Source organism: Eubacterium ramulus (assembly GCF_045002895.1).
In the GTDB taxonomy this organism is placed as follows: Bacteria; Bacillota; Clostridia; order Lachnospirales; family Lachnospiraceae; genus Eubacterium_I; species Eubacterium_I ramulus.
In genome coordinates this window covers 1,803,103-1,918,445 of record NZ_CP173382.1, presented here as the reverse complement: position 1 = coordinate 1,918,445, position 115,343 = coordinate 1,803,103, and the positions used below count along the sequence as shown (strand labels likewise).

Here is a 115,343-nt window from a genome sequence, read left to right as displayed (position 1 = left end):
CAAACATCTGTTTGACAACCGTTACGGAACCGGACAGTCTGTATTTGACGGTATCAACCGTACCACAAACCTGATTGTGGCAGGCAAATATGTGGTTGTTGCAGGATATGGCTGGTGTGGAAAAGGCGTGGCTATGCGTGCCAAAGGTCTGGGTGCAAAAGTTATTGTGACTGAAGTAGACCCGATCAAGGCGATTGAGGCAGTGATGGACGGATTTGATGTAATGCCGATGAACGAGGCAGCAAAGATCGGTGATTTCTTTATCACAGTAACCGGTTGTGCCGGCGTCATCAGCGAGGACGATTTCAAAGTGATGAAAAATGGCGCAATCCTGTGCAACGCAGGACATTTTGATGTAGAGATCGACATGAAACGTCTTCGTGAGATCGCACTGGATACCATTGATCAGCGTAAAAATATCGTAGGTTATCAGATTTCTGAGGATAAATGGATCTATGTACTGGCAGAAGGTCGTCTGGTCAATCTGGCAGCAGGTGATGGTCATCCGGCAGAAATCATGGATATGAGTTTCGCAATTCAGGCACTGAGTGCAAAATATCTGGTAGAAAATGCGAACAATCTGACAGAGAAACTGATCAGTGTTCCGCGTAACGTAGATCTGGAAGTTGCCAACAGAAAACTTCGTTTCCTTGGCAAATCCATTGATACATTGACACCGGAGCAGGAGAAATATCTGAATTCTTCCAATATTGACTTATAGGATAGAGCAGGATGCAAGAAAGGTCTGTTACATGCAGGAAAACATGTGGCAGGCCTTTTGTGGGAAATATGTGAAAGTGGGAGTCTTCTTGACTGAGATAAATTTTCTTGCAGTGCGTCTTTATTCATGGCATACTATAAGGAAGTGCAGTGTACCGTGGTTTCTGAAACAAAGAGGTCAGATTCCGGGGGTACATGGGTGGAATATGGAGGAATGAGAAGCGATATGAAGAAAAAAGGAATGGTGCTTTTTCTGACCGGTCTGCTGGGCATGTCCCTTTTCCTGGGCGGCTGTACCAGCAAATCAGAGAAGAAGGCACTGGAATATAAGCAGCTTGGTATCAGTCAGATGAAAGAAGCCAAATATGAGGATGCGGTCAGCAGTTTTCAGAAGGCTCTGGATCAGTCTCTGGGAAGGATCCGTGCACAGGAATTGGATGTGTGCTACTACAAGGCACTGGCACAGTACAAATCCGGAGATACCAAGGCAGCCATCAAGACTTATGACGGACTGGTGGATTATGATAAGAAAAACTGGGAAGTATACTATCTCAGAGGAAGTGTATTGCTGGCAGACGGACAGCCGGATGCCTGCCTGAAGGATTATGATAAGGCAGTGTCCCTGAATGATTCGGATGCGGAACTGTATGGACATATCAGCGAGAATCTGCAGAATGCAGGCAGGACGCAGGAAGCACAGAAATATCTGGAGCAGGGGTTGAAACTGAAACCATCTTCTGCATCTGATTATGAAAATATCGGGAAACTGTATGTCATCAAAGGTGATACGGAAAATGCGGTCAAAATGCTGACACAGGCGGCAGATAAGGGTGCGGACAGAGCATATCTGGCGCTTGGCAAACTGTATACTTCAGAGAAAAAGACGGAGGATGCAAAGGCTGCATTCCAGAAATATATGGAAAAACATCCAAAAGATGCGGATGCGCTGGAACAGCTGGCGTCCATTGCTGCAGATGCAGGGGATTATGCGGATGCGGCAACGTATTATAAAGATGCCATGGAAGCAGCCAGCGGAGATCAGGTGAAAGAGCTGCAGAAAGCTCTGGTGGCTGTATATGAGAAAAACGGTGATTTTGCATCTGCACTGGAAGAGGCAAAAGACTATGTGGCAGATTATCCGGAAGATGAGACGATGCAGAAAGAGTATGAATTTCTGCAGACCAGGGTACTTACCGGACTGGAGAATACCGGAACTGACAATACGCAGCAGGCGGATGATACAGCGGCAGATACAACAACGGAAGGAAACGGACAGTAAGTGGGAATCGTATACGAAAATGAACAGCCGGTGGAGCGCGTGATCCTGGTGGGAATCAGTGAGCGAAACGGCGATGATACAGAGAGTTCCCTGGCGGAGCTGGCAGAACTGGCAGCCACGGCAGGAGCTGAAGTAGTAGGCACGGTGATCCAGAATCTGGAACACATGCATCCGGGAACTTATGTAGGAACCGGTAAACTGGAAGAAATCCGGGATATGATCTGGGAAAAGGAGGCAACCGGAATCATCTGTGATGATGAACTTTCCCCGATCCAGATGAGAAATATGGAGCAGGTACTGGACAGCAAGGTCATGGATCGTACATTGCTGATCCTTGATATATTTGCGGCACGGGCACGGACCAGTGAAGGAAAGATACAGGTAGAGCTGGCGCAGCTGAAGTATCGTGCCAGCAGACTGGCGGGCTTCGGACGATCCATGTCCCGTCTGGGCGGCGGTATCGGAACCCGAGGACCGGGTGAGAAAAAGCTGGAGATCGACCGGCGTCTCATCGGTCACCGGACGGCACAGCTCAACCGGGAATTGAAGGAAGTAGTGCGGCACAGGGAACTGACCAGGAGCCAGAGGATGAAGAGTCACACAAAAGTGGCAGCTATCGTTGGTTATACCAATGCAGGAAAATCCACGCTTCTGAATACGCTGACGGATGCAGATGTTCTGGAGGAAGATCAGCTGTTTGCAACATTGGATCCGACGACAAGAATGTTGGAATTATCCAATCACCAGAACCTGATGCTGACAGATACCGTAGGTTTTATCCGGAAGCTGCCGCATCATCTGGTAGATGCTTTTAAGAGCACACTGGAAGAGGCGAAATATGCGGATTTTATTATTCATGTGGTAGATGCTTCCAATCCGCAGTGGGATGCACAGATGCACGTCGTGTATATGACGCTGCAGGATCTTGGTGTCGTGGATAAGAAGATTCTTACGGTATTTAATAAATGTGACCGGATCACCGGAGAGGAAATCTTGCAGGATTTCCGGGCAGATAAGACATTGCGTATTTCTGCGAAGACCGGCATGGGACTGGATACACTGAAAGAAGTATTCGAGGATATGCTCCGGGATGGAAAAGTGCTGCTCAAGCATACATTTCCATATGAAAAGGCCGGAGAGATTCAGAAAATCCGTAAATATGGAGAATTACTGAAGGAAGAGTATACACCGGAAGGCATCTATGTGGAGGCTTATGTGCCACCGGAACTGTAATAAAACATTGCGGCGAAGTGTTGAAAATGATAAAATAAAGAATAATGATTCCATGCAGAAGTGATGTATCAAAAAGCTGCTTCTGCAAATGGAATCGGAAGAAGAAAACTGTTATAAATACATGGGAAGAAAGGAAGACAGTCAAGGATGGTACTTTTGATAAAAAACGGAACAGTCATCAATCCCGGCGACAAAACGATGACAAAGGCAGATGTTCTGATCAAAGACGGGACAGTGGCTGAGGTTGCACCTGCGATAAAAGAGAAAGCAGATGAGGTTTATGATGCGAAAGGCTGTTATGTCATGCCAGGATTTATCGATCTGCATGTGCATCTGCGGGATCCGGGTCTGGAGTACAAAGAAGATATCCAGACAGGCGGTGCAGCAGCACTTCACGGAGGATTTACGACCATCGTTGCCATGCCGAATACAAAACCGGTGGCAGACCGTCCGGACGTGATCGATTATGTGAAGCATAAAGCAGAGGCTGTGACGAAAGTGCACGTGCTGCAGACCGGAGCGGTGACGAAAGGTCAGAAAGGCGAGGAACTGGCAGATATTCACGGAATGGCGGCAGCCGGAAGCCGGACTATCAGCGAAGATGGCAAATCAGTTATGAACGCACAGCTTTACCGGGAAGGTATGCAGGCAGCCGCTGAGGAAGGACTTGTCGTTCTTGCGCACTGCGAAGATATCAATATGGTGCATGGTGGTGTGATGAATGCGGATGCGAAAGCAAACGAACTCGGATTTGCAGGCATTACGAACTCTGTGGAGGACGTTATTGTGGCGCGGGATATCCTGCTGGCCAAAGAGACCGGAGTACGCCTGCATCTGTGCCACTGCTCTACAAAGGATAGCGTGCGTATGGTAGAACTGGCAAAAGAAGAAGGTCTGCCGGTGACAGCTGAAGTATGCCCACATCATTTCTGTATGACATCCGATGATATCACAGAGGATGATGGTAATTACAAAATGAATCCGCCACTTCGTACGAAAGAAGATGTGGAGGCGTTACAGAAAGGTCTGGCTGATGATATCATGGACGTGATCGCAACGGATCATGCACCTCACGCAGCCAGTGAGAAGGAGCAGGGCATCCAGAAAGCACCGTTTGGCATTGTCGGACTGGAGACTGCGGCAGCACTGACTTATACAGCGCTGGTAAAACCGGGTATTCTGACTCCGATGCAGATGGCAGAGAAGATGAGTTACAATCCGGCGAAGATCCTTGGTCTGGATAAAGGAACCGTGGAGGCCGGAAGTCCGGCGGATCTGACGATTTTTGACCCGGAATGTGAGTGGGTCATTGATCCGGCAGAGTTTTTATCCAAGGGCAAAAATACGCCGTTTGGTGGTAAAAAAGTGACCGGAAAAGTCATGGCAACCATCGTGGACGGAGAAATCGTGTATCAGGAGAAATAGACAGGATCTTCCCCCAAAAATAAACTATATATCATTTCAGAAAGAGGAGAACGAAGTATAATGATCAACAAGTTAGTAGAGAAAATCAAGAAAACAGGCGCACCAATCGTTGTCGGCTTAGATCCGATGCTTTCCTATGTACCGGAGCATATTCAGAAAAAATCTTTTGATGAGTATGGAGAGACACTGGAAGGTGCCGCAGATGCCATCTGGCAGTACAACAAGCAGATCATCGACAGCACTTACGATCTGATCCCGGCAGTAAAGCCGCAGATCGCCATGTATGAGCAGTTTGGTGTGGAAGGTCTGAAAGCATTCCAGAAAACCGTTGATTATTGTCATGAGAAAGATCTGGTAGTGATCGGTGATGTAAAGCGTGGAGATATCGGTTCTACTTCCGCAGCTTATGCAACCGGACATCTTGGAAAAGTCCAGGTAGGAAGCAAGACATACCGTACGTTTAATGAAGATTTCGCAACTGTAAACCCGTACCTTGGTACCGATGGAATCAAACCATTTGCAGATGTGTGTAAAGAGGAGAAAAAGGGTCTGTTCATCCTTGTAAAAACATCCAATCCGTCCAGCGGTGAGTTCCAGGATCGTCTCATTGACGGAAAACCACTGTACGAGCATGTGGCTGAGAAAGTAGCTGCATGGGGAGAAGATGTCATGGGCGACGAGTACAGCTATATCGGAGCTGTTGTAGGCGCTACTTATCCGGAGGTTGGCAAAGTATTGCGTCAGGTAATGCCAAAGAGCTTCATCCTGGTACCTGGTTATGGTGCACAGGGTGGAAAAGGTAAGGATCTGACTCATTATTTCAATAAAGACGGTCTGGGAGCAATCGTAAATTCTTCCAGAGGTATCATTGCTGCTTACAAACAGGAGAAATATGCTCAGTTTGGCGCAGAAAATTTTGCAGATGCTTCCCGTCAGGCAGTTATTGATATGATCGAGGACATCGCTTCCGCACTGAAATAAAAGGAGAAGGAAATGGCAGAGAAATTCAAAGAGCAGGCAGTGATCATCAGCCAGGAGGAGATTGCTCCGGCGATTTACAGCCTGTGGATCAAAACAGATAAAATCGCACAGTATGCAAAGGCTGGACAGTTTATTTCTATTTACTGTGAGGATGGAAGCAGATTGCTCCCGCGTCCGATCAGTATCTGCGAAATTGATAAAGAGGATTGTGCCCTGCATCTGGTATATCGTATTGCAGGCGCAGGAACCGAAGAATTTTCCCAGAAGCAGACCGGAGATCATCTCTCTGTGATGGGACCGCTTGGAAACGGTTTCCCGTTAAAGAGCAAAAAAGCATTTCTGATCGGTGGCGGTATCGGTATTCCGCCAATGCTGGAACTTGCAAAACAGTTAAACTGTGAAAAACAGATCATCCTCGGTTACCGCAACAGCGATATGTTCCTTCTGGATGAGTTCAAAAAACAGGGGGAAGTATATATTGCCACAGAGGATGGCAGTGTGGGATCAAAAGGAAATGTCCTGGATGCGATCCGGGAGAATGAGCTGGATGCGGAAGTCATCTATGCGTGTGGTCCGACACCGATGCTCCGTGCATTGAAACAATATGCGTCTGAAAACCATATGGAATGCTGGATCTCCATGGAGGAGAAGATGGCATGCGGTATCGGTGCATGCCTTGCCTGCGTATGTAAATCAAAAGAAGTAGATGGACATACAAATGTACATAACAAACGTGTCTGCAAGGAAGGTCCGGTATTTTTAGCAGAGGAGGTAGAACTGTAATGAATACAAAAGTAACGATTGCAGGAGTAACATTTGACAATCCGGTTATGGTTGCCTCCGGCACCTTTGGTTCCGGTGAAGAATTTTCCGAATTTGTAGATCTGAATCGCCTGGGCGCAGTAGTCACAAAAGGTGTGGCAAATATTCCGTGGCCGGGAAATCCGACTCCGCGTATTGCAGAAGTATACGGCGGTATGCTCAATGCCATCGGTCTGCAGAATCCGGGTATTGATGTGTTTGTGTCCAGAGATATTCCATTTCTGAAAAAATACGATACAAAGATCATTGTAAATGTCTGCGGAAAATCCACTGAGGATTACTGTGAAGTGGTGGAACGTCTGGCAGATCAGCCGGTAGATATGCTGGAAATCAATATTTCCTGCCCAAATGTCAAAGAGGGCGGTATTGCTTTCGGTCAGGATCCGAAAGCCGTAGAAGCAATCACAAGAGAAGTGAAAAAGCATGCAAAACAGCCGGTGATCATGAAACTGAGCCCGAATGTTACAGATATTACCGTGATGGCAAAAGCCGCAGAGGCAGGTGGCGCGGATGCCCTGTCCCTGATCAACACACTGACGGGCATGAAGATCGATGTCAACAAACGTGCGTTTGCAATTGCAAATAAGACAGGTGGATTGTCCGGTCCGGCAGTACATCCGATTGCAGTCCGTATGGTATATCAGGTGGCAAATGCAGTGAACCTTCCGATCATCGGAATGGGCGGCATCCAGAATACAGAAGATGCGCTGGAACTGATTCTGGCAGGAGCTACGGCTGTCAGTGTCGGAACTGCAAATTTTGCAAATCCGATGGTGACCATGGAGATCGTGGACGGTATCGAGCAGTATATGCAGATGCATGGTGTGGCGGATATCAATGAACTGATCGGGGCCGTAAAATAAAATTTTGTTTATCTGTGTAAAGGGCAAATCTGAAGCAGAAATCCAGACAGACACGGATGATTTTCTACCTCCGCTGCGCCGCTTATCTCCGCCTCCTCCCGCGAACTCGCACGCAAAAACAGCGTGCTCAGACACACTCACGGAGGCGGGCTATGCTCGCTGCGGTGACGAAAATCAACCTACCGTCTTGTCTTGGATTTTGCTTTCAGATTTGCCCATTTTACGTGATGGCACCGCGTGCCACGCATGCATCCAATCTTTGAAACATCTTGTCGCATGCGCAGATTTACACAGAGAAAAGAAAAAACGAAAGGAATTGGCTATTTACGCGACCTTTGACTATATACAAAAAGAACTGCTCAACTTTTAAATTCGTTACTGCTTGTTCCGAATTACCCTAAACAAGAATTCTGCCAATTTCATTGGCTCGGTTGTATCAAAAACCGGTAGATTTTCGGGTGTAGGATCATACGGAAAATCAGCAACATAGGCAATAGTATTTTCAAGGTTGCCGACTGGTGTCTCATGATACCCTCTGCGAAGTAACTGAATTTTCGGCTGTGATCCGAATTTGTAGCCTTCGATCAGGATGAGATCTGCATCTTTCACAGAGGATATCAGCTGATGCAGAGACGGTTCTCCGGCAGTGTGGTTTTCCAGGCGGGCGGTCTGATCGGGACCGCACAGGATCATCGTATCCACACCGGCTTTTCGCAGACGATAGCTGTCTTTTCCGGGCTGATCCAGTTCAAAACCATGCGCGTCGTGTTTGATCAGGGCAATGCGAAGTCCTTTTTCTTTCAGGCAGGCAACCAGTTTTTCCAGATAGGTTGTTTTTCCTGTACCTGATTTTGCAGAAAATGAGACGTATGGAATTGGCTGGTCTGATTGAGAAATAAAATCAGGCGGAAACAGTGCGGGCTGTTTTTCTGCCAGCATTTGCAGGGCATGGTAGTAGGATGGCATATCGTTCATGTTATAAAAGTGTTCCTGGGGAACGAGGATGTCAGAGATAACAGTGTGTTCCGGTGTCAGGAGCTGGCGCAGGCGATAGTTTTCTGCCTGTATCATGTGTTTGATGACAGGAAGGCAGGTTTTTGCATAGGCTGCGGAAAGGGGCTGCATTCCGCGGGTCGGATGTTTTAGGACGCAGGCATATTTTGACGGATTCGTTTCAATGGCCTGCTCCAGTGTCTGGCATATTGTAAGGGCAGCATTTGTGCTTGTAAATGGTGCATCTACCGGTGTGAAAAACAGCAGATCCTCTGTAACAGCAGAAAGACAGCTGTACAGTCCTCCCAGCGGACCGATTTTTTCAACGCAGTCAGGAATGGCTGTGCAATCCAGTCTGGCAGCAAGCTGCATCCAGGAATCTGTCATTTTCGGAACGGATAAATATATTTTTTCAAAGTAAGGGCGAAAACGCCGAACCTGATATTCCATCAGGGTATATTCTCCGAAAGGGAGGAAGGCTTTGTTTGTGCCCATGCGGGTGCTGAGTCCGCCACAGAGAAGGACAAGTGCATATGACATAATTAACTCCTTAATCGTTTAAATTCATATATCGAGTATATTCCAAATGAAGAACAAAAAGCAATAGAAAAAGGTGGAAATATATTATGCGACTTACAACTTTATGTTATATAGAAAAAGATGGAAAATATCTGATGCTTCATCGGACGAAAAAAAAGAATGATGAGAATCATGATAAGTGGATCGGTGTCGGTGGAAAGTTTGAGCCGGGAGAAAGTCCGGATGAGTGCCTGATCCGTGAAGTAAAAGAGGAAACGGGACTGACGTTGACAACCTATCAGTTTCGCGGGATTGTGACGTTTTGTTCCGATGAATGGGAAGATGAATATATGCATCTGTTTACTGCGACAGAGTTTGAACGCAGGTCGCAAAGCGACTGCGTTCATGAGCAAGTAGCGAAAGCGGATTGCGAATGTCCGCTTTACGGAGAATTGACAGAATGCAGGGAAGGTACACTGGAATGGGTGGACAAAGAAAAGGTATTGTCACTTCCGACATGGGAGGGAGATCATCTGTTTTTAGAACGTCTGCTGTCGGATGATCCGCAATTTTTTTCACTGAAAGTTGTGTATGAAGGAGAACATCTTGCTAAATGGACATTTTATTGATATGAGAAAAAAGAAGGTACAACGGATACTGTGGTAACTATTAAACAAAAATAAAAACTCCGGATTGGCTTCAAGGTATGAAGCTGACCCGGAGTTTTTGTTTTTGCAGGATTATTTCTTAGGTGTAACGATTAGCGTTCACATTTCCAGAAAAATGCGCTGTACGGCGGAAGTTCACTGCCTCCACCAAAATCATGTGTATTACCTGTGATCAGGTCAACGGCAGTGCCACAGCCTGCGTCAAAATGAGCGGTATATGGTACGTTGTCGGCATTAATTGCAACCAGTACACGTTCGGAATCTGTTTTTCGTTCAAAAATGCACTGGCGGTTTGTCAGTACGACAGAGCGGAAATCGCCATAATTTAATGCATTGCTGGCTTTTTTTGCGGCAGCAAGTTTGGAAATCCATGCGGTCAGGTCATTTTCCACCGGAGCATCAAAGCAGGCGCGTAATGCCGGATCACCTTCGCTTTTGTTTGCTTTTGCACCCCATTCACTTCCATAGTATACACACGGAATGCCCGGCATACCAAAGCACAGGGCATAGATCAGTGGCAGATGCTGTTCATTGGTCAGATTGCTTGCAATGCGGCTGACATCGTGGTTATCTACAAAGCAGAGCAGATGCTTGCCCCGGTAGAGTGTCCAGTTTTCCGGACCGAATTGACGCAGGAGTGAGTGGATGATCTCGAACATATTCATGGAGTTGAAACTGGAGAACAGTCCTTTGTAACATTCGTAGTTTGTTGCCGAATGCAGCATGGAATCATTCATCAGACGGTTGTAATCGCCGTGCAGCATTTCACCCACCAGGAAGAAATCCGGTTTCAGGCTGTCACAGAATGCCCGGAGTTCCCGTACAAAGTTCTCATCCAGACAGTAGGCTACATCAAGACGCAGGCCATCGATATCAAATTCCTCCACCCAGCTTCGGATACTGTCAAAAATATGCTGTTTCACATCCGGATGGCAGAGATTCAGTTTTACCAGGTCATAATTGCCTTCCCAGCCCTCATACCACAGCCCGTCATTGTAGTTGGAGTTTCCGTCAAAGCTGATATGGAACCAGTCTTTGTACGGCGAATCCCAGCGTTTTTCCAGGACATCCTGAAATGCCCAGAATCCGCGGCCGACATGATTGAATACGCCGTCCAGCACGACTTTGATTCCTTCCTTGTGCAATGCCTGGCAGACATCGGCAAAATCTTCGTTTGTGCCCAGACGTACGTCGATTTTACGGAAATCTCTGGTATTATATCCATGGGTATCGGATTCAAATACCGGTGAAAAATAGATCGCATTCGCACCAAGATTTTTGATGTGTGGAATCCAGTCGATGACCTTTCGGATCCGCGGTGTCAGGACACCGTCATTTTCAAAAGGTGCTCCGCAGAATCCAAGCGGATAAATCTGATAAAATACACTTTCGTAAGCCCACATAATTCAAGCCCTCATTTCTTAAATAATAAAACATTTATAAAAAGCCTGTATCTGTGCAGAGCCATTTTGCCGGACAGATACAGAGTTTATGACAATACTTATGATAATTCTTTTGCGTCCACATCAATGAGAGAGGAAGTACAGTTCGGACAGCGGGTTGCTTCGATACTGATCTCAGACATACAGTACGGACATTTTTTTGTGGTCGGAGCTGCCGGTTTTTCCGGTTCCGGTCTGCGCAGTTTGTTTAAGAATTTTACAATACAGAATACAACCAGTGCCATAATGATAAAATTGATCACATTGGAGATAAAGGAACCGTATTTGAATACAGCAGCACCGGCTTTTTCAGCAGCGGCCAGTGTCTCGTAGTGGGAACCGTCCAGGGTGAGAAACAGATTGGAAAAATCGATTTTTCCGGTAAAGATACCGAGAATCGGATTGATGATGTCATTTACCAGGGAATTTACGATGCCGGTAAATGCACTTCCGATGATCATACCTATGGCAAGATCCATCATATTGCCTTTTAAGGCAAATTCTTTGAATTCCTGAATGAATTTTTTCATAATAGTACATAGCCTCCTTATGTATGGTGATGCCAAGCTGCATAAAAGTGGAGCGTCAGCTTCACGATATGCGAATATTGGGTAGAATTGTGGGAGTACGAAGTACGGATCAATTCGTATGGCATCTTTAGAACCCAACATTATGTCATTAGTATATCATAGGACATCTTTTTTGTGTACAAAAGAAATGAAAATGAGAGAAAAGAACGAAAGAATTCGTCGAAATTTACAAAAATATAGGCGAATTACTGGTAAGACCAAATTAGCGATGACAAACCAGAGCGGTTGTGTTACACTTAATCAGTAAAATAATGCATTATATACGATATGTAAATAGCGGAAAGAATTGCAGAGATGCACAAAAAAATATGCTATGCATTGCACGACGTGCATCTCGCAGCAAGAATGTCGAGGGCATTCTTAAATAAGATAAAGCAATACGGATTGTTGCTGGAAATGGGAGAGAGATGGAATTATGACAATTGTTACTACGATGTGCAAATTATTGTTTGCAATGTTGATTGGTTTTTACCTGTTTAAGAAAGATATTCTGACAAAAGAAGTTAACGCGAAACTTTCAAGTCTGATCGTACAGATCACATGTCCATGTATTATTCTGAACAGTCTGTCTACCGTGTCACATGAAGATACCGGTATGATCCTGAAGCTGTTTCTGGCGGGAGTGGTGATGTATGTGATCTTTCCGATCCTGTCCTGGATCATCACAAAGATCATGCGTGTCCCGGCGCATCTGCGTGGGACTTACATGTGCATGCTTATTTTTTCAAATAACTCATTTATGGGTTATCCGGTGGTACAGGCGTTATATGGTGACAGTGCGATTTTTTATATTACGATCTTCAACATGCCATTCAGTATCCTGTTTTTCTCCATGGGTCTGCATCTGCTGAAAAAAGACGCGGCCATCGAGTCCGGGAATTATGTAAAAGAAAAAATGAACTTCCGCAGTTTTATCAACAACGGAATCATTGCTTCCATTGCATCACTGGTCATCTATTTTGCAAACATTCCGATGCCGGATATTTTCTACTCCTGTGTGGGATTTGTGGGAAATATCACGACACCGTTGTCCATGATCATCATCGGAGCATCCATGGCGGCTTCCTCTCTGGGTGATATCAAAAAGGAACGTGGTATCTGGCCGATGCTTCCGATCCGTCTGGCAGTGATGCCGGTGATCGTGTGGCTGTTCATGCATCTTGTGACAAAGGATGTGTCACTGATCAATATCTGTACGATTGGTGCAGGTATGCCGGTAGCTTCTCTGGTTGCCATGGGTGCGGCACCGTATCCGCGGCAGAGCCAGTCCGCTTCCATCGGTGTGGCAATCTCTACCATCTTATCACTGGTGACGATACCGATCATGGCAGTGCTGCTGGGAGCCTGAACGCAGAATAAGCAAGTAGCAAAAGCGGATTGCGAATGTCCGCTTGAAATATAAATAGAAAATGTACCGGAGTAGTGGTAAAATATTTCAGATAGAGAAAAAGTTAGTAAAAGGAGGTAAGTATCATGTATCAGGCAAAAGAGACAAGATATGACAAAATGGTATACAACCGTTGTGGAAACAGCGGCTTAAAACTGCCGGAAGTTTCCCTTGGATTCTGGCACAATTTCGGAGATACCGGAGTATATGAAAATATGCGGCAGATGGTAGTTACTGCTTTTGACAATGGTATCACACATTTTGATCTGGCCAATAATTACGGACCGGAGTATGGAAGTGCGGAAGCAAATCTAGGAAAACTGCTGAAAGAGAATTTTACCGCTTACCGGGATGAGCTGATCATCAGTACAAAAGCCGGTTATGATATGTGGAAAGGTCCTTACGGCGACTGGGGCAGCCGTAAATATCTGCTGGCAAGTCTGGATCAGAGTCTGGAAAGACTGGGACTGGAGTATGTGGATATTTTTTACCATCACCGGATGGATCCGAATACTCCGTTAGAGGAGACTATGGGAGCACTGGATCAGGCGGTAAAAAGCGGAAAAGCATTGTATGCCGGAATTTCCAATTATGACGGTGAGACGATGAAACGCGCAGCAGCGATTATGAGAGAACTGCATTGCCCGTTTGTCATTAACCAGAACCGTTATTCTATTTTTGACCGTACCATTGAGCAGAACGGGTTAAAACAGGCGGCACAGGAAGAGGGCAAGGGAATCATTGCATTCAGTCCATTGGCACAGGGGATGCTGACCGACCGTTATCTGAATGGGATTCCTGCTGACAGCCGCGTTAATACAGATGGCCGGTTCCTGAAAAAAGAGCAGTTGACAGACAGTAAGATTCATCAGATCCGGGCGTTGAATGAGATCGCAAAACAGCGTGGCGAGAGCCTGGCACAGATGGCTCTGAAATGGGTATTAAAGGATGATGTAGTCACCAGTGTACTGATCGGGGCATCCAGACCGCAGCAGATCCTGGATAATATTAAAGTGATAGAAAGTGCCGGATTTACAGAGGAAGAACTTAGCTTGATTGATGAGGTTTCAGTGGAAAAGAAGGCTTAATCTGTCTGATGCAGCAAGAAAATGAACGCAGAATAAGCATTCCCCCGCTTCAAGTGCGTAGAGCACTAAGCGGGGGGTAAGGGGGATGCTTATGTCAGTGGGAGTTAAAAGCTCCCACTGACAGGTCGCAAAGCGACTGCGTTCATGAGCAAGTAGCGAAAGCGGATTGCGAATGTCCGCTTTACTTATATTCCGGGGAAATATCATTCAGATCGAATGCATGTGGAAATAGTGCGAGGATATTCCTGAAGTGTTAGAAGGGAGTATATAGATAGAGATAAATGTGGATAATACTTATCGTTGTGGCAGCAGTTGTTATTTTGCTGTGGATGGTAATTGGATATGTGGGATTCCGGACGGCTATCTGCCGTGGACATGAGTTGAATATTGCAGACCGGGAGGCATTGAAAGGCACATCCTGGGATCAGTATTATGAGGAAATCCAGGAGGGAATCGAATGGATCAACCGGCAGGAGGCAGAAGATATTTTTATCCGGTCTGAGGATGGCTTCAAGCTGCATGGCCGTCTGATGGATCAGCCAGGAGCAAAAGGAACGGTACTGATGTTTCATGGATACCGCACCCATCCGGAGGTGGATTTTTCCGCCTCTTCCCATGTGTATTATGAATGTGGTAATCGGATCGTACATATTGATCAGCGTGCCGCAGGCGAAAGCGAAGGAAAGTACATCGGATTCGGGGTACTGGAGAGCAGAGACTGCTGTCTGTGGGCGCAGTATATTGCAAAACGGTTTGGACCGGATCAGAAAATCATTCTGGCCGGGCTGTCCATGGGAGCATCTACGGTGCTGATGGCCACTGCACACCATGAAAAAAAGCTGATTCCAATCAGTATTTCCACAGAAAAAACGATGGAAGTGTGTATGGAACTTCCGGAAAATGTGACGGGAATCGTGGCGGACAGTGCGTTTTCATCGCCTTATGATATTATAAAAAAAAGAATCCACACAATGTTTCATTGCAAGGGGAATCTGATTACGGTATCAATCGGGATCTGGAGTCGTTTTTATGCACACTATGGGCTGAAAACATTGTCTGTGCCGGAAGTAATGAAAGAAAATACGATTCCGGTACTGTTTGTGCACGGAATGGCAGACAGTAATGTACCGGTGGAAATGACGATTCAGGCTGCCAAAAACTGCATCGCACCGAAAAAACTGCTTTTGGTGGAAGGCGCAGAGCATGGCACCGGTTATTTGGTAGATAATGCAGGCTATGTGCAGGCATTACAAGAGTTTTGTTGTGTAAGCAGTGCAGAGAGACACTAAAATCTGTAAATTTAACAGAGTAAATTTAGAACTTCTGCAATTTTCTCTCAAGGAGCGATTTCTAGCGGCTGAGATAAAATTGTAGAAGTTCGTATTATAAAATTTAATCTAAAACGGAAAATCAAGAATTCATATCTCGTGATTTCTGCACGCATGCTCTCTGTGCTTCAATGACAGCATTGCGCAGGCCCGCTTTTTCCAATGTTGCGACAGCTTCGATGGTAGTGCCGCCCGGAGAGCATACAGCATCTTTCAGTTCGCCCGGATGCTTTCCTGTCTCAAGTACCATCTTGGCGGAACCAAGTACGGCCTGCGCAGCAAATTTATATGCCTGTGCACGCGGCATGCCATCTGCCACAGCGGCATCTGCCATTGCTTCAATAAACATGTATACATATGCAGGAGAAGATCCGCTGACACCGATAACGGTATCTATCATAGATTCGCTGACTACCTCGGATTTACCAAAACTGTTGAAAATAGCCTGAATTTCAGCCAGATCTTCATCGGTAACGGCATCGTTGCAGCATATAGCACTCATAGCTGCACCAACCATAGCCGGAGTATTTGGCATGACACGCACTAATTTGATGGAATTTTCAAATATTTCTTCTATGCGCTCGATCGTCTGTCCGGCAGCAATTGATACGATGATCGCATTTTCTTTCACTGCATGTCGGATTTCAGGAATTACTTTGTGAAACATATTTGGTTTTATGGCCAAAAAAAGAATATCTGCTTTTTGAGCAGCGGCTTTGTTGTCTGTAGTAGCTTCAATGTGTAAAGTTTCTTTCAGACGAATAACAGAAGATTCGTGTGCGGCAGTTGCACAGATATGGTCACTGTCTGACAGTCCGGAAGAGAGGATCCCGCTGATGATGGCAGTAGCCATATTTCCACCGCCAATGAAACTGATCATTTTTTTGTTCATGTTTTTCAATTCCTTTCAATAATAGTAAGTTCAAGACGAACGCACGTGAGACTTGGTGCGTGATTCTGGTCAGCGAAAGCTGACATATTCTTCTCAGAATCACTGCACATCCTCAGCACTTCGTGCAAACGATGCATACTTTCTTGTTTTTTTATGAAAGAAGGAGTGCCAGAAATACATACTTGTACTTGGTGGCACCCCTATCATGGTTGATTTATTTCAGGCTGAGTTGAGTAGAATCACGCACTAGGTCTCACGTGCGTTCGACTTGAACTCAGTCTGAGAAGATTCGGAAACGATTCCGGTTTTATTTAGAAATCTGTGAAGTTTTTCTCTTTACGTTTCTCAAGGAAAGCAGTCATTCCTTCTGTTTTGTCATGTGTAGAGCATGTCATACCGAAGAGGTTTGCTTCGTACTCAACCGCATTCTTGATATCCATGTCATAACCATTGTTGATAGCAGCTTTTGCAATTGCAACCGCATAGCTTGCGTTACGTGCAATCTTACCGGCTAATTTTTTAGCAGTAGCCATAAGCTCTTCCTGCGGAACAACTTTGTTTACAAGACCGATTCTGTAAGCCTCGGCAGCATCAATGTTCTGGCATGCAAAGATCATTTCTTTTGCACGTCCCATACCAACCAGGCGGGCAAGTCTCTGTGTACCACCGAATCCCGGGATAATTCCAAGACCGCATTCCGGCTGTCCGAATAATGCATTTTCAGAAGCAATACGGATATCACAAGCCATGGAAATCTCGCATCCACCGCCTAATGCAAAACCGTTTACAGCTGCGATTGTAACCTGACGCATGTTCTGTAATTTGAAGAATGGTTCGGAAGCTCTCATACCGAAAGCACGTCCTTCTGCTGCGGAGAAGTTTACCATCTCAGAGATGTCTGCACCTGCAACAAATGATTTTTCGCCGGCACCGGTAAGGATTACGACTTTGATGTCATCTCTTCCTTCAATCTCAGTAAGAACTTCGTTTAACTCTGTCAGTGTCTCACTGTTCAGGGCATTTAATGCCTTTGGTCTGTTGATAGTAAGTACGGCGATTGGGCCTTCTACTTCTAAAAGTAAATTATTCATTTCAAATACCTCCTGTTTTGGTAAATGTACGGTCATAATCTCTTTAAACAAGTTTAGAATTCTTCATTTAAAAGGGGTGGAACGTACATGTAATTTATGTATCCTGAGAATACAATTTACTCAACAAATTGATTATACACCATATTTGTTAAAAAGAAAACAATAAAACGAACATTTCCTAGTAGAAAAAGTATAAAATATCTGTTAAAGTGCTAAATGATATGAACGCTTTACTGGCGGGATAGATAATTTCTTACGGGCTGTAAGGAATAGGAAGCACATATAATAGGAGATAAGATAGAAATGCTGGAAGAATTTCAATTGGAACAGATTGTAAAGCCTTTGCTGGCATGGTTTGAAAAAAATGCACGGACACTGCCCTGGAGGAGTATAAGTACACCTTATCGTGTCTGGGTGTCGGAGATCATGCTGCAGCAGACCCGTGTGGAGGCAGTGAAACCATATTTTGAACGGTTTATGCATGCACTTCCGGATGTGAAAAGTCTGGCAGAATGTGAGGAAGAACGGCTGTTAAAACTGTGGGAAGGGCTTGGTTATTATAACCGGGTGCGTAACATGCAGATCGCGGCACAGACGGTGATGGAGCAGTATGATGGAAAACTGCCGGCGGATTATGAAAAACTGCTGGAGCTGAAAGGAATCGGACACTATACAGCGGGCGCAATTGCATCTATTGCATACGGGATTCCGGTGCCTGCGGTGGATGGAAATGTATTGCGGATCCTGATGCGTGTATCTGCGGACAACTCTGATATTATGAAGCAGTCAGTAAAAACGAGGGTAGAGCAGGCACTGCAGCAGGTGATTCCACAGGACTGTGCCGGGAGTTTTAACCAGGCACTGATGGAACTTGGAGCCATTGTCTGTGTGCCAAACGGAGAGCCTTTGTGTGACCAGTGCCCCTGGTATTCTTTCTGTGAAACGAGAAAACGGGGACTCTGGCAGGAACTTCCGGTAAAAAAGAAGGCAAAGGGCAGAAGAATCGAGGAACGCACGGTGCTGGTGATCCGTGACGGAGAGCGAGTGGTTTTGAAAAGACGTCCGAAAAAGGGATTGCTGGCAGGTCTGTATGAGTTTCCAAATGAGCCGGGAACGCTGACAGAGGATGAAGCATTGCGGGTGGTGCAGGATATGCATCTACATCCCATGCGGATCCAGCGTCTTGAAGAAGCAAAACATATTTTTTCCCACGTGGAATGGCATATGCAGGGGTACATGGTAGAAGTGGATTCTCTGACCAGAGAGGAAGCAGGACTGTTGTTTGTAGAGGCGGCACATTCGGAGGAAGCGTATCCGATCCCGGCGGCATTTGCGGCTTATACGAAATATATGAACATCCGGCTGGGAAATGAAAGATTTAAAGAAAAATAATGAGTCAGTTCTACAGATAAAATAGTGGAACCTTACTGAACCTGGAGTTCGAGAAGCAGCGTTCTCTGCGGGAACTGAAAAGAGGAGCCGATGCGGTTGGCATCGGCTATACATGAAAAAGATTTATGAAAAGAAATTGCTAATTGCTATGTTGGCTGGTGTAAGTTCTTTATTTATCTTACACTTAGAAGTATAGAGATAAATTGTGTCTTTCGTATGTGGAGAGTATGTTATTTTTGCAAATAAAATGTGAACAAACTATGAATACAAAAGAAGTAAGAAAAAATTCAGAAAAAACAGGTTAATTTTTTCAAAACTGTGATGTATACTAAAAGGAAACAAGGAATACGAAAAAGGGGAAAGAGATCGTATGAAGTTATTAACATTTACCGTGCCCTGTTACAATTCACAGGATTATATGCGCCGATGTGTAGATTCGTTGCTGATCGGTGGAGAAGATGTGGAAATTATTATCGTAGACGATGGTTCTTCCGATGATACAGGTGCGATTGCAGATGCATATGCGGAAAAATACCCATCCATTGTTCGTGCCATTCATCAGGAGAACGGCGGCCATGGTGCCGGATTGAATGCAGGACTGAATCATGCTACCGGATTGTATTTTAAGGTTGTAGACAGCGATGACTGGGTAGATGAAGCAAGTTATCGCCAGATTTTGGATGCATTGCATAATCTTTGTTCTGCAGGATGTATGCTGGATATGATGATCAGTAATTTTGTATATGAAAAAGAAGGGGCAAAGCACAAGTCTGCGACCCGTTACCATAATATCCTTCCGCAGGGACAGTTGTTCGGCTGGGAAGAGACAAGGAATTTTAAAATCGGAAAATATATTCTGATGCATTCTGTTATTTATCGGACACAGCTGTTGCGCGACTGTCATCTGGTACTGCCAAAGCATACCTTTTACGTGGACAATCTTTTTGTATATGTGCCACTTCCATATGTAAAAACGATGTACTATCTGGATGTTGATTTTTACCGTTATTATATCGGTCGGGAAGATCAGTCCGTCAATGAAAAGAATATGATCAAAAACATTGATCAGCAGATCAAAGTGAACAAGATCATGGTGGATGCCTATGATTTGTGGAAGATAGCAGACCGCCATCTGCGGCATTATATGATGAACTATCTGGAAATCATTACCGTGATATCTACTGTGATGCTGCTGAAATCCGGTACGGAGGAGAATCTGGAGAAAAAAAGAGAACTCTGGACTTATATCAAGAACCGGGATATCCGGCTGTTCCATAAACTGCGGAACCGCATTATGGGACAGACATTGAATCTTCCCGGAAAAGGCGGAAGAAAATTGTCGCTGACGATTTACAAAATCTCCCAGAAAGTGATCGGGTTTAATTAAATTTTCTTTTTATTTATAAAGAACAAACTGAAACTATTCCAACAAGGACATGAAAAATTTTCTGTGTCAGCTGCATCGCTTATCTCTGACCGCTCCCGCGAACTCACCCGCAAAACCAGCGGGTTCAGACACACTCACGCGGTCGGGCTAGATGCAGCAGTCACGACGAAAATTTTACAACGATCCTTTTGTTGGAATAGTTTCAGTTTTGTTCTATTTACACAATGAATAAACGGAAAAAGTATTCTGTACAGTTCATCTCTGATTAAGTTGATGTGGTATAAAGTGCAGTGGTGTGAATTGGCTGATTCATAAGGTAAATATAGAAAACGAAGAATCCTGTCAGGGTAAGCGATTCAGTGAACGACTGAGTTTTGCGAGTTTTGTGCGAGCGGGAACGACCTCTTTTTCAGGCGTGAGAGCGAGCACGATAAAACCGAAGCAAAACGAGGGTAGTGAACGTCTAGCGTCCCGACAGGATTCTTCGTTTTCATATTAAATTTAAGAAGCGAGCCATTACACAATGTGGTATTTTGCCGCACTGAGTTCATTGAAGACTTTTTGTTTCAGGTCATATAAGTTATCAGACAGATCCACATATACGTTGGATGGATTTACGAAACGCATATTTTCATCCCATAGTGTAGCTTTTTCCTGTGTACAGATGGACTGGATTTCCATAACACTCGGAGAAGTGTATACACATTTTCCTTCTTCAAAGATCGGAACCAGAAGTTTCCGCATAGTGTAAGTGCCACCGACGATGCGAGTGCGTTTCCATGTCTCATTCGGATCAAAGAGTACCATGTCTTCATTTTCATCAAAGGTTTCATTTGCCAGGCAGATCAGATCTGCACGGATTTTTCCTGTTTCTTTATCATAAATACGATAAATCTCTTTGTTGCCCGGATTGGTAACTTTCTCCGTGTTTTCAGAAAGTTTGATCTTTGGTGTGAAGTGCCCATCTTCATTGCGGATGGCAGCAAGTTTGTATACACCGCCGAAAGCCGGGCAGTCTCTGGAGGTGATCAGGCTTGTACCGACACCCCAGGAGGTGATTTTTGCACCCTGGATCTTCAGGGTCTCGATCAGATATTCGTCCAGATCGTTGGAAGCGGAGATGATGGCATCCGGGAATCCGGCAGTATCCAGCATTTGCCGTACTTTCTTGGACAGATAAGCCAGGTCTCCGCTGTCCATCCGGATACCATAATTGTGCAGTTTTACACCGGCATCTTTCATCTCCTGGAATACGCGGATGGCATTTGGAATACCGGATTTTAAAGTGTCATAGGTATCGACCAGCAGAATGCAGGCATTCGGATATAGCTCCGCATATGTTTTGAATGCGGTGTACTCGTCCGGAAAACTCATGATCCAGCTGTGGGCGTGTGTGCCTTTGACCGGAATGTTGAAAATCTGTCCTGCAAGTACGTTGGAAGTTCCGCAGCAGCCGCCAATGACAGCAGCGCGGGCACCGTAAATACCGGAATCCGGTCCCTGTGCACGGCGCAGGCCGAATTCCATGACACCGTCGTTTTGTGCTGCATAGCAGACACGGGCTGCTTTTGTGGCGATGAGGCTCTGATGGTTCAAAATATTTAAAATAGCGGTTTCTACCAGCTGTGCTTCCATGATTGGTGCGATAACTTTGATGAATGGCTCACGGGGGAACATCACGGTGCCTTCCGGAATTGCATAAATACTGCCGGAAAAACGGAACGTACTCAGATATTTTAAGAAATCTTCGTCAAACATATTCAGACTCTGCAGATAGCGGATATCGTCCGCAGAGAACTGAAGATTTTTGATGTAATCGATGACCTGTTCCAGACCACAGGCGATGGCATAGCCGCCACCACATGGATTTTCCCGGTAAAATGCATCAAATACAACCACGTCATTGTTCCGGGCTTTGAAATAGCCCTGCATCATTGTTATTTCGTATAAATCAGTAAGTAATGTCAGATTTAATGATCTCATAGTATCAGTTTGACCGGCGGCCGGTCATTTCCTCCCTATCCTTATAATACTGGCAGACTGCGCTGTCAGTCATTTTTGTAAATGTCTTTTTTCCAGTATACACTTTTTTCAGAAAACTTCCAGTTATTTTTCAGCAAAATGATATCCGGCATTGTCTCAAAAAGCATAACCAGACGGTAGGACAAATGATAACTAAAGTGTATGACAAGATGGGATTTATTCAGTGTACATGCATCAGGATAATAGATATACTTGATTTATCAAAAAGAAATGTCATTGAACAGTGGCGGAAAAAATAAGGACAAGTATTGCCAAACATGGAGGAATGTATTATGGGTAAATATGAAGAGAATCTTGAATTATTGAGAAAAGCGGTTCGCTGTGAGCCGGTGGACCGTGTACCGGTGGTTCCATGTGGAAACGCGTATTTTGCACGGGCACAGCATGTATTATTAAAAGATTATATCACGGATTTCGATAAAGCCTGCGATGCAAATCTGACGGAACTAAAGCGCATTGGAGCAGATGGTACACAGAATGTGATCTTTTCCCCGTATCTGCTGGGTACACAGTGGCTGTCTAAAGCAGCACTTCCGGGACAGGAACTGGGCGATGATGATATGTGGCAGATCAAAGAGTTTGAGAACATGCAGTTTGAGGATTATGAGAAGATCAAAGAGATGGGATGGGATGCATTCCAGAAACAGTTTATCGCAGAAAAATGTGACAATAACTGGGAAAACCTGAAACCGTTTTTTGAAGCAAATCCCCGTTGCTATCAGAAGTTTTATGAAGCAGGTATTCCGTGTATCGTTGATTTCCTGATGATCACACCGTTTGAGTATTTCTGCGGCGGACGTTCCCTGGAAGCATTCTTTATGGATGATCTGATGGAAGAACCGGAGTTGATGCATGAAATTTTTGATATGGTATTGGAGCATAATTTGAAAGCTTATAAACAGCAGATAAAAGATACCCATGCCTTGGGCGTATGGATTGGAGGATGGAGAACCGGCCCGGATCTGGTTTCCCCGAAGATGTTTGATGAATTCGTATGGCCGGCCTTTAAAGCTTACTATGACCTGTGTATCGAGATGAACGTCATTCCGACGTTCCATCTGGATTCCTGCTGGAATCTGGATCTGGATAAGTTTAAACGTCTGGAAGACAAGACCTATATCCTGGCACTGGATTCCAAAACAGATATTCGCAAAGCAAGAGAAGTACTTGGAAAAGATGTATGTATCCTCGGTGATGTTCCGTGTGAACTGATGACATTTGGTACGCCGGAGGAGGTAAAAGAGTATGTGACAAAACTTCTGGAAGATATCGGACCTTGGGGTTGTATGATCGCAACCGGATGTGATATCCCGTCAGATGCAAAACCGGAAAATGTGCTTGCCATGAGTGAGGCTGCACATGATTTCCTGAAGACACATCCGCAGAAATAATCAAATAATCAAATCCTTACAAACCACCCCTTGGAAAGTTTATTTCCAAGGGGTGGTTTGCCCACAACATCATCTTATAAAAGAAATGAATACACAAACGGCATAGAATCATAACCAAAACCGATGACAAAACCGATAGAATATATAAATATAACAAAAAATAAATATAAAATATATACAATATGTATAAAAAACAAGCGAGAAAGAGTGTTTTTGATAACCGTTGTGTATCAGTGTATGAATGCAGAAAGAATCATTACCAAACTGCATGGCAGAATGACTTTTACAAATTGGATTCCGGAGCAGGGAACACTTATAATGTGAGTGTAAAAACAGATAAGAAATTCCGGAAAAAAATCTGTGGAGTGTAGAGAAAATGTATAGCTCATGATTTGAGAGAAAGAAGGTAAGGTAGATTATGAATTGGGGAATACTGGCATTTGTTATTATTTATGAAGTTTTAACGGTTGTTGGCGTCGGTCTGGTCATTGCCCGAAAAAATAAACACAGTGTGGAGGAAGGAAACTTTGCACTTGCAGGAAAAGGGCTGCCGACTGCACAGGTCGGTGTCACACTTGCTTTGACCATGCTTGGTTCCGCACATATCTGGGGTACCTGTGAGAATGCTTATTCCATGGGTTCCATCGCAACCTGGTTTGGTATTGCATGTACGGTCATGATGATCGTGATCACACAGATCACCGGTCCATGGGTAAGAAAAATCGGAACAGATACCATGCCGGATCTGTTTGGTAAATTATATGGAAAGAAAATGCGTATCCTGTGCGCCTGTGTTATGGGACCGTTAGTATTCGGATGTCTGTGTCTGGAAACACAGTGTATCGCAGTTACATTCGTGGCATGTACCGGCTGGTCCTACACCGTAGGTGCAATCGTAGGCGGAGCGTTCGGTATCCTCTATGTACTGCTCGCAGGTATGAAAGAAGTATCCTGGCTGAATATGATCAATGCGGTATTTATGTATGCAGCACTGATCATCGCACTGATCGCAATGTTTGTATACCTTCCGGGTAACGGATGGGAGGATGTGGCACAGAATATTACAGATTCCGGAAATGCATGGATGCTTGATATCTTTGGAAATAAAAACCTGATCATCGGATTCGCAATCCCGACGATTTTCTGTACATCCATGTTCCAGGGCGTATCCCAGATGGGATTACAGACCTGTATCGCTGCAAAAGATGTTAAATCCGTAAAGAAATCTATCTGGCTGGCAAGCCCGGTCAACGGTCTGTTCTGTATCATTCCGGCTCTGCTTGGTATGGCAGCACTGGCACTTGGATATTATAAACTGGCTGGCGACAGCGCGATGATGATGACACCGATGATGATGCTTGAAGTACTTCCGCATTGGGTAGTAGCACTGATCTGTGCATCCTTCCTTGGAGCACTGTTATCCACGTTTGCGATGACATCCCTTTGCCCGGCAACTATTTTTGCATACGATCTGTATGGCGGATTATACAAACCGGAAGCAACAGAGAAAGAAAAAACGCTGGTGATGAGAATCATGATCGTCATCGTAGGTATTCTTGCAATCGTATTGTGTAACTTCCAGCCGACCGTTGTAACAACGATCAACTGGATCTTTACCTGGGGCGTACCGCTTTTTGTAATGCTGGTTATTGGCTTATGCTGGAAACGCAATACTACAGCTGCAATGATCACTATGTTTGTATCATGGATCGCAAATATCGTATGGGTAACCTGTGGACTGCAGGAGCGTCTGGGAATGGTAAATTTCCATCAGGTATATCTGTGCATGATTGTTTCAGTGATCCTTGGCCTTGTTCTGACAGCCGTGCTGCCTGGAACAAAACCTGGATATTTCCGCTTATCCAAAGAAGAAAAAGCGGCTTGCTAGGAAAAGGAGGAAAAGATAGATGGTAGCTCATATTGTTCTGGAAAGTGCACTTATGGTATTTGGAATCACAATTGCCGGTTATTTCATCGGCAAACTGTTTAAAGAGGCAGAAAGAGAAGATTAAAGGGGGAAATTGATATGCTGGCAATTACGATGACACAGGGTTGGATGATTGGAATCATCGCATTTATGGCAGTGTTTGGAATCTGTGCGGGTGTTTTTTCCGCACTTGGCAAAAAGAGAAAATAGACAGTACATACATCGTGTGATCTGGTGAAAAATCCCGTGTAATGTGCAGGAAGTCCTGTGGTACAGACAAGTACAGCAGGACTTCCTTTTATCGGCATGTTTTTTTTGCAAAAACAGGCGAGATATGGTAGTATGGATAAACAGGAGGGTTTTGCACTATGAACATGATTCAGATGAAATATTTTATTACGGCAGCAAAGTGTCTGAATTTTACGAAAGCAGCAGATAAACTGTTTATCACGCAGCCGGCACTGAGTCGTCAGATTGCTTCCATGGAAGCAGAACTGAATATGCAGCTGTTTATCCGAAATAACCGTTCTGTACGGCTGACACCGGCAGCAGTGGTGCTTCTGGAAGGATTTGAAAAGATTTATAATGAATATAATGTGACAGTAGCAAAGGCTCTGAATAGTTTCCAGGGATTGAGCGGTGAATTGAACATTGGCATTCTGGACGGTACTTATGTGGGAGACCTGTTCCCGGGTGTATTAAAACATTTTGCAAATTGTTATCCAAATGTGAAGATTAATTTACAGAATTATAGTTTTAATGCATTGGTAGAGAATCTATACAGCAGTAGGCTCGATTTGATCATTACATTGAGATTCGATGTGGAACATCGGGAAAAAATGAAGTATCGTGTGATAGAAGAGACCAGGGATCATGTGGTGGTACATAAGGATCACCGGTTGGCCAATGCATCTTATGTAAAGCTTTCTGATTTCAAAGATGATACTTTTATTATGGTGTCCCCGGAAGATTCGGAAGAATCTCCAAAACTGATCATTGATGCCTGCAAAATGAGTGGATTCAATCCTCAGGTAAAGTTTGCAAGCTCTGTGCAGGAGGAGATGCTCTGGGTGCAGGCCGGTGTGGGCGTATGTATTCTGGATTCACGGAATCTGCTGTCTAATAACGATACGGTACGGTTTTTGAATACGGATATCATCAGTGATCCAAGCCTTGTTATGGCATGGAATATTGATAATTACAATCCGATGAGGGAAATATTTGTAGACAATTTCTTCTGCGATGATAAGAAGTAACAGTAGATATAATTGAACGCAGAACAAGTAGCAAAAGCGGATTGCGAATGTCGATTTACTGATATATGAATCAGAGATGACGGAAATATTGTTACATTTCCGGATAGAAGAGTCAGGCTCAAATGCCTGACTTTTTGGGGGTTTCAGTAAGTATCAGGGAAAATTCGATAATACAGACGGTGAGAAGACACTGCTGAAAAAATGATCAGAGGGGGGAAGCTATTATGGATTTACAGACATTGATCAAGGATGCAAAAGAACGTTTTGGATTTGAAGAAGCCGGTGCGCTGAATGTGGAGGCACTGGAGTTTTTGCCGGAAGTACGGCAGATGTGTGCGGCAGACCGCTGCCGTTCTTTTAACAGAAACTGGTCCTGCCCGCCGGGATGCGGCACGCTGGAAGAGATTGCTGAGCGGGTGAAACCGTATACCAGAGGTATTCTGGTGCAGTCGATAGGACAGCTGGAGGATGAGTTTGATGTGGAGACGATGATGGAGACGGAGCATACTCAGAAAGCACGGTTTGCACAGCTGGTGGAATATGTGCGTTCTAAGGAGCCGGACTGCATTCCGATGGCAGCAGGAGCCTGCCAGGTATGCAAAAAATGCACCTATCCGGATGCACCATGCAGATTTCCGGAGAAATCCATTCCGTCGATGGAAGCGTATGGATTGTTTGTGAGCAAGGTCTGTATCCAGTCTGGCATGAAGTATAATTATGGAAAAAATACCATCGCGTACAGCAGCTGTATTTTGCTGAAATAGATTTCTGTACAAACGGATGAGTGAAGGAACAGGTAACAGTAATGAAGGTAAAAATCAGAATTGGAAATGAAGTGAAAGAGTATACAGGAGCGTGGGAAGATCATACGCTCCTGGAAGTGTTTCAGGAGCTTGGCATCACGCAGGTACATGCCCCCTGTGGTGGAAACGGTACTTGTAAAAAATGTCTGGTGACAGTGGAGGGACTTGGTAAAGTCCTGTCATGCCAGACGCAATGTAAAGATGACATGTGTGTGACCGTTGCAGAAGAGCAGAAGTCAGCCATTGCTGAAAATGGAAACTGCTATCTGTATCCGGCAGATGCGGGTGAAGGGCTGTTGGCGGCCTGTGATATCGGAACGACCACTGTGGTATGTCATCTGCTGGATGGAGCAACCGGAGTGCGTCTTTGTACAGTCAGCGCACCGAATGCACAGCGCAGTTTTGGCGCAGATGTCATCTCCAGGATCCAGGCATCTGTGGACAGCGGTCTGGATAAATTGCAGAGTGCCATTGTGGATCAGATCAATGGTATGCTGGTGCAGTTAAAACAGAAAGCGGGCAGAACAGAAGATATCCGTCGGCTGGCGGTTGCCGGCAACACGGTCATGAGCCATCTGTTCTGCGGATTGTCTCCGGAGAGTATCGGTGTGGCACCTTTTACGCCTTTGTCTCTGTTTGGGGAAAGTTATGACGCAAAACAGATTGGTATCGAAGGTTGTGAGACTGTGTATGTCGTGCCGTCCATTGCCGGTTATGTGGGCGGCGATATTGTAGCTGATCTGGCAGCGGTACAGATGCACTCTTCTGTGTTGGCAGAAGATGGTGAGAAAGAGACACTGATGCTGGATATTGGTACCAACGGAGAGATGGTGCTTGGAAAATCCGGTTCGTATGTGTGCTGTGCGACAGCGGCAGGACCGGCTTTTGAAGGAGCGGAGATCGCCATGGGAATGCCGGCAGCTTCCGGAGCTATCTCAAAAGTCTGGCTGGAAGATGGAAAAATCTGTTGTTCCACGATCAACGATGCACCGGCAGTGGGAATCTGCGGTTCCGGGTTGATCGACGCACTGGCGGTATTTTTGGAAACAGAGCTGTTGGATGAGACCGGTCTGATCGCGGACGAGGATGAAGTGGAGGAAGCATATGCCGGTTATCTGGGAGAAGATGAGGACGGTACCTGTGTCTATCTGACGGATACTGTGAAAGTGACCCAGGCAGATGTGCGAAAGCTTCAGCTTGCCAAGGCATCGATCGCGGCTGGTATCCGGATTCTGTTATCCGAGCGGAATATTTCGGTAACCGATGTGGAGCAGGTGATCCTTGCCGGCGGTTTTGGAAGTTTTCTGAACAAAAAGAGTGCGGCAGCGATCGGGCTGATCCCGGAGGAACTGGAGCCGGTGACGATCTCTGTAGGAAATGCGGCCGGTGAGGGCGCAGTGTCTGCGGCAGTGTCAGAGGCAGCCAGACAGGAACTGGGCCGTCTGCAGCAGGAGATGCGCTATGTGGAACTGTCCACACACAAAAAGTTCAGCGATGCTTATATGGAAGAAATGTTTTTCGAATAAAAAACTGAGAAAGAAAGGAAATAAGAAACATGAGAGGAATTTTATACGGGGTAGGAGTAGGTCCGGGAGATCCGGAATTAATGACTTTGAAGGCGGTTCGTATGATCCGCGAGAATGAGGTGATTGCAGTACCGGGGGCAGAGGCAAAGGAAACTGTTGCGTACCAGATCGCTGTACAGGCGGTGCCGGAACTGGCAGACAAAGAATTGCTTTCTATCTATATGCCAATGACACACGATGCAAAGGAACTGGAGGAAAATCACAGAAAGGGAGCAAAAGCACTGGAAGAAGTACTGGATCAGGGAAAAGATATCGTGTTTCTGACCCTCGGAGATCCGACCATCTATTCTACATTTTCCTATTTGCAGAAACGTGTGGAAGATGATGGTTATGAGACTGCGCTGGTAAGTGGTATCACTTCTTTCTGTGCAGCAGCGGCCAGAACAAACCAGTCGCTGGTTGAGTGGAATCAGACTCTGCATATCGTACCTGCTGTTCACCGTCTGGGTGATACTCCGGATGCCGAAGGTAATTATGTATTTATGAAATCCGGAAAGAAGATGAAACAGGTAAAAGAGATTTTGCGGGAGACCGGAAAGCAGGTGTCCATGGTGGAAAACTGTGGAATGGAGACGGAACATGTATACCGCAGTGTGGATGAAATCCCGGATGATGCCGGATACTATTCCCTGATCATTGCGAAAGAGATGGAATACGGAAAATGATAGAACTGTCAGATCTTACGAAAAAGTTTGATACGTTTACTGCGGTGGATCATCTGAACCTGCGGATCGAAACCGGTGAATTTTTTGGCCTGTTGGGGCCAAACGGAGCCGGAAAGACTACAACAATCAGTCTGATGTCCACCCTGCTTCTGCCTACGGAAGGCGAGATCCGGGTGGACGGGGAAGTGCTTTCACGGAAAAATCCCGGACTGAAACGAAAGATCAGTGTCATTACCCAGGAGTATTCCATGCGTCAGGACATGACGATGGATGAGGTGATGGAATATCAGGGACGGCTGTACTTTATGCCCCGGAAAAAAATCCGGGAAAAGACAGAAGAACTGCTGGAATTTTGTGGTCTGATCGATTTCCGCAGAAGGACAGTGCGAAAACTTTCCGGTGGTATGAAACGAAAACTGATGGTCTGCCGGGCTTTGTTGACAGAGCCGGAGATCCTGCTGCTGGATGAGCCAACCGCTGGTATGGATGCTCTTTCCAGACGGCAGATGTGGAATCTGCTGCGCCAGCTCAATGACCACAATCTTACGATCCTTCTTACGACCCATTATATGGAAGAGGCGGAGAGTCTGTGCCAGAGGGTAGCATTTATGGATCGAGGAAGACTGGAAGAAGTCAGTGAACCAAAGAAAATGGTGGAACAGCTGGGACATTTTGCAGTGGATGAGATGACATCAGATGGACTGAAAAGTCATTATTTTAAAAACAGAGAAGATGCTATTGCTCATTTGAGCAGACTGACCGGTCAGACTGCTTTGCGCAATACCACATTGGAAGATGTCTTTGTGGCACGGGCAGAGCAGAAAGAGAGGCAGCGGTAGTCAATGGGAATTATAACAGTATTATGGGAAAAATGGACGGAGTTCCGCAGAGATTTTTACAAGATCACTCTGGCGGCAATGATTGCACCGCTGATGTATCTGATCGTGTTTGGAATGGGAATCCAGATGGTGTCCCACGGGGAACCATATCTGAATTTCCTGATCCCGGGTGTGGTGTCACTGACAACGATGACGGGCAGTTTTAATGCCATTGCACAGAATCTGAATGTACAGCGTCTGTATGAGAAGGCTTTTGATCAGGTAATGATCTCACCGACACCGCTCTGGCAGTTTATTGTAGGCCAGGTGATTGCCGGAAGTCTCCGGGGACTGTATGCGGGATGTGTGATCATGCTTCTGGTCCTGCCGATTCATACCGGAGTAATATTCAACGGATTTTCTTTCCTGATCATGTTTTTGAATGGGGCAGTATTTTCAACGATTGCCGTGGTAGTTTCCTTTATTGCGAAAAATCATACGGATGTGCCGCGGTTTTCCAATTATGTCATTATGCCGATGTCTTATCTGTGTAATACATTTTTTGCTATGGATAATATGCCGGAAGGCATCCGTCAGGTCATCGGTGCATTGCCGTTGTCACAGACAAGTGCTATGATCCGGAGCATTGCAAAAGGAGAAGCCATCAATCCGATTGGAATTCTGATCCTTGCAATTTATCTGGCGGTATTTCTGACACTTTCCTTTTGGTTTATTTACAAGCGGAAGAATCTGTAAACATCGTCTTTATGGACGCAGGTCGCAAAGTAGCTGCGTTCATGAGCAAGCAGCGAAAGCGGATTGCGAATGTCTGCTTTACAACAGAAATATCGGAATAAAAATACAGGGAAAGGAAGCTGAATATGGAAAAACAGACGGGATTCAGAGGAAAAGGAAAAGAACAGAAGACGGGAGTGACCGGAATCTGGCACCGGATCCTGATGGGAGTCTGCTGCTGTCTGCTGCTTGGTGTCTGTCTGTGCCGGACAGTTCAGGCGGAGCCATTGTCCGTGGACAAAGAAGATGGGGAATATGCCATTGATGTGTCCATGACCGGAGGAAGCGGAAAGGCAACGGTGGTATCGCCGACCGTTTTTCTGGTGAAAGATGGCAAAGCATATGCAAAACTGCAGTGGAGCAGTTCTAATTATGATTATATGATCGTGGATGGTGAGAAAATTTTAAATGAGAATACCAATGAGAACGGGTATTCCACCTTTACGATTCCGGTGACGGCATTTGACAGTGAGATGTCTGTCATTGCAGATACTACCGCTATGGGAACACCTCATGAGATTGCTTATGCACTGACCTTTTATGCGGATTCGATTGAAAGTAAGGGAGCACTTCCACAGGAAGCGGCAAAACGTGTACTGGTGGTGGCTGCCATTATCATTGTAGGCGGTGGAATTCTGAATCATTTTGTGGCAAAACGCAGAAACCGGGATTATACCCCGCACAAAAAGACGGGAAAATAAATAACGTTATATATTGTGAATAGAAACGTCATTTTACCAAAATTGAAGTATTTAGAAAGATATGAGGAGCAGCTATGGAATTGAATGCAATGAAAGAACGGGAAGCAATCTGTGATGTCTGCCATAAAATGTGGCAGCGTGGGATCGTGGCAGCAAATGATGGAAATGTTTCCGTAAAATTAGAGGACGGTACATTCTTGTGTACTCCATCCGGTGTCAGCAAGGCAGCCATGACACCGGAGATCCTGGTGCATCTTGCTGCGGACGGAAGTGTGATCTCTGCGGCAGAAGGCTACAAACCATCTTCCGAAATGAAGATGCATTTCCGGTGTTATGCGGAACGTGAGGATGTAAAGGCAGTGGTACATGCACATCCGCCGATCGCAACAAGCTATGCGTCCATGGGGCGTGCACTAGATGGGTATCAGGCCATGGAATTTATCGTAAATCTCGGTGCAGTTCCGATCGCTCCGTATGCACAGCCATCCACAGATGAAGTGCCGGATTCCATCGCACCGTTTCTTCAGGATCATGATGCCATTTTACTGGCACATCACGGAGCACTGACGGTGGGAGACAGTCTGACCAGAGCTTACTTCAGGATGGAATCGCTGGAGATGTTTGCAAAAACTTCGCTGTATATCCATCTGCTGGGGGGTGCACCGGACATGCCGCAGGATAAGATTGATGCGCTGATCGATCTGCGTAACAATGGATACAAGATTCCGGGCAGACATCCGGGATATGTCAAATATAATGAACCGGAAGGTGACAATCAGTAATGAACAGCAGACAGTTGGAATATTTTCTTGCCGTTGCCCATGAACTGAATTTTACAAAAGCAGCGGAATCCATGTATGTTTCCCAGACGGCGGTAACCCAGCAGATCAAGGCACTGGAAGAACAGCTGGGAGTCAGCCTGTTTGAGCGGACAAAGAAAAAAGTTGTTCTGACTCCGGCGGGAAAAGTATTTCTGCAGGAGGCATCTTCAATACTGAACCGAATCGATACGGCGGTGGAGCGTACCAGGGAGGCATCCAGCGGAGTGATCGGATCACTGGAGATCGGATTTTCCGTGGGCATCGGCAATACGGGACTGGCGGAAAAAATTCAGGCGTTTAATGAGAAATATCCGAATATTGCCATGAAGTTTACGAACCAGAGTCCCTCCATGCTGTTAAAAATGTTGAAAAACGGAGATTTGGACCTGGTGCTGATGCCGATGTTTGAAGAGCGGTATTATCAGAATGTGGAAGTGCGCAGACTGAGCACGGAGCGGATGTCAGCCGTATTTCCACGGACACATGTCCTGGCACAGAAGCCGTATGTGACGAGAGCAGATCTCAAGGACGAAAACCTGATCCTTGCCTGCACACCGGAAAGTGAGATCGGTGAGGACAAGCGGATCATTGAAACATTCTGGAAGCGGGGGTATCATCCGAATGTGGTGGCAAAGATCGAGGATGTGGAGACGATTCTTCTGATGCTGTCAGCAAATATGGGGGTGACGATTCTGCCATCCTATCTGTCGATTCCATTGCAGTCAAGAGGGCGGCTTGTGTCAGTGCCATTTGGCGGACCGGAGGATACCATTGATATTATTGCAGCATGGATGCCGCAGACAGAGAATCCGTCCCTGGAAAAAATCCTGCCGTTTCTGGAGGAAAATCAATAGAAGAGAAAAAGTCAAAGAGAGAGGAGCTGGGTGCGGGCAAAATGGAAACCGGATTGGAAGATTATTTTATTATTAAAGATCAGAAAAAAATGCGCTTTGGGTATACCACAGGCAGCTGTGCGGCAGCAGCGGCAAAGGCAGCGGCCAGTATGCTGTTTGAGCGGAAAGAACTTCCGGTTGTAGAACTGCTGCCCCCCAAAGGAATCCGTCTCTGGCTGGAAGTGCTGGACATTAGCCGGAAAAAGGATTGTGTGTCCTGTGCGATCAAAAAGGACGGCGGCGATGATCCGGATGTGACCAGCGGATTGCTGGTATATGCAACTGTGCGGTTGTGCGGCCGGGGAGAGGCCAGGGCACTGCAGCAGGTATTTTTACATACAAAACAGATGCAGGGAGATTGCCGGCAGACAGAATTGCTGCAGCAGGAAAAACCGGAAACTGCAGTGGTGGGAATTACTGCCGGAGAAGGGGTTGGAAAAATCACACTGCCGGGTCTGGAACAGCCGGTGGGAGCCCCTGCCATTAATAAAGTGCCTCGGCGTATGATCACGGAAGCCGTGCAGGAAATCTGTGAAAAACATGGTTATTGTGGCGGAATCGAAGTGTGTATCCGGGTACCGGAAGGGGCGCAGACAGCACAGAAAACCTTTAATCCGAGACTCGGCATACAGGGCGGTATCTCAATCCTCGGAACCAGCGGCATCGTGGAACCTATGAGTGAAAAAGCACTGATCTCCAGTATTGAAGTGGAGATGAAGCAAAAAGCTTCCGGCGGAAAACAATATCTGCTGGTGGCACCGGGCAATTACGGACTGCAGTATCTGTCCGGTCATTTTCCCTTTGCGGCTGATGAAGCGGTAAAATGCAGTAATTATGTAGGACAGACCATTGATTTTGCTGTAAATATGGGACTGAAAGGCATTTTATTCGTGGCGCATATCGGGAAATTTATCAAAGTAGCCGGTGGCATCATGAACACCCATTCCAGAGATGCAGATGCAAGGATGGAGATTCTTGCAGCAAATGCCCTGCGGGCAGGAGCGGATGTCCGGACAGCGAAGCAGATACTGGATGCAGTTACAACGGATGAAGGACTTGCTGTTTTAAAACAGACCCCATACTGGACGGATACCATGCAGCTTGTGGCACAGCATGTGGAATATTATCTGAACCACCGGGCACAGGGGCAGCTGATCATCGGTGCCGTGCTGTATTCCAATGCGATGGGTGAGCTTGGGCGGACAACGCAGGCTGAGCGATTGTTGGAAAATCTGATAAAAGAACGAAAGACGCAGTTATAATACAGAAAAGATAAGAGATAAAAATCAGGAGGAGGATCATAAAGATGGTTTATTTTGTAGGAGCAGGAAGCGGTGCACCGGATCTGATCACCGTCAGAGGAAAAAATCTGCTGGAGCAGGCAGATGTGATTATTTATGCGGGATCTTTGGTTAATCCGGAGCTGCTGTCCTATAAAAAAGAAGGATGTGAAGTGTATAACAGTGCGACGATGACACTGGAGGAAGTGCTGGAAGTGATGGAGCAGGCTCATGCAGAGCAGAAAATGATTGTTCGTCTGCATACAGGTGATCCATGTATTTATGGCGCGATCCGTGAACAGATGGATCGACTGGATGAGAAGAACATTCCATATGAGAGCTGCCCGGGTGTCAGCGCATTTTGCGGAGCTGCAGCAGCCCTGAATCTGGAATATACGCTTCCGAATGTGTCACAGAGTGTGGTCATTACCCGTATGGAAGGACGGACACCGGTGCCGGAGCGGGAACGTATTGCTTCTTTTGCAGCGCATCATGCAACGATGGTTGTGTTCCTCAGTACCGGCTTACTGGAAGAACTTTCAAAGGAACTGATTGCCGGAGGGTACACAGCGGATACACCGGCAGCCATTGTATATAAGGCGACCTGGCCGGAGGAAGAAAAATATATCTGTACCGTCGGAACGCTGGCACAGACTGCAAAGGAACACAATATCACAAAGACAGCCCTGATGATCATCGGTGATGCAGTGACACATACGAATTATGACAGATCCGAGCTGTATCATCCGGAATTTACCACAGAATTCAGAAAAGCGAAACAGTGATGGACAGAGTCAGGATCGTATCCTTTACGGAAAATGGATATCAGCTTTTCTGCCGGATGCGGAAGGTAATCGGTGACCGCGCGGCAGTGACAGGATACAGTGGCAGATCGCAGGTAGCAGAGACACATCCGGATATCTATCCGGTGACAGAGGGACTGCAGGCCTGGTGTGAGACAGTATTTGAACAGTCGGAGGTGCTGATCTTTATCGGAGCATGCGGGATAGCCGTGCGAACCATAGCACCCTTTCTGGACAGCAAATATACAGATCCGGCGGTGCTTGTGGCAGATGAACATGGCGGACATGTGATCTCACTTTTGTCGGGACATCTGGGAGGCGCGAATGCCTGGACGCAGTTTCTGGCAGAGGGATTGCAGGCAGATCCGGTGATCACCACAGCGTCTGATGTCAACGGGCGTCTTGCAGTGGATGTATGGGCTGTCAGACATGGACTTCAGATCACGGACCGGACGCTGGCAAAATATGCAGCGGCTGTGTTTGTGACCGGAGAGCCGCTTCCTTTTTATGCAGAGCCCGGATATGTGGATATTGCTGCGTTGCCGGAGGAATTTAACAGGTTTGAGACAAAAGAAGCATTTTGGAATGCGGCAGAGCGAAGAAAACAGGAGCAGATCGCAGGTATCGTGGTGTCTGTGCACAGTGGATGGCAGACCAATGTACTTCGGCTGGTTCCGCAGCGGGTAGTTCTCGGCATCGGCTGCCGCAGGGACAAGGATCCGGCAGAACTTGCGCAGCAAGTGGACCGGGTATTGGCACAGTATCAGATTGCACCGGAGAGTATCTGCAAAATTGCATCGATTGATCTGAAGACGCATGAGAGGGCAATTTGTCAGCTGGCAGAGACATGGAAAGTTCCGTTCGTGACATTTTCTGCGGAAACGCTTTTACAGATGCCCGGAGCGTATGCGTTGTCTGATTTTGTAAAACAGACAACCGGTGTCGGAAATGTCTGTGAACGTGCGGCAGTGGCTGCGCTGGAAGAACAGGAAAGAAAGAATCCGAAATGGATTTGCAGAAAGCAGGCAGGAAACGGTGTGACAGTTGCATTGTTGGAAACATAAGGAATACAAAAAAGATATGGAGGAATACAGAGCGTGAAAAAAATATATGTAGTTGGAATTGGACCGGGGGAATATGAACAGATGACGATCCGTGCGGTAAAAGCACTGGAATCCTGTGATGTCATTATCGGATATACCGTTTATGTAGATCTGGTGCGGGAGCATTTTGCAGGAAAAGAGTTCCTGACGACACCGATGAAACAGGAAGTAGAGCGTTGCCGTATGGCTTTTGAAAAGGCAGAAGAAGGAAAGACAACGGCTATGATCTGCAGCGGAGATGCCGGAGTCTATGGTATGAGCGGGCTGATGCTTGAAATCGGACAGGAGTATCCGGATGTGGAAGTGGAGTGTATACCGGGAGTGACCGCAGCTATCGGCGGAGCGGCAGTTCTTGGAGCACCGCTGATCCATGATTTTGCACTGATCAGCCTGAGTGATCTGCTGACACCTTGGGAGAAAATTGAAAAACGTCTGCTGGCAGCGGCAGCAGCGGATTTTGTAATCTGCCTGTATAATCCTTCCAGTAAAAAGCGTCATGATTATCTGCAGAAAGCCTGTGATCTGATTTTACAGTATCAGCCGGAGACGCTGGTGTGCGCAACGGTCAGCCAGATTGGCAGAGACGGGGAAGAGAAGCATATTTATACTTTAAAAGAATTGCGTGATCTGCAGGTAGATATGTTTACTACAGTATTTATCGGAAATTCCCAGACCAGGGAGATCAACGGCTGTATGGTGACTCCGCGGGGATACCGGGTATGAAAAAAGCGATAAGCTATCTGGTGTTTGCCGGAACCAGTGAGGGGCGGCAGCTGGCAGAGTTTTTTCAGAAAAATCAGATTCCGGCATTGTTTTGCGTGGCGACGGCATATGGCGAAGAATTGCTGGAGCAGACAGAGGAGATCCGGGTCCATACCGGCAGGATGGATGAAATACAGATGCAGGCCTGTATCCTGGAACTGATGAAAACGGGGCTGCAGGCGGTGATCGATGCGACACATCCCCATGCAGTGGATGTGACGGAAAATCTGAAGCGGGCGTGTGAAGCAGCCGGGGCACGCTATATCCGGCTGCTGCGTAAACCGCTGGACTTGTCAGCATATGATCACATCGTAACCGTAAAATCCTGTCAGGAAGCGGCGGATTGGCTGGAGGCACAACAGGGAAATATCTTTCTGACCACAGGGTTGAAGGAATTGCCGGAGATTGCGGCACAGATCACAGATAAGAAGCGTCTGTATGCAAGAGTGCTTCCGCAGGAAGAGGCATTTGCAGTGGCAGAGGGCATCGGATTGCAGAAAAAACAGCTGATCTGCATGCAGGGACCGTTTTCGAGGGAATTGAATGCGGCGATGCTGCGGGAGACAAAAGCAGATTTTCTGGTAACGAAGGAATCCGGGGCAGCCGGCGGGTTTGCAGATAAAGTGCAGGCGGCTGGAGATGTGAAAGCCACCTGCGTGGTGATCATCCGTCCGATGCAGGAAAGCGGATATTCGCTGGAGGAAGTGGAAACTATGATTTTGCAGGAATATCACAAAAAACAGAAAGAGCATTCAGTGACCGGAACGAAGCCGGAAATCACGTTGCTTGGCATTGGAATGGGTGCACCGGAAAGTATGACACTGGAAGGATTTTGCGCCTGCCGGGACGCAGATTGTATTATTGGCGCAAAGCGTATGCTGGAAGCTGTGAAAAACAGTCTGGCGCACTGGTCTGTGTCGAGAAATTGTCCGGAACTCCAAAAGGAAAATAGAACAGATATCGCCGGTATGGCAGCAAACGGTGCTTGTGATGGAAAAACGATGGTTTCCATGTATGAGAGCAAGCAGATCGCGGACTATATCCGGAACCATCCGACATACAGCCGTATTGTGATCGCACTGTCCGGAGATGTGGGATTTTACAGCGGAGCAAAGAAATTGAAGGAAGCATTGGCGGATTATCCGCTGCGCTTTATCTGCGGAATTTCCAGCGGTGTTTATTTTGCTTCAAAGCTGCAGACTTCCTGGGATGATATGCTGCTGACCAGTATGCACGGGCGCAGTCTGAATCTTTTAGATGCACTGAAGAAAAGCGGTAAGGTATTTACCCTTGCTTCAGATGCCAAGAGTATCCGGGAACTTGCAGATTTTCTGCTGGAGTATAGACGGACAGATCTTATTATGTCAGTAGGGACAAATCTGAGTTATCCGGAGGAATCCATTACGACCGGTGTTCCGGCAGATTTTTCCGCATATTCTGTGGAGGGCGTCAGTGTGGTGCTCTTACAACAGAAAAATCACACGGAGCCGGTAGTCACTCATGGGATTCCGGATGCAGCGTTTATTCGGGCAAAAGTGCCAATGACAAAGGAGGAAGTACGCAGCATTTCTCTGTCGAAACTGCAGCTTCAGGCGGATTCTGTTGTGTATGATGTGGGAGCCGGAACCGGATCGATCTCCATCGAGGCTGCCTGCATGGCAGACCGTGGGATTGTATATGCCATCGAACAGAAGGAAGAGGCTGTGGCACTGATCCGGGAAAACAGCAGAAAGTTCGGGGTATCCAATCTGCAGGTCATTCACGGAAAAGCACCGGATGCCTTTGTGGATCTTGAGACGCCAACCCATGCATTTTTAGGCGGAACCGGTGGAAACATGCGGGAGATCATTGGCTGGCTGCGGGAACGAAATCCGCAGATCCGGATTGTGATCAACTGTATCGCACTGGAAACACTGGCGGAAATCACTGCTTTACTGCAGGAGTGGGAGATTTGTGATGTGGATATCGCTTCTGTGAATATTGGAAAGGCAAAACAATTGGGAGCTTATCATCTGATGATGGGACAGAATCCTGTATATGTGATTTCTTTTGGCGGAAAAGTGTGATCCTGATGTCAGAAAATGAGAAATAGGGGGATATGCAATATGAATGAAAAAGGGGGAGCAGGTGTAAAGATTCCGCGGTTTATGCTGGCGGCACCAAACAGTGGCAGCGGTAAGACGCTGATCACCTGTGGTCTGCTGCAGGCATTGAAAAACAGAGGTCTGCAGCCGGCTTCATTCAAGTGCGGACCGGATTACATCGATCCGTTGTTTCATACCAAAGTTCTGGGTGTGCCATCCCGGAATCTGGACACATATTTTACCGGGCGTGATCTGACCTGTGCATTGTTTGGTACGCATGCACAGAATGCAGATCTGGCAGTAATGGAAGGCGTTATGGGATTTTATGACGGGGTTGCAGGTGTGACTTGCGTGGCCTCTTCCTGGGAACTGGCAGATGTGACAGATACACCGGTGATTCTTGTGATCAATATGCGTGGGATGAGTCTGTCTGTAGCGGCTCTGATCCGGGGATTTCAGCAGATGAAGCCGGAATCTCATATCCGGGGCGTCATTCTGAATCAGACATCGGAATTTATGTGCCGGCAGCTACGCCCTGTGATTGAGGATCTTTGTCAGATTCCGGTGCTTGGATATGTGCCGAAGGTGACGGATTGCGTGATTGAGAGCCGGCATCTGGGCCTGGTGACACCGGATGAACTGACGGATCTGCAGGAGCGGATTGAGAAACTGGCAGAGATTCTGGAGCAGACACTGGATCTGGATGCCATTCTCAGGCTGGCAGAAGATGCATCGGCACTTTCCTGGGAGCCGCTGCAACAGTTTTTACCGGAGGCCTATACTACGAAGTCTACTTTAGAAAACAATGAGATACCGCAAATTCGTATCGGTGTCGCCCGGGACGAAGCTTTTTGCTTTTACTATGAGGATAATCTGGATCTGTTGCGGCAGCTGGGAGCGGAAATCCTGTATTTTTCTCCGCTGCATGACAGAAAACTTCCGGAAAAGTTACAGGGACTGTTGATCGGAGGCGGATATCCGGAACTATATGCACAGGCTCTCAGTGAGAACACCGGAATGCTGCAGGATATACGGAAGCAGATTGCCGGAGGACTGCCGTATCTGGCAGAGTGTGGCGGCTTTATGTATCTGCATGAGAGCATGGAGGATATGGAGCAAAAGCACTGGCCAATGGCAGGGATTTTGAGCGGAAAAGCTTTTTATACCGGAAAGCTGGGACGTTTTGGCTATGTGGAATTGACAGCTGAACAGGATCAGATGCTTGGCAGAGCGGGAGACTGTATCAGAGCCCATGAATTTCATTATTTTGACAGTTCGGATAATGGAAACGCATTTCATGCGGCAAAACCGATGCGCAGCCGTGGATGGGACTGTATGCAGGCAGGAAGCAGCTATGCGGCGGGATTTCCACATCTGTATTATTATTCCAACCCGGAGTTTGCACTAAATTTTGTAGATACATGCAGGAGGTATAAAGGATGACACTGGAAGAGACGATGCAAAAGATCCGTCCGGTGGATGTAGCTGCCATGGCGGCTGCAAAGCAGCACTGGGACGGACTTGGAAAACCATTAGGAAGTCTGGGGCGGCTGGAGAAAGCATTGATCCAGATTGCGGGAATCCAGCGCACCGGAGATGTGCATATTGATCGGAAAGCACTGGTCATCATGTGTGCGGATAATGGTGTGGTAGAGGAAGGCGTGACCCAGTGCGGGCAGGAAGTAACGGCGACGGTTGCGGAGAACTTCCTGGATGAAAAATCCTGCGTAGCGATCATGTGCAGACGGGCCGGAACCAAGATCTGTCCGGTGGATATCGGCATGGCAGTGGACACCCCACGGGTGGAAAAACGAAAAATCGCTTATGGAACGAAAAATATGGCGAAAGAGCCTGCCATGACAAGGGAACAGGCTGTTGCAGCCATTGAAGTTGGTATTGCAAAAGCAGAAGAACTCCATGCGCAAGGGTATGAAATGCTGGCAACCGGAGAGATGGGAATCGGCAACACTACTACCAGCAGTGCCATGACAGCAGTATATCTGGGACTGGATGTGGAGACCGTCACCGGTCGTGGTGCCGGGCTTTCCAGCCACGGATTGCAGCGGAAAATACATGCGATAAAACAGGCCATTGCAGTGAATCAGCCGGATCCGGAGGATCCACTAGATGTGTTGGCAAAAGTCGGCGGACTGGATATTGCCGGAATGTGCGGCCTGTTTCTTGGCGGTGCTGCACAGCAGATGCCGGTGATAATGGATGGATTTATTTCCCAGGTGGCGGCTCTGACAGCGATGAGACTGGTACCGGAATGTGCGGATTATATTCTGGCATCCCATGTTTCAGAGGAGCCGGGCGCAAATATTTTACTGAAGGCATTAGAGAAAGATGCATTTCTCACCTGTGGGATGAGACTCGGAGAGGGAAGCGGCGCAGTGGCACTGTTCCCGATCCTTGATTTTGCATCAGATATTTATCACAAAATGAGTACCTTTGTACAGGCGGATATTGTTGAGTATCAGCCGCTGGATTAAGAAAGCGATAAAACAGGAATGATAGTATTGGTAATAGGGGGAAGCGGCAGTGGAAAATCCGAATTTGCAGAAACGATCTGCATGGAACTGCCGGCGGAAGAAAAGTGTTACATTGCAACGATGCAGGCTTTTGATGAGGAAAGCCGGGCAAGAATTGCGAAACACCGGAAGGCTAGAAGCGGGAAGGGGTTTGAAACCATTGAGCAGGGGACACATCTGGAAGCAGTTTGTCTGCCCGGGGGCTGCACGGCATTGCTGGAATGTATGTCAAATCTCGTGGCGAATGAGGTGTTTGCACCGGAGGGCAGAGGTGCAGACTGCAGCGAAGTATTAAAATGCGGGCTGCATCATCTGGCCGGGACTGCCGCACATCTGGTCATTGTCACCAACGATATTTTTTCGGATGGTGTGACGTATGATCCGGAAACAGAGCAGTATAGGAAAATCCTTGGGGAAGTGAACCTGGAAGCTGCGGCCATGGCAGATTATGTTTATGAAGTGGTGTGCGGTATTCCCATTTGTGTCAAAGGTGAGAAAAGAGACTTTACGGACAAAAATAACAGATGAACAGATACATAAAGGAGTGTTGGCAGATGAAGGTTCTGGAGAGTATTGTTGTGGCATTTTCCATGTATTCGAAAATACCGATGCCACACATTGAATGGAACAAAGAAAATATGAAAAATGTGCTCTGCTTTTTTCCATGGGTCGGAGCAGTAGCAGGGGTTCTGGTCTGGTTGTGGTTCCGGGTCAGTGATCAGTTTGGATTCGGTGTGATGCTGAGGGCGTCGGTGGCAGTTCTGATCCCGGTGCTGGTGACCGGCGGCATCCACCTGGACGGATTGCTGGATACGGCAGATGCGTTAAGTTCCTGGCAGACCCGGGAGCGCAGGCTGGAGATCCTGAAGGATTCCCACGCGGGAGCATTTGCCATCATTGTGTGCTGTGGCTATTTCCTGGCGGCTTTCGGAATCTGGACGGAGGCCGGGGCGGAAGATATCGGGGTTCTGGCAGTGGGATTTATCCTGAGCCGTGCCCTGAACGGATTTGGTATCTGCACGTTTCCCTGTGCAAAAAACAGCGGACTGGCGGCTACTTTTGCACAGGCAGCAGACCGGAAACGGTGTCAGATCGTATTGGTGATTGAAATTCTGCTGTGCATTGCAGGAATGCTTCTGATTGATCCGCTGCGTGGAACAACGGCCGCAGTGGCTGCGGTTGTGGTATGCCTTTGCTGCAGACGGATGGCTATAAAAACTTTTGGTGGTATCACCGGAGATATTCAGGGATTTTTTCTGCAGATCTGTGAACTTGCCATGGCGTATGTGGTGATTTTGCAATAAAGGAGGTATGTTTGATATGATACTTGTGATCGGTGGGGCTTATCAGGGAAAAGAGAAATTTGCAGAAAGTCTTCGGGAGCAGGAAAAGAAAGCCGGAAGAGAAAGAACCATAGTTCCACAGTTTCATGAATGGGTGAAAAACTGTATGAAAGCGGAGCAAAATATAGAAGAGGAGTTGCGGGAGAAACTGGCACAGGAGCCGGATCAGATCATTGTATGTGATGAACTGGGCTGCGGAGTCGTTCCCATGGATGCATTTGAACGTGCATGGCGGGAGCGTACCGGACGGATAGGCTGTGAACTGGCAAAGCAGGCAGAGGCAGTATACCGTGTGACCTGTGGAATCGGAACCCGCATAAAATAGACAATGTATATTTATACAACGATTGCGGCCCTGGTGGCCGGTTATGTGCTGGATCTGTGCATCGGAGATCCGCATGGTATGTGGCATCCCATCTGTTTTGTTGGGAATCTGATTTCATTTTTTGAGAAAAGACTGCGCAGGGGCAGAAGTGAAAGAGCAGATCTGGCAGGCGGTGTTTTGCTGGTGATTCTGGTGACCGGGATTTCCACGGCGATCCCTTTTGGAATTCTGTTCCTTTGTTATCGTCTCTGGTTCTGGCTGGGATTCGCAGTGGAAGTGTATATGTGTTATACGGTTCTGGCGACGAAATCGCTGAAGACAGAGAGTATGAAAGTGGCAGAGGCACTGGAACAGGAAGGTCTGGAAGCCGGACGGTATGCAGTGTCCATGATCGTAGGCAGAGATACGAAAGAACTGACGGAGACCGGTGTGGTAAAGGCTGCTGTTGAAACAGTGGCAGAGAATACATCGGATGGCATTCTGGCACCGATGTTTTATATGGTCATCGGTGGTCCGGTGCTGGGCTATTTTTATAAGGCTGTGAATACCATGGATTCTATGGTAGGATATAAAAATGACAAGTTTTTGTATTTTGGACGTGCAGCGGCAAAATTTGATGATGTGATGAATTTTCTGCCGTCCAGAATTTCAGGTATCCTGATGGTGCTGGCAGCACCGCTGGTAAAACTGGATGGAAAAAATGCCTGGAAAATTTTTAAACGTGACCGGCTGTGTCATGCCAGTCCGAATTCAGCACAGACGGAATCTGTCATGGCAGGGGCATTGCAGGTCCAGCTGGCGGGCGATGCCTGGTATTTTGGAAAAAAACATGAGAAACCAACCATCGGGGATCCGATCCGTCCGGTGGAGATTGCGGATATTGCCCGGGCAAACCGGCTGCTGTATGCGGCGAGTGCGCTTGGCATGATCGTATTCAATGGAATAAAAATAATCCTGCTGTTGTTGCTTCTGTAAAAAAGAAAAACAACACAGATGAAATAGAAAGAGGTGTGACCAATGCATAAGCATGGTGGAGATATTTACCGCAATCAGGGAGTGGTGGATTATTCTGCAAATATTAATTTCCGGGGGATGCCGGAGTCCGTCCGTCAGGCCGCAAAGGATGCTATTGATGCATCGGTCTGCTATCCGGATCCACAGTGTGAGAAACTGAAAGCGGCCATTGCAAAAAAAGAAAATGTTCCTGCAGAATGGATTTTCTGCGGAAATGGGGCAGCGGATGTGATTTTTTCTCTGATGCTGGCATTAAAGCCGCAAAAAGCACTGCTCCCGATTCCTTCTTTTTATGAGTACCGGCAGGCACTGGAGAGTGTGGGATGCCAGATAAGTGAGATCCTTTTAAAGGAAGATGAGGCATTCTGTCTTCAGAAGCGTTTTGTGAATGAAATTCCGATGGATACGGATATGGTATGCCTGTGCAATCCGAATAATCCCACCGGACAACTGATTGACCGGGAGGTACTGGAACAGGTGGCAGACTATTGTCAGAAAACAGACACCTGTCTGCTGCTGGATGAATGTTTTCATGATTTTCTGGAAGAGGGCAGTGTGCATACACTGCTGCCGCGGGTAAAAGAGAATCCGAAGCTGTTTGTGCTGCGGGCATTTACAAAAATGTATGGCATGGCCGGATTGCGGCTCGGGTATGGTATCTGCAGTGACACGGAGCTGATCCGTCGGATGGAACAGGTGACCCAGCCCTGGAATGTATCGGTTCCGGCTCAGGCTGCGGGAATCGCGGCTGCAAGAGAACAGGAATTTGTGGCGGTGAGCAGACAGATGATCACCGAACAGAAAAAACTACTGCTTGCAGGCCTGGAGGCAGCGGGGGCGAAAGTATACGGTTCGGCGGCAAACTATATTTTTTTCCGGGCAGCACCGGGATTTGATACACGGATGTATCGTGCCGGATTTATGGTACGCAACTGTGGCAATTATGATGGACTGACAGAAGGTTTTTACCGGATCGCAGTGCGGGGAGAAGCAGATAACCGGGCATTTTTGCAGGCATTGCAGGAATTGGAGCAGAGAGAGGGTTAACAGGATGGCAAAATCGATTATGGTACAGGGAACCATGTCAAATGCAGGCAAGAGCCTGCTGGCGGCAGGACTGTGCAGAATATTTAAGCAGGATGGGTATCGTGTGGCACCCTTTAAGTCACAGAATATGGCGCTGAATTCCTTTATTACCAGAGAAGGTTTGGAGATGGGACGCGCACAGGTCATGCAGGCGGAGGCGGCAGGAATCGAGCCATCCGTTCTCATGAATCCGATTTTATTAAAACCGACGAATGATACTGGTTCCCAGGTGATCGTCAATGGAGAGGTACTCTCTACCATGAGTGCACGGGACTATTTCAAATATAAAAAACAGCTGGTGCCGGATATTATGAAGGCGTATCATGCCCTGGAAGAACAGGCAGATATCATTGTGCTGGAGGGAGCTGGCTCCCCGGCGGAGATTAATCTGAAAAATGATGATATCGTCAATATGGGAATGGCAAAGATGGCGAATGCACCGGTACTTCTGGTAGGAGATATCGACCGTGGTGGTGTGTTTGCACAGCTGGCGGGCACGATGATGTTGCTGGAGGAAGAGGAAAAACGGCTGGTCAAAGGACTGGTGATCAATAAATTCCGGGGAGATAAGAGCATTCTGGATCCGGGAATCGAGATGCTGGAGCAGCTTTGCAGCAAGCCTGTGGTAGGTGTGGCACCGTACATGGACATTGATGTGGAAGATGAGGACAGCCTCAGTGAACGCATGAGTGATCATAAGGAGATTGGTCAGATTGATCTGGCAGTGATCCGGCTTCCACGGATTTCCAATTTTACGGATTTCAATATTTTTGAAAGTATTCCGGGTGTATCCGTGCGTTATATATCCCGTGCGGCACAGCTGGGCCATCCGGATCTCATTCTGATACCGGGTACCAAGAATACCATGCATGATCTGGCCTGGATGCGTCAGTCAGGTGTGGAAGCGTCTGTGCTCAAAGCACATGCTTCCGGCTGTCCGGTTTTCGGCATCTGCGGCGGTTATCAGATGCTTGGTGAATATCTGGAGGATCCGCACGGAGTGGAAGAAGGCGGCAGCATGCGTGGCATGGGACTGCTTCCGATGCGCACGGTTTTCACAGAAGAGAAAACGAGAACCCGGGTGGATGGAACTTTTAGCAGTGTGCATGGCATTTTACAGGCACTTTCCGGTGTGGCTTTTAGCGGATATGAAATTCACATGGGACAGAGTATCGGAAAAGAGGGTACAGATACATTGACGGAGATTCATGATACGAACCGGCAGCAGGGAGAACCTGCAGTTTGTGAGCGAAAATCTGAGGGTGCCATGGGAGAAAATGTCTATGGTACCTATGTCCATGGCATTTTTGATAGCATGGATGTGGTAAATGCGGTAGTGCGTGCACTGGCAGAGCGCAAGGGGATTGATCCGGAAGGACTGGCACAGATTGATTATGCGGCCTATAAGGAACAGCAATATGACAAGATGGCAGCGATCCTGCGCCAGTATCTGGATATGGAAGCAATCTACCGGATCGTGGAAGCAGGCGTATAAATCGATACAATGACAAATCGGATTGAAATAGATACAGGCAGGAGAGAAAAACATGGAGTTTGAACATGTAAAACCAATGGACATAGAGAAACGGAGTATGGAGATTATCGGACAGGAGCTGGCAGAGATGGGGATTTCCCTGCCGGCAGATAAGGCACATATTATAAAGAGAGTGATTCATACCAGTGCGGATTTCGATTATGCGCAGACACTGGCTTTTTCAGAGGATGCACTGGAGCGTGCCACAGATGCACTGAAACAGGGAGCCTCCATTATCACGGATACGAAAATGGCATGGTCCGGGATCAATAAGCGGGCGCTGGAGAATCTGGGTGGCCAGGCATATAATTTTATCTCAGATGAAGATGTGGCAGCAATCGCAAAAGAGAAAGGCTGTACGAGAGCAGCGGCAAGTATTGACAAGGCGGCAAATCTGAATGGACCGTTGATCTTCGCAGTGGGAAATGCACCGACAGCATTGATCCGGCTGCATGAACTGATCATAGAAGGAAAATTGAAACCGGCGCTGATCATCGGTGTTCCGGTAGGCTTTGTGAATGTGGTGCAGGCAAAAGAATTAATCATGGAAACGGATGTGCCTTATATCGTGGCACGGGGCCGGAAAGGCGGAAGCAATGTGGCAGCGGCCATCTGCAATGCCTTATTATATAATCTTGACAGTAGCAGAGGTGCAAAGAAACCATGAGAAAGATACAGATGATGGGAATTGATCACAGCAGGGCGACCGTTGCGGAACGTGAGCTGTTTTCACTGACAAAAGCAAAGCAGAAGGAATTGATGGAGGCAGTCATCCGGCAGCAGGGCGTGGGTGGCTGCGTGTTGCTGTCCACCTGTAACCGGACAGAGTTGTATGTATCCCTGCAAAAAGAAGAGGATATTGATCTGTACCGGATTTTCTGTCATATCCGGGAGATCCCGCAGACAGCGCAGGATGAACTGCAGCATTTGTTTTGCAGGCGGAGCGGGGAGGATGCAGTACGTCACCTCTTCTTGCTGACCGGAGGACTCAAATCCAGAATTATCGGGGAGGATCAGATTCTGACACAGGTGCGGGAAGCACTGGAATATGCAAGATTGTGTAATGTGGCAGATACCGTATTAAAGACGCTGTTTCGCATGGCAGTTACTGTTGGAAAGAAGATTAAGACCCAGGTAGCTATTCCGAGAGGGAATACATCAGCGATTGCGGCAGCTCTTGCACAGTTGGAACAGGAAGGGCATACCTTCGGGGGTACACAGTGTCTGGTGATTGGAAACGGCGAAATGGGCAGACTGACAGCCCGGGCCTTCCGGGAGCGGGGGCTTTTGTTACGGTAACGGTGCGACAGTATCGCAGCGGCCAGGTGCAGATACCGGAAGGATGTGCACGGATCCATTACGGAGAGCGTTATGAGAAAATACCTGAGTGCCGGTATGTAGTATCAGCAACGTCCAGTCCGAATCTGACACTGGAAAAAGAAAAAATACAGGAACTGAATCTGACAGGTGCACTGACGCTGATCGATCTGGCCGTTCCTCGGGATATTGATCCGTGTATCGGAAAACTTCCGCAGACGGAAGTCTATAACATCGATGATTTTCAGACCGGAACCGGCGTATCAGAGGAGCAGAGTGCTTCGATTGAAGCAGCAAAGGAACTGGTGGAAGAGGAAGTCGCAGAATTTGTATCCTGGTATGAGTGTAAAGATATGATTCCGGAGATACGGGAACTGGGAACGATGGCGGCACAGGATGTCAGCTGGCGGATGGGAAAAACCTTTCATGAGATGCAGTTTGCACCGGAAGTCTGTCATCAGCTGGCCGATGCGGTGGAGCAGACAGCTGCAAAAGTGTTCCAGAAGATGCTGTTTGGCGTGCGGGATCATGCAGACAGCGATGTGATGCGTGAGTGTCTGGATGCACTGGGACAGGTGTGGAAAAAGGAGTGATCCGATGGAAAAGGAGCAGAGATATTTTCCATTTTTTGTAGATATTTCGGAATATCGGGTGCTGGTGGTGGGTGCAGGTATCATTGCATTGCGCAGGACGTCTGCACTGCTGCGTTTTGGAACCAGGGTTACGGTGGTGGCACCGGATATCCGTGCAGAATTTCAGGCACTGCAGGCGCAGTATGGGCAGGAGTATGTCTGCCTGCAGCAGAAAAAATTTACACCGGGTATGACAACTGGCTATGATATTGTATTGGCCGCCACGGATAGTCCTGAGACAGATCATAGCATCTGGGAGGAGTGTAAAAAGCATGGTATCCGGGTCAGTGTGGCATCCGATCAGACGTTGTGTGATTTCCGGTTTCCGGCATTGATCGAGAAAGATAATATCGTTGTGGGTGTTACATCAAATGACAGTGATCACCGGAACGTACGGGAGATCAGTGCCAGAATCAGAGAAACACTGGGGACTGAGAACCGGAATATAGACAGAGCTGAAAAGCAGGACAGCAAAGAATCTGAATATCAGAGGAAAGAGATGTCAGCAGGCAGAACTGGCAGTGAAGAAAAAAATCAGTGAAGCAGGAGTCAGGAACATGAAAAACATTCGAGTAGGAAGCAGGGAGAGCCGTCTGGCTGTGGTACAAAGCGAGATGGTGATGGATTATATAAAAGAAAACTGTCCGGAATATACACCGGAACTTGTGACAATGAAAACGACCGGAGACAGGATCCTGGATCGGAATTTGGATCAGATCGGTGGAAAAGGGTTGTTTGTAAAGGAACTGGATGCGGCTTTGATGGATGGACGCAGTGATATGTCCGTGCACAGCCTGAAAGATATGCCGGCGCAGATTCCGGAGGAACTTCCATTGATCGGTTTTTCCAAACGGGAAGATCCAAGAGATGTTCTGGTACTGCCGGAGGGAGTCGCAGAACTTGATTTTTCAAAACCGGTGGGTTGTTCCAGCCGCCGAAGAATGCTGCAGTTTCAGGCCATGTATCCAGAGGCAACCTTTGCACCGATCCGGGGAAATGTGTATACACGGCTGGCAAAAGTAGATTCCGGTGAGTATGCGGCTACGATTCTGGCAGCAGCCGGACTGAAGCGGCTGGGGTTGGAGCAACGTATCAGCCGGTATTTTTCTGTGGAGGAAATGATCCCGGCAGCCGGCCAGGGCGTACTGGCACTGCAGGGCCGGGCAGGAGAAGACTACGGTTTTCTGCGTGGCTTCTGTTCTGAGGAAAGCCATGTGACATCTGTATGTGAACGTGCCTTTATCCGGGAACTGGACGGAGGCTGTTCCTCGCCTATTGCAGCGCATGCGGTGGTGAAAGGAGATACCGTAGTATTGCGGGGACTGTATTATGAAGAGTGCAGTGGAAAAGCAGAGACTGCGGTAGAGGAAGCACCGGTTTCCGAGGCGGAACATCTCGGTATCATGCTGGCCCGCAGACTGAAAGAATTATGTCAGAAACAGGAGGAAAAATAGATGAATCAGGGGAAAGTCTGGCTGGTAGGAGCCGGCCCGTCAGATGCGGAACTGCTGACGGTAAAAGCAAAACGCGTATTGGAACAGGCAGAAGTCGTGGTGTATGACCGGTTGGTGGGTGACAGCATTTTGCTGATGATGCCGGATACAGCAGAAAAAATTGATGCGGGAAAGCGTTCCGGCAATCATACGATGCCACAGGAGGAGATGAACCGGCTGTTACTGCGTAAGGCGCAGGAAGGAAAGCGGGTCGTGCGTTTAAAAGGCGGGGATCCGTTTCTTTTTGGCAGAGGTGGGGAGGAACTGACCCTTCTGGCAGAGCATGGGATTCCATATGAGGTGGTTCCGGGTGTGACATCTGCCATTGCAGTGCCGGCATATAACGGAATTCCGATTACTCATCGGGATTTTGCTTCCAGTGTACATATTATTACAGGACATAAAAAGAAAGACGAACCGCTGGAACTGGATTTTGCCACACTGGCAAAACTGGAGGGAACACTGGTATTCTTAATGGGAGTATCTGCCCTGGGGGATATCTGTGACGGACTGATGCATGCCGGAAAAGCAAAAGATACACCGGCGGCACTGCTGAGCCGGGGAACCACGTCACGTCAGGCAAGGCTGGTGAGCACACTGGAAAAACTGCCGGAGGAACTGCATGAACATCCGCTGATGACACCGGCTATCATTGTGATCGGAGAAGTGTGCGCACTGGCGGATCAGTTTGCATGGTATGAAAAGCTGCCATTGTCTGGCAAAAAGATCATTGTGACACGTCCGAGGGAACGTCAGGAAGAAATTTCACAGCGTCTGCGCAGCCTGGGTGCGGAAGTGCTGGAACTGCCGACGATTTCCATTGCACCATATCGGGCAGAGGAACTGCCGGAGCAGGGAGCTGCCCTGGAGGAGCTGGAGAGCTATCAGTATCTCGTATTTACATCACCTTCCGGAGTAGACTGCTTTTTTGCACTGCTGCGGGAAAAAAAGATGGATATCCGCCGGTTTTGTGCCGGAAAGATTGCGGTAATCGGAGCCGGCACAGCCAGCCGTCTGCAGAACTACGGACTGATGGCAGATCTGATGCCGGAGATTTATGATGCGGTGCATCTTGGAAAGTGTGTCGGAGCGGACTGCAAAGACGGTGACCGGATCCTGATTCCACGGGCAAGACTTGGTAGTCAGGCTCTGATCGGGGAAATTACGGCACAGAAAAAAGTTACGATTGCAGATTTGCCGATTTATGATACCATAGAGAAGGAATCACCGGTGGTGGAACTGCCGGATCTGACAAAAGAAGAAGCAATGATTGTATTTACCAGTGCTTCTACGGTACGTGGTTTCAGAAAAATGATGGCAGATGCGGACATCAGCCGTCTGCAGGCTGTCTGCATTGGTGCACAGACAAAAGAAGCAGCAGAAAAGGCTGGATTTACCAATGTCTGTGTGGCAGCAGAAGCGACTGTGGATGCCATTGTTTCAGTAATAGAAGAACAGTAGGACAGGAATGACAGACAGGCGAGCATGAGGAGGAAATAAAAGTGGAAATGATCAATCGTCCCCGCAGATTGCGGACAAGTGCAAATTTAAGAAAAATGGTTCGGGAGACCAGAATGGATAAATCTTCTCTGATCTATCCGATGTTTATTGTAGAAGGAACAAATATTAAGGAAGAGATTCCATCCATGATGGGACAGTACCGTTACAGTGTGGATCGTATGGAGGAAAAACTGGAGCAGTTGAGTAAAGCAGGGATCGGCGGTGTCATGCTTTTTGGAATCCCGGATCACAAGGATGAGCTGGGAAGCGGTGCGTATGCACAGGATGGTATTGTGCAGCAGGGCTTCCGCAAAGCAAAAGAACTGTTCCCGGATCTGTATATGATCGGTGATGTGTGCATGTGCGAGTATACGTCCCATGGTCACTGCGGTGTGCTCTGCGGTCATGATGTGGACAATGATAAGACATTGGAACTGTTGCAGAAGACGGCGCTGTCTCAGGTACAGGCGGGAGCAGATATGGTGGCACCTTCCGATATGATGGACGGCAGAGTCGGTGCAATCCGTGAGATTCTGGATAAAAACGGATATATCAATACACCGATCATGGCATATTCTGCAAAATTTGCTTCTGCATTTTACGGACCGTTCCGTGATGCAGCAGAGTCCGCACCGGCATTTGGCGACCGTAAGACGTATCAGATGGATTATCACAACCGCAGAGAAGCGTTAAAGGAAGTAGATCAGGATGTGCTGGAGGGAGCAGATATCGTTATGGTAAAACCGGCCATGGCTTATGGTGATCTGATCCGTGAAGTAAAGGATATGACGGATATTCCGGTGGCAGCGTACAGTGTCAGCGGAGAATATTCTATGGTAAAAACTACTGCAGCAGCAGGTTTCATCGATGAAACTTCCATTATGTGTGAGATGGCAGTATCTGCATTCCGCGCAGGCACCGATATTTATATTACCTATTTTGCAGAAGAACTTGCAAAATGCATGGATGAAGGGAGAATCGGATAATGGCAATCACAAAATCAGAAGCGCTTTTTAAAGAAGCCGTACAATATATTCCGGGTGGCGTTAATTCTCCGGTCCGTGCGTTCGGATCGATCGGATCCACACCGCGTTTTATCAAAAAAGCAGATAAAGCGCTGATGTGGGATGAGGATGATAACGAATACATTGATTTTATCGGATCCTGGGGACCGATGATCCTGGGACATAACCATCCGCTGGTGCTGGATGCAGTGCTGGAGTATGCAAAACGCGGATTAAGCTACGGTGCAGCGACATCTATTGAAGTAGATATGGCAAAGCTGGTCTGCAGTATGGTTCCATCTATTGATATGGTGCGTATGGTAAACTCCGGTACGGAGGCTGTGATGAGTGCCGTGCGTGTGGCTCGCGGATTTACACGCAGAGACAAAATCATCAAATTTAACGGTTGTTATCATGGACATTCCGATGCGTTGCTTGTAAAAGCCGGATCTGGTGTCATGACAGCAGGTGTTCCGGATTCTCTGGGCGTTCCGGCCGGCTGCACAGCGGATACTGTAACAGCAGATTATAACTCACTGGAGAGCGTGCAGGACTGTTTTGACCGGTATGGTGAGCAGATTGCGGCGATCATTGTGGAGCCGGTGGGAGCAAATATGGGTACGGTTCCACCAAAACCAGGATTTTTACAGGGATTGCGTGATATCTGTGACAAATATGGTTCACTGCTGATTTTTGACGAAGTAATTACAGGATTCCGTATGCAGGCAGACGGAGCACAGGGACATTTTGGTGTGACACCGGATCTGACCACTTTTGGAAAAATCATCGGTGCAGGTATGCCGGTAGGTGCTTACGGTGGCCGCAGGGAAATCATGGAAATGGTATCTCCGGTGGGAGCTGTGTATCAGGCAGGAACATTAAGCGGCAATCCGGTGGCGATGGCAGCAGGTATTGCACAGCTGACTTATTTAAAAGAACATCCAGAAGTATATACAAAATTAAATAAAACCGCCGATTCTTTCTTTGCAGAACTGCAGAAAATCGTGGATGAGAGCGGCAGAGGATATCAGGTAAACCATATCTGTTCTCTGGGAAGTATGTTCTGTACTACACAGGAAGTATATGATTATGAGACTGCCAAGACGTCAGATACAAAGGCATATGCGGATTATTGCAATTATATGCAGAATCATGGCATTTACCTGGCTCCGGCGCAGTTTGAGGCAATGTTTATCTCTGCGGCACATACGCAGGAACAACTGGCACAGACACTGGAGACAGCACGTAATTATTTTAAAAACAACTGATAAAACGGGATATCGTTTGGCATAGAGCGAAGTTTGGCAGATGAAGGAAGTCAGAGACGATGGCAGTACAGAAGAAGGTACAGAAAAGCACAACTAAGAAAAAGAAACGAAAAAATAGAAAGAAGCGGTATGATCTGTCCAGGGTCTGGATGGCATTGGGAACGCTGACCGTGATTCTTCTTGTGATTTTCGGTGTGGCACAGCATCAGAAGACGCAGAATGCGGCACAGCAGATGTCAGGACTTTCTGCCATTGATGGCAGCCGGCCGGATCTGGATGTGGAACTGCTGACAGTCAATCCGTACTCACGACCGGGGACGGCTCTGACACAGGTAAACGGTATCGTGATCCATTATACAGCCAATCCGGGAGCAACAGCGATCGCAAACCGGAACTACTTTGAAAATCTGAAAGATACACATACGACAAAAGCCAGTGCGCATTTTATCGTTGGTCTGGAAGGTGAAATCGTGCAGTGCATACCGACGGCGGAGATTGCCTATGCTTCTAATGACAGAAACAGTGATACCCTGTCTATTGAATGTTGTTACGAAAAGGATGACGGATCCTTTAACCGGGAGACCTATGAGTCCGTGATACGTCTGACAGCATGGCTGTGCAACAAATTCGGACTGACGTCAGAACAAGTGATCCGGCATTATGATGTGACCGGAAAACTCTGCCCGCTGTATTATGTGGAGCATGAGGATGCCTGGCAGCAGTTTAAGGCAGATGTGGATACAGCGATCCAGGCAGGAGAAAACAATACAGGAACACAAAACACGGGAGAAAATGGATGAGAGAACTTTATGAAAAAATAAAAAAAGGGACAGACCGCAGAGCAAGTCTGATTGCCCTGAAAAAAGAATTGAAAGATGAAGCAAAGAAAAAGGTGTTTCTCACCATGACCGGAAACCGTCTGGATGAAATTATGAAATGCCTGGTGGATGAAGACCCGAAGGTGCGGAAAAATGCGGCAGCTATTCTCGGCGAATTACATTGTCAGGATGCGTTGGATGTGCTGATGGATGCTTATGAGGAAGAGGACAAATTGTTTGTCCGGGAAGCTTATGTGCAGGCACTTTCTGCGATTGACTGCAGCGAGTATCTGCCTCAGCTGGAAGAGCGGCTGCAGGAACTGGCAGAATATGATGCTCCGGAAGAGGAAAAGAAGCATACCCAGGCAGAGCTGCATGCATTGCAGGAACTGATCCTTCAGAAAAAAGGCGTGAAAAAACATACGTTTAACGGATGGAACCGTTCCAGTGAAGTGTTGCTTTTAACATTGCCGGCATTTCGGGATCTGCTGGCAGAGCAAGTGACCGGGAAGAAAAAAATATTGAAATCCGGAGTCCGTACCATAGTATCTGATTTTGAAGATACGATGAAGATCCGTACGTTTCAGGAATTGCTTTTTGTCATTCATACACAGACAGAGAAACATGTCCTGTCTTCTGAACCGGAAACCCTGGCAGCGCAGCTGGCAGGTTCGGATCTGCTGCAGATCCTTGCAGAGACACATAAGGGAGAAGCACCGTTCTATTTTCGGATCGGTGTGTCCGGCGGAATGGCTCTTGAGGAGCGGAGCAGTTTTTCCAGACAGACAGCAGCAGCCATTGAGAAGGCTTTTGCACGAAAGCTGATCAATTCTACTTCCCACTATGAAGTTGAAATTCGTCTGCTGCAGAACCGTGAGGGTGGATTTGTACCGCTGCTTAAGCTGTATACTCTGCCGGATCACCGGTTTGACTACCGCAGATATTATGTGGCAGCCAGCATGAAACCAACTATGGCAGCAGGACTGCTGGCACTGGCAAAACCGTATCTGAAGGAGCATGCACAGATTCTGGATCCGTTCTGCGGTGTAGGAACATTACTGATCGAGCGCCGGTTTCTGGTGCCGGCACGAAATGCTTATGGCATTGACAGTTTCGGGGAGGCTGTTGAAAAAGCACGGGTGAACAGCAAAATTGCAGGAATGCAGATAAATTATATCAATCGTGATTATTTTGATTTTGTGCATGACTATAAATTTGACGAGATCGTCACAGATCTTCCGGCTGGCAATCTGACAAAACCGGAACTGGATGTGTTGTACCGCAGATTTTTTGAAAAATCCGATGAGGTACTGACAGAGGATGGCCGCATGATCTTTTTCTCCAGAGAGATGGGGCTGGTGAAAAAGCAGCTGCGTCTGCATCCACAGTTCCGTCTGGCGCAGGAATTCTGCATTCAGGAGAAAAACGGAAGTTATTTATTTATTGTTGAAAAACGTCAGTAAAAATGTCGGAAGTGTGATGCCCCATTTTTACAGATGGTAGCGGACACAAATCGCTATTAGTATCAGTCAGAGGGAAGAAGACAGGAGAAACGCATGCTTCAGAATTCATTTCAGGAACAGTTGGAAGATTGTCCGGTGATCGCAGCGGCAAGAGACAGGGAGGGACTGGCACGCTGCTGTCAGTCCGAGAGTAGCATCGTATTTATTTTATTCGGAGATGTCTGCACCATTTCAGAAATCGTAGATCGTGTTAAATCCGCAGGGAAACTTGCATTTGTACACATGGATCTGGTGAACGGACTTTCCAGTCGTGAGATCAGTGTGGATTATATTCGAAAAGAAACAAATGCGGATGGAATCATTTCCACAAAACAGCCACAGATCCGCCGTGGAAAAGAACTTGGGCTATACACCGTGCACCGTTTTTTTGTTATTGATTCCGCAGCCTATGAGAATGTGGAAAAATGTACAAAAGCGATTCGTCCGGATTGTGTGGAACTGATGCCCGGTGTTATGCCAAAGGTTATCCGCCAGATGGCAGAAACACTGTCCGTTCCGGTGATTGCAGGCGGTCTGATTTCCGATAAAGAGGATATTATTGCTGCATTGGATGCAGGTGCGGCGTCGATTTCAACGACGAAAGAAGAACTGTGGTTTCTGTGATTTACAGAAGAAAAAAATGTGATTAAGTTGAGGAAAAGAATTACGGAGGTAGCGCAAACATGTATGATTGTATTATTATCGGAACCGGTCCGGCAGGCTTATCTGCAGCATTGAACCTGAAAACTTACAAAAAAAGTTTTGTATGGTTCGGTTCCAAAAATCTGAGTGATAAAGTGCAGAAAGCAGAAAAAATTACAAATTATCCGGGATTTCCGGAGCTGACCGGACAGGAATTGTTTTCTCATTTTACAGATCACATACAGAGCGCCGGTCTGGATATTACAGAAAAGACAGTGACAAATGTTATGTCAGTCGGAACGTATTACATGGTACTGGCAGACAATGAAGTCTACGAGGCAAAAACACTGATCCTTGCCATGGGTGTGATGACAGCAAAACTGCTGAAGGGTGAAGACGAGTTACTCGGCAGGGGTGTCAGTTATTGCGCTACCTGCGATGGTATGTTCTACAAGGATAAGGAAATCGCAGTACTGTGTAATGATCCAAAATATGAGCATGAAGTAGAATATCTGGCAGATCTGGCAGCAAAGGTAACTTATTTTCCAATGTTTTCAGACAGTCAGATAAAAAAAGAGAATGTTACGATTTCGAAAGACTTTCCGTTGGAAATAAAGGGCAGTGACCGGGTAACCGGTCTCGTGTTAAAAAGCGGAAAGGTGTTGGAGCTTGACGGCATTTTCTGTCTGCGCAATGCCATTGCGCCCTCCAAACTCGTTTCCGGATTAGAGATTGAGAATGGACATATCAAAGTGGATCGCACCCAGAAAACAAATCTGCCCGGCTGTTTTGCAGCGGGAGACTGCACCGGTCGTCCGTATCAGTATACAAAAGCAGTGGGAGAAGGAAATGTGGCAGCACATAGCTGTATCAGTTATCTCACAGAATAGCTTCTATGCAAGACAAAAGCGTCGTAGCAATACGGCGCTTTTTAGATTATGAATGAGGTGCATTGACAGGAGATTAGATGAAAATGAATATTCACAAAGATAAAATGCTATGGTATAATACAAGGTACTGTATTGGGGCTTCTTATGAAAGAAGCTGAAATATGGGAAAAGATTTAAAAAGAAAAGAATTTGACAAGGGTATCATTCAGTTCATATTACCGAGGAAGAAAAGAAAAAAATGGAATTGGTAGCAGGAAGCACTTGTGGCAATGTAATGGCCCACGAAATGGCCCACTTGCAAAAATAAGTATGCTGAAATCCCTTGAAATCAAAGGATTTATAGGAGGAAATAGAGAAAATGAAATTAGGAATCGTGGGACTGCCAAACGTAGGAAAAAGTACCCTGTTCAATTCACTGACAAAAGCCGGTGCTGAGTCAGCAAACTATCCGTTTTGTACCATTGACCCGAATGTGGGTGTCGTAGCAGTACCGGATGAGCGCTTGAAATTACTGGGAGATATGTATCATTCCAAGAAAGTGACACCGGCTGTTATTGAGTTTGTAGATATTGCAGGTCTGGTAAAAGGAGCCAGCAAAGGTGAGGGACTCGGAAACCAGTTTCTGGCAAACATCCGTGAAGTAGATGCAATTGTACATGTGGTACGTTGCTTTGAGGATCCAAATGTTGTTCATGTAGATGGAAGTGTAGATCCGGCCCGTGATATTGAGACCATCAATCTGGAGCTGATCTTTTCTGATATCGAAATTCTGGAGCGCCGTATCGCCAAAACAAGCAAAGGTGCCAGAATGGATAAGAAACTGGCAAAAGAGCTGGAATTGTTAGAGAAGATCAAAGCACATCTGGAGGATGGTCAGCTGGCAAAAACCTTTGAGGTAGGCGATGATGAAGATGATCAGGAATGGTTTGCTTCTTACAATCTGCTGACTGCAAAACCGGTGATTTATGCTGCCAACGTATCCGAGGATGATCTGGCTGATGACGGCGCAAACAATCCGCATGTGGCAAATGTACGCAAACTGGCTGCAGAGGAAGGCTCTGAAGTATTTGTTATCTGTGCACAGATTGAGCAGGAGATCGCGGAACTGGATGATGATGAGAAAGCAATGTTCCTGGAAGATCTGGGACTGAAACAGTCCGGTCTGGAGAAACTGATCAAGGCAAGTTACAGCTTACTTGGTCTGCTGAGTTATTTGACTGCAGGTGAGGATGAGACACGAGCATGGACCATCAAAAAAGGAACCAAAGCTCCGCAGGCAGCCGGAAAGATCCATACTGATTTTGAGCGTGGATTCATCCGTGCCGAGGTTGTAAACTACAAAGATCTCCTGGAGTGCGGCTCACTGGCTGCAGCCCGTGAAAAAGGTCTGGTAGGACTGGAAGGAAAAGAATATGTGGTACAGGACGGCGATGTGATCCTGTTCCGTTTCAATGTATAAAACGATTGAAGCAGGATGCCTATTGGCTTTAAACAATGGGTAGTTCACAAGAGAATAAGCGTATATAAAAAAATAATCTGATGCATCAGCAGCATAGCTGCATAAAACAGTATCATATGCACGTTCCTGGCAACTGTGAATAAGATAAAAGAACAAAAAAATCCGGGAAGTGCAGGATGCGTTTATGTGAATTTTCAAAAAAAGAGGTTATCAATGTCTCTGACTGCAAATGTCTGGGATGTGTCTGTGATCTGAAATTTGACGAATGCAGTGGACAGATATGTGCGATGATCATAAAGGGACCTCCGAAGTGGTTTCATCTGGTAGGCTGTGACACGGAATATGTCATAGACTGGAAAAAAATTGTTCGGATCGGACCGGATGTAATACTGGTAGACATTTGTGCAGAAAAATGTCTGCGTAAACTTTAAGCAATTTTATAAATACGGAGGAAAAGAGCGATGAAATGCCCTTATTGCAGCAGCGATAATACAAGAGTCATTGATTCCAGACCGGCAGATGATAATTATTCCATCCGCCGGAGAAGACTTTGTGATGATTGTGCAAAGAGATTTACGACTTATGAGAAGGTGGAGACTATTCCGCTGATCATTATAAAAAAAGACAATACCAGAGAACAGTATAACCGTTCAAAAATCGAGGATGGTGTACTGCGCGCCTGCCACAAACGCCCGGTGTCCGTTAACCAGATCAATCAGCTTATTGATGAGGTGGAGACTGAAATCTTCAATATGGAAGAAAAAGAAATCCCAAGCAGTGTCATCGGGGAATTGGTGATGGATAAGCTCAAGGATCTGGAAGCAGTGGCATATGTGAGATTTGCATCGGTTTACAGGGAGTTCAAAGATGTAAATTCGTTCGTGGAAGAACTGAAAAAAGTGTTGGATAAATAAAATTCATGAGGTTAGAATTGTGGAGTACGAAACAATTCGTATGGCATCTTTTAACCCAAACATCAATTTATGCATGTAATACGGAGGTGGTTTATGTTTCAAAAATTTTATCCGGATCTGTATGTATCCTCTACATATGAGATTGATTTTGACCGGTTGTACCGGTCCGGATACCGGGGATTGATTTTTGATATTGATAATACATTGGTAACACATGGAGCACCTGCAAATGATCAGGCGAAACAGCTTTTTGCACATCTGCATGAGATTGGATTTGCCACCTGCCTGATTTCTAATAATCAGGAGCCGCGGGTAAAACCATTTGCGGATGCTGTGCATTCTCTGTATATTTATGATGCGCATAAGCCATCAACAAAAAATTATGAGAAAGCTATGGAGCAGATGCATACGGAGAAGGGCAATACGATTTTTATCGGAGATCAGATGTTTACCGATGTGTTTGGTGCCAATCGGACAGGAATTCCATCCATAATGGTAAAGAAAATCCACTGGAAGGAAGAAATTCAGATTGTTTTAAAACGGCGGTTGGAAGCCATTGTGCTGATCGGTTACCGCAGATACAGAAAGACACATAAAAGTATATTAGAGTGAGAAATGATTGTCACGGACATAAACAGTGAATATGAAAATGATATCGGTGACAGGAATCAATCCTAGGATAAATGAAAAAACGGAGGGAAGAACAATGAAACTTGTAATTGGTAATGACCATGCAGCAGTAGAACTGAAAAATGAGATCAAGGCATATCTGGAAGAGAAAGGTCATGAGGTGATCAATATCGGTACAGATACACATGACAGCTGTAATTATCCGGAGTACGGCGAGAAAGCCGGACGTATGGTAGCAGCAGGTGAAGCGGACGGTGGTGTGCTGATCTGTGGAACCGGTGTCGGTATCTCCATCGCTGCAAACAAAGTAAAAGGGGTACGTGCGGCAGTATGTTCTGAGCCGGTAACAGCCCGTCTCGTAAAAGAACATAACAACGCAAATATCATTGCTTTCGGTGCCAGAATTGTAGGCAGTGAGACTGCAAAAGCAATTGTGGATGCATGGCTGGATGCCAAATTCCAGGGTGGCCGTCATCAGACACGTATCGATATGATCCATAAAATTGAGGAATAGTCTATAAAAAGGTTGAAAAATCACGGTTTTTCATATAGAATAGATAGAAGTAATAATTACCATATATTTGTGGTAATAGAAGAAAAGACCGAGAGTCTTAACATACAAGGAGGATTTTTGAATGGCAAACGCAGGAAAGGTAATCGGAAAAGGTGTTACAATCGAGCTGGAAGGCAATGTATACAGAGTAGATGATTTCCAGCACGTAAAACCTGGAAAAGGCGCAGCTTTTATCAGAACAAGATTAAAAAATATTAAAACCGGTGGTGTTGTAGAGAAAACATTCCGTCCGACAGAGGATGTAGAGACAGCACACGTTGACAGATCTGAGAAACAGTATCTGTACAATGACGGTGATTTATATTACTTCATGGATACAGAGACATATGATCAGATCGCTCTGAGTGCAGATGCAATCGGTGATGCTCTGAAATTCGTAAAAGAGAACGAGGCAGTTACAATGCTTGCTCACAACGGAGATATCTTCGCAGTTGAGCCGCCGATGTTCGTTGAACTTGTTATCACAGAGACAGAGCCAGGTTTCAAAGGCGATACAGCAACAGGTGCTACAAAACCGGCAACTGTTGAGACAGGTGCTACTGTGTACGTTCCGTTATTCGTAAATGAGGGAGACGTAATCAAGATTGATACAAGAACAGGCGAGTACTTATCACGAGTATAAAAAATAGTGAGCAGAGCGAACTATTTTTTATGAGCAAGTAACGAAGTGGATTGCGAATATCCGCTGTTACAGGAAGTGAGCAGAGCGAACTATTTTTTAAATGACGGAGTGGATTGTAAATATCCGCTCCGTTTTCTGTTTGACGAGGATTAAGGAGGATGTATGAAATACGATTTTGACAAAATAGTAGACCGTCATGGAACGGACTGTTATAAATGGGATATGATTGCAAAAAGAAAATTACCGGCGGATACGTTACCACTCTGGGTGGCAGATATGGATTTTGAGACGGTTCCGGAAGTGAAAGAACGGTTAAAAGAAGTGGCAGATCGTGGTATATACGGTTATTCCATGCTGGGTGACGGCTATTATCATGCATTGAAAAACTGGTTTTCTGAGCGGTTTGGATGGCAGGTGGAAAAAGACTGGGTGATCGTCACTCCGGGTGTGGTATTTGCGCTGGCAGCAGCAGTCCGTGCTTACACAAAAGAGGGGGACAGCGTTATGATCCAGCGCCCGGTTTATCATCCATTTACCAATGTGGTAAAAGAAAACGGACGAAAACTGGTGAATAATCCACTGGTTATGGAAAACGGAAAATATCACATGGATTATGAAGATATGGAGCGCAAGATCACAGAAGAACAGGTAAAACTGTTTCTGCTTTGCAGCCCGCATAACCCGGTGTCCCGTGTCTGGACAAAAGAAGAACTGTGTCAGGCTGCCGAAATCTGTAAAAAGCATGGTGTCATCATGATCGTGGATGAGATTCACTGTGATTTTGTATATGAGGGATATCATCACACCAGTTTTGGTACACTGAGTGAATATGCAGACAATGCAGTGATCTGTACGGCACCGAGTAAGACATTTAATTTGGCAGAACTGCAGCTGTCCAATATTATGATCCCGAATCCGGAACTGAGAAAGACCTTCCAGGCAGAGATGGACAAAGTATTTTACTCCGATGCAAACCTGTTCGGACAGGTATCCTGCCAGGCAGCATATGAATATGGTGCACAGTGGCTGGATGAATTACGTGTATATCTGCAGGGAAACATTACATACATCCGTGATTATCTGGCAGAGCATCTGCCCAAAGTCCATCTCATCGAGCCGGAGGGAACCTATCTGCTTTGGGCGGATTTTCGGGAATATGGACTGTCTGCGGAAGCACTGAATGCGAAAATCCTGAAAGATGCAAGAATCTGGTTTAATGAGGGCTCTATGTTCGGACCGGAGGGTGCAGGGTTTATGCGGATCAATATTGCAAGTCCCCGCAGTATGATCGTGGAAGCGATGGAACGTCTGGGAGAAGTCTTCGGAGAATGAACGCAGAATAAGCATTCCCCCGCTTCAAGTGCGTAGAGCACTAAGCGGTGGATACGGGGGATGCTTATGTCAGTGGGAGTTAAAAGCTCCCACTGACAGGTCGCAAAGCGACTGCGTTCATGAGCAAGTAGCGAAAGCGGATTGCGAATGTCCGCTTTACCGAAAAATATGCGTTCAGCTTCACTTCTCAGGTACATATTCAGGTGCATGATGCAGACAGAAAAATGCGAGCGCACAGATCAGAATCTGGCTGGCCAGCATGCCCCAGAGGTAAGCACTCAGTCCAATGCGGGGGATTCCTGCGAAAACAAATATAATGCGGATGGCGGCACCAGCCAGGTTGATCAGCATGGTGAGGGTAGCCTTGCCAAGTCCGTGCAAAATGCTGCACAGTGTGCTTGCGAGGAATAAAAACGGACAGATCCAGCTCAGGGTGCGCACATAAATACCTGCCAGTGTGTTGTGAAACAGATGGATGCCGATCCAGTTTCCGCACAGCAGAAATCCGGAGGTACACACAAGACCGAGAATGACACACAGCTGTGTGGTTCTCCGGATGGCTTTTTGCACCAGGTTATACTGTTTCCGGCTATTCGCTTCTGCGATGGCCGGAAGCAGCATAACAGACAGGGAATTACTTAGCACGCACGGAAACATAATGGTGGAAAAAACCATGCCGGTCAGGATACCATAGACGCTCAGGGCATCACTGTTTGCATAACCAAAATCCCGGAGTTTGATCGGGATCAGCAGTGCTTCCGCACTCTGACATAAACTTAACAAAATACGGCTGCAGGTGAGAGGAACTGCCATAGAGCACAGATCCTTTGCAATTTTTGTCAGCCGGATAGAAGAAGGCGGTACCGATGGATTTGGTACTGTCTTTTTATTTTCCGTGCGTTCTGAAAAAAAGCAGACCATGGTGACGGAGTAAAGAGAGGAAGCAAGTTCGCCAAACAGAATGCCCCAGACTGCAATCTGTGGTGTCACAAGCTGTCCCCGCTGCATCTGGATGTCAGCCACGAGCCAGACGCCTGCGACACGGATGACCTGTTCCAGAATCTGTGAAATAGCCGGGATGACGGCTTTTTTTCGACCATAATAGTAGCCGTTGATGCAGGCGTGGATACAGGCGAAAGGCAGGGAAAGGGTCATGATGCGGAGCAGCGGGACTGTCCGGACATCTTCCAGCAGGGAAAGCCCGATCTGCGGAGCGTAGTGCCATATGATCCAGACACAGCTGGCAGATAGCAACAGGGAACCAGACAGTCCGACACTCAGATAGGCTCTGGCCTGGCGTTTCTGTCTGCATTGGGCACAGTAACGGGAGATCGCAGTCTGGATTCCGGCGGCTGATACAGAGATGATCAGGGCAAATACCGGAAATATCAGCTGGTAAATTCCAAGTCCTTCTGCACCGATTCTGCGGGAAAGGAATATTTTATAATAAAAACCGATGATCCTGCTTAAAATTCCGGTCAGTGTCAGCAGCAGCGTACCGGATATAAAGTTCTGTTTCATGGGATTTGCATATGATTTCATTGGAAAGAAGACTCTTCTGCCTGTGGATTTTTTATAAATATATGCAGAGAAAAATCGGTCAGAACCGAAAGGAATGGTATGATTATATGAAACGGTTGATTTATTTGGATCATGCCGCCACAACGCAGCCTTTTCCGGAAGTGTTGGATGCGATGATCCCCTATTACAGCAGATATTATGGCAATCCATCATCCGGATATGAACTGGGGGAAGAAAGTAAGCGCGCCATTGAGACAGCCCGGGAACAGATTGCAGACACACTGGGGGTGGAAGATGACACTATTTATTTTACATCGGGAGGAACAGAATCCGATAACTGGGCATTGCGCTATGCCGTGCAAAATGGAAAACGAAGGAGACCACACATTGTGACATCGTCTATTGAGCACCATGCAATCTTAAACACGTGTAAAAATCTGGAAAAACAGGGAGTGCGTGTGACTTATCTTCCGGTGAATAAGGAAGGAACAGTACAGCCGGAGATGGTGGAGCGGGCGATCATATCAGATACAGTGCTGGTGTCTGTAATGTATGCAAACAATGAGATCGGAAGTATTCAACCGATACGTCAGATCGGGCAGATCACCCATCGGAAACAGGTTCTGTTCCATACGGATGCAGTGCAGGCATACGGCCAGATTCCAATTCATGTAAAAGAGGATAATATCGACCTGCTGTCTGCCAGTGGTCATAAATTTAACGGGCCAAAAGGAACCGGATTTTTATATGCCCGAAAGGGACTGAAGCTTCAGCCGATGATCCATGGTGGTGGACAGGAGCGGAAGATGCGGGCCGGTACCGAGAACGTACCGGGGATTGTAGGAATCGGACGGGCGGCGGTCTGTTCCGCAGCAATTCTGGAGAAAAAGATGGCATATGAAAGCAGGCTGCGTGATTATTTTATCCGGCGGCTGCTGGAAGAAATTCCGGGAAGCAGTATCAACGGGGATCGCCGGAACCGTCTGCCAAACAATGTGAATATCAGCATTGCGGGGGTAAACGGTCCGGCGGTAGTGGCATTGCTGGATCTGGAAGGCATCTGTGTATCATCCGCTTCTGCATGTTCCACCGGGGAACAAAAGGCTTCTCATGTACAGCTTGCCATCGGAAATGCCGGACATCAGGCATATGAGGCTATCCGTTTTACCCTGGGTATCCAGAATACACCGGAAGAATTGGACGATACCGTTGAGGTGTTAAAACAATGCGTAAAAAAATTGAGGGACTTTAAAAAATGATTTGGGTGTTAAAACGCCCAAATCTCACGTGCGTTCGACTTGAATTTAAACCGGAAGAAATTCCGGTTTTCTTTTCGTGAAGACCGTAAAGTAGTCAAAGCCGGCCGCTTTCAGCAGCTGTGGTACTTTGTCGAAATCCCAGGCAATCTGATCTGGGGCATGTCCGTCAGCACCGATGGTGATGATCTCACCTCCCAGCTCCCGATACCGGTGCAGGATTTCTTCCGTTGGGTTTGGGTGCCCGAGACCATATTTGAATCCGGCCATATTCAGCTCGATACCCTTACCGTGAGCGATAAGCTGCCGCAGGATCTCGTCAATGACATCTTTGTATTTGTCATAACTGTAATTTTTGTTCTTTTCCGGTCCGTAACGAACCACATAGTCAATGTGACCGTATACATCAAATTCATGAAAGGCAGCGATGTTTTCCAGAATGGATTCAAAATATTCCAGATAAGCGGCATGCTCGCTGCGTCCTTCATAATAAGCCGGATAATATGGATCGAGGCCGTGCACCACATGGGAGGATCCGATGACAAAATCAAAATCCATTTCCTGTAGTATTTCATGGTGCTTCTTCGCCAGATGCGGCTGCAATCCCAGTTCAATACCGAAGTTGATGTTCAAGGAATCAGAAAAATCAGCCTGCAGCTGCCGGATTCCTTTTTCATATTGAGGAAAATCAATGGTGAATAAATCCGGTTCATCCGGGTAATCATAGTCAAGGTGATCGGTAATGCAGATCCCAGCCAGATTTTTTTCGATGGCGGAACGTGCCATAGCAGCAGGATCGGCGTTGCTGTCACCGGAAAAATGAGTGTGCATATGTGTATCCCAAAGCATGAAAATGTCTCCTTTCAAGGGTGATATAAGGCTTATATTATATATTGTGCAAAATATAAACTTTGAAAAACAGCGTGGTTATGCGGTTTCCTGAAACTATGATAAGCACAGCAGTACATTTTTGTCAATCCAATCCGTGCATTTTGAATAGGAAAAATGATCGAAATTCTAAAAAAAGGAAAAAGTTTTATGCAATTACTACAAAAACACATAGTGAGACTTGGACTATAATATCAAAACTGGTGAAAAAACATCTGTAAAACTTGTACAAATTGCTAAAAAAAGAGAAAAAAAGAAACAAGATGGTGAAAAAATTAACAAAGTTAAAATAAGCGGTTGAAAACTATTGAAAAACTCAGTCATATTCGTTAAAATATAAGCAGATTGGATGAGACATCAATGAACAGACAACAGTTGAGACATCCAAAAATAAACCACCGGATGATCCGGATACATTTTAATTCTAGGAGGAATGAAAAAATGGCAGTAAAAGTAGCAATTAATGGATTTGGACGTATTGGACGTCTTGCTTTCAGACAGATGTTTGGTGCAGAGGGATATGAAATCGTAGCAATCAACGATCTTACAAGCCCGAAAATGCTTGCTCATTTATTAAAATATGACTCTTCTCAGGGTAAATATGCAAAAGCTGATACAGTTTCTGCTGGAGAAGATTCTATCACAGTTGATGGAAAAGAAATCAAAATCTACAAAGAGCCAGATGCAAATAATTGCCCATGGGGTGCTTTAGACGTAGACGTAGTTTTAGAGTGTTCCGGATTCTATACATCCAAAGAGAAAGCACAGGCTCATATCAATGCAGGTGCTAAGAAAGTTGTTATTTCCGCTCCGGCTGGAAACGACCTTCCTACCGTTGTTTACAATGTAAACCATGATGTATTAACAAAAGAAGATACAATTATTTCCGCAGCTTCCTGTACAACAAACTGCCTTGCTCCGATGACAAAGGCATTAAACGACCTTGTTAAGATCAAATCCGGTATCATGTGCACAATCCACGCTTATACAGGCGATCAGATGACACTTGACGGACCACAGAGAAAAGGCGATTTAAGAAGAAGCCGTGCTGCAGCAGTTAACATCGTTCCAAACAGCACAGGTGCTGCAAAAGCAATCGGTCTGGTAATCCCAGAGTTATCCGGTAAATTAATCGGAGCTGCTCAGCGTGTACCGACCCCGACAGGTTCTACAACAATCTTAAACGCAGTTGTTGAAGGCAACGTAACAGTTGATGAGATCAACGCAGCTATGAAAGCAGCTTCTAACGAGTCCTTTGGCTACAACGTAGATGAGATCGTTTCTTCCGATATCGTAGGAATGACATATGGTTCTCTCTTCGATGCAACTCAGACAATGGTTCTTCCGTTAGACAACGGAACAACTCAGGTTCAGGTTGTTTCATGGTATGATAATGAGAACAGCTATACAAGCCAGATGGTTCGTACAATCAAATACTTCGCAGAGTTAGCATAATCAACACTCTATAAAGTATAACAAAGACTCACTGCAGGGTCCGGTCTTTTGGACCGGACTCTGTTTTTGATTTGTGTTGCAAATCAAAAGCAGAGCCATTAGAAATGCGCACACGCATAAGATGAAAATTGCTTCGCATATGCTCGGTGCAATAAGAAAAGTATGCATAGATCAGTTACAAACAAGGTTCAATTAGACATGCATATTTTCTTGATCTTTATAGATTTCCTAAATTAAGTATATAAACAGGATAAGGAGACAATATCATGGGATTAAATAAAAAAACAGTAGATGATATTAACGTAAAAGGACTTAGAGTTCTTTGCAGATGCGACTTCAACGTACCGTTAAAAGATGGCAAGATCACAGACGAGAACCGTCTCGTTGCAGCTCTTCCTACCATCAAAAAACTGATTGCTGACGGAGGCAAAGTAATTCTCTGCTCTCACCTTGGCAAAGTAAAAACAGAGGAAGATAAAAAAACAAAAACGCTTGCACCGGTTGCAGTACGTTTATCCGAACTGTTAGGACAGGAAGTAAAATTTGCAGCTGATCCGGAAGTTGTAGGACCGAACGCAAAAGCAGCAGTAGAGGCTATGAAGGATGGCGATGTAATCCTTCTTGAGAATACTCGTTTCAGACCGGAAGAGACAAAAAACGGAGAAGCTTTTTCCAAAGACCTTGCTTCCATCTGTGATGTATTTGTAAATGACGCATTTGGAACCGCTCACAGAGCACACTGCTCCAACGTAGGTGTTGCAGGTTTGGTTGATACTGCTGTTGTTGGTTACTTAATGCAGAAAGAGATCGATTTCCTCGGAAACGCAGTAAATACACCGGAAAGACCGTTCGTGGCAATTCTTGGCGGTGCAAAAGTAGCAGATAAATTAAACGTAATCTCCAACCTGCTTGAAAAATGTGATACCCTGATCATCGGTGGTGGTATGGCATTTACATTCCTGAAAGCAAAAGGATATGAAGTAGGAAACTCTTTGGTAGATGATACAAAGATCGATTACTGCAAAGAGATGATGGACAAAGCTGAGAAACTTGGCAAGAAATTACTTCTCCCAATCGATACTACAATCGCAGATGGTTTCCCGAATCCGATTGATGCAGAGATCGCAGTAGAAGTTGTTGCATCTGATGCAATTCCGGCTGACAAAGAAGGTCTTGATATCGGAACAAAAACAGCTGAGTTATATGCAGATGCAGTAAAATCCGCAAAAACAGTTGTATGGAACGGACCGATGGGCGTATTCGAGAACCCAATCCTTGCAAAAGGTACCATTGCAGTTGCAAAATCTCTGGCAGAGACAGATGCTACAACAATCATCGGTGGCGGTGATTCCGCAGCAGCTGTAAACCAGCTTGGATTTGGTGACAAGATGACACATATTTCCACAGGTGGCGGAGCTTCTCTGGAATTCCTTGAAGGAAAGGAACTGCCTGGCGTAGCAGCAGCAAACGACAAGTAAAAATCCCATATATGAAATAATTGCTTCGTTAGATGAGACTTGACGTACCTCTATGTACGTCTGCGTCTCATCTGCCTTGCACTGATTCCATATCTGGAATTTTTTGGAGTTTTTGTAGTAATTGAATTTCTGAAAAAATTATATATTAATCCCATATATGAAATAATTGCTTTGTTAGATGAGAATTTGACGTACCTCTATGTACGTCTGCGTCTCATCTGCCTTGCACTGATTCCATATCTGGAATTTTTGAAAAATTATATGTAAGGAGAAAAAGCGAAATGGCTAGAAGAAAAATTATCGCAGGTAACTGGAAAATGAACAAAACACCGAGCGAGGCAGTTGCTCTGGTGAATGAGTTAAAACCGTTAGTAGCGAATGAAGATGTAGATGTAGTATTCTGTGTACCGGCTATCGATATCATCCCGGCTATGATTGCTGCAAAAGACAGCAACATCTGCATTGGTGCAGAGAACATGTATTTTGAGGAAAGTGGCGCTTATACAGGTGAAATTTCCCCGAATATGTTAGTTGACGCAGGTGTAAAATACGTTGTTCTTGGACATTCTGAGAGAAGAGAGTATTTTGCAGAGACAGATGAGACTGTAAACAAAAAAGTTCTGAAAGCTTTTGAGCATGGTATCACACCGATCATCTGCTGTGGTGAGACTCTGACACAGAGAAAACAGGGAATCTACCTTGACTGGATCCGTATGCAGATCAAGATCGCATTCCAGAACGTAACAGCAGATCAGGCAAAAACAGCAGTGATCGCTTACGAGCCAATCTGGGCAATCGGAACCGGTGAGACAGCTACTTCTGATCAGGCAGAGGAAGTATGCGGCGCAATCCGTGCATGCATCGCTGAAGTTTATGATGAGGCAACTGCAGAAGCAATTCGCATCCAGTACGGTGGATCTGTAAACGCAGGAAATGCAGCTGAGTTATTTGCAAAACCGGACATCGATGGTGGTCTGGTAGGCGGCGCTTCTCTGAAAGCTGACTTCGGCAAAATCGTAAACTATAATAAATAAGATAATATTAACAATGCTTTTACAATTCAGAGCCATCCGCAAGACCGTTTGGCTCTGAATTTATCTTAAACTAAATGGATGTTCCTGTCCGCATGAAGATGTTGTGAAACTAACATTTTGACAGGAGTTCAATGATACAGATTTTTTGGAGGAAAACATGAGTAAAAGACCAGTCGTATTAATGGTTTTAGATGGATATGGTTTAAATGACAATCCGGAAGGAAATGCTATCGCAATGGCTAAAACTCCGGTGATGGACAATTTGATGAAAGATTATCCGTTTGTAAAAGGTGCCGCATCCGGTCTGGCAGTTGGTTTGCCAGATGGTCAGATGGGAAACTCTGAGGTTGGACATATGAATATCGGCGCAGGCCGAATCATTTACCAGGATCTGACCAGAATCACAAAAGCAATCGAGGATGGTGATTTCTTTGAAAACAAGGGATTACTGACTGCGATTGAAAATTGCAAAAAAAACAATTCAGACCTGCATCTGTGGGGACTGTTATCTGATGGTGGTGTACACAGCCATATCACACATCTGTACGGTCTGCTTGAGATGGCAAAAAAACATGGTTTGACAAACGTATATGTACATGCATTTTTGGACGGCCGTGATACACCGCCTGCTTCCGGAAAAGATTATATTGAACAGCTGGAAGCAAAAATGCAGGAAATTGGTGTAGGTAAGATTGCATCCATTTCCGGTCGTTATTATGCAATGGATCGTGATAATAACTGGGATCGTATCCAGAAGGCATATGATTCCCTGGTATCCGGAACCGGTGTACAGGCAACGGATGCAGTGAAAGCAATGGAAACTTCTTATGCAGACGGTGTGACAGATGAGTTTGTACTTCCGACGGTTATCACGGATGAAGCTGGCAAACCGGTTTCTGTTGTAAAAGAAAATGATTCCGTTATTTTCTTTAACTTCCGTCCGGATCGTGCCCGTGAGATCACCAGAGCATTCTGTGACGATGCATTTACCGGATTTGAACGTCCGTTTATTCCGCTGACCTATGTATGCTTCAAAGATTATGATGAGACAATTCCAAACAAGATCATTGCATTTGAGAAAGAATCCATCAAAAATACCTTTGGTGAGTTCCTCGCAGCACAGGGTAAAAAACAGCTCCGTCTGGCAGAGACAGAGAAATATGCACACGTTACCTTCTTCTTTAACGGTGGTGTAGAAGAACCAAATACAGATGAGGCACGTCTGCTGGTTGCGTCTCCGAAAGATGTTGCAACTTATGATCTGAAACCGGAGATGAGTGCTCCAGAAGTAGGCATGGATCTGGTAGAGGCAATCAAATCCGACAAGTATGATGTGATCATCATTAACTTTGCGAACCCGGATATGGTAGGTCATACCGGTGTGATCCCGGCAGCTGTTGCAGCCGTAGAGCGTGTGGACAGCCTGGTAGGTGATGCTGTACAGGCAGTCAAAGATGTAGATGGAATCCTGTTTATCTGCGCTGATCATGGAAATGCAGAGCAGATGATCGACTATACAAGCGGAAATCCGCATACTGCTCATACAACAAATCCGGTACCGTTTATTCTGGTAAATGCAGATCCGGCTTACGGACTGGCAGAGGGAGGATGTCTGGCTGATATCGCTCCGACATTGATTGAACTGATGGGATTAAAACAGCCGGAGGAAATGACCGGTCACAGTTTATTGATCAAAAAATAAATACCAAAGTAATTTGTGGATTTTCCGCGAGTAAGCCCTTTCGCCACACGACAGTATTCTTGTACTGTCGTGTGGCATTTTTTATCTCAGTCCGAGTTGAGACTCCCATTTCTGCAAATGGTGAGTAATAACAAATCTTTCTCAGTGGGAGTTCAATCTCCGACTGAGATAAACGCTCCGCGAGTATGTGCAGTGATTCTGAGAAGAATATGTCAGCTTTCGCTGACCAGAATCACGCACCAGGTCTCACGTGCGTTCGACTTGAATTTCTGGTAGAAGGAGTATAAGCAATTGAACGAAACATTTATGAAAGAAAAACCGATTTTCCCGCTATTGTTGTCGATGTCCCTTCCGATGGTCATTTCTATGGCGGTAAACTCACTTTACAATATTGTAGACAGTTATTTTGTGGCAAAGATCAGTGAGGATGCCATGACGGCACTCTCTCTGGTATTTCCGATTCAGAACTTTATTAATGCAGTGGCGATTGGTTTTGGTGTAGGTATTAATGCTATGATCGCCCAGTATCTTGGCGCGGGAAGAAGAGACAAAGCAGATGAGGCACTGACACAGGGGATGGTGCTGGCAGTGATCCACGGGATTGTCATGATGATTTTATGTATCATCGGCATTCCGTATTTTTTGAGATTATTTACCACAGATGCAAATGTGATCGCATTGGGGGTACGTTATGCAACGATTGTATTTTCTTTTTCTGTTATTCTTAGTGTGAATCTGACTTTTGAAAAAATGAATCAGGCGATTGGAAATATGAAAATCACCATGATAAGCCTGCTGATCGGATGTGTCCTGAATATTATACTGGATCCGATGATTATTTTCGGCATCGGACCATTTCCGGAACTTGGAATTGCAGGAGCTGCACTGGCAACCGGATTCGGACAGTGTGTACCGATTGTGATTTATATAGCTGCATATCTGAAAAGACCAAAGCGGGTGGCCTTCCGCCGGGAATATTTGCATTTGACCAGGGAAGTGGCGAAGCGGCTCTACAGTATCGGTGTGCCGGCTATTTTGAATATGGCGTTGACCTCTGTATTGACCACAGCGCTGAATGCGATTCTGGCAGCATTTTCCCAGACATATGTATTGGTGCTTGGTATTTATTATAAACTGCAAACGTTCTTATACATGCCGGCTAACGGAATTATTCAGGGGATGCGCCCACTGATCGGCTACAACTATGGTGCAGGAGAGCATAGACGTGTGGAGCAGCTGTACCGCCTGACATTGCTCTTGAATATTTGCATTATGACAGCAGGCATGATCCTGTGCCTGACAATTCCGGGAAAACTGATGGGGGCATTTGCTGAAAATCCACAAACTATTCAGAATGGTGTGACTGCATTACATATTATCTGTTTCGGGTTCATTTTATCCGCAGTGTCTGTTACAGCCTGTGGTGCGCTCGAAGGATTAGGGAAAGGAATACCATCTTTACTTATTTCCTTATCGCGTTATGTGGTACTGATTATTCCGCTGGCATTAATTTTTAGTCGATTCTTTGGAGCTGCTGGCGTATGGCATGCTTTTTGGGTGACAGAAGCATTGAGTGCAGTATTTGCAGTGATAATCTATCGGCGTAGTGTGAAGGCAGAATCATTTATAGAAGCAGAATAGGAAATAAATATTAGAAATGCTAATAAAAGAGAAAAAATATACAAAAATACTAATAAATAAAGCGGGATTTTCTACATGCACTTTTCCATTCTGGAGCCTTTGTTGATTGACGAATGTTTTTCAAATGTATTATACTTAAATTACGTTGCAAAAGTTCTGTTTATGATAAATACAATGTATGTGGTTTGACCATGTTTTTGTAAACAGAATCGTTTGCGGAAAATACAGAGACTAAATAAGTACAATACAGAGAAAAGGGGAATCAATCGCTATGAGTATTCAGACATTCAAACCGGTGAAAGAGGGAAAAGTACGTGAGGTTTATGATATTGGTGACAGCCTGATCATTACCGCAACAGACAGAATTTCTGCTTTTGATGTAATTTTAAAAAATAAAGTAGAGAAAAAAGGTACGATTCTGACAAAAATGTCAGAGTTCTGGTTCGATTTTACAAAGGATATTTTACCGAACCATATGATTTCAACGGATGTAAAAGATATGCCGGAATTTTTCCAGAATGAGAGATTTGATGGAAACAGCATGAAATGTAAGAAACTTGAGATGCTGCCGGTAGAGTGTATTGTACGTGGCTATATTACAGGAAGCGGCTGGGCAAGCTACTGTGAGAACGGAACCGTTTGTGGCATCAAACTTCCGGAGGGATTAAAAGAATCCGAGAAACTGCCGGAGCCGATCTACACACCATCCACAAAAGCTGAGATCGGTGATCATGATGAGAATGTAAGTTTTGAGCAGACAGTGATCAATCTGGAGAAAATCTATCCGGGCAAAGGACAGGAGTATGCTGAGAAATTGCGTGATTACACCATCGCACTTTACAAAAAATGTGCAGAGTACGCATTAAGCAAAGGGATTATCATTGCAGATACAAAATTTGAGTTTGGTCTGGATGAGAACGGCAATGTCATCCTCGGTGATGAGATGCTGACACCGGACAGCTCCCGTTTCTGGCCATTAGAGGGATATGAGCCGGGTAAAGGACAGCCGTCCTATGACAAACAGTTTGTAAGAGACTGGTTAAAAGCAAATCCGGACAGCGATTACCTGCTCCCGGAAGAAGTAATTAAAAAGACAGTTGATAAATATAAGGAAGCATATGAACTGTTGACTGGAAAAGAATTCCAGGCATAAACCGCATAGTTGGAGGGAATAGATTCATGCTGGAAAACAAAATGGAACAGACCATTGCACAGGACGAATTACATGAGGAGTGCGGTGTCTTTGGTATCTATGATTTAGACGGACAAGATGTGGCATCTACCATTTATTATGGCCTGTTCGCCCTGCAGCACCGTGGACAGGAGAGCTGCGGTATCGCAGTCAGCGAGACACAGGGACCGAAAGGTAAAGTATCCAGTTTTAAGGATATGGGGCTTGTCAATGAAGTATTTGATGCAGAGAAACTGGAGCGTCTGAAAGGTGATATCGGTGTCGGTCATGTGCGTTATTCTACTGCCGGTGCATCCACCAGAGAAAATGCACAGCCGTTAGTGCTGAATTATGTGAAAGGTACACTGGCACTGGCTCACAACGGAAACCTGATCAACGCCAATGAACTGCGTCACGATCTGGAGTATACAGGTGCAATTTTTCAGACAACCATTGATTCTGAAGTTATCGCATATCACATTGCAAGAGAGCGTTTGAAAGTCGGTACCGTTGAGGAAGCCGTACAGCGCGCTGCCGCAAAAATGAAAGGTGCGTATTCTATCGTTGTCATGAGTCCGAGAAAATTGATCGGTGCCCGCGATCCATATGGATTCAAGCCATTATGTATCGGCAAACGTGACAACTCTTATATTATTACATCTGAAACCTGCGCCCTGGAGACGATCGGCGCAGAGTTTGTACGTGATGTGAAACCGGGTGAGGTCGTTACCATTAACGGTGAGGGCGAGATTTCATCTGATATGACAAACGCCATTGATCCGTGCAAACAGGGAAGATGTATTTTTGAGTATATTTATTTTGCAAGAGCTGACAGTCACTTTGACGGCATCAGTGTTTATGATGCTAGAATCAAAGCCGGAAGATTCCTGGCGCAGGATTCTCCGGTAGAGGCAGATCTGGTGGTAGGTGTTCCGGAGTCCGGAAATGCGGCCGCTCTTGGCTATGCCATGGAATCCGGCATTCCATACGGTACCGCATTTGTCAAAAACAGTTATGTGGGACGTACTTTCATCAAGCCGAAACAGAGCAGCCGTGAGCAGAGTGTCCGCGTAAAATTAAATGTTGTAAAAGAAGCAGTTGCAGGAAAGCGGATCATTATGATCGACGATTCCATCGTGCGGGGAACGACATCTGGCCTGATCGTAAATATGCTGAAGGAAGCAGGCGCAAAAGAAGTGCATGTGCGTATCAGTGCACCGCCATTCTTATGGCCGTGTTACTTCGGAACAGATATCCCTGCCAGAGAGCAGCTGATTGCTTACAATCGTTCGATTGAGGATATCCGCGATCTGATCGGAGCAGATTCCCTTGGCTATCTGCGCATTGAACGTCTGAAGGAAATGGTGAGCGGTCTGCCGATCTGTGAGGGATGTTTCACAGGGACATATCCGTTAGCTCCGCCGACAGAAGACATTCGTGGCGAATATGAGCGATAAACGCTCCACGTGGATGTGCAGTGATTCTGAGAAGAATATGTCAGCTTTCGCTGACCAGAATCACGCACCAAGTCTCACGTGCGTTCGACTTGAATGCAATGAAAATTAACAGAAATGAGGAGAACAACTATGAGTACAGATAGATATACAAGTCCGCTTTCTGAGCGTTATGCAAGCAAGGAAATGCAGTATATTTTTTCACCGGAAATGAAATTCCGTACATGGAGACGTCTCTGGATCGCACTTGCTGAGACAGAGAAGGAATTGGGCCTGGATATTACACAGGAGCAGATTGATGAGCTGAAAGCACACAAAGACGACATCAACTTCGAAGTAGCAAAAGAACGTGAAAAACTGGTGCGTCATGACGTGATGTCTCATGTTTACGCATATGGTGTACAGTGTCCGAAAGCAAAAGGCATTATTCATCTCGGTGCGACATCCTGTTACGTTGGCGACAACACAGATATTATTCTGATGTCTGAGGCTCTGAAATTAGTTCGTAAAAAACTGGTAAACGTTATCGCAGAGCTTGCAAAATTTGCTGATCGTTACAAAGAACTGCCGACGCTGGCCTTTACTCATTTTCAGCCGGCACAGCCGACTACAGTTGGAAAACGTGCCACATTGTGGACACAGGAATTTCTGATGGATCTGGAAGATCTTGATTATGTGCTTGACTCGTTGAAATTACTTGGTTCTAAAGGAACCACAGGAACACAGGCAAGTTTCCTGGAATTATTTGAAGGAGATCAGGAAACCATCGATAAGATTGACCCGATGATCGCAGCAAAGATGGGATTCAAGGACTGCTATCCGGTATCCGGACAGACTTATTCCAGAAAAGTAGATACCAGAGTATTGAATGTTGTTGCAGGAATCGCTGCAAGTGCACATAAAATGTCAAATGATATCCGTCTGCTTCAGCATCTGAAAGAAGTAGAAGAACCGTTTGAGAAAAATCAGATTGGATCTTCTGCAATGGCTTACAAGAGAAATCCGATGAGAAGTGAGCGTATTGCTTCCATTTCCAGATATGTGATGATCGATGCCTTAAATCCGGCGATCACATCCGCAACCCAGTGGTTCGAGCGTACACTGGATGATTCTGCAAACAAACGTCTCAGTGTGGCAGAAGGCTTCCTTGCTATTGACGGCGTACTTGATCTGTGCCTGAACGTCGTAGACGGACTGGTCGTATATGATAAAGTTATTACCAAACATCTGATGAGTGAACTTCCGTTTATGGCTACAGAGAATATCATGATGGATGCTGTAAAGAACGGTGGAGATCGTCAGGAACTTCATGAAAAAATCCGTCAGCTCTCCATGGAGGCCGGTGCAAATGTAAAACAGAATGGTCTGGACAATAATCTTCTGGAACTTATCGCAGCAGATGAAAGCTTCGGCCTGACACTGGAAGATCTGCAGGCAAATATGGATCCATCCAAGTATGTGGGACGTGCTCCACTGCAGGTGGAAAACTTCCTGAAAAACCATGTAAATCCGGTTCTGGAAGCAAACAAAGAAATACTTGGAATGACAGCAGAAATCAACGTGTAAAATTCTGCTTCATGTAAATTATTAAAGAACAAACTGAAAATAACTCCAACATGGACATGAAAAATTTTCTGTGTCCGTTGCGTCGCTTATCTCCGACCGCTCCCGCGAACTCGGCTGCAAAAACAGCAGCCTCAGACACACTCACGCGGTCGGGCCAGACGCAACAGCCACGACGAAAATTTTCCAACGATCCATTGTTTGGAGTTATTTTCAGTTTTGTTCTATTTACACTACGGCGCCATTACATGCCACGCGTGCATATATGGGATTACTAAAATGTGCATTGTGTCGCACGCGCAAAAAAACAGATATGTCAGGATGAGTGCTTAATTTGAATGTTATTTTTCAATATGTAAATGGCGAAATCAGAGAAAATTTCCTCAACGAACGATTAAGTGAATGACCGAGTTTTACGAGGTTTTGCGCGAGTGGGAACGACCTCTTTTTCAGGCGTGGGAACGAGCGCGATGAAACCGAAGTGAAATGAGGGTAATGAACGTCTAGTGAGTGAGGAAATTTTCTCTGATTTCGCCTTAAATAAAAAACAAAAAATAAAAACAAATCTCAAGCCTCCCCGGGAACGGAAGTTTTGTGCTGCCGTGCATATTCCGTGGGCGGCATCCCCATCTGTTTATGAAATACCTTGGAAAAGTAGAGACTGTTTTCAAATCCAACGGATTCTGCAATATCGATCATAGACATTTCGTTATGCGTCAGCAGATAACATGCCTGCTTGATGCGATACTCACTCAGATATTCTTTCGGGGACTTGTTCAGTACCGCCTGAAATGCCCGGCACAGATAGCTGCGGCTCAGCCCGACATATGCTGCCATGTCATTCACGGTAATGGGAGAACTGTAATTGGAAGAAATGTACTCAATGGTTTTTATGACATAACTTTCCTTACGGCTCAGTTTGTTCTTATTTTCTGCTTCCCTCATATAAATAGCAAGGAGCATGTACAGATAACCGGCCATTTCCACCGAGTTGATAAAGTCATTGCCCCGGGTATTGTAAATCTGGTTCATGCGCTGGTTGATCTCACCGCTGTGGATGTTATTGTAGGTCACCGGAAAGGATGGTGTGAATCGTGTGGCCTTCAGTATGGAAGGTGCATCGTTTCCGGTAAATCCGATCCAGGAATATTCCCATGGATTTTCCTTGTCGGCATAGTACCAGACTTCGTGATTTGGATAGATCAGAAAGGAATCCCCGGTCTTCAGTGTATAGAGTTTTCCGTTGCAGTGATAGTATCCCTTGCCGGTCACGATGTGGTGGATCAGGTAATGATCTTTCACGCCGGGTCCCCAGTGGTGGTTTGGGTCACATTTTTGATGGCCTACATTGCATACTGACAGGGAAAAAAGTTCATATTTGCGTATTTTGTAAGAATCTTTGTAAAAATCACTCATTTTTTTGCCCCCTATGATAAATCAAGATTAGCATAAAGGAAAAGAAAAAACAACATTTTTACATATTTTGCACACATTTCCATATAGGAATTTTTGCAGAAAGAAAGTACAATGAACTTAATCAGAGCGGAAAAGAAAAACACTGGCTCTGGAGTGTTAAAATGTAATAAAAAGAAAAATGAAGAAGATGGAGGGGTTCGATGAAAGATCAGTTAGTAAAAGTATTTAAAGAAAAATTTGGAAGCGAAGGTGATATCCGCAGCTATTTTGCTCCGGGCAGAGTAAACCTGATCGGTGAGCATACCGATTATAATGGCGGACATGTATTTCCGTGTGCACTGACCATTGGTACCTATGCGATTGTCAGAAAACGTGAAGACCGCAACTTCCGTTTTTATTCTACAAACTTTGAGAGTCTTGGTGTGATCGAGGCGAGTCTTGATAATCTGAAATATGACAAAGCACTTGACTGGACTAACTATCCACTGGGGGTTGTATGGGCATTCATTGAGAAAGGCTACCCGGTTGACTGTGGTTTTGATATGCTGTTATTCGGAAATATCCCGAATGGTTCCGGACTTTCCTCTTCTGCATCCGTAGAAGTTGTAACCGGCGTAGCACTGCGTGATCTCTTTGGATATGATGATATTTCCATGATTGACATTGCATTGTTTGGTCAGTATTCCGAGAATAACTTTAATGGTGTAAATTGTGGTATCATGGATCAGTTTGCCATCGCAATGGGCAAAAAAGATCAGGCTATCTTTCTGGATACCAGTGATCTTTCCTATACATATGCACCGATCAAACTGGCAGATGAGAAGATTGTTATCGCATGCAGCAACAAGAAACGTGGTCTTGGAGATTCCAAATACAACGAGCGCCGCGCAGAGTGCGAGGAAGCTCTGGCAGAACTTCAGACAAAACTGGACATCAAAGCACTTGGTGAACTTTCTGAGGAAGAGTTTGAGGCAAACAAAGATCTGATCAAGAGTGAAGTACGTCAGCGTCGTGCAAAACATGCCGTTTATGAGAATCAGCGTACATTAAAAGCAGTAGATGCCCTGAAAGCAGGTAATCTGGAAGAATTCGGAAAACTGATGAACGCATCTCATGTATCCCTCCGTGACGATTACGAAGTAACCGGCATTGAGTTGGATACATTGGTAGAGAATGCATGGGAGCAGGAAGGAGTTATCGGTTCCCGTATGACCGGAGCAGGTTTCGGTGGTTGTACCGTAAGTATTGTAAAAACAGACTGCGTAGATAAATTTATTGAAAATGTAGGAAAAGCATATCTGGAGAAAATCGGTTATGCGGCTGATTTCTATGTAGTAGAAATCGGTGACGGCGGAAGAGTATTAGCATAATGTAGGAATGCCTTCGGCATTCTTACTGCTGTGTGATAGGAGGAGGAACATACGAAATGTCTGATTTATATGTGGCAAGACTGGTACAGTACGGAATTGAGTCCGGTCTGATCCCGGAGGAGGAGCGGATTTACAGTACGAACCAGATTCTTGAAGTAATGAAAAAAGATGATTATGAGGCACCGACAGCCGAAGAAGTCGGCACAGAGATCGATCTGGCAGATACATTGGGGCATCTTCTGGATGAAGCATTGGAGAGCGGTGTACTGGAGGATGGTGGAATCGTATCCAGAGATTTGTTTGATACAAAGCTGATGAACTGTCTGACCCCGCGTCCGGCACAGGTGATCGCGAAATTCCGTGAGGACTATGCAGAAAACCCGAAGAAAGCGACCGATCATTATTATAACTTCAGTGTGGCTACCAACTATATCCGTAAGGATCGTATTGCAAAAGACCGTCGCTGGAAAGTGCCGTCAGAGTATGGCGAGATCGATATCACCATCAATCTGAGTAAACCGGAAAAAGATCCGAAAGCCATTGCAGCAGCAAAACTGGCAAAACAGTCTGCTTATCCGAAGTGTCAGCTTTGTGTGGAAAATGAAGGTTATGCAGGGCGTCTGAATCATCCGGCCCGTCAGAACCATCGTATCATTCCAATCACGATCAATGGCGGAAACTGGGGATTTCAGTATTCACCGTATGTATATTATAACGAGCACTGCATCGTATTTAACGGCGAGCATACACCGATGAAAATTGAACGTGCTACCTTCCGTAAACTGTTTGATTTTGTAAAACAGTTTCCACATTATTTCCTTGGGTCCAATGCGGATCTGCCGATTGTTGGCGGTTCTATCCTGAGCCATGATCATTTTCAGGGAGGACACTACACCTTTGCCATGGAAAAGGCAGAGTTTGAGAAGAACATTACCATTCCGGGATTTGAAGATGTGGAAGCAGGTATTGTGCACTGGCCGTTATCTGTGATCCGTATCCGCAGCAATGATGATGAAAGACTGGTAGAACTTGCAGATCACATTCTGAAAGCATGGCGTGGTTATACCGATGAAGATGCATTTGTTTTTGCAGAGACAGATGGAGAACCGCATAATACGATCACACCGATCGCGCGTATGCGTGATGGCAAATATGAGCTGGATCTGGCATTGCGTAACAATATCACCACGGAAGAATGCCCGTTGGGTGTATATCATCCGCATGCAGAGTTGCACCACATCAAAAAAGAAAATATCGGTCTGATCGAGGTAATGGGGCTTGCGGTACTTCCGGCCCGTCTGAAGAATGAGATGGATGAGCTGGCTACCTATATTTTGGAAGGCAAAGACATCCGTTCCAATGAGACCATTGAAAAACATGCAGACTGGGTAGAGACTTTCCGTGATCAGTATACATTTACGGAAGAAAATGTAGAAGATATTCTGCAGCAGGAAATCGGAAAAGTTTTTGTAAAGGTACTGGAAGATGCCGGTGTATATAAATGCACCGAAGAAGGCAGAAAAGCATTTGACAGATTTATTGCAAGTTTATAGAATATAACTATTCAGGGGCGCATCGTAAACGCAATTTTACGGGCTGGTTCTGAACCGTTATAAAAATGTATATATAAGGAGGAAATTAGTATGCATATTTTAGTAACCGGAGGCGCAGGCTACATCGGAAGCCATACATGTGTCGAACTGCTGAACGCAGGTTATGAAGTAACTGTCGTAGATAATCTTTACAATTCCAGCGAAAAAGCACTGGATCGTGTACAGGAGATCGCAGGCAAAGCAGTGAAATTTTACAAAGCAGATATTCAGGACAGAGATGCCATGAACAAAGTTTTCGATGAAAACAAGTTCGATGCTGTTATCCATTTCGCAGGATTAAAAGCAGTTGGCGAGTCTGTCGCAAAACCAATCGAATATTATCAGAACAATATCGGCGGAACACTTGTGCTGACAGATGTTATGCGTCATCACGGATGCAAAAATATCATCTTCAGTTCTTCCGCAACAGTATATGGAGATCCGGCAATCATCCCGATCACAGAAGAGTGCCCGAAAGGAACATGCACCAATCCGTATGGCTGGAGCAAGAGTATGTTAGAGCAGATCCTGACAGATATCCATACTTCTGATCCGGAATGGAATGTAGTATTACTTCGCTACTTTAATCCGATCGGAGCACACAAGAGCGGTAAGATTGGTGAAGATCCGAAAGGTATCCCGAACAATCTGCTTCCGTATGTCGCTCAGGTTGCTATCGGAAAATTAGAATGCCTTGGTGTATTCGGAGATGACTATGATACACCGGACGGAACCGGCGTGCGTGATTATATCCATGTCGTAGATCTGGCACTCGGTCATGTAAAAGCTGTTGAGAAGCTGGCAGATAATGAGGGTGTATCCATTTACAATCTCGGCACCGGAAACGGATACAGTGTACTTCAGGTAGTTCATGCATTTGAAAAAGCATGCGGACATGCGATTAACTATGCAATTAAACCGCGTCGCCCGGGTGATATCGCTATGTGCTACTGTGATCCGGCAAAAGCAAAGAAAGAGCTTGGCTGGGAGGCTCAGTACGGTATTGAGGATATGTGTGCCGATTCCTGGAGATGGCAGAGTCAGAATCCAAACGGATATGCGGACTGAAAGGATTTTTTTGACTGAATGAATGACTATAAGATTACGCAACAGGTAAAGCGGAAATCAAAACGGTTTGCAAAACCATTGTCCATATTTATGGTTGTGATGGCTGTGGTACTGGTAATTCTTGCAATCATTTTTGATACGGGACTGATGCTTCCTGCATTTTTGTTTGCAGTGCTGTACTATATTTTTTCTATTAATACTGACCGGGAGTACGAATATTGCCTGGAAAACGGCGTGCTGACCATAGCTGTGATCCGGGGAAAGCGGCGCCGGAAAACAGCACATACGCTGATGATGCAGGATATGGAAGTGATCGCACCGAACTGGCATGAAGCTGTGGCAAAATATCGCAAGAACGGTGGTACGGAAAAACTGAAAAAGTTTGACTATACTTCTTACGATGACAATATTCCGTATTATACGATGATCGTGTATGAGAACAAAGAAAAAATCAAACTGTTACTGGATTTGAACGACAGCATGCTGGAAGCAGTCAAACGTGTTTATCCGCAGAAGGTGTATATGCGATGAAAAAAGCAAAAGGTAAAATGGAATTGCGCTATTACGATATTCCGCAAAACGAGTTCCTGATTGCCTTACAGAATCAGAACTGGCAGAATAAATACCAGACAGAGGAAGACGGGCTTCACTTTCACAATCTGTTGGAGATCGGCCTTTGCGTTCAGGGATATGGTATTATGCGCCTGGAAGAAGAAAACGTACATTTTGAAACCGGTATGCTGAGTATTATCCCCGCAAATTTCCCGCACAGCACGATGCCGCAGGCACCGGAAGGAAATACATGGGCTTACTTATTTGTAGACCCGGAGAAGATCCTGGCATCCGTTTATCCGGATGATATTTTGATGCAGCAGAAGATGTTGGAAAATATCAACCAGAGAGCATACATCGGTAAAAAGGAGACGGTTCCGAATCTGAACCGCATTGTTTCTGCTATTTTTTATGAGATGCAGCAGAAACCGGATTTTTACCGGGAGAGTGTCAGAGGCCTTTCCTTGTCTCTGATGATGATGCTCGCCCGGCTGAACAATAAGCTGGGTCCGACTACGGAAGGTGTACGCCAGAAGAACGGATTCGATCAGATTCGTCCTGCACTGGAGCACATCCGTGATAATTTTGCCAATCCGACAAAGATTGCGCAGATTGCTTCTGTGTGTCATATGAGTGAGTCTCATTTTCGCAGACTCTTTGAGGAAAATATGGGAATGACACCGGTGGATTATCTGAATCAGGTCCGGATTAAAAAAGCCTGTGATATGATTCGTAAAACGGGGTATTCCATGGAAGAAATTGCTGTGAAGGTGGGATTTTCCACGACATCTACGTTTAACCGGAATTTCAAACGAATCGTGGGTACGTCACCGTATCACTGGAAAAAGTCACCGGAGAATTTTGAAACCAGACTGGCAGATTTCAATATACTGGTGGAAAAAGGCTGGTAAATATTATGAAAAAAGAAAAAGAATCATATGTGTGGTTAGAAAACAGATAACTGCCATATGATTCTTTTTTACATTACCATACGGTAATTGGTGAAAATATTGTAGAATCCCCGCATTTTATTCGTGAAAAACACGAAAAAGTGAAAGAAAATAGTCGAAAAAAAGAGAAAAATGCAAAAAAAGATAAAAAGAAGATACCATTAAAAATAAAAAATATGCAACATGACGATAAAAAGTCAAATATGCGTGTATCGTGAGAAAAAATGCAAACTATACTATATGTGTGTATAGTATAATATGTACATCTTGATGCAGGAGATAAAACAATATTTGATTAATATGAACAAATGACTTTATGCATCAGAATAATTCATGAGGAGGAGAAAACATGAAAAAGAAAGTAATTTCACTTATGCTCATTGGTGCTATGGTAGCTTCTATGGCAGCTTGTGGTAGCAATGGCGGTGACAAGGGTGGCGCAACAAAAGACAATGACACATCTGCAGCAGCTGAGTCTGATGGCGGAGCAAGTGAGGGTGGCAACACCTTAACAGTTTGGACATGGGATCCAAAATTCAATATTCCGGCAATCGAAGAAGCTGGAAACCTCTACAAAGCTGATCATCCGGATTTCAATCTCAAAGTAGTTGAGACATTATCCGATGACTGTGAGTCCAAATTAATCGCAGCAGCAGAAGGCGGAGATCTCTCCACATTACCGGATATCGTTCTGATGCAGGATAACTCTTATCAGAAATTCGTAACAGCTTATCCGGAAGCATTTGAAGACTTAACAGATTCCGGAATTGATTTCTCTCAGTTCCCGGCTGGAAAACTTGCTTATTCAACAGTTGATGGCAAAAACTACGGTGTTCCATTCGACAACGGTGCTGTAATCGGTGCTTACAGAACAGATATTCTTGAGCAGGCTGGTTACACAACAGCAGATCTGACAGATATTGACTGGAACAGATTTATCGAGATCGGTAAAGATGTTAAAGCTAAAACAGGTACATATATGTTATCCGGACAGGCTGATTCTCCGGATACAATTATGATGATGCTTCAGTCTGCAGGAGCTTCCCTCTTTGATGAAGATGGAAAACCGGCTATGACAGACAATGATGCATTAAAAGAGTGTATCGATATCTACAAAACAATGGTAGATGAGGGAATTTACCTCGAAGTAAACAAATGGGATGACTATGTAACATCTATTACAAAAGGAAGTGTTGCAGGCGTTATCAATGGTAACTGGATTATCGCTACTATCCAGGGTATGGAAGATACAGCCGGCAAATGGGAAATCACAAATATGCCGAAACTGATCAAAACTCCAAACGCAACAAACTACTCTAACAACGGTGGTTCTTCCTGGTATATTACATCCAACTGCAAGAACAAAGATCTGGCAATTGATTTCTTAAAGAGCACATTTGCAGGCAGCGTAGAGCTGTATGAGAAGATTCTTCCGACCACAGGTGCAATTGCTACATACCTTCCGGCAGGAGATTCCGCAGCATATGCAGAGCCACAGGCATACTGGAGTAATCAGCCAATCTTCAAGACAATTGTAGAGTACTCCAAACTGACACCTGCAAACAATACAAGCCCATACTACTATGATGGACGTAATGCAATCGGAACACAGATCCAGAACATCATGAACGGTGCTGATATTGATTCCGCAATTGCTGATGCACAGGCTGAAGTTGAATTTTCTATGCAGTAATTCATTTCTGATTTTGAGATGACAACCTATTTTTAAAAATATGCGGGGGGCTGCCTGGCAGTTCCCCGAATATTATTTGCGAAGGGGGTTTTGAGGTGGAACCTAAGAAAAAAGGCATGACCTTAGTTGCAAAGCAGAAAGCGGCAGGATGGCTATTCCTGGTGCCGGCATCTGCAATGATTGCAATTATGAGCTTTTTCCCGATGGTAAAGGCATTTATCATTTCTTTACAGACTGGTAGAGGTCTGAATATGCACTTTACCGGATTTTCAAATTATGTACGTATGTTCCAGGATAAAGTATTTTTACGTTCCGTTGGAAATACATTCTTTTACTTGATTATTCAGGTACCAATTATGCTTGTGCTTGCAATTTTACTTGCACAGCTTTTGAACAACAGAGATCTGAAACTGAGAGGCTTCTTCCGTACATGTGTATTCCTTCCATGTGCAACATCTCTGGTATCTTATGCATTGATTTTCCGTTTCCTGTTCGCTCAGGATGGATTTATCAATAATGCTTTAATCGGACTTGGTATTCTTGATACAGGATATAATTTCCTTGGACATGCCATGAGCGCCAAGTTTGTAATCATTATCGCGCTGGTATGGAGATGGACAGGTTACAACATGGTATTTTACCTGGCCGGCTTACAGAACATTGAGTACTCCGTATATGAGGCAGCTAAAATTGATGGTGCCAACGGATGGAAGACATTCTGGAGCATTACTGTACCATTGTTAAAACCGACAATTATCATGACATTTATCATGTCAATTAACGGTACATTGCAGCTGTTCGATGAGTCAGTCAACCTGACAAACGGCGGACCTGCAAATGCAACCATTACAATGTCACATTATATTTACAACACATGTTTCGTGCGTTCTCCTAACTTCGGATACGCATCCGCAATGTCATTCTTCGTATTTATCCTTGTGGCAATCCTTGCGTTTATCAATATGAAAGTAGGTGATACACGTGACTAAAAAGAAAAACAAATCAATGATTCAGCGTCGTCTGATTCCTACTTATATTTTCCTTGCAATCGTGTCTCTGGTATCGGTATTCCCGTTCTACTGGATGATCATGGCTGCTACAAATGACTATGTTGATATTTCGAGAGGTAAATTAACATTTGGTACAGCAGCACTTGAGAACTTCAGAAATCTGATCGATCAGCAGCCGCTGGCACTGGCAATGAAGAACTCTTTCGTTTATGCAATTTCAGTTACCATAATCTGTCTGCTCATCTGTTCACTGGCAGGTTATGGATATGAGATTTATCATGACAAATGGAAAGATAAATTATTTTCAGTTATCCTTCTTGGTATGATGATTCCTCAGGTAGCAACAATCGTTCCGTTGTACCGTATGTTTACAAAGGCACACCTGATCAATACAGCAGTTGGATTCTTCCTTCCGATGATTTCCACGCCGTTTATGATCATGATGTTCCGACAGAATTCCCGTGCATTCCCGGTAGATATCGTAGAAGCTGCACGAATTGATGGTCTGAGTGAGATCAAAATCTTTTTCCAGATGTATATGCCGGTTATGAAATCCACATATGCAGCTGCAGCAGTTATTACTTTCATGAATGCATGGAATGCATACCTGTGGCCAAAGGTAATCATGACAGATGGTGATTCTCTGAATATGGTTATGTTGATTGCAAATATGACAGGTGGTTATAAACTTGATTATGGTATGATCATGATGGGTGTATTATTCTGTTCTATTCCTACTATGGTTGTATTCTTTATCCTTCAGAAACAGTTTGCAGAAGGTATTACAGGTGCCGTTAAATAATGACGAGATAAATAGTCATATCAAACATAATATTGCAACTTATGCAACCCCACGGTGGTTCCGCCGTGGGGTTTTTCAAACAGAGCATAACCGGAAGTGCTTTTTCGGTTTTGATAAATGGATTCCGTCTGGAATCAGAACTTGATAAGTTCGGAAAGGAAATGAAAAATGGGCGTGAAATTTAATCATTTATGTTACGGTGGAGATTATAATCCAGATCAGTGGCTGGAGTATCCAGAGATTCTTGAAGAGGATATCCGTCTAATGAAGAAAGCACATGTTAATACGGTTTCACTTGGTATTTTTGCATGGGCAAAATTGGAGCCGGAAGAAGGTGTATATGATTTTGATTGGATGGAAGAAATTATCAATCGTTTGTATGAAAATGGAATTTATGTGTTTCTTGCAACTCCGTCCGGCGCGCGTCCGCACTGGCTGGCAGACCGTTATCCGGAAGTGCTTCGTGTAAATGAGATGCGTCAGAAAAATATCTTCGGACAGCGTCATAACCATTGCTACACATCTCCGATCTATCGTCAGAAAGTACGCCAGATAAATATGAAACTGGCAGAACGCTTTGGAGATCATCCGGGTGTTTTAATGTGGCATATTTCCAATGAGTATGGCGGAGAGTGCCATTGTCCATTATGTCAGAGTGCATTCCGTGGCTGGTTAAAGAAAAAATATAACAATGATATCAAGGAAGTAAACCGTAAGTGGAATACGGCTTTCTGGAGTCATGATTATCAGAATTTTGATCAGATCGAGAGCCCGACACCGCTGGGTGAGACATCCATTCACGGACTGGTTCTGGACTGGAAACGTTTCGTCAGCGATCAGACGATTGATTTCTGCAAAGCAGAGATCCAGGCATTGCGGGATGCAGGAAATCATAAGCCGGTTACGACGAATCTGATGTATAATTTCTCTACGATCAATTATCATGAGATGGCGAAAGTACTGGATGTAGTATCCTGGGATAACTATCCGCAGTGGCACAAGGGACCGGAACGTCTTGTTGCTATGGATAACGGCATGCAGCATGATATTATGCGTACGTTAAAGAAAGAGCCATTTATCCTGATGGAATCCTGTCCGGGTCCGACGAACTGGCAGTCTGTCAGCAAATTGAAACGTCCGGGAATGTTGGAGACAGCATCTTTGCAGGCGGTAGCGCATGGATCTGACAGTGTCATGTATTTCCAGATCAGAAAAGGTCGTGGCGGATTTGAAAAATTCCATGGTGCCCTGATCGATCATTATGGAAAAGAGGACGAGCGGACATATCAGGAGTGTAAAGAAGTTGGTGCAGACTTAGAACAGATCGATGAACTGAAACATGCAAATGTAAAAGCAGATGTGGCGGTTATTTATGACTGGGAAAACCGTTGGGCCGTAGAAGAAGCTCAGGGACCGCGTAATAAAGGCATGTTCTATAAAGAGACCGTCGAGAAGCATTATTATGCATTCCGTAAATTAGGTCTTAATGTGGATCTGCCGGATATGACGCAGGATCTGGATGGATACAAGATCGTGGTTGCACCGATGCTTTACATGTTCCGTGCCGGATTCGAAGAGAAAGTCCGTAAATTTGTGGAAAATGGTGGCACATTTATTATGACTTACTGGAGTGGTGTAGTAGATGAGAACGATCTGTGTGTACTTGGCGGAACACCGGGCGGTCTGATGGATGTCATGGGACTGCGCAGCACAGAAATTGATGCACTGTATGACGGCGAGACCAATGTAGTCAAAGCAGTTGTTGGTGATGTCTCTTATCAGTGCGAGCGTTTCTGTCAGTTGGTAGACGTAAAGACAGCAGAGCCGTTATTTGTATATGGCGAAGACTTTTATGCAGGAACACCGGCTATGACGGTCAATGAGTTTGGCAAAGGAAAAGCATATTATATCTGTGCAGATGCTGAGCAGAAATTCTTTGATAACGTGTATGAAGAAATTGTGACAAAAGCAGGGGTTGAAAGACCGCTGAAACAGCCAGTTCCGGAAGGCATCGAGGTGTGCACACGTCAGAGTAAGGATGCGGAATATGTGTTTATCCAGAACTTTAATAAAGTTTCAACTGTATTCAAACCGGAACTTGACGGGGCAGAAGTACTTTTCGGCGAAGTTACCGGGGAGATGAAACCGTTCTCAACCATTATTCTCAAACGGTAGGTTTCTGTTGGGATTCTTTGTATTAAAATGTAGAATCGGGAGAAGTCTAAGAAAATGGGAAAATTGTGTGAAAATCAGCAGAAAATTTATGCGGCCTATCGGGTTGCAAATCTGCTGGGTGTATATGAGGATTGTTCGCCGAATGGTTTTTATCAGAGATGGAAACAAAAGAATGCTTTCATGAAGGCGCAGGCGGAAGAGTTTGGAATTGGAAGTACCGATCATTTTATTGATGCCGTTGAGCGGACTGTGGATCAGCGGCGTGCAGAAACGGAATGGAAGAATGCGGATGCATGGAAAAATGGAACAGCGGCTTTTGGTGCGCGGTATCTGACTCCGGAGATGTATCTGGATTATGAGCTGAAGAGTATACAGCTGGCTTTTGCGACATATAAGGGCGAAATGGTTGGAAATCATAAATGCCATGTTTATACAGAGGATGAGAAGCGGGCATTTTATGATGTAAACCAGGATCTGTTTACAAGGTATCATGGTGATCTGTTTTCGTATGAAGAAGTGGACCTGATCATTGAAAAGTGGTTAAAGGTACAGGAGTATCAAGATATCATAGAAAGTGTTGTTGCAAATACGCATTTGAATGAAACGACCGTAAACGAAATATCGGCACAGGATGTGTCAGATGAAAAGTCAGATAATGCAGTTCGGTGGATAACAGAGTTTGAAAAAATCTGGAATCAGATGCAGGAGGAGAAGCGTCTGAGAGAAGATAAAAGCTGCCAGGAAGAAACTAAAAGTGAAAGCAGCATAGGGAACGGTGGTCGTTGCTATTATGTCAGCTCGCTTCACGGCGATGATGCGAATAACGGAGCAGAGGACCAGCCGTTGAAGAGTTTATATGCCGTAAACCGTTTGGATTTACAGCCGGGTGATCAGGTGTTACTGGAACGTGGTTCTGTGTTTGAAAATCAGTTTTTGCATCTGAATGTACAGGGGACAAAGGAACAGCCAATTTATATTGGTGCATATGGGAACGGTGCAAAGCCTTTGATCCAGACGAATGGTCAGGGCATCTGGTATCAGAATTATGGAAATGAGCTTGATGCACCGACACATGTATACAGAGGGTATGTTTCATCTGCGGTATTGTTATATGATTGCGAGTATCTGACGGTGGAGAATCTGGAGATTAGCAATAAAGGGGGCGTATTCGGAGAGACATATTCTGCTCCACACAAGATGAACCGTACAGGTGTGGCAGGAATTGCGAAGAACCGTGGAACGTTGCATGAAATACATCTGAGTAATTTATATATTCATGATGTAGAAGGTAATGTGTATGATAAACATATGAATAATGGCGGTATTTATTTTACCTGTCTGAAGCCGGAAGCAGAAGAAAAAACCGGCGTGGCACGATATGAGAATGTCAGTGTCAGAGGATGCCATCTGAAGCGGACAAGCCGTTGGGGAATTGCTGTTGGATACAGTTATAAATGCAAAGAGTTTATGACGGCAGAATTGCCGGATGAGTTGTTTGAACGGTATGGTCATCATAACATTTATATCGCAGATAATTATGTGGAAGAAATCGGTGGTGATGGCATCACCGTGATGTATGCCATGAAACCGCTGGTGGAGTACAATTCCGGTGACAGCTGTGCGTTGGAGATGAATGATCGCTATTATACTGAATCGGAGGACCGGGCAGGAAAAGTGGCGGCGGGAATCTGGCCATGGAAGTGCAAAGATGCATTACTTACTTATAATGAAATGCGTGATATGCGGCTGAATCAGGATAGTATGGCATGGGATGCAGACTCCGGGGATGGCACATTATATCAGTATAATTACAGCCATTTAAATGAGGGAGGCTGTGTCATGTTCTGCCTGGAAGAAGCCATTCATAATGAATTCCGTTATAATGTCAGCGTGGATGATCTGGGAGGGCTGATCAGTCCGTCCGGAAATCCGGATGCGTGGATCCATCATAATGTATTTTATCACAGAGCAGAAGTGCCATTTGTACGACCACATATGGATGATGGAAAATATGTGGCGGAGGAAAATGAAATCCATCTGATTTAAGAAAAATTTGAAATAAATAGTAGAAGCAGAAAAGTGACTGGTGTGTATAAGCAATGAATGATACATGCCGGTCACTTTTTTTGGAATACTACCTTTGGTACAATTAATGCAATTCTAAACCAAAGGTATTTTGTATGTCTTTTTTGTATAGACAACTATGTATTGATGTATAAAAAAAGAAGAATAGCGGATACTTTTATTTGAACGCAGAATAAGCAAGTAGCAAAAGCGGATTGCGAATGTCCGCTTTACCGCAGAATAAGCAAGTGGCGAAAGCGGATTGCGAATGTCCGCTTTACAAAGAATCGTCTGTTCTGGCTGAAAAATATCAGCTGTATGAATGGAAACTATACTTTTAATGCAGAAAGGAAAAAATATGTCTGTTTATCTGAAAATTGTGGATGTGTATGCGAGAGAGATTCTGGATTCCAGAGGGAATCCGACAGTGGAAGCAGAAGTGAAAGTAAAGGACGGGGAACATGTATTTACCGGGCGTGCAAGTGTACCTTCCGGGGCGAGTACCGGGGAGCATGAGGCGAAGGAACTGCGGGATACGGATTCCGGGCGGTATCACGGAAAAGGCGTGCATCAGGCAGTGGTCAATGTCAATGACCGGATCAAGGCCGTTTTGCTTGGAAAAGATGCAGCGAATCAGGTGCTGATCGATCAGATTTTAAATTGTACGGATGGTACGGAGAATAAGTGCAATCTTGGGGCAAATGCGACGTTGTCTGTTTCTATGGCCTGTGCAAAGGCTTGTGCAAAGGCATTGAATCTGCCATTACACCGTTATCTGGGCGGAGTATACGGAATCCGGATGCCAATGCCGATGATGAATATTTTGAATGGGGGGCGTCATGCAGACAACACGGTGGATTTTCAGGAGTTTATGATCGTGCCGGTGGGGGCACGGGATGATGAAGGCAATTTTATTTTTCGGGAAGGACTGCGCTGGTGTGTGGAAGTGTATCATAGTTTAAAAAAAATTCTGGAAAACGAAGGATATAGCACTGGCGTAGGAGATGAGGGTGGATTTGCACCGGATCTGAAAAATGCAGAGGAAGTGTTGGATTATCTGATGCGTGCAGTGGAAGAGGCCGGATATGAACCGGGCCGGCAGATAGCATTTGCACTGGATGTGGCAGCAAGTGAATTATATAACAAGGATTCCGGGGTGTATGATTTCCCGGGAGAGACAAGGCTGAAGCTGTCAGAAGCGATTTCACTGCCGGTGCATCGGACTACCGAGGAAATGATTTCTTATTACGAAGAACTGATTTGCCGCTATCCGATTGTATCCATTGAGGACGGGCTGCAGGAGAACGACTGGGATGGATGGTGTGAGATGACGAGGCGTTTGGGAGATCAGGTGCAGCTTGTGGGAGATGATCTCTTTGTGACAAATCCGAAACGTCTGAAAGAAGGCATCCGGAGAAAAGCAGGAAATGCGATACTGGTGAAAATCAACCAGATCGGGACTCTTTCCGAAAGCTTTGAGTCAATCGTGCTGGCGAAACGAAACGGTTACCAGACGGTGGTATCTCATCGTTCCGGGGAGACAGAGGATACCATGATCGCAGATATTGCAGTGGCTTTCAATTGTGGACAGATCAAGACCGGGGCACCCTGCAGGGGGGAGCGTACGGCAAAATATAACGAATTGCTCCGGATTGAGGAAATGGTGTAACTGTGTGATAACGGAGGAACTTTTTGCAGACAAAAAGAAAAATGAGAAACAGAGAAGAGACAGGCTATACGAACAGAGAAGAGACGGGAGGTCTTGTCAGAATGAATGAAATTTGTTATGCTATCTAATTAGTATTAATATGTTCATAAAATAGATAAAAAGGTGAACGCAAAAGAGAAGCACTAGCTGTTCCTGCAGGGAAATCTGCCTGAGATAGCTGCTTCTCTACATAAAAAGGTTTCAGATACAGGTGTAATAGGAAAAGAGAATTTTAATGAAAAAAATTTTTCAAAAGAGTTTGATATGGTTTATCTGTGCGGTATTTGTTTGTCTGTCAGGTGCGCAGACAGTCCGTGCGGCAGAGATTTCAGAACAGTCTGATCTGGCACAGCAGCTGGCTTACCAGGCAGCGTTGACGATGTATTATGATGACCGGTATTCGATCCAGAACGATTATCCGGATTATGTGATTGAGCGGATCAGTGGACAGATTGTGACGTCACGTCAGGTACAGAATGGTCAGGTCAGTTATGTCAGGGACAATAATGTACTGGTAAAGACTTCGGATACAACACTGACAGCTGCCGGCACCGGTACAGCGACAGTCGTACTGAAAAAGGGCAGTGGCAAGAATGCACAGTATAGGAATCTGCGTATTGATGTAAAACCGGCACGGCTGACGTTGATTTATCTGCTGGGTCAGAGCAATATGGAGGGCATGTGCTCCTGGAATACAGGATATGAAAACGACAAAAATATTTTAAATACGGCAGGAGCAGTGTATTCTACTTACCTGCCGACTGCTATGAATCCATCGAACTATATGACTGATATTTTCTGGTCAGAGTATGGAACGCGTTACAATGCGAATAAATTTGTACCACAGGCTCTGACAAGTGCGTACTCACTGGCTGGAACTGAGCTGCAATATCCGTTAAATACACTGACGACAGAAGTGCTTCCAAACCGGGGGAAAGGTGGCATGGACAGTGCCATTGCCTATGAGTGGCGGCAGCGGACCGGAGATAAAGTGTGGATTGCCAATCTGGCATATTCCGGTTCCAGAATTTATGAGTGGGTACCGGGAAATGATGTCTATGAGCGGGCAGCAGTGACAGCGCAGCTTGTACGGCAGGTTTATGCGGCAGAGATTGCAGCAGGACATTATACCACAGGAAATCAGCTTATGTTCTGGATGCAGGGGGAGCTGGACAGTCTGACAATACAGGCAGCGGATTACCGACAGCACTTCCTGAGCATGTATCAGGATTTTACAGCGCGTGTTCCGGTGGAAAAATGTGGGATTATTACCACAAGAACTGCAGCCGGCACACACAAATATACGGATGATCTTTATTTTACAGGCCCTCGTATTGCACAGTATGGTATGGGTGCCAGCCCGGAGCTGTCAAACATTTATGTGGTATGCAATGTGCATGAACAGTGGATTACCGATGAAGGGACGGCACAGTATTTCCGGAATCGCTATCCGTATGGCATTTTTACCTATCCGGTGCGCAATGGGGCTTATGCTATTCCGACTTGTATCAATGATGCTCATCATGATATCCATTTTTCTCAGATCGGGCATAATGAAAATGGCATTGTGGCGGCAGATAATATGTATGCAGTGGTATACGGTGCCTCTGCGGGTCAGAGAAATTTCGTCTGGAGAGATGCAGAGTATCAGGCAGTCAGTCAGGTGACGCTGCGCAAAAATAATGATATGGTGCTGGTTGGTATACTGGATCCGGTTTATCTGTCAAAACAGGTGAGTTACGTGACATCTGCCGGATTATCTTATGACTTCCGGACCGGAACACTGACGGCCGGTGCAGCAGCCGGGGATCAGTATGTGGATGCCCGGATGTCGGATGGTACATTGCTGGCGCGTCTGACGGTGCATGTGGTGGATCATTATGATTATGAGGATTCCGCCGGAAGACCATATACCGGATTGTATCAGCAGCAGGACGGACAGTGGATTTATGTAAAAAACGGATCCTGGGCATATGATTATACCGGTTTTGTCGCAAAAGATGGCGATTGGTGGTATGTGGAAAACGGCCGGATCACGTTCCATTGTAACGGGCTGGTAAGGGGGCTTGTAAATGGAAATGATACCTGGTGGTATGTCACCGGCAGCAAGGTAAACTTCTGTAATACAGTGGCTTCCAATGCCTGTGGCTGGTGGAAAATCACGAATGGACGGGTAGATTTTGATTTTTCCGGTCTGGCAGAAAACGCTTATGGCTGGTGGAAGATCACCAATGGTCAGGTGGATTTTAGCTATGTCGGCTATGAACAAAACGGATCCAACTGGTGGTATGTATATGGAGGCCAGGTATGCTTTCAGGCAACAGATGTCCTGCCGGGAACCGTAGGTGGTCAGTATGGCTGGTGGAAAGTCTGTGAAGGAAAAGTGAATTTCGATGATGATGTCTGTGAAAATGCCTATGGCTGGTGGAAAATTACCACAGGAAAAGTAGATTTTCAGTATACGGGCCTGGCACAGAATGCTTGTGGCTGGTGGATGATCCAGAATGGACATGTTAATTTCGGAAGTAACGGTCTGGTGGACAATGGAAACGGCTGGTGGCTGGTGAAAAATGGCGGCGTGGACTTTAACTATAACGGTCTGGTGGACAACGGAAACGGCTGGTGGCTGATAAGAAATGGCTACGTGGACTTTAACTATAATGGACTGGTGGACAACGGAAATGGCTGGTGGCTGGTGAAAAACGGATGTGTGGATTTTTCCTATCAGGGATATGTCCAGAATGAATGTGGTGTTTGGTGGGTCAGCAACGGTCAGGTACAGTTTTAACAAATATTAGAGGAGAAAAATGAATGCAGGAGACGGAACAGACACAGGAGCAGCAGGACACTGCACGGGAACTGGCGGGCAAAATCATGGTGTATGCCAGGGATGAACTGATGATATCCATGCGGTTTCTGGATCGGGCACTGTTTCGGATGCCGCTGATAGCGGCGGACAGTGTGGCGGCCTTTGGTGTGGACGGAGAGACGATGTATTACAATCCGGAGTATGTGCTGCATGCCTTTAAAAAAGAAAAAAACGCATGTACCAGGGCATTTTTACATATGATTTTTCACTGTATCTTCAGCCATCCTTTCCACTATGAAAAACTAGATCGGGAGTGTTGGGATCTGGCAACAGATCTGGCGGTAGAACATGTGATACTTGATCTGAATCTGCAATCAGTAAAACTGGAGCGTGATGGACAGATGCAACGGATCCTGTCACGGCTGCAGAAACAGGTACCGATTCTGACGGCGGAGAAAATCTATCGCTGGCTCTGTGAGCATCCGGAGAAGGCGGCAGAGTTTTTCCGTGAGGAGCCTCTTTTTATGTGGGATGATCATCTGAAATGGATTCCGGTGAAAGAAACACAGAATCAGGACCGCAGAAATGATAGCATTACCACGGATACGCGGACGGCCATGATCGGCTGTCATGAGGCAGACACCGGAGAAGAAGGTGAGCAGGAAGAGATTGATGAAGCACTGGTGGGGCAGCGTCAGGGAGAATGGCAGGAAGTCAGCCAGCATGCCAAGACGGATCTGGAAATGTTTTCCCATGAACAGGGATTTGGGGCAGGAAGCCTGCTGCTGAATCTGAATGCGGCATTGCGGGATAAGTATGATTACGGAGAATTTTTGCGGAAGTTTGCAGTACTTGGGGAAGAAATGCATGTCAATGACGATGAATTTGACTACATTTATTATACTTATGGTTTGCAGCTGTATGACAATATGCCGCTGGTGGAACCGCTGGAATACCGGGAGAACAAGCGTATCCGGGAATTTGTCATTGCAATCGATACATCGGGATCCTGTCAGGGAAAAACAGTGGAGCGGTTTCTGCGGAAAACTTATTCCATCCTGAAAAGCAGTGAGAGTTATTTTGAACGGGTAAATATCCACATCATTCAGTGTGATGAGAAAATCCAGCGGGATGTGAAAGTTACGACGGATGAAGAATTTGAACAATATATGCAGGATGTGGAGTTGTGCGGTTTTGGAGGCACCGATTTCCGTCCGGTGTTTGAATATGTGGACGGACTGATCCGCAGACATGAGTTTCAGGATCTGAAAGGACTGATTTATTTTACCGACGGACAGGGGACATTTCCGGAACGGATGCCGGATTATCAGACAGCATTTGTGTTTATCCAGGAAGGATATTCCATCCCGGAAGTGCCGGTGTGGGCAATCCGTCTGATCTTGGATGAAGAGGACGTATAGCAGGATATCGCAGGGAAAAGTACAGGAGGATAAAAGTACATGAATATACAGGAAGCAAAGGAACAGATTGAACAGGCGGTGCGTATTTATCTGATGAAAGATGAGTATGGCGATTACCGGATTCCGATCGAGCGGCAGCGGCCGGTATTTCTGCTGGGAGCACCCGGTATCGGCAAGACTGCTGTTATGGAGCAGATTGCCCAGGAGATGGATATTGCGCTCGTTTCTTATTCTATGACGCATCACACGAGACAGAGTGCACTGGGACTTCCGTTTATCAGTCACAAAAAATATCAGGGTGCAGAGTTTGATGTATCGGAATATACCATGAGTGAGATTGTTGCATCTGTATATGAGACGATGGAAGCGACCGGAAAGACTGAGGGAATCCTGTTTCTGGATGAAATCAACTGTGTATCCGAGACACTGGCTCCGTCTATGCTGCAATTTCTGCAGTATAAGACTTTTGGCAAACATCAGATCCCGCAGGGCTGGGTGGTTGCCACAGCCGGCAACCCGCCACAGTTTAACCGTTCTGTCCGGGAGTTTGATATCGTGACCATGGACCGACTGAAAGTGTTGGAAGTGGAAGCGGACTATGAGACCTGGCGTAACTATGGGGTGAATAAAGGAATACACGGTGCGATCCTGACCTATCTGGACATTAAAAAACAGGATTTCTATGTGATTGAAAATACTGTGGATGGAAAATCCTATGTCACGGCCCGTGGTTGGGAGGATCTGTCAGAGACACTTTATCTGTATGAAGAAAATAATTTTACCGTGGATGAAGTTCTGGTAGGACAGTACCTGCGCAACAAGCGTATTGCCCGGGAATTTTCTTCCTATTATGACCTGTATCAGAAATATAAAAAAGATTACCGTGTGGCACAGATCCTGGCAGGAAATGCAGATGCGGATGTGCGCAAACGTGCGAAAAATGCGGCTTTTGATGAGCGTATTTCCCTGCTGGGACTGCTGCTGGATGCCCTTCAGGAAAAAATCCGCCACAATGTCGAACTGGAAGATTCCCTGCGCCGGATACTTCCGGTCTTAAAGGAAATCAAAGCTGAGCTTGCAGCAGCGGATGACAGGGTAGATGCCGCTGCGATTATGGAACATCGTGCGGATACGCTGCAGCAGGAGATGGAGCAGGAGGACAAAGCAAATGCGTTGTCGTCTTCTGCGCGAAAAGGCTATCAGCTGATCCTTCATACACTGCGTCAGGATGCAAAAGAGCTTCGTATGAAAGATATCCGTGATGCGAATGCAGCATTTTTATATATCAAGGAAGCTTTTGATGAACAGGTGGGCAGCATGCAGGCGGAAAGCAGCCGGATCAGTCAGGAACTGGCAAATCTCTTTGCTTTTGTGGAGAAAATTTTCGGAGACGGCAACGAGATGCTGATTCTCGTAACGGATCTGACTGTCAATGCGGACAGCATGAAGTTTATCAGCAGAAATGGCAGCAAAGAATATTTCAAATACAACAAAAAATATCAGTTATATGAGAGACAGCAGGAAATCGCAGATGCTTTGGAACAATTACAGATATAGGGTTGAAGATGACAGTATCGTCATCGAAGATTACTGTGGGGAGGAACTGGATGTCAGTATCCCGGCAGAGATAGAAGGGCTTCCGGTAAAGAAGATTGCACCGGAGGCATTCAGCATCCACGGTGCAATGATTGAGCGTGTAGAAGTCCCGGGCAGTGTGACAGATATCGGAGACGGTGCCTTTAAGATGTGCATGAGTCTGGAAGAATTGGTGTTGCAGGAAGGTGTCTGCCGTATCGGAGAAAATGTCCTGCTGGTGACAGCAGTGACGCAGTTGTATCTGCCGACCACAGTGGAAAAACTGAAATGTCCATGGGAATGGGGAAAAGTAGCGGTTGATGTGGCACAGGAGAATCAGCATTATTTTTCAGATGGATATGGTTTATATGAGAAACGGGAAGACGGGTATGCACTGGTGGCAGCGCGGGCAGAGGATCAGAGAGTCCGGTATACGGTAGCTTCCAACACAACGGTGATTGAACGGCATGCCTTTGAAGGACAGATGTATATTCAGGAGGTAGAACTGCCGGAAGGTGTGATCAGTATCGAGGAGGAAGCCTTTGAAAGCTGCCAGGCTCTGCGGCGGATCGTATTACCGGAGGGACTGACCAGGATCTGCGCGGATGCATTTCGGTGTTGCATCAGTCTGGAAGGACTGGAACTTCCTTCTACGCTGAAAGATCTGGGAGAACATGCGGTGACGGATACTTACGGCTGGAGTCCGAGCATGAACGGCATTATGTATATGCGTGTGCATCCGGACAATCCATATTTTTATCATGATGCCAATGCATTTTATCAGAGAAGGGAGAATGGAAGCCTTCTGATCAAATATTTTGGTAAAAATGAGGTATGGAAGATTCCGGAAGAAGTAACGGAACTTGGTGCTATGGCACTGCGCCGTTCGAACCTGCGGGAAATCATTATCCCGGAGACTGTAAAAAGCATATCGAAGGATGCTTTTGCAGAATGTGGCCGGCTGGAGTGCATGGAATTTGCGGCGGATGGCGTAAAACTGTATGTTCCGGAAAATCCGGTGTATCGGAAAGGAGAAATCAGCAGTCTGTTTTATCGGGACAACGCAGGGCAGCTGCATTATGATTATGAGACATATGATTCATTACTGGCGGACTGGTCCCAGATCCTGATCCGCTGCCGGATGGCAGCTTTCCGATTGGAATATCCGGTGCAGCTTCCGACGGCTCGAAAGCGGGCGTATGAAGCACTGATTGCGGAGCATTTGAAAGATCTGGTGTATGATATCTGCAAAAGGGACAGTCTGATGGATCTTGCGGCACTTGGAAACGCCGGTATGATCACTGCAGAACATATTGAGGAAATGATCGACTGGACCACAGCGTGCCGCAGAGGAAAACTTACCGGATATCTGCTGGAGTATCAACAGGAACATTTTACAGAAAATACATTTGATTTTTCTTTATAAAAGAGGGGAATATGCAGCAACTGAGAAAATTACAGAAACTGATTATCGGAATGGGGGAAGCACTGCTTTGTTATGGTGCTGAGATTTCCAGGGTAGAGGAAACGATTCAGCGCGTGGCGGATCACTATCAGGTGGAAGAAGTGGAGATGTATGTCATCACCAACGGACTGTTTGTGAATTTGCATCAGCAGGAGGATTATACATACACACGGTTGAAATATGTACCATCGATATCTGTAAATTTAAAAAAATTATGTGATATTAATGAACTGTCCCGCAGAATCGAACAGGAAAACCTGTCTATTGATACTGCCTTTGAACGTTTGCAGGAGATTCAGAAAGCAAAAAATGAACCGGTATGGGAGCTGGTGTTTTCTTCCGGTGTGGGTGCAGCTGCGTTTGGTTATCTCTTTGGCGGAAGCCTCTGGGATTGCCTGGCAGCGTTTGTGTGCGGTGTGATCCTGCAGCTGTTTTTCAGTTTTCTGGATGAAAAACAAGTCAATATTTCAAAGGTGTTACTGGATATCATAGGGGGACTGCTGGTGACGGTTATCTGTGTGGTGTTGAACCGCATCGGGGTATCAGAACATCTGGATCTGGCTATTACGGGTGCGATCATACCGATGATTCCGGGTGTGGCTTTTACCAATGGAATCCGTGACATTGTGGATGGTGATTATCTGTCAGGATGTGTCCGGCTTCTGGATGCCATTCTGGTATTTTGTTCCATTGCCATTGGTGTGGGGCTGGGGCTCAAACTATAAGGAGGAGAAATCAATATGCTGATTAATGCAATCGGACAGCTGGCTGCAGCATTTCTGGCAACTATCGCATTTTCCGTACTATTCCATGTGCCGAAGAAACAGTATATCATCTGTGGACTGACAGGAACCCTGGGATGGCTGGTGTATCTGCTGGTGAAGTTTTACTTTTCCAATACACTGGCATGTTTTGCGGCAACTGTGGTGATCGTATTCTGTGCACGGTTGTTTGCTGTCTGGCGAAAAGTGCCGTCGAACGTATTTATGATATCCGGGATCTTTCCTATCGTCCCCGGCATCGGTATTTATAATACAATCTACGATATTATGATCGGAGATGCAGCGGCAGCCATGAGCAGCGGATTGGAGACTTTTAAGGCGGTGGCAGCCATTGTGCTTGGTATCGTATGTGTCTTTGTAATTCCGAATAAATGGTTTCGGAGCCTGTGGTAGTTACCGTTCTGTCTGCGAATGATGCGTGTGCTCTGAACATAGTTGAGGTTAAATGTACAGTTTTAATGGGTTAAATTGAAAAAATAATTGCTTTTTAGAGTCAGATATGCTATCATATCAGATGATTATGGGTGTCTTAGGACATTTAAGAAGTTTAACCGTGGGAGGTGGATACAGTGGAAATCGCAAGAACAATCATACAGATCGTATTTATTATATTAAGTATTATCATGACAGTTATCGTATTAATGCAGGAAGGTAAGAACAATGGACTGGGAGCATTAACCGGTTCCGCCGATACTTATTGGAGCAAGAATAAAGGACGTTCCATGGAAGGGATGCTTGTTAAGGTTACAAGAGTTCTTCTGGCACTTTTCCTTATCATTTCCGCAGTACTGACAATTGGACGTTTTCAGTAAGAATACCTAAGAGGCTGTCGTTATCGACAGCCTTTTACTTTGTTTTTGCCTTATTCAGGAAAAGATATGGAAACGTTTTTTCGGGGGATAGAAAATTATGAGAAGAGAATTATTAGAAGAGAGAAAACAGACGGTATACGGACTGATCTGTGATGAGTTTTATGTACCAATGAAGGCAAAAGAGATGGCCATCCTGATGAATGTGCCGAAAGCTCAGCGTCACGAATTGCAGGAAGTGCTGGATGCACTGGTGGCAGAGGGCAAGATCGAAGTTTCATCGAAAGGAAAATATACGAAGGGAACAAGTCCGAATCTTACCGGTGTCTTTACGGCTCATGCCCGTGGATTTGGATTTGTCACCATCGAGGGTGAGACGGAAGATGTTTTTATTCCGGAGAGCAGCACGAATGGTGCGATCCAGGATGATGTAGTGCAGATCGCACTGGTTCCTTCCAGTGGAAAACGTCGGGAAGGAAAAGTAGTAAAAATTGTGGAACACGGACTGAAAACGGTCGTTGGAACCTTTGAAAAAAGCAAAAATTTTGGTTTTGTCCGCCCGGACAATCCACGGATCAATATGGATATCTTTGTTCCGGCTGAGCGTTCCAAGGGTGCAGTCACCGGACATAAAGTAGTAGTGGAACTGACGTCTTATGGTGGAAGTGGCAAAAAACCGGAAGGAAAAGTTATCGAAATCCTGGGGCATGAGAATGATCCGGGAACCGATATCCTTTCTCTGGTGAGAGCTTACGGATTACCGATGGAATTCCCGGAGAAAGTGCTGAATCAGGCAGAACGAGTGGCAAAGGATGTGACATCTGCGGATATGGCAGGGCGTATGGATCTGCGGAACTGGCAGACCGTTACCATCGACGGTGAGGATGCCAAAGATCTGGATGATGCGGTGACATTGACCAGAGAAGGGGATTTCTGGCAGCTTGGTGTGCATATCGCAGATGTGACGAATTATGTGCAGGAACATAGTGCGCTTGATGTGGAAGCATTAAAGCGTGGTACCAGTGTGTACCTGGTAGATCGTGTGATCCCGATGCTGCCACATACGTTGTCTAACGGAATTTGTTCGCTGAATCAGGGAGAAGACCGTCTGACACTGAGTTGTATTATGAAAATCGACGGGAAAGGAAACATTGTAGATCATCGCATCGCGGAGTCAGTCATTAATGTGGATCGGCGTATGAGTTATACAGATGTAAATAAGATCATTACGTTGAAGGATCCGGAGAAAACCGAAGAGTATAAAGAGTTTGTACAGATGTTTTTCGATATGAAGGCAGTGGCAGATCTGCTTCGTGCAAAACGCCGGAAACGTGGTTCCATTGATTTTGATTTTCCAGAGACCAAGGTGATCTTGGATACACAGGGACATCCGGTGGAAATCAAACCGTATGACCGCAATCCAGCCACGAAGATCATCGAAGATTTTATGCTGGCGGCTAATGAAACCGTGGCGCAGGATTATTTCTGGCAGGAACTGCCTTTTGTATACCGTACCCATGAAGTTCCTGATACAGAAAAAATCAAAAAACTCAGTACGTTTATCAATAATTTCGGATACAATATCCATATCGGTTCTGATGAGGTGCATCCGAAGGAACTGCAGAAACTGCTGACAAAGATTGAGGATACTCCGGTGGAGGGGCTGATCTCGCGGTTGACACTGCGTTCCATGAAGCAGGCAAAATACAGCGTGGAGTGTGTGGGGCATTTCGGACTGGCGGCCCAGTACTATTGCCATTTCACATCACCGATCCGTCGTTATCCGGATCTGCAGATCCATCGGATCATCAAGGACAACCTGCGGGGAAGAATGAATGAGAAGCGGATCGAACATTATTGGAAAATTCTTCCGGAGGTAGCACAGCAGACCAGTCAGCTGGAGCGTCGTGCGGATGAGGCAGAGCGTGAGACGATCAAGATGAAGAAAGTGGAATATATGGAGAGCCGTATCGGAAATGAGTACGAAGGTGTCATTTCCGGCATTACAAATTATGGGCTGTATGTGGAACTGCCGAATACGGTGGAGGGCATGGTGCATGTGACCACTCTGCGTGGAGACTACTACAATTATGTAGAAAGTACCTATGAGATGGTAGGTGAGAACAGCGGTAAGAGCTATAAGCTTGGACAGACTGTAAAAATCCGTGTGATCGGTACGGACAAACTGGTGCGCAGAATAGATTTTGAATTGGTGGAATCTTAAAAACTTGGCTTCCGGCTGAAGGTTTAGTAAAGGTGGAAAACTTATGGGAAAAGACAGATACAAATTAGTTGCAAATAATAAAAAGGCCTATCACGATTATTTTATTGATGAGACATACGAGGCAGGTGTAGCACTGCATGGAACCGAAGTAAAATCTGTGCGCATGGGAAAATGCAGTGTCAAGGAATCCTTCATCCGAATTGAAAACGGGGAAGTAATAGCTTATGGATTGCACATCAGTCCCTATGAGAAAGGAAATATTTTCAATCGTGATCCGTTACGTCCGAAGAAACTGCTGCTTCATAAATATGAGATTAACAAACTGGCAGGAAAGATTGCAGAAAAAGGCTACACGCTGGTACCACTGAAAGTTTATATCAAAGGTGATCTGATCAAAGTAGAAATCGGTCTTGCCCGTGGTAAAAAACTGTACGACAAACGTCAGGACATTGCAAAAAAAGATCAGCGGCGTGAAGTGGAACGGGAATTCAAAGTGAAAAATCTGTATTAATGCCGGTTTGGCAAATGTCACTTTTAAATTTTTGCTCAGAAACAGGACACAAATGAAACGTTTATTCCAGTTCAGTAAAGGTAAACTGTTGGTTTAAAGGGATGCTTTTCTCTTGACGAACCGAAAGAAATCTCATATAATAACAAAGATCAGAATAGTAAGAATCTGATAACTGGCATGATCCGCCGAAGAAATTCGGGGATGTACTGGTTTCGACGGGGTTTTAAAAGCCGGAGAAGCGAGCCGTATGAAATGCGTTAAATTTCAAATCTAAATATAAACGCTGATAATAATAAATTAGCACTGGCTGCCTAAGTTGCAGCTTGTCTGACCGGGAGCACCTGCACTTTCGGATCCAGGCATCGACCATGCAGGAAACGACTTATACAAAGCTTTGCGTATAAGGGCGTAATATGAAGCTACTGAAACCGAAAACCGGTTACTGGGTGTTCGGCGGAGGGAATGTTAATACAGTGACTACGCTCGTAGAAGTACGGTGGCTGGAATTTCGGACAGGGGTTCGATTCCCCTCATCTCCATAAAATGACACCGAAAGCAATCGTGCTTTCAGGTGTCGTTTTTTGTTTGATCGAAAATCTCGGTGATTTTCTGTCAGAGAACAAGCATTTTGTGCAGGCAATGCGTACTTGCACGAGAAAAAATAGTAACTGTGGTTTACCTTGTGTTTTCCATAAAATAGACACATTTATCAGATATACTTTGAATGATAAAAAGAATCTTCTGTTTTAAAAACGGAAGATCAGATGTAAATCATATGGTAGAAAACCGGAGGAAGTCGGGATGGATAGATTAAAAATTCTTGTAGTTGATGATGAGAGCAGAATGCGCAAACTGGTGCGTGATTTTCTGGTAAAGCATGATTTTGATGTTGTGGAAGCCGGAGACGGTGAGGCAGCACTGGATTTATTTTATGATGACAAAGACATTGCACTGATTATTCTGGATGTGATGATGCCGAAAATGAATGGCTGGGAAGTGTGCCGTGAAATCAGGGAATCTTCCAAAGTACCGATCATTATGCTGACTGCAAAAAGTGATGAGAGCGATGAACTGATGGGATTTGAACTGGGTGTGGATGAGTATATTTCAAAACCGTTTTCACCGAAAATCCTGGTGGCCCGGGTGGAGGCTATTTTACGCCGGACCAATCAGCTGAATATGGAAGGCAGCCTGAATGTCGGTGGTATCTGCCTGGATAAAAATGCACATACCGTTACCATAGACGGAAAAAATATTGAAATGAGTTTCAAAGAGTTTGAACTGCTTACTTATTTTATGGAAAATGTCGGTATTGCTCTTTCCCGTGAAAAGATTCTGAACCATGTATGGAATTATGATTATTTTGGCGATGCAAGAACGATCGATACACATGTGAAAAAGCTGCGCAGCAAGCTGGGTGATAAAGGAGAATATATAAAGACCATATGGGGTATGGGTTATAAATTTGAAGTTTAAAAAAACAGCCCCATATGGTCCGGGACCAGATGGTCAAGCTATGCGCATGCACGCCCATATCAGACAAGCTGATATGTCATGGGGCATGGGATATAAATTTGCAGTTTAAAAAAGCATCCCCATATGGTCTGAAAAATTAAAGGATAAGAAGTAGTATGAAAAAACATTCACTGACGCGGCAAATTACATCCATTGTCAGTCTGTTGGTAGCAGGTGCAATCCTGCTTTGCTGGGTACTGAATACGACATTGCTGCCGCGTTATTACATGCACAATAAAAAAGAAGTTTTGATGGAAAACTATCAGACAATTTCCAATGCCAGTGCACAGAACGAACTGGAATCGGACGAGTTTGCCGTTACCTTTGATAATCTGTGCTCCAATGGAAATATTATGGCACTGATCCTGCAGCAGGACGGAAAGGTACTGCGTTCTTCTGTGAATGATCTGGATGCATTACGGACGGAATTCTGGGATGTTCTTTTGCACGGGGATAAAATGGAAGTGCTGTATTCCAACAAGCAGTATCAGTTATTGAAAAAGACAGATACCCGTCTGGATTCGGAGTATCTTGTTCTGGTAGGTGTACTGGAAAACGGAGATATGGTACTGATGCGTACTGCGGTGGAAAGCATCCGGGAAAGTGCGGCAATTTCGAACAGATTTCTTCTGTTTGCAGGGGCAGCTGCCATTGTGGCAAGTATCCTGGTGGCATTTTTCACGACAAGACATATCACGAAACCATTGCAGCAGCTGACGGATATTTCCAAGCGGATGGTGGATTTGGATTTCAATGCAAAATATGAAAGTGATCAGTCCAACAGTTATGAAGTGGAGGAACTGGGAAACCACATCAACCGCCTGTCTGAGAATCTGGAACGGACGATTTCAGAACTGAAGACAGCAAATGTGGAACTGCAGGATGATATTGAGAAAAAGATACAGATTGATGAGATGCGAAAAGAATTTCTGTCTAACGTGTCCCATGAGCTGAAGACACCGCTGGCATTGATCCAGGGTTATGCGGAAGGATTGCAGGAGTGTATTAATGATGATGCAGAAAGCCGTGAATTTTATTGTGAAGTTATCATTGACGAAGCGGATAAAATGAACCGTATGGTGAAAAAACTGCTGACTTTGAATCAGCTGGAGTTTGGCAATGATCAGGTTATCATGGAGCGGTTTGATATGACAGAACTGATCCGTGGTGTGGCAAATTCCACAAGAATCCTCATGGAGCAGAAGGGTATCCGTCTGGAACTGGAAAATTCAGAGGAAGCCTGGGTGTGGGGTGACGAATTCAAAGTGGAAGAAGTGATTACGAACTATATGAGTAATGCCATCAACCATGCAGATGGAGAAAAGCTGATTCGTGTGTTCTACACACGTTCAGAAGATAAATTGCGTGTCAGTGTATTTAATACCGGACAGCCAATCCCGGAGGAAGATATTGAGAAAATCTGGGTAAAATTCTACAAAGTGGATAAGGCGAGAACCCGGGAGTACGGTGGAAGCGGTATCGGTTTGTCCATCGTAAAAGCCATTATGGATTCTTTTCATCAGCGATGTGGTGTCATCAACCATGAAGATGGCGTGGAGTTCTGGATGGAACTTGCCACAAAATAAAAGAGGAGAGTAAAAAAGATGATTGCAATTATTGACTATGACGCAGGTAACTTGAAGAGCGTGGAAAAAGCGTTGGCGCACATTGGAGAGGAAAGCGTTATTACCCGCGAGTTTCAGACAATTCTGAATGCAGATAAAGTTATTTTACCGGGCGTGGGTGCATTTGGTGATGCCATGGCGAATCTGAAGCGTCTGGAACTTGACAAAGTGATACGGGAACTGAATGAGAAGCAGACACCATTCCTTGGAATTTGTCTTGGACTGCAATTGTTGTTTGAGTGTAGTGAAGAAAGCCCGGATGTGGAAGGTCTTGGTCTGTTGAAAGGAAAAATCAGCCGGATTCCAGACAAAGAAGGACTGAAAATTCCGCATATCGGCTGGAATTCCCTGGATTTTCATAATAACGGAAGATTATTTGCAGGGCTGGAAGAACATCCATATGTATATTTTGTACATTCTTACTATCTGCATGCCGAGGAGCCGGGTATTGTGACCGCAACGACGGATTACAGTACCTGCATCCATGCTTCCGTGGAAAAGGGCAACCTGTTTGCCTGCCAGTTCCATCCGGAAAAAAGCAGTACGGTAGGATTGCAGATCTTGAAAAATTTTGCCGGAGTGGAAGGAGGACGCGCGTAATGTTTACCAAACGAATTATTCCATGTCTGGATGTCAATAACGGCCGCGTGGTCAAAGGGGTCAATTTTGTAAATCTGCGAGATGCCGGTGATCCGGTGGAGATTGCGGCAGCTTATGATAAAGCCGGTGCGGATGAAGTGGTATTTCTCGATATCACTGCTTCTTCCGATGCCAGAAATACTGTGGTAGACATGGTACGGAAGGTAGCGGAAAATGTATTTATTCCGTTTACCGTGGGCGGTGGTATCCGTACCGTAGATGATTTCCGCGCATTACTGCGGGAAGGTGCAGACAAGATTTCCATCAATTCTTCCGCCATTAATACACCGCATCTGATTTCAGATGCGGCAGATAAATTCGGCAGTCAGTGTGTCGTAGTTGCCATTGATGCCCGCAGAAGAGAAGATGGCAGCGGCTGGAACATATATAAAAACGGCGGCAGAGTCGATGTGGGTATCGATGCCGTGGAATGGGCGATGAAAGTAGATAAACTGGGAGCAGGGGAAATCCTTCTGACCAGTATGGACTGTGATGGAACGAAAGCCGGATATGATCTGGAGCTGACCCGTCTGATCGCAGAAAATGTATCCATTCCGGTGATTGCATCCGGTGGAGCAGGTACAAAAGAACATTTTTATGAGGCTCTGACGGAAGGAAAAGCAGATGCGGCACTGGCAGCATCTTTATTCCATTATAAAGAACTGGAGATTATGGATCTGAAAAAATATCTGGCAGACAAAGGGGTATCTGTACGCCGTTAAACAAAGGGGGAGAAAGTACATGCCACCAATTACAAATGACTGGCAGCAGCCATTGGAAGTAGAATTTAAGAAACCATATTACAAAGATTTATATAAGAAAGTGTTGGAAGAATACCGGAGCAGACAGATTTTTCCGAATCCGGATGATATCTTTAATGCCTTTCATCTGACACCATTAAAAGATGTCAAAGTCGTGATCCTTGGACAGGATCCGTATCATAATGACGGACAGGCGCACGGACTCTGCTTTTCTGTAAAACCGGATGTGGAGGTGCCACCGTCACTGGTGAATATTTATAAGGAATTGCAGGATGATCTGGGATGCAGGATCCCGAACAACGGATATCTGGTAAAATGGGCAAAGCAGGGAGTGCTGATGTTGAATACAGTACTGACAGTGCGCGCACACCAGGCAAACTCCCATCGTGGCATCGGTTGGGAGCAGTTTACAGATGCAGTCATCCGTGCCGTGGATGCACAGGATCGTCCGATTGTATTTCTGCTCTGGGGACGTCCGGCGCAGATGAAGAAAAGTATGTTGCATAATCCGAAACATTTGATTTTGGAGGCACCGCATCCGAGTCCGTTGTCTGCGTACCGTGGGTTTTTCGGCTGTAAGCATTTCAGCCAGACCAATGCATTTCTGGAGAAAAACGGACTTGCGCCGATCGACTGGCAGATTGAAGATGTGTGATCTCGCTGGAACCGGACAGAAGCATCACTATGGGTTATGCATCTATCTGGTCAGTAGCCGGATGTAAGAAAAAATATTAAAAAATAAAAAGAAAAAAGGAAACAGGAAAATTACACGGAATATATAAAATAGGATATTTATGCTTTACAGGCAAAATGAACATGAAATCTTGTAACAAGATACAGGGAGTATAACCATCGTATGACAATTCGTGAACAGTTGGAATTATCAGAACGTACATATTTAAGCTCTTATGCGATGCTGAGTCAGGATTCGAGAGGGCGGGACAGAGAAGAACCGGAATGCGATATTCGTCCGGTTTTTCAGCGTGACCGGGATCGGATCCTGCACTGCAAATCTTTCCGGCGGCTGAAGCACAAGACGCAGGTATTTCTGTCACCGCAGGGGGATCATTACCGGACACGGCTGACCCATGCACTGGAAGTGTCACAGAATGCGAGAACTATTGCAAAGGCACTGCGCCTGAATGAATCGCTGGTGGAAGCGATTGCATTGGGACATGATCTGGGGCACACACCTTTTGGCCATGCTGGAGAAGGAATGCTGAATGAACTGTGTAACGGCGGATTCAGACACAATGAGCAGAGTGTCAGGATCGTGGAAAAGCTGGAAAAAGAAGGGAAGGGGCTGAACCTTACCTGGGAAGTCAGGGATGGTATTTTAAATCATCAGATCAGCCTGATGCCGTCTACATTGGAAGGCAAGATTGTGCGTTTATCTGATAAAATTGCATATATTAATCATGATATTGATGATGCAATCCGGGCTCAGGTGCTGCAGGAAGAAGACATTCCGGTTAAATATCGGGAAGTACTTGGTTTTTCCACGCAGGAGCGTCTGAATACATTGATTCATGACATTATCGAACAGAGCTGGGAAAAGAATGAAATCTGTATGTCACCGGATGTGGCGCAGGCTATGCAGGGGCTGCGTCAGTTTATGTTTCAGAATGTCTATACGAACCCGGTGGCAAAGGGTGAGGAGACGAAAGCAAAGGAACTTCTGGAACGTTTGTTTGTGTATTATCTGAAGCATATTGACCTGCTGCCTGGATATTATCTGCAGATGCTGGAGGACGGCGAAGAAAATGACCGGGTGGTCTGTGATTATATCGCAGGAATGACGGATCAATATGCACTGGCCAAATACAGTGAGTATTTTATGCCGAAATCCTGGCAGGTTTACTGATCTGTCCGGATGGCAATGACAGGTATAAAGATTGAAGTAAAAAGGAAGGTATTATGACTTACTATTCCGATGAACTGATTGAAGAAGTACGATCCAGAAATGATGTGGTAGACGTCATTTCCGGTTATGTGCGCCTTCAGAAACGGGGAAGCACGTATTTTGGGCTCTGTCCTTTCCACAATGAAAAGACACCGTCCTTTTCTGTCTCACCGGGCAAACAGATGTATTACTGTTTTGGCTGCGGCGCAGGCGGGAACGTATTCACCTTTATGATGCAATATGAAAATTTTACATTTCAGGAGGCAATGCAGAGTCTGGCGGATCGGGCAGGCATTGAACTTCCGAAGCAGGAGATGTCTGCCGCCCAGCGGGAAGCCGCAGATCGGCGGAGCAGGCTCCTGGAAATAAATAAAGTAGCGGCAAAATATTTCTATATGCTGCTGCGCAGTCCACAGGGAGCTCATGCGTTACAGTATTTTGAAGAGCGTAAACTCAGCAAAGAAACCATGCAGCATTTCGGACTGGGCTATTCCAATAAATACAGCGATGATCTGTATCAATATCTGAAGAAGCAGGGCTACGAAGATGAACTGCTTAAGGACAGTGGTCTGGTTACCATTGATGAACGCCGGGGTGGTCATGACAAATTCTGGAACCGAGCGATGTTTCCAATCATGGATGCAAATAACCGGGTCATCGGATTTGGGGGTCGTGTCATGGGCGAGGGAGAACCGAAATATCTGAATTCGCCGGAGACCATGATTTTTGACAAGAGCCGGAATCTGTACGGATTGAATTTTGCCCGGTCATCCCGGAGACCGCATATTTTATTGTGTGAGGGATACATGGATGTGATTGCCCTGCATCAGGCTGGATTTGACAATGCAGTGGCATCTCTTGGAACATCCTTTACATCCGGTCATGCCAATCTGCTGAAGCGTTATACGAAGGAAGTATACCTGACCTTTGACAGTGATGGTGCCGGGGTAAAAGCTGCCCTGCGGGCCATTCCGATTCTGAAAGAAGCCGGATTGACGGCGAAGGTCATTAATATGCGGCCTTATAAGGATCCGGATGAATTTATCAAAGCACTTGGGGCAGAAGAATATCAGAAGCGGATCGATGAAGCGGAAAACAGTTTTATGTTTGAAGTGCGGATGCTGGAGCGGGATTATGATCTGGCTGATCCGGAAAGCAAGACAAAGTTTTTTTATGCCGTTGCCCGGAAAATCCTGAATTTCGAGGAAGAACTGGAACGGGAAAATTATATTGAGGCTGTGGCAGCAAAATACCAGATCGGTTTTGAGCAACTGCGGTCGGTGGTCCGTTCCGAGGGAACCCGTGGAGGGCTGACCAGAGAGCGGGAACGTGCTCCGTTAAAGAGCGGAGTGAATGACAGAAAGAAGAAAGAAGATGGCATGAAGCAGTCCCAGCGGCTGTTTCTGACCTGGCTGATCGAGGATGAGCGCCTGTTTGATCTGACGGAGGGCTATATCAGTCCCGATGATTTTACAGAGGA

102 protein-coding genes and 1 other RNA gene (2 of these 103 only partly in view) are annotated in these 115,343 nt (G+C 45.6%); 94 read left to right on the top strand and 9 right to left on the bottom strand.

The window, feature by feature from the left end:
• From ACIRUQ_RS09150 to ACIRUQ_RS09120, 7 genes are all read left to right on the top strand, one after another.
• Nucleotides 1-721 carry the 3' portion of an adenosylhomocysteinase gene (locus tag ACIRUQ_RS09150; protein WP_022036070.1) on the top strand. The gene continues 530 nt to the left of window position 1, outside the view, so the window shows 721 of its 1,251 coding nt (coding positions 531-1,251); the start codon falls outside the window, past its left edge; it ends in the stop codon at nucleotides 719-721.
• A gap of 225 nt (nucleotides 722-946) precedes the next feature.
• The gene (locus tag ACIRUQ_RS09145) at nucleotides 947-1,999 is read left to right on the top strand and encodes a lipopolysaccharide assembly protein LapB (protein WP_172679873.1); all 1,053 of its coding nucleotides are present in this window, start codon (nucleotides 947-949) and stop codon (nucleotides 1,997-1,999) included.
• Nucleotides 2,000-3,232 (top strand): GTPase HflX, encoded by a 1,233-nt coding sequence (gene hflX, locus ACIRUQ_RS09140; RefSeq protein WP_021738179.1) that lies wholly within the window; start codon nucleotides 2,000-2,002, stop codon nucleotides 3,230-3,232.
• 147 nt (nucleotides 3,233-3,379) lie between these two features.
• Complete coding sequence (locus ACIRUQ_RS09135) at nucleotides 3,380-4,657, top strand: dihydroorotase (RefSeq protein ID WP_021738180.1); 1,278 nt, start codon at nucleotides 3,380-3,382, stop codon at nucleotides 4,655-4,657.
• 60 nt (nucleotides 4,658-4,717) lie between these two features.
• Complete coding sequence (pyrF, locus tag ACIRUQ_RS09130; protein WP_021738181.1) at nucleotides 4,718-5,638, top strand: orotidine-5'-phosphate decarboxylase; 921 nt, start codon at nucleotides 4,718-4,720, stop codon at nucleotides 5,636-5,638.
• A gap of 12 nt (nucleotides 5,639-5,650) precedes the next feature.
• Entirely contained in the window at nucleotides 5,651-6,421 is a 771-nt protein-coding gene (locus tag ACIRUQ_RS09125) for a dihydroorotate dehydrogenase electron transfer subunit (RefSeq protein WP_055289445.1), read from the top strand.
• A complete protein-coding gene (locus ACIRUQ_RS09120; RefSeq protein WP_021738183.1) occupies nucleotides 6,421-7,323 on the top strand; it encodes a dihydroorotate dehydrogenase in 903 nt (300 codons plus the stop codon). Before ACIRUQ_RS09125 ends, ACIRUQ_RS09120 begins: the two co-directional genes overlap by 1 nt.
• A 375-nt stretch (nucleotides 7,324-7,698) precedes the next feature.
• On the opposite strand, the gene mobB is transcribed toward ACIRUQ_RS09120, so the two are convergent.
• On the bottom strand, nucleotides 7,699-8,856 hold the full coding sequence (mobB, locus tag ACIRUQ_RS09115; RefSeq protein ID WP_055289447.1) for a molybdopterin-guanine dinucleotide biosynthesis protein B: 1,158 nt from the start codon (nucleotides 8,854-8,856) through the stop codon (nucleotides 7,699-7,701).
• A gap of 86 nt (nucleotides 8,857-8,942) precedes the next feature.
• On the opposite strand from mobB, the gene ACIRUQ_RS09110 reads away from it, so the two are divergent.
• The gene (locus ACIRUQ_RS09110) at nucleotides 8,943-9,464 is read left to right on the top strand and encodes an 8-oxo-dGTP diphosphatase (RefSeq protein ID WP_021738185.1); all 522 of its coding nucleotides are present in this window, start codon (nucleotides 8,943-8,945) and stop codon (nucleotides 9,462-9,464) included.
• A gap of 131 nt (nucleotides 9,465-9,595) precedes the next feature.
• Here the strand turns inward: ACIRUQ_RS09110 and ACIRUQ_RS09105 are convergent, their stop codons facing one another.
• Together ACIRUQ_RS09105 and mscL are read right to left on the bottom strand one after the other, a co-directional pair.
• Nucleotides 9,596-10,906 carry an alpha-amylase family glycosyl hydrolase gene (locus tag ACIRUQ_RS09105; RefSeq protein ID WP_022036065.1) on the bottom strand — a complete coding sequence of 437 codons (1,311 nt, stop codon included), beginning with the start codon at nucleotides 10,904-10,906 and terminating at the stop codon, nucleotides 9,596-9,598.
• Between the two features lie 98 nt (nucleotides 10,907-11,004).
• The gene (gene mscL, locus ACIRUQ_RS09100) at nucleotides 11,005-11,475 is read right to left on the bottom strand and encodes a large conductance mechanosensitive channel protein MscL (RefSeq protein WP_022036064.1); all 471 of its coding nucleotides are present in this window, start codon (nucleotides 11,473-11,475) and stop codon (nucleotides 11,005-11,007) included.
• Between the two features lie 475 nt (nucleotides 11,476-11,950).
• On the opposite strand from mscL, the gene ACIRUQ_RS09095 reads away from it, so the two are divergent.
• The 3 genes from ACIRUQ_RS09095 (at nucleotide 11,951) to ACIRUQ_RS09085 (ending at nucleotide 15,299) form a co-directional block, all read left to right on the top strand.
• On the top strand, nucleotides 11,951-12,883 hold the full coding sequence (locus tag ACIRUQ_RS09095; protein ID WP_055289450.1) for an AEC family transporter: 933 nt from the start codon (nucleotides 11,951-11,953) through the stop codon (nucleotides 12,881-12,883).
• A gap of 125 nt (nucleotides 12,884-13,008) precedes the next feature.
• Nucleotides 13,009-14,010 carry an L-glyceraldehyde 3-phosphate reductase gene (gene mgrA / locus ACIRUQ_RS09090; RefSeq protein WP_055289452.1) on the top strand — a complete coding sequence of 334 codons (1,002 nt, stop codon included), beginning with the start codon at nucleotides 13,009-13,011 and terminating at the stop codon, nucleotides 14,008-14,010.
• Between the two features lie 281 nt (nucleotides 14,011-14,291).
• Nucleotides 14,292-15,299: an alpha/beta hydrolase gene (locus ACIRUQ_RS09085; RefSeq protein WP_055289454.1), complete on the top strand. Its 1,008-nt coding sequence runs from the start codon at nucleotides 14,292-14,294 to the stop codon at nucleotides 15,297-15,299.
• A gap of 121 nt (nucleotides 15,300-15,420) precedes the next feature.
• On the opposite strand, the gene proC is transcribed toward ACIRUQ_RS09085, so the two are convergent.
• Both proC and ACIRUQ_RS09075 read right to left on the bottom strand, forming a co-directional pair.
• Entirely contained in the window at nucleotides 15,421-16,230 is an 810-nt protein-coding gene (proC, locus tag ACIRUQ_RS09080; protein ID WP_055289456.1) for a pyrroline-5-carboxylate reductase, read from the bottom strand.
• A 311-nt stretch (nucleotides 16,231-16,541) separates the two neighbouring features.
• Nucleotides 16,542-17,321, bottom strand: a complete 780-nt coding sequence (locus tag ACIRUQ_RS09075) for an enoyl-CoA hydratase-related protein (protein ID WP_022036059.1) — start codon at nucleotides 17,319-17,321, stop codon at nucleotides 16,542-16,544.
• Between the two features lie 303 nt (nucleotides 17,322-17,624).
• Between ACIRUQ_RS09075 and mutY the strand changes: the two genes are divergently transcribed.
• Both mutY and ACIRUQ_RS09065 read left to right on the top strand, forming a co-directional pair.
• Entirely contained in the window at nucleotides 17,625-18,713 is a 1,089-nt protein-coding gene (mutY, locus tag ACIRUQ_RS09070) for an A/G-specific adenine glycosylase (RefSeq protein ID WP_055289458.1), read from the top strand.
• Between the two features lie 370 nt (nucleotides 18,714-19,083).
• Complete coding sequence (locus ACIRUQ_RS09065; protein WP_022035493.1) at nucleotides 19,084-20,100, top strand: glycosyltransferase family 2 protein; 1,017 nt, start codon at nucleotides 19,084-19,086, stop codon at nucleotides 20,098-20,100.
• Between the two features lie 516 nt (nucleotides 20,101-20,616).
• Here the strand turns inward: ACIRUQ_RS09065 and ACIRUQ_RS09060 are convergent.
• Nucleotides 20,617-22,083, bottom strand: a complete 1,467-nt coding sequence (locus ACIRUQ_RS09060; RefSeq protein WP_022036184.1) for a nicotinate phosphoribosyltransferase — start codon at nucleotides 22,081-22,083, stop codon at nucleotides 20,617-20,619.
• Between the two features lie 332 nt (nucleotides 22,084-22,415).
• Between ACIRUQ_RS09060 and ACIRUQ_RS09055 the strand changes: the two genes are divergently transcribed.
• The 44 genes from ACIRUQ_RS09055 to ACIRUQ_RS08840 all read left to right on the top strand — a co-directional run bounded on the left by ACIRUQ_RS09055 (nucleotide 22,416) and on the right by ACIRUQ_RS08840 (nucleotide 64,261).
• Nucleotides 22,416-23,534 (top strand): uroporphyrinogen decarboxylase family protein, encoded by a 1,119-nt coding sequence (locus ACIRUQ_RS09055; protein WP_055289460.1) that lies wholly within the window; start codon nucleotides 22,416-22,418, stop codon nucleotides 23,532-23,534.
• A 182-nt stretch (nucleotides 23,535-23,716) separates the two neighbouring features.
• Nucleotides 23,717-23,905, top strand: a complete 189-nt coding sequence (locus ACIRUQ_RS09050; RefSeq protein WP_055289462.1) for a hypothetical protein — start codon at nucleotides 23,717-23,719, stop codon at nucleotides 23,903-23,905.
• Between the two features lie 47 nt (nucleotides 23,906-23,952).
• A complete protein-coding gene (locus tag ACIRUQ_RS09045; RefSeq protein WP_055289464.1) occupies nucleotides 23,953-25,422 on the top strand; it encodes a sodium:solute symporter family protein in 1,470 nt (489 codons plus the stop codon).
• 407 nt (nucleotides 25,423-25,829) lie between these two features.
• Entirely contained in the window at nucleotides 25,830-26,717 is an 888-nt protein-coding gene (locus ACIRUQ_RS09040; RefSeq protein WP_021738201.1) for a LysR family transcriptional regulator, read from the top strand.
• Nucleotides 26,718-26,941: 224 nt separating this feature from the next.
• Nucleotides 26,942-27,481 carry a DUF2284 domain-containing protein gene (locus tag ACIRUQ_RS09035; RefSeq protein ID WP_022036179.1) on the top strand — a complete coding sequence of 180 codons (540 nt, stop codon included), beginning with the start codon at nucleotides 26,942-26,944 and terminating at the stop codon, nucleotides 27,479-27,481.
• Nucleotides 27,482-27,501: 20 nt separating this feature from the next.
• Nucleotides 27,502-29,046, top strand: a complete 1,545-nt coding sequence (locus tag ACIRUQ_RS09030; protein WP_173018085.1) for an ASKHA domain-containing protein — start codon at nucleotides 27,502-27,504, stop codon at nucleotides 29,044-29,046.
• Nucleotides 29,047-29,075: 29 nt separating this feature from the next.
• Nucleotides 29,076-29,771, top strand: coding sequence for a precorrin-2 C(20)-methyltransferase (cobI, locus tag ACIRUQ_RS09025; protein ID WP_055289465.1), 696 nt, complete (start codon nucleotides 29,076-29,078; stop codon nucleotides 29,769-29,771).
• The gene (locus ACIRUQ_RS09020; RefSeq protein ID WP_022036177.1) at nucleotides 29,768-30,610 is read left to right on the top strand and encodes an ABC transporter ATP-binding protein; all 843 of its coding nucleotides are present in this window, start codon (nucleotides 29,768-29,770) and stop codon (nucleotides 30,608-30,610) included. Before cobI ends, ACIRUQ_RS09020 begins: the two co-directional genes overlap by 4 nt.
• A 3-nt stretch (nucleotides 30,611-30,613) precedes the next feature.
• On the top strand, nucleotides 30,614-31,345 hold the full coding sequence (locus ACIRUQ_RS09015) for an ABC transporter permease (protein WP_021738206.1): 732 nt from the start codon (nucleotides 30,614-30,616) through the stop codon (nucleotides 31,343-31,345).
• A 125-nt stretch (nucleotides 31,346-31,470) separates the two neighbouring features.
• The gene (locus tag ACIRUQ_RS09010; protein ID WP_021738207.1) at nucleotides 31,471-32,085 is read left to right on the top strand and encodes a hypothetical protein; all 615 of its coding nucleotides are present in this window, start codon (nucleotides 31,471-31,473) and stop codon (nucleotides 32,083-32,085) included.
• 74 nt (nucleotides 32,086-32,159) lie between these two features.
• Nucleotides 32,160-32,867: a class II aldolase/adducin family protein gene (locus ACIRUQ_RS09005; RefSeq protein WP_021738208.1), complete on the top strand. Its 708-nt coding sequence runs from the start codon at nucleotides 32,160-32,162 to the stop codon at nucleotides 32,865-32,867.
• Nucleotides 32,867-33,760 (top strand): LysR family transcriptional regulator, encoded by an 894-nt coding sequence (locus tag ACIRUQ_RS09000; protein ID WP_021738209.1) that lies wholly within the window; start codon nucleotides 32,867-32,869, stop codon nucleotides 33,758-33,760. Before ACIRUQ_RS09005 ends, ACIRUQ_RS09000 begins: the two co-directional genes overlap by 1 nt.
• A 41-nt stretch (nucleotides 33,761-33,801) precedes the next feature.
• The gene (gene cbiD / locus ACIRUQ_RS08995) at nucleotides 33,802-35,061 is read left to right on the top strand and encodes a cobalt-precorrin-5B (C(1))-methyltransferase CbiD (RefSeq protein WP_055289609.1); all 1,260 of its coding nucleotides are present in this window, start codon (nucleotides 33,802-33,804) and stop codon (nucleotides 35,059-35,061) included.
• A 44-nt stretch (nucleotides 35,062-35,105) separates the two neighbouring features.
• The gene (gene cobM / locus ACIRUQ_RS08990; RefSeq protein WP_022036172.1) at nucleotides 35,106-35,864 is read left to right on the top strand and encodes a precorrin-4 C(11)-methyltransferase; all 759 of its coding nucleotides are present in this window, start codon (nucleotides 35,106-35,108) and stop codon (nucleotides 35,862-35,864) included.
• The gene (locus ACIRUQ_RS08985) at nucleotides 35,864-36,946 is read left to right on the top strand and encodes a cobalt-precorrin 5A hydrolase (RefSeq protein WP_055289467.1); all 1,083 of its coding nucleotides are present in this window, start codon (nucleotides 35,864-35,866) and stop codon (nucleotides 36,944-36,946) included. Before cobM ends, ACIRUQ_RS08985 begins: the two co-directional genes overlap by 1 nt.
• Nucleotides 36,947-36,979: 33 nt before the next feature.
• Complete coding sequence (cobJ, locus tag ACIRUQ_RS08980; protein ID WP_021738213.1) at nucleotides 36,980-37,708, top strand: precorrin-3B C(17)-methyltransferase; 729 nt, start codon at nucleotides 36,980-36,982, stop codon at nucleotides 37,706-37,708.
• Nucleotides 37,705-39,813: a precorrin-6A reductase gene (gene cobK, locus ACIRUQ_RS08975; protein WP_055289469.1), complete on the top strand. Its 2,109-nt coding sequence runs from the start codon at nucleotides 37,705-37,707 to the stop codon at nucleotides 39,811-39,813. Before cobJ ends, cobK begins: the two co-directional genes overlap by 4 nt.
• A gap of 39 nt (nucleotides 39,814-39,852) precedes the next feature.
• Nucleotides 39,853-41,274, top strand: coding sequence for a cobyrinate a,c-diamide synthase (locus ACIRUQ_RS08970; RefSeq protein ID WP_055289471.1), 1,422 nt, complete (start codon nucleotides 39,853-39,855; stop codon nucleotides 41,272-41,274).
• Nucleotides 41,271-42,323, top strand: coding sequence for a nicotinate-nucleotide--dimethylbenzimidazole phosphoribosyltransferase (gene cobT / locus ACIRUQ_RS08965; RefSeq protein ID WP_055289473.1), 1,053 nt, complete (start codon nucleotides 41,271-41,273; stop codon nucleotides 42,321-42,323). The genes ACIRUQ_RS08970 and cobT overlap by 4 nt, the downstream gene beginning before the upstream one ends.
• An 18-nt stretch (nucleotides 42,324-42,341) precedes the next feature.
• Complete coding sequence (locus ACIRUQ_RS08960; protein ID WP_055289475.1) at nucleotides 42,342-42,890, top strand: bifunctional adenosylcobinamide kinase/adenosylcobinamide-phosphate guanylyltransferase; 549 nt, start codon at nucleotides 42,342-42,344, stop codon at nucleotides 42,888-42,890.
• Entirely contained in the window at nucleotides 42,887-43,666 is a 780-nt protein-coding gene (locus ACIRUQ_RS08955) for an adenosylcobinamide-GDP ribazoletransferase (RefSeq protein ID WP_242853574.1), read from the top strand. The genes ACIRUQ_RS08960 and ACIRUQ_RS08955 overlap by 4 nt, the downstream gene beginning before the upstream one ends.
• Before the next feature lie 16 nt (nucleotides 43,667-43,682).
• Nucleotides 43,683-44,030: a bifunctional adenosylcobinamide kinase/adenosylcobinamide-phosphate guanylyltransferase gene (locus ACIRUQ_RS08950; RefSeq protein ID WP_044962730.1), complete on the top strand. Its 348-nt coding sequence runs from the start codon at nucleotides 43,683-43,685 to the stop codon at nucleotides 44,028-44,030.
• Nucleotides 44,031-44,033: 3 nt separating this feature from the next.
• Nucleotides 44,034-45,005, top strand: a complete 972-nt coding sequence (cbiB, locus tag ACIRUQ_RS08945) for an adenosylcobinamide-phosphate synthase CbiB (RefSeq protein ID WP_021738220.1) — start codon at nucleotides 44,034-44,036, stop codon at nucleotides 45,003-45,005.
• Nucleotides 45,006-45,047: 42 nt separating this feature from the next.
• Complete coding sequence (locus ACIRUQ_RS08940; RefSeq protein ID WP_055289479.1) at nucleotides 45,048-46,091, top strand: histidinol-phosphate transaminase; 1,044 nt, start codon at nucleotides 45,048-45,050, stop codon at nucleotides 46,089-46,091.
• 4 nt (nucleotides 46,092-46,095) lie between these two features.
• Nucleotides 46,096-47,625, top strand: a complete 1,530-nt coding sequence (locus tag ACIRUQ_RS08935) for a cobyric acid synthase (RefSeq protein ID WP_055289481.1) — start codon at nucleotides 46,096-46,098, stop codon at nucleotides 47,623-47,625.
• Nucleotides 47,626-47,677: 52 nt separating this feature from the next.
• Nucleotides 47,678-48,331: a precorrin-8X methylmutase gene (locus ACIRUQ_RS08930; protein WP_055289483.1), complete on the top strand. Its 654-nt coding sequence runs from the start codon at nucleotides 47,678-47,680 to the stop codon at nucleotides 48,329-48,331.
• The gene (locus tag ACIRUQ_RS08925; protein ID WP_404856481.1) at nucleotides 48,328-48,963 is read left to right on the top strand and encodes a hypothetical protein; all 636 of its coding nucleotides are present in this window, start codon (nucleotides 48,328-48,330) and stop codon (nucleotides 48,961-48,963) included. Before ACIRUQ_RS08930 ends, ACIRUQ_RS08925 begins: the two co-directional genes overlap by 4 nt.
• Nucleotides 48,885-49,574, top strand: coding sequence for a hypothetical protein (locus ACIRUQ_RS08920; RefSeq protein ID WP_404856480.1), 690 nt, complete (start codon nucleotides 48,885-48,887; stop codon nucleotides 49,572-49,574). The genes ACIRUQ_RS08925 and ACIRUQ_RS08920 overlap by 79 nt, the downstream gene beginning before the upstream one ends.
• 4 nt (nucleotides 49,575-49,578) lie before the next feature.
• Nucleotides 49,579-50,154 carry a bifunctional precorrin-2 dehydrogenase/sirohydrochlorin ferrochelatase gene (locus ACIRUQ_RS08915; RefSeq protein WP_055289487.1) on the top strand — a complete coding sequence of 192 codons (576 nt, stop codon included), beginning with the start codon at nucleotides 49,579-49,581 and terminating at the stop codon, nucleotides 50,152-50,154.
• Between the two features lie 16 nt (nucleotides 50,155-50,170).
• Nucleotides 50,171-51,067, top strand: a complete 897-nt coding sequence (gene hemC / locus ACIRUQ_RS08910) for a hydroxymethylbilane synthase (RefSeq protein ID WP_044962783.1) — start codon at nucleotides 50,171-50,173, stop codon at nucleotides 51,065-51,067.
• Nucleotides 51,068-52,567, top strand: coding sequence for a uroporphyrinogen-III C-methyltransferase (gene cobA / locus ACIRUQ_RS08905; RefSeq protein ID WP_055289489.1), 1,500 nt, complete (start codon nucleotides 51,068-51,070; stop codon nucleotides 52,565-52,567).
• A gap of 47 nt (nucleotides 52,568-52,614) precedes the next feature.
• Entirely contained in the window at nucleotides 52,615-53,592 is a 978-nt protein-coding gene (gene hemB, locus ACIRUQ_RS08900) for a porphobilinogen synthase (RefSeq protein ID WP_055289612.1), read from the top strand.
• Nucleotides 53,592-54,878: a glutamate-1-semialdehyde 2,1-aminomutase gene (gene hemL, locus ACIRUQ_RS08895; protein ID WP_252261317.1), complete on the top strand. Its 1,287-nt coding sequence runs from the start codon at nucleotides 53,592-53,594 to the stop codon at nucleotides 54,876-54,878. Before hemB ends, hemL begins: the two co-directional genes overlap by 1 nt.
• Before the next feature lie 59 nt (nucleotides 54,879-54,937).
• On the top strand, nucleotides 54,938-55,678 hold the full coding sequence (locus ACIRUQ_RS08890) for an N-acetylmuramoyl-L-alanine amidase family protein (protein ID WP_055289491.1): 741 nt from the start codon (nucleotides 54,938-54,940) through the stop codon (nucleotides 55,676-55,678).
• Nucleotides 55,675-57,159 carry a HEAT repeat domain-containing protein gene (locus ACIRUQ_RS08885; protein WP_055289493.1) on the top strand — a complete coding sequence of 495 codons (1,485 nt, stop codon included), beginning with the start codon at nucleotides 55,675-55,677 and terminating at the stop codon, nucleotides 57,157-57,159. Before ACIRUQ_RS08890 ends, ACIRUQ_RS08885 begins: the two co-directional genes overlap by 4 nt.
• 93 nt (nucleotides 57,160-57,252) lie before the next feature.
• A complete protein-coding gene (locus ACIRUQ_RS08880) occupies nucleotides 57,253-57,822 on the top strand; it encodes a glycerol-3-phosphate responsive antiterminator (protein ID WP_055289495.1) in 570 nt (189 codons plus the stop codon).
• A 59-nt stretch (nucleotides 57,823-57,881) separates the two neighbouring features.
• Nucleotides 57,882-58,730, top strand: coding sequence for an NAD(P)/FAD-dependent oxidoreductase (locus ACIRUQ_RS08875; protein ID WP_022034953.1), 849 nt, complete (start codon nucleotides 57,882-57,884; stop codon nucleotides 58,728-58,730).
• A gap of 358 nt (nucleotides 58,731-59,088) precedes the next feature.
• A complete protein-coding gene (gene ychF, locus ACIRUQ_RS08870; RefSeq protein ID WP_021738234.1) occupies nucleotides 59,089-60,189 on the top strand; it encodes a redox-regulated ATPase YchF in 1,101 nt (366 codons plus the stop codon).
• A gap of 176 nt (nucleotides 60,190-60,365) precedes the next feature.
• Nucleotides 60,366-60,620, top strand: a complete 255-nt coding sequence (locus ACIRUQ_RS08865; protein ID WP_021738235.1) for a YlmC/YmxH family sporulation protein — start codon at nucleotides 60,366-60,368, stop codon at nucleotides 60,618-60,620.
• 30 nt (nucleotides 60,621-60,650) lie between these two features.
• Nucleotides 60,651-61,103 (top strand): transcriptional regulator NrdR, encoded by a 453-nt coding sequence (gene nrdR / locus ACIRUQ_RS08860; RefSeq protein ID WP_021738236.1) that lies wholly within the window; start codon nucleotides 60,651-60,653, stop codon nucleotides 61,101-61,103.
• 93 nt (nucleotides 61,104-61,196) lie between these two features.
• Nucleotides 61,197-61,715 carry a YqeG family HAD IIIA-type phosphatase gene (locus ACIRUQ_RS08855; protein WP_022034952.1) on the top strand — a complete coding sequence of 173 codons (519 nt, stop codon included), beginning with the start codon at nucleotides 61,197-61,199 and terminating at the stop codon, nucleotides 61,713-61,715.
• A 94-nt stretch (nucleotides 61,716-61,809) separates the two neighbouring features.
• On the top strand, nucleotides 61,810-62,247 hold the full coding sequence (gene rpiB / locus ACIRUQ_RS08850; RefSeq protein ID WP_022034951.1) for a ribose 5-phosphate isomerase B: 438 nt from the start codon (nucleotides 61,810-61,812) through the stop codon (nucleotides 62,245-62,247).
• Nucleotides 62,248-62,368: 121 nt separating this feature from the next.
• Nucleotides 62,369-62,929 (top strand): elongation factor P, encoded by a 561-nt coding sequence (gene efp / locus ACIRUQ_RS08845; RefSeq protein ID WP_021738239.1) that lies wholly within the window; start codon nucleotides 62,369-62,371, stop codon nucleotides 62,927-62,929.
• Between the two features lie 162 nt (nucleotides 62,930-63,091).
• Nucleotides 63,092-64,261 (top strand): MalY/PatB family protein, encoded by a 1,170-nt coding sequence (locus ACIRUQ_RS08840; RefSeq protein ID WP_022034950.1) that lies wholly within the window; start codon nucleotides 63,092-63,094, stop codon nucleotides 64,259-64,261.
• A gap of 180 nt (nucleotides 64,262-64,441) precedes the next feature.
• Here ACIRUQ_RS08840 and ACIRUQ_RS08835 read toward each other — a convergent pair whose 3' ends face one another.
• Nucleotides 64,442-65,803, bottom strand: a complete 1,362-nt coding sequence (locus tag ACIRUQ_RS08835) for a polysaccharide biosynthesis protein (protein WP_055289497.1) — start codon at nucleotides 65,801-65,803, stop codon at nucleotides 64,442-64,444.
• Nucleotides 65,804-65,844: 41 nt separating this feature from the next.
• Here ACIRUQ_RS08835 and ACIRUQ_RS08830 point away from each other — a divergent pair, with 41 nt between their 5' ends.
• Entirely contained in the window at nucleotides 65,845-67,041 is a 1,197-nt protein-coding gene (locus ACIRUQ_RS08830) for a cysteine desulfurase family protein (RefSeq protein WP_021738242.1), read from the top strand.
• 45 nt (nucleotides 67,042-67,086) lie between these two features.
• Here the strand turns inward: ACIRUQ_RS08830 and ACIRUQ_RS08825 are convergent, their stop codons facing one another.
• The gene (locus tag ACIRUQ_RS08825; protein WP_055289499.1) at nucleotides 67,087-67,887 is read right to left on the bottom strand and encodes a histidinol-phosphatase HisJ family protein; all 801 of its coding nucleotides are present in this window, start codon (nucleotides 67,885-67,887) and stop codon (nucleotides 67,087-67,089) included.
• A 480-nt stretch (nucleotides 67,888-68,367) separates the two neighbouring features.
• On the opposite strand from ACIRUQ_RS08825, the gene gap reads away from it, so the two are divergent.
• The 8 genes from gap to purB all read left to right on the top strand — a co-directional run bounded on the left by gap (nucleotide 68,368) and on the right by purB (nucleotide 79,427).
• Nucleotides 68,368-69,381 (top strand): type I glyceraldehyde-3-phosphate dehydrogenase, encoded by a 1,014-nt coding sequence (gene gap / locus ACIRUQ_RS08820; protein WP_022034946.1) that lies wholly within the window; start codon nucleotides 68,368-68,370, stop codon nucleotides 69,379-69,381.
• Nucleotides 69,382-69,647: 266 nt separating this feature from the next.
• Complete coding sequence (locus tag ACIRUQ_RS08815) at nucleotides 69,648-70,859, top strand: phosphoglycerate kinase (RefSeq protein ID WP_021738247.1); 1,212 nt, start codon at nucleotides 69,648-69,650, stop codon at nucleotides 70,857-70,859.
• 281 nt (nucleotides 70,860-71,140) lie between these two features.
• Nucleotides 71,141-71,893 (top strand): triose-phosphate isomerase, encoded by a 753-nt coding sequence (gene tpiA, locus ACIRUQ_RS08810; RefSeq protein ID WP_021738248.1) that lies wholly within the window; start codon nucleotides 71,141-71,143, stop codon nucleotides 71,891-71,893.
• 157 nt (nucleotides 71,894-72,050) lie between these two features.
• Entirely contained in the window at nucleotides 72,051-73,595 is a 1,545-nt protein-coding gene (gene gpmI / locus ACIRUQ_RS08805; RefSeq protein WP_055289503.1) for a 2,3-bisphosphoglycerate-independent phosphoglycerate mutase, read from the top strand.
• A gap of 291 nt (nucleotides 73,596-73,886) precedes the next feature.
• Nucleotides 73,887-75,236, top strand: coding sequence for an MATE family efflux transporter (locus ACIRUQ_RS08800; protein ID WP_055289505.1), 1,350 nt, complete (start codon nucleotides 73,887-73,889; stop codon nucleotides 75,234-75,236).
• 271 nt (nucleotides 75,237-75,507) lie between these two features.
• Nucleotides 75,508-76,389 (top strand): phosphoribosylaminoimidazolesuccinocarboxamide synthase, encoded by an 882-nt coding sequence (locus ACIRUQ_RS08795; protein ID WP_021738252.1) that lies wholly within the window; start codon nucleotides 75,508-75,510, stop codon nucleotides 76,387-76,389.
• A 26-nt stretch (nucleotides 76,390-76,415) separates the two neighbouring features.
• Nucleotides 76,416-77,864, top strand: a complete 1,449-nt coding sequence (gene purF, locus ACIRUQ_RS08790) for an amidophosphoribosyltransferase (protein ID WP_021738253.1) — start codon at nucleotides 76,416-76,418, stop codon at nucleotides 77,862-77,864.
• 129 nt (nucleotides 77,865-77,993) lie between these two features.
• On the top strand, nucleotides 77,994-79,427 hold the full coding sequence (gene purB / locus ACIRUQ_RS08785) for an adenylosuccinate lyase (protein ID WP_021738254.1): 1,434 nt from the start codon (nucleotides 77,994-77,996) through the stop codon (nucleotides 79,425-79,427).
• Between the two features lie 564 nt (nucleotides 79,428-79,991).
• Here purB and ACIRUQ_RS08780 read toward each other — a convergent pair.
• Nucleotides 79,992-80,840: an AraC family transcriptional regulator gene (locus ACIRUQ_RS08780; RefSeq protein WP_022035494.1), complete on the bottom strand. Its 849-nt coding sequence runs from the start codon at nucleotides 80,838-80,840 to the stop codon at nucleotides 79,992-79,994.
• A 200-nt stretch (nucleotides 80,841-81,040) separates the two neighbouring features.
• Here ACIRUQ_RS08780 and ACIRUQ_RS08775 point away from each other — a divergent pair, with 200 nt between their 5' ends.
• The 28 genes from ACIRUQ_RS08775 to dnaG form a co-directional block, all read left to right on the top strand.
• Nucleotides 81,041-82,210 carry a galactokinase gene (locus ACIRUQ_RS08775; protein ID WP_022035495.1) on the top strand — a complete coding sequence of 390 codons (1,170 nt, stop codon included), beginning with the start codon at nucleotides 81,041-81,043 and terminating at the stop codon, nucleotides 82,208-82,210.
• Nucleotides 82,211-82,266: 56 nt separating this feature from the next.
• Nucleotides 82,267-83,763 carry a UDP-glucose--hexose-1-phosphate uridylyltransferase gene (galT, locus tag ACIRUQ_RS08770; protein WP_022035496.1) on the top strand — a complete coding sequence of 499 codons (1,497 nt, stop codon included), beginning with the start codon at nucleotides 82,267-82,269 and terminating at the stop codon, nucleotides 83,761-83,763.
• A 90-nt stretch (nucleotides 83,764-83,853) separates the two neighbouring features.
• A complete protein-coding gene (gene galE / locus ACIRUQ_RS08765; RefSeq protein WP_021738259.1) occupies nucleotides 83,854-84,870 on the top strand; it encodes a UDP-glucose 4-epimerase GalE in 1,017 nt (338 codons plus the stop codon).
• Nucleotides 84,871-84,888: 18 nt separating this feature from the next.
• A complete protein-coding gene (locus ACIRUQ_RS08760) occupies nucleotides 84,889-85,401 on the top strand; it encodes a YwiC-like family protein (protein ID WP_021738260.1) in 513 nt (170 codons plus the stop codon).
• The gene (locus ACIRUQ_RS08755) at nucleotides 85,398-86,333 is read left to right on the top strand and encodes an AraC family transcriptional regulator (RefSeq protein WP_021738261.1); all 936 of its coding nucleotides are present in this window, start codon (nucleotides 85,398-85,400) and stop codon (nucleotides 86,331-86,333) included. Before ACIRUQ_RS08760 ends, ACIRUQ_RS08755 begins: the two co-directional genes overlap by 4 nt.
• A 388-nt stretch (nucleotides 86,334-86,721) precedes the next feature.
• The gene (locus ACIRUQ_RS08750; protein WP_055289507.1) at nucleotides 86,722-88,065 is read left to right on the top strand and encodes a sugar ABC transporter substrate-binding protein; all 1,344 of its coding nucleotides are present in this window, start codon (nucleotides 86,722-86,724) and stop codon (nucleotides 88,063-88,065) included.
• Between the two features lie 95 nt (nucleotides 88,066-88,160).
• A complete protein-coding gene (locus ACIRUQ_RS08745) occupies nucleotides 88,161-89,054 on the top strand; it encodes a carbohydrate ABC transporter permease (protein ID WP_022035498.1) in 894 nt (297 codons plus the stop codon).
• Between the two features lie 16 nt (nucleotides 89,055-89,070).
• The gene (locus ACIRUQ_RS08740; protein ID WP_055289509.1) at nucleotides 89,071-89,877 is read left to right on the top strand and encodes a carbohydrate ABC transporter permease; all 807 of its coding nucleotides are present in this window, start codon (nucleotides 89,071-89,073) and stop codon (nucleotides 89,875-89,877) included.
• Nucleotides 89,878-90,045: 168 nt separating this feature from the next.
• Nucleotides 90,046-92,052, top strand: a complete 2,007-nt coding sequence (locus tag ACIRUQ_RS08735; protein ID WP_022035500.1) for a beta-galactosidase — start codon at nucleotides 90,046-90,048, stop codon at nucleotides 92,050-92,052.
• Between the two features lie 54 nt (nucleotides 92,053-92,106).
• The gene (locus ACIRUQ_RS08730; RefSeq protein ID WP_242853575.1) at nucleotides 92,107-94,098 is read left to right on the top strand and encodes a hypothetical protein; all 1,992 of its coding nucleotides are present in this window, start codon (nucleotides 92,107-92,109) and stop codon (nucleotides 94,096-94,098) included.
• 376 nt (nucleotides 94,099-94,474) lie between these two features.
• Nucleotides 94,475-95,785 carry a phosphopyruvate hydratase gene (gene eno / locus ACIRUQ_RS08725; RefSeq protein ID WP_055289621.1) on the top strand — a complete coding sequence of 437 codons (1,311 nt, stop codon included), beginning with the start codon at nucleotides 94,475-94,477 and terminating at the stop codon, nucleotides 95,783-95,785.
• A gap of 274 nt (nucleotides 95,786-96,059) precedes the next feature.
• Complete coding sequence (locus ACIRUQ_RS08720) at nucleotides 96,060-98,612, top strand: sialate O-acetylesterase (RefSeq protein WP_055289511.1); 2,553 nt, start codon at nucleotides 96,060-96,062, stop codon at nucleotides 98,610-98,612.
• A gap of 23 nt (nucleotides 98,613-98,635) precedes the next feature.
• Nucleotides 98,636-100,054 carry a VWA-like domain-containing protein gene (locus ACIRUQ_RS08715; protein ID WP_055289513.1) on the top strand — a complete coding sequence of 473 codons (1,419 nt, stop codon included), beginning with the start codon at nucleotides 98,636-98,638 and terminating at the stop codon, nucleotides 100,052-100,054.
• Nucleotides 100,055-100,093: 39 nt separating this feature from the next.
• The gene (locus ACIRUQ_RS08710) at nucleotides 100,094-101,611 is read left to right on the top strand and encodes an ATP-binding protein (RefSeq protein ID WP_022035505.1); all 1,518 of its coding nucleotides are present in this window, start codon (nucleotides 100,094-100,096) and stop codon (nucleotides 101,609-101,611) included.
• Complete coding sequence (locus tag ACIRUQ_RS08705) at nucleotides 101,586-103,055, top strand: leucine-rich repeat domain-containing protein (RefSeq protein ID WP_055289515.1); 1,470 nt, start codon at nucleotides 101,586-101,588, stop codon at nucleotides 103,053-103,055. Before ACIRUQ_RS08710 ends, ACIRUQ_RS08705 begins: the two co-directional genes overlap by 26 nt.
• Before the next feature lie 11 nt (nucleotides 103,056-103,066).
• A complete protein-coding gene (locus ACIRUQ_RS08700) occupies nucleotides 103,067-103,819 on the top strand; it encodes a threonine/serine exporter ThrE family protein (RefSeq protein ID WP_021738274.1) in 753 nt (250 codons plus the stop codon).
• Nucleotides 103,820-103,834: 15 nt separating this feature from the next.
• Nucleotides 103,835-104,269: a threonine/serine exporter family protein gene (locus tag ACIRUQ_RS08695; RefSeq protein WP_021738275.1), complete on the top strand. Its 435-nt coding sequence runs from the start codon at nucleotides 103,835-103,837 to the stop codon at nucleotides 104,267-104,269.
• Nucleotides 104,270-104,445: 176 nt separating this feature from the next.
• Complete coding sequence (gene secG, locus ACIRUQ_RS08690; RefSeq protein ID WP_022035508.1) at nucleotides 104,446-104,688, top strand: preprotein translocase subunit SecG; 243 nt, start codon at nucleotides 104,446-104,448, stop codon at nucleotides 104,686-104,688.
• A 97-nt stretch (nucleotides 104,689-104,785) separates the two neighbouring features.
• Nucleotides 104,786-106,909 (top strand): ribonuclease R, encoded by a 2,124-nt coding sequence (gene rnr / locus ACIRUQ_RS08685; RefSeq protein ID WP_022035509.1) that lies wholly within the window; start codon nucleotides 104,786-104,788, stop codon nucleotides 106,907-106,909.
• A gap of 43 nt (nucleotides 106,910-106,952) precedes the next feature.
• Nucleotides 106,953-107,420 carry an SsrA-binding protein SmpB gene (smpB, locus tag ACIRUQ_RS08680; protein ID WP_021738278.1) on the top strand — a complete coding sequence of 156 codons (468 nt, stop codon included), beginning with the start codon at nucleotides 106,953-106,955 and terminating at the stop codon, nucleotides 107,418-107,420.
• 197 nt (nucleotides 107,421-107,617) lie between these two features.
• Nucleotides 107,618-107,962: a transfer-messenger RNA gene (ssrA, locus tag ACIRUQ_RS08675) on the top strand.
• 259 nt (nucleotides 107,963-108,221) lie between these two features.
• Nucleotides 108,222-108,896, top strand: coding sequence for a response regulator transcription factor (locus ACIRUQ_RS08670; RefSeq protein ID WP_021738280.1), 675 nt, complete (start codon nucleotides 108,222-108,224; stop codon nucleotides 108,894-108,896).
• A 155-nt stretch (nucleotides 108,897-109,051) separates the two neighbouring features.
• A complete protein-coding gene (locus tag ACIRUQ_RS08665; RefSeq protein WP_021738281.1) occupies nucleotides 109,052-110,521 on the top strand; it encodes a cell wall metabolism sensor histidine kinase WalK in 1,470 nt (489 codons plus the stop codon).
• An 18-nt stretch (nucleotides 110,522-110,539) separates the two neighbouring features.
• Nucleotides 110,540-111,160 (top strand): imidazole glycerol phosphate synthase subunit HisH, encoded by a 621-nt coding sequence (gene hisH / locus ACIRUQ_RS08660; protein ID WP_021738282.1) that lies wholly within the window; start codon nucleotides 110,540-110,542, stop codon nucleotides 111,158-111,160.
• Nucleotides 111,160-111,921, top strand: a complete 762-nt coding sequence (gene hisF, locus ACIRUQ_RS08655) for an imidazole glycerol phosphate synthase subunit HisF (protein WP_021738283.1) — start codon at nucleotides 111,160-111,162, stop codon at nucleotides 111,919-111,921. The genes hisH and hisF overlap by 1 nt, the downstream gene beginning before the upstream one ends.
• A gap of 19 nt (nucleotides 111,922-111,940) precedes the next feature.
• The gene (ung, locus tag ACIRUQ_RS08650; RefSeq protein ID WP_021738284.1) at nucleotides 111,941-112,615 is read left to right on the top strand and encodes a uracil-DNA glycosylase; all 675 of its coding nucleotides are present in this window, start codon (nucleotides 111,941-111,943) and stop codon (nucleotides 112,613-112,615) included.
• 201 nt (nucleotides 112,616-112,816) lie between these two features.
• Nucleotides 112,817-113,824, top strand: coding sequence for a deoxyguanosinetriphosphate triphosphohydrolase (locus ACIRUQ_RS08645; RefSeq protein WP_022035511.1), 1,008 nt, complete (start codon nucleotides 112,817-112,819; stop codon nucleotides 113,822-113,824).
• Between the two features lie 53 nt (nucleotides 113,825-113,877).
• On the top strand, nucleotides 113,878-115,343 hold the 5' portion of the coding sequence (dnaG, locus tag ACIRUQ_RS08640) for a DNA primase (RefSeq protein WP_055289518.1). The gene runs 319 nt beyond the window's last position; 1,466 of the gene's 1,785 nt are visible here — the first part of the coding sequence; it begins with the start codon at nucleotides 113,878-113,880; its stop codon lies beyond the right edge, outside the window.

Bases quoted from the DNA above. Each gene is read 5' to 3' on its own strand.
- ACIRUQ_RS09145 (WP_172679873.1), top strand. From the start codon at position 947: ATGAAGAAAAAAGGAATGGTGCTTTTTCTGACCGGTCTGCTGGGCATG.
- ACIRUQ_RS09135 (WP_021738180.1), top strand. From the start codon at position 3,380: ATGGTACTTTTGATAAAAAACGGAACAGTCATCAATCCCGGCGACAAA.
- pyrF (WP_021738181.1), top strand. From the start codon at position 4,718: ATGATCAACAAGTTAGTAGAGAAAATCAAGAAAACAGGCGCACCAATC.
- ACIRUQ_RS09125 (WP_055289445.1), top strand. From the start codon at position 5,651: ATGGCAGAGAAATTCAAAGAGCAGGCAGTGATCATCAGCCAGGAGGAG.
- ACIRUQ_RS09120 (WP_021738183.1), top strand. From the start codon at position 6,421: ATGAATACAAAAGTAACGATTGCAGGAGTAACATTTGACAATCCGGTT.
- mobB (WP_055289447.1), bottom strand. From the start codon at position 8,856: ATGTCATATGCACTTGTCCTTCTCTGTGGCGGACTCAGCACCCGCATG.
- ACIRUQ_RS09110 (WP_021738185.1), top strand. From the start codon at position 8,943: ATGCGACTTACAACTTTATGTTATATAGAAAAAGATGGAAAATATCTG.
- ACIRUQ_RS09105 (WP_022036065.1), bottom strand. From the start codon at position 10,906: ATGTGGGCTTACGAAAGTGTATTTTATCAGATTTATCCGCTTGGATTC.
- mscL (WP_022036064.1), bottom strand. From the start codon at position 11,475: ATGAAAAAATTCATTCAGGAATTCAAAGAATTTGCCTTAAAAGGCAAT.
- ACIRUQ_RS09095 (WP_055289450.1), top strand. From the start codon at position 11,951: ATGACAATTGTTACTACGATGTGCAAATTATTGTTTGCAATGTTGATT.
- mgrA (WP_055289452.1), top strand. From the start codon at position 13,009: ATGTATCAGGCAAAAGAGACAAGATATGACAAAATGGTATACAACCGT.
- ACIRUQ_RS09085 (WP_055289454.1), top strand. From the start codon at position 14,292: ATGTGGATAATACTTATCGTTGTGGCAGCAGTTGTTATTTTGCTGTGG.
- proC (WP_055289456.1), bottom strand. From the start codon at position 16,230: ATGAACAAAAAAATGATCAGTTTCATTGGCGGTGGAAATATGGCTACT.
- ACIRUQ_RS09075 (WP_022036059.1), bottom strand. From the start codon at position 17,321: ATGAATAATTTACTTTTAGAAGTAGAAGGCCCAATCGCCGTACTTACT.
- mutY (WP_055289458.1), top strand. From the start codon at position 17,625: ATGCTGGAAGAATTTCAATTGGAACAGATTGTAAAGCCTTTGCTGGCA.
- ACIRUQ_RS09065 (WP_022035493.1), top strand. From the start codon at position 19,084: ATGAAGTTATTAACATTTACCGTGCCCTGTTACAATTCACAGGATTAT.
- ACIRUQ_RS09060 (WP_022036184.1), bottom strand. From the start codon at position 22,083: ATGAGATCATTAAATCTGACATTACTTACTGATTTATACGAAATAACA.
- ACIRUQ_RS09055 (WP_055289460.1), top strand. From the start codon at position 22,416: ATGGGTAAATATGAAGAGAATCTTGAATTATTGAGAAAAGCGGTTCGC.
- ACIRUQ_RS09050 (WP_055289462.1), top strand. From the start codon at position 23,717: ATGTATAAAAAACAAGCGAGAAAGAGTGTTTTTGATAACCGTTGTGTA.
- ACIRUQ_RS09045 (WP_055289464.1), top strand. From the start codon at position 23,953: ATGAATTGGGGAATACTGGCATTTGTTATTATTTATGAAGTTTTAACG.
- ACIRUQ_RS09040 (WP_021738201.1), top strand. From the start codon at position 25,830: ATGAACATGATTCAGATGAAATATTTTATTACGGCAGCAAAGTGTCTG.
- ACIRUQ_RS09035 (WP_022036179.1), top strand. From the start codon at position 26,942: ATGGATTTACAGACATTGATCAAGGATGCAAAAGAACGTTTTGGATTT.
- cobI (WP_055289465.1), top strand. From the start codon at position 29,076: ATGAGAGGAATTTTATACGGGGTAGGAGTAGGTCCGGGAGATCCGGAA.
- ACIRUQ_RS09020 (WP_022036177.1), top strand. From the start codon at position 29,768: ATGATAGAACTGTCAGATCTTACGAAAAAGTTTGATACGTTTACTGCG.
- ACIRUQ_RS09015 (WP_021738206.1), top strand. From the start codon at position 30,614: ATGGGAATTATAACAGTATTATGGGAAAAATGGACGGAGTTCCGCAGA.
- ACIRUQ_RS09010 (WP_021738207.1), top strand. From the start codon at position 31,471: ATGGAAAAACAGACGGGATTCAGAGGAAAAGGAAAAGAACAGAAGACG.
- ACIRUQ_RS09005 (WP_021738208.1), top strand. From the start codon at position 32,160: ATGGAATTGAATGCAATGAAAGAACGGGAAGCAATCTGTGATGTCTGC.
- ACIRUQ_RS09000 (WP_021738209.1), top strand. From the start codon at position 32,867: ATGAACAGCAGACAGTTGGAATATTTTCTTGCCGTTGCCCATGAACTG.
- cbiD (WP_055289609.1), top strand. From the start codon at position 33,802: ATGGAAACCGGATTGGAAGATTATTTTATTATTAAAGATCAGAAAAAA.
- cobM (WP_022036172.1), top strand. From the start codon at position 35,106: ATGGTTTATTTTGTAGGAGCAGGAAGCGGTGCACCGGATCTGATCACC.
- ACIRUQ_RS08985 (WP_055289467.1), top strand. From the start codon at position 35,864: ATGGACAGAGTCAGGATCGTATCCTTTACGGAAAATGGATATCAGCTT.
- cobK (WP_055289469.1), top strand. From the start codon at position 37,705: ATGAAAAAAGCGATAAGCTATCTGGTGTTTGCCGGAACCAGTGAGGGG.
- ACIRUQ_RS08970 (WP_055289471.1), top strand. From the start codon at position 39,853: ATGAATGAAAAAGGGGGAGCAGGTGTAAAGATTCCGCGGTTTATGCTG.
- cobT (WP_055289473.1), top strand. From the start codon at position 41,271: ATGACACTGGAAGAGACGATGCAAAAGATCCGTCCGGTGGATGTAGCT.
- ACIRUQ_RS08960 (WP_055289475.1), top strand. From the start codon at position 42,342: ATGATAGTATTGGTAATAGGGGGAAGCGGCAGTGGAAAATCCGAATTT.
- ACIRUQ_RS08955 (WP_242853574.1), top strand. From the start codon at position 42,887: ATGAACAGATACATAAAGGAGTGTTGGCAGATGAAGGTTCTGGAGAGT.
- ACIRUQ_RS08950 (WP_044962730.1), top strand. From the start codon at position 43,683: ATGATACTTGTGATCGGTGGGGCTTATCAGGGAAAAGAGAAATTTGCA.
- cbiB (WP_021738220.1), top strand. From the start codon at position 44,034: ATGTATATTTATACAACGATTGCGGCCCTGGTGGCCGGTTATGTGCTG.
- ACIRUQ_RS08940 (WP_055289479.1), top strand. From the start codon at position 45,048: ATGCATAAGCATGGTGGAGATATTTACCGCAATCAGGGAGTGGTGGAT.
- ACIRUQ_RS08935 (WP_055289481.1), top strand. From the start codon at position 46,096: ATGGCAAAATCGATTATGGTACAGGGAACCATGTCAAATGCAGGCAAG.
- ACIRUQ_RS08930 (WP_055289483.1), top strand. From the start codon at position 47,678: ATGGAGTTTGAACATGTAAAACCAATGGACATAGAGAAACGGAGTATG.
- ACIRUQ_RS08925 (WP_404856481.1), top strand. From the start codon at position 48,328: ATGAGAAAGATACAGATGATGGGAATTGATCACAGCAGGGCGACCGTT.
- ACIRUQ_RS08915 (WP_055289487.1), top strand. From the start codon at position 49,579: ATGGAAAAGGAGCAGAGATATTTTCCATTTTTTGTAGATATTTCGGAA.
- hemC (WP_044962783.1), top strand. From the start codon at position 50,171: ATGAAAAACATTCGAGTAGGAAGCAGGGAGAGCCGTCTGGCTGTGGTA.
- cobA (WP_055289489.1), top strand. From the start codon at position 51,068: ATGAATCAGGGGAAAGTCTGGCTGGTAGGAGCCGGCCCGTCAGATGCG.
- hemB (WP_055289612.1), top strand. From the start codon at position 52,615: ATGATCAATCGTCCCCGCAGATTGCGGACAAGTGCAAATTTAAGAAAA.
- hemL (WP_252261317.1), top strand. From the start codon at position 53,592: ATGGCAATCACAAAATCAGAAGCGCTTTTTAAAGAAGCCGTACAATAT.
- ACIRUQ_RS08890 (WP_055289491.1), top strand. From the start codon at position 54,938: ATGGCAGTACAGAAGAAGGTACAGAAAAGCACAACTAAGAAAAAGAAA.
- ACIRUQ_RS08885 (WP_055289493.1), top strand. From the start codon at position 55,675: ATGAGAGAACTTTATGAAAAAATAAAAAAAGGGACAGACCGCAGAGCA.
- ACIRUQ_RS08880 (WP_055289495.1), top strand. From the start codon at position 57,253: ATGCTTCAGAATTCATTTCAGGAACAGTTGGAAGATTGTCCGGTGATC.
- ACIRUQ_RS08875 (WP_022034953.1), top strand. From the start codon at position 57,882: ATGTATGATTGTATTATTATCGGAACCGGTCCGGCAGGCTTATCTGCA.
- ychF (WP_021738234.1), top strand. From the start codon at position 59,089: ATGAAATTAGGAATCGTGGGACTGCCAAACGTAGGAAAAAGTACCCTG.
- ACIRUQ_RS08865 (WP_021738235.1), top strand. From the start codon at position 60,366: ATGCGTTTATGTGAATTTTCAAAAAAAGAGGTTATCAATGTCTCTGAC.
- nrdR (WP_021738236.1), top strand. From the start codon at position 60,651: ATGAAATGCCCTTATTGCAGCAGCGATAATACAAGAGTCATTGATTCC.
- ACIRUQ_RS08855 (WP_022034952.1), top strand. From the start codon at position 61,197: ATGTTTCAAAAATTTTATCCGGATCTGTATGTATCCTCTACATATGAG.
- rpiB (WP_022034951.1), top strand. From the start codon at position 61,810: ATGAAACTTGTAATTGGTAATGACCATGCAGCAGTAGAACTGAAAAAT.
- efp (WP_021738239.1), top strand. From the start codon at position 62,369: ATGGCAAACGCAGGAAAGGTAATCGGAAAAGGTGTTACAATCGAGCTG.
- ACIRUQ_RS08840 (WP_022034950.1), top strand. From the start codon at position 63,092: ATGAAATACGATTTTGACAAAATAGTAGACCGTCATGGAACGGACTGT.
- ACIRUQ_RS08835 (WP_055289497.1), bottom strand. From the start codon at position 65,803: ATGAAATCATATGCAAATCCCATGAAACAGAACTTTATATCCGGTACG.
- ACIRUQ_RS08830 (WP_021738242.1), top strand. From the start codon at position 65,845: ATGCAGAGAAAAATCGGTCAGAACCGAAAGGAATGGTATGATTATATG.
- ACIRUQ_RS08825 (WP_055289499.1), bottom strand. From the start codon at position 67,887: ATGCTTTGGGATACACATATGCACACTCATTTTTCCGGTGACAGCAAC.
- gap (WP_022034946.1), top strand. From the start codon at position 68,368: ATGGCAGTAAAAGTAGCAATTAATGGATTTGGACGTATTGGACGTCTT.
- ACIRUQ_RS08815 (WP_021738247.1), top strand. From the start codon at position 69,648: ATGGGATTAAATAAAAAAACAGTAGATGATATTAACGTAAAAGGACTT.
- tpiA (WP_021738248.1), top strand. From the start codon at position 71,141: ATGGCTAGAAGAAAAATTATCGCAGGTAACTGGAAAATGAACAAAACA.
- gpmI (WP_055289503.1), top strand. From the start codon at position 72,051: ATGAGTAAAAGACCAGTCGTATTAATGGTTTTAGATGGATATGGTTTA.
- ACIRUQ_RS08795 (WP_021738252.1), top strand. From the start codon at position 75,508: ATGAGTATTCAGACATTCAAACCGGTGAAAGAGGGAAAAGTACGTGAG.
- purF (WP_021738253.1), top strand. From the start codon at position 76,416: ATGCTGGAAAACAAAATGGAACAGACCATTGCACAGGACGAATTACAT.
- purB (WP_021738254.1), top strand. From the start codon at position 77,994: ATGAGTACAGATAGATATACAAGTCCGCTTTCTGAGCGTTATGCAAGC.
- ACIRUQ_RS08780 (WP_022035494.1), bottom strand. From the start codon at position 80,840: ATGAGTGATTTTTACAAAGATTCTTACAAAATACGCAAATATGAACTT.
- ACIRUQ_RS08775 (WP_022035495.1), top strand. From the start codon at position 81,041: ATGAAAGATCAGTTAGTAAAAGTATTTAAAGAAAAATTTGGAAGCGAA.
- galT (WP_022035496.1), top strand. From the start codon at position 82,267: ATGTCTGATTTATATGTGGCAAGACTGGTACAGTACGGAATTGAGTCC.
- galE (WP_021738259.1), top strand. From the start codon at position 83,854: ATGCATATTTTAGTAACCGGAGGCGCAGGCTACATCGGAAGCCATACA.
- ACIRUQ_RS08760 (WP_021738260.1), top strand. From the start codon at position 84,889: ATGAATGACTATAAGATTACGCAACAGGTAAAGCGGAAATCAAAACGG.
- ACIRUQ_RS08755 (WP_021738261.1), top strand. From the start codon at position 85,398: ATGAAAAAAGCAAAAGGTAAAATGGAATTGCGCTATTACGATATTCCG.
- ACIRUQ_RS08750 (WP_055289507.1), top strand. From the start codon at position 86,722: ATGAAAAAGAAAGTAATTTCACTTATGCTCATTGGTGCTATGGTAGCT.
- ACIRUQ_RS08740 (WP_055289509.1), top strand. From the start codon at position 89,071: ATGATTCAGCGTCGTCTGATTCCTACTTATATTTTCCTTGCAATCGTG.
- ACIRUQ_RS08735 (WP_022035500.1), top strand. From the start codon at position 90,046: ATGGGCGTGAAATTTAATCATTTATGTTACGGTGGAGATTATAATCCA.
- ACIRUQ_RS08730 (WP_242853575.1), top strand. From the start codon at position 92,107: ATGGGAAAATTGTGTGAAAATCAGCAGAAAATTTATGCGGCCTATCGG.
- eno (WP_055289621.1), top strand. From the start codon at position 94,475: ATGTCTGTTTATCTGAAAATTGTGGATGTGTATGCGAGAGAGATTCTG.
- ACIRUQ_RS08720 (WP_055289511.1), top strand. From the start codon at position 96,060: ATGAAAAAAATTTTTCAAAAGAGTTTGATATGGTTTATCTGTGCGGTA.
- ACIRUQ_RS08715 (WP_055289513.1), top strand. From the start codon at position 98,636: ATGCAGGAGACGGAACAGACACAGGAGCAGCAGGACACTGCACGGGAA.
- ACIRUQ_RS08710 (WP_022035505.1), top strand. From the start codon at position 100,094: ATGAATATACAGGAAGCAAAGGAACAGATTGAACAGGCGGTGCGTATT.
- ACIRUQ_RS08705 (WP_055289515.1), top strand. From the start codon at position 101,586: ATGCTTTGGAACAATTACAGATATAGGGTTGAAGATGACAGTATCGTC.
- ACIRUQ_RS08700 (WP_021738274.1), top strand. From the start codon at position 103,067: ATGCAGCAACTGAGAAAATTACAGAAACTGATTATCGGAATGGGGGAA.
- ACIRUQ_RS08695 (WP_021738275.1), top strand. From the start codon at position 103,835: ATGCTGATTAATGCAATCGGACAGCTGGCTGCAGCATTTCTGGCAACT.
- rnr (WP_022035509.1), top strand. From the start codon at position 104,786: ATGAGAAGAGAATTATTAGAAGAGAGAAAACAGACGGTATACGGACTG.
- smpB (WP_021738278.1), top strand. From the start codon at position 106,953: ATGGGAAAAGACAGATACAAATTAGTTGCAAATAATAAAAAGGCCTAT.
- ACIRUQ_RS08670 (WP_021738280.1), top strand. From the start codon at position 108,222: ATGGATAGATTAAAAATTCTTGTAGTTGATGATGAGAGCAGAATGCGC.
- ACIRUQ_RS08665 (WP_021738281.1), top strand. From the start codon at position 109,052: ATGAAAAAACATTCACTGACGCGGCAAATTACATCCATTGTCAGTCTG.
- hisH (WP_021738282.1), top strand. From the start codon at position 110,540: ATGATTGCAATTATTGACTATGACGCAGGTAACTTGAAGAGCGTGGAA.
- hisF (WP_021738283.1), top strand. From the start codon at position 111,160: ATGTTTACCAAACGAATTATTCCATGTCTGGATGTCAATAACGGCCGC.
- ung (WP_021738284.1), top strand. From the start codon at position 111,941: ATGCCACCAATTACAAATGACTGGCAGCAGCCATTGGAAGTAGAATTT.
- ACIRUQ_RS08645 (WP_022035511.1), top strand. From the start codon at position 112,817: ATGACAATTCGTGAACAGTTGGAATTATCAGAACGTACATATTTAAGC.